The sequence below is a fragment of the Arthrobacter sp. 35W genome (assembly GCF_000482545.1).
In the GTDB taxonomy this organism is placed as follows: domain Bacteria; phylum Actinomycetota; class Actinomycetes; order Actinomycetales; family Micrococcaceae; genus Specibacter.
In genome coordinates, this window is the sequence record NZ_KI519455.1 from 691,293 (window position 1) to 803,687 (window position 112,395).

General features: G+C 67.3%; 107 protein-coding genes, 2 tRNA genes, 1 pseudogene and 2 riboswitches (2 of these 112 running past the window's edge). Of the genes and pseudogenes, 47 read left to right on the forward strand and 63 right to left on the reverse strand.

The features are described from left to right. From K254_RS0115295 to K254_RS0115320, 6 genes are all read left to right on the forward strand, one after another. On the forward strand, positions 1–328 hold the 3' end of the coding sequence (locus K254_RS0115295) for a methyltransferase domain-containing protein (RefSeq protein ID WP_026556105.1). It extends 482 nt beyond the left edge of the window; the window shows 328 of its 810 coding nt (coding positions 483–810); the start codon falls outside the window, past its left edge; it ends in the stop codon at positions 326–328. 48 nt (positions 329–376) lie between these two features. After that, the gene (locus tag K254_RS26330; protein ID WP_026556106.1) at positions 377–976 is read left to right on the forward strand and encodes a TMEM175 family protein; all 600 of its coding nucleotides are present in this window, start codon (positions 377–379) and stop codon (positions 974–976) included. Between the two features lie 66 nt (positions 977–1,042). Beyond that, a complete protein-coding gene (locus tag K254_RS0115305; protein WP_026556107.1) occupies positions 1,043–1,666 on the forward strand; it encodes a LysE family transporter in 624 nt (207 codons plus the stop codon). Between the two features lie 53 nt (positions 1,667–1,719). Continuing rightward, complete coding sequence (locus K254_RS0115310; RefSeq protein WP_026556108.1) at positions 1,720–2,904, forward strand: low temperature requirement protein A; 1,185 nt, start codon at positions 1,720–1,722, stop codon at positions 2,902–2,904. A 9-nt stretch (positions 2,905–2,913) separates the two neighbouring features. Further along, entirely contained in the window at positions 2,914–4,980 is a 2,067-nt protein-coding gene (gene pabB, locus K254_RS0115315) for an aminodeoxychorismate synthase component I (protein ID WP_026556109.1), read from the forward strand. 172 nt (positions 4,981–5,152) lie between these two features. Next, the gene (locus tag K254_RS0115320; RefSeq protein ID WP_026556110.1) at positions 5,153–5,998 is read left to right on the forward strand and encodes a CPBP family intramembrane glutamic endopeptidase; all 846 of its coding nucleotides are present in this window, start codon (positions 5,153–5,155) and stop codon (positions 5,996–5,998) included. An 82-nt stretch (positions 5,999–6,080) separates the two neighbouring features. On the opposite strand, the gene K254_RS0115325 is transcribed toward K254_RS0115320, so the two are convergent. From K254_RS0115325 to cls, 6 genes are all read right to left on the reverse strand, one after another. Continuing rightward, the gene (locus K254_RS0115325) at positions 6,081–7,886 is read right to left on the reverse strand and encodes a thiamine pyrophosphate-binding protein (RefSeq protein WP_081710177.1); all 1,806 of its coding nucleotides are present in this window, start codon (positions 7,884–7,886) and stop codon (positions 6,081–6,083) included. Next, entirely contained in the window at positions 7,883–8,971 is a 1,089-nt protein-coding gene (gene hisC, locus K254_RS0115330; protein ID WP_026556112.1) for a histidinol-phosphate transaminase, read from the reverse strand. Before hisC ends, K254_RS0115325 begins: the two co-directional genes overlap by 4 nt. A 159-nt stretch (positions 8,972–9,130) precedes the next feature. Continuing rightward, complete coding sequence (locus tag K254_RS0115335) at positions 9,131–9,631, reverse strand: Lrp/AsnC family transcriptional regulator (protein ID WP_331271239.1); 501 nt, start codon at positions 9,629–9,631, stop codon at positions 9,131–9,133. A 68-nt stretch (positions 9,632–9,699) separates the two neighbouring features. Beyond that, positions 9,700–10,380, reverse strand: a complete 681-nt coding sequence (locus K254_RS0115340) for a response regulator (protein WP_026556114.1) — start codon at positions 10,378–10,380, stop codon at positions 9,700–9,702. Then, positions 10,373–11,731, reverse strand: a complete 1,359-nt coding sequence (locus K254_RS23530; RefSeq protein ID WP_081710321.1) for a sensor histidine kinase — start codon at positions 11,729–11,731, stop codon at positions 10,373–10,375. Before K254_RS23530 ends, K254_RS0115340 begins: the two co-directional genes overlap by 8 nt. Before the next feature lie 167 nt (positions 11,732–11,898). Further along, positions 11,899–13,377, reverse strand: coding sequence for a cardiolipin synthase (gene cls / locus K254_RS0115350; protein ID WP_442853059.1), 1,479 nt, complete (start codon positions 13,375–13,377; stop codon positions 11,899–11,901). Positions 13,378–13,451: 74 nt separating this feature from the next. Here cls and K254_RS0115355 point away from each other — a divergent pair, with 74 nt between their 5' ends. Further along, positions 13,452–14,366: an aminodeoxychorismate lyase gene (locus K254_RS0115355; protein WP_026556116.1), complete on the forward strand. Its 915-nt coding sequence runs from the start codon at positions 13,452–13,454 to the stop codon at positions 14,364–14,366. A gap of 82 nt (positions 14,367–14,448) precedes the next feature. Here the strand turns inward: K254_RS0115355 and K254_RS0115360 are convergent, their stop codons facing one another. Continuing rightward, the gene (locus K254_RS0115360) at positions 14,449–15,096 is read right to left on the reverse strand and encodes a Pr6Pr family membrane protein (RefSeq protein WP_026556117.1); all 648 of its coding nucleotides are present in this window, start codon (positions 15,094–15,096) and stop codon (positions 14,449–14,451) included. Between the two features lie 97 nt (positions 15,097–15,193). After that, positions 15,194–15,315: riboswitch (SAM riboswitch) on the forward strand. Between the two features lie 67 nt (positions 15,316–15,382). Here K254_RS0115360 and K254_RS0115365 point away from each other — a divergent pair. The 3 genes from K254_RS0115365 to K254_RS0115375 are packed head-to-tail and all read left to right on the forward strand — an operon-like array spanning position 15,383 to position 17,251. Then, complete coding sequence (locus K254_RS0115365) at positions 15,383–15,631, forward strand: DUF1737 domain-containing protein (RefSeq protein WP_026556118.1); 249 nt, start codon at positions 15,383–15,385, stop codon at positions 15,629–15,631. Beyond that, complete coding sequence (locus tag K254_RS0115370; RefSeq protein ID WP_026556119.1) at positions 15,628–16,020, forward strand: rhodanese-like domain-containing protein; 393 nt, start codon at positions 15,628–15,630, stop codon at positions 16,018–16,020. Before K254_RS0115365 ends, K254_RS0115370 begins: the two co-directional genes overlap by 4 nt. A 19-nt stretch (positions 16,021–16,039) precedes the next feature. Continuing rightward, a complete protein-coding gene (locus K254_RS0115375) occupies positions 16,040–17,251 on the forward strand; it encodes an O-succinylhomoserine sulfhydrylase (RefSeq protein WP_035750245.1) in 1,212 nt (403 codons plus the stop codon). A 374-nt stretch (positions 17,252–17,625) separates the two neighbouring features. On the opposite strand, the gene K254_RS0115380 is transcribed toward K254_RS0115375, so the two are convergent. From K254_RS0115380 to K254_RS0115405, 6 genes are all read right to left on the reverse strand, one after another. Next, entirely contained in the window at positions 17,626–19,158 is a 1,533-nt protein-coding gene (locus K254_RS0115380; RefSeq protein ID WP_026556121.1) for a UDP-N-acetylglucosamine 1-carboxyvinyltransferase, read from the reverse strand. A 306-nt stretch (positions 19,159–19,464) separates the two neighbouring features. Then, positions 19,465–20,562: a substrate-binding domain-containing protein gene (locus K254_RS0115385; RefSeq protein ID WP_026556122.1), complete on the reverse strand. Its 1,098-nt coding sequence runs from the start codon at positions 20,560–20,562 to the stop codon at positions 19,465–19,467. 61 nt (positions 20,563–20,623) lie between these two features. After that, the gene (gene mmsB, locus K254_RS0115390; protein WP_026556123.1) at positions 20,624–21,910 is read right to left on the reverse strand and encodes a multiple monosaccharide ABC transporter permease; all 1,287 of its coding nucleotides are present in this window, start codon (positions 21,908–21,910) and stop codon (positions 20,624–20,626) included. Between the two features lie 57 nt (positions 21,911–21,967). Further along, positions 21,968–23,512 (reverse strand): multiple monosaccharide ABC transporter ATP-binding protein, encoded by a 1,545-nt coding sequence (gene mmsA / locus K254_RS0115395; protein WP_026556124.1) that lies wholly within the window; start codon positions 23,510–23,512, stop codon positions 21,968–21,970. A gap of 160 nt (positions 23,513–23,672) precedes the next feature. Beyond that, on the reverse strand, positions 23,673–24,869 hold the full coding sequence (locus K254_RS0115400) for an ROK family transcriptional regulator (protein ID WP_026556125.1): 1,197 nt from the start codon (positions 24,867–24,869) through the stop codon (positions 23,673–23,675). A 113-nt stretch (positions 24,870–24,982) separates the two neighbouring features. Further along, positions 24,983–26,254, reverse strand: coding sequence for an amidohydrolase family protein (locus tag K254_RS0115405; protein WP_026556126.1), 1,272 nt, complete (start codon positions 26,252–26,254; stop codon positions 24,983–24,985). A gap of 71 nt (positions 26,255–26,325) precedes the next feature. Here K254_RS0115405 and K254_RS0115410 point away from each other — a divergent pair, with 71 nt between their 5' ends. The 7 genes from K254_RS0115410 (at position 26,326) to K254_RS0115440 (ending at position 31,297) form a co-directional block, all read left to right on the forward strand. Then, entirely contained in the window at positions 26,326–27,051 is a 726-nt protein-coding gene (locus tag K254_RS0115410; protein WP_026556127.1) for an SDR family NAD(P)-dependent oxidoreductase, read from the forward strand. Positions 27,052–27,094: 43 nt separating this feature from the next. Next, a complete protein-coding gene (locus K254_RS0115415; protein WP_081710178.1) occupies positions 27,095–28,120 on the forward strand; it encodes a thiamine pyrophosphate-dependent dehydrogenase E1 component subunit alpha in 1,026 nt (341 codons plus the stop codon). After that, positions 28,117–29,127, forward strand: a complete 1,011-nt coding sequence (locus tag K254_RS0115420) for an alpha-ketoacid dehydrogenase subunit beta (protein ID WP_026556129.1) — start codon at positions 28,117–28,119, stop codon at positions 29,125–29,127. The genes K254_RS0115415 and K254_RS0115420 overlap by 4 nt, the downstream gene beginning before the upstream one ends. A gap of 12 nt (positions 29,128–29,139) precedes the next feature. Then, a complete protein-coding gene (locus K254_RS0115425) occupies positions 29,140–29,412 on the forward strand; it encodes a biotin/lipoyl-containing protein (protein ID WP_026556130.1) in 273 nt (90 codons plus the stop codon). 116 nt (positions 29,413–29,528) lie between these two features. After that, positions 29,529–30,278 carry a FadR/GntR family transcriptional regulator gene (locus tag K254_RS0115430; protein ID WP_081710179.1) on the forward strand — a complete coding sequence of 250 codons (750 nt, stop codon included), beginning with the start codon at positions 29,529–29,531 and terminating at the stop codon, positions 30,276–30,278. Between the two features lie 93 nt (positions 30,279–30,371). Beyond that, positions 30,372–30,725, forward strand: a complete 354-nt coding sequence (locus tag K254_RS0115435) for a hypothetical protein (protein ID WP_026556132.1) — start codon at positions 30,372–30,374, stop codon at positions 30,723–30,725. Further along, on the forward strand, positions 30,722–31,297 hold the full coding sequence (locus K254_RS0115440) for an RNA 2'-phosphotransferase (protein ID WP_026556133.1): 576 nt from the start codon (positions 30,722–30,724) through the stop codon (positions 31,295–31,297). The genes K254_RS0115435 and K254_RS0115440 overlap by 4 nt, the downstream gene beginning before the upstream one ends. Before the next feature lie 2 nt (positions 31,298–31,299). Here K254_RS0115440 and K254_RS23535 read toward each other — a convergent pair whose 3' ends face one another. Continuing rightward, positions 31,300–31,605 carry a hypothetical protein gene (locus K254_RS23535; protein ID WP_035750246.1) on the reverse strand — a complete coding sequence of 102 codons (306 nt, stop codon included), beginning with the start codon at positions 31,603–31,605 and terminating at the stop codon, positions 31,300–31,302. A gap of 181 nt (positions 31,606–31,786) precedes the next feature. On the opposite strand from K254_RS23535, the pseudogene K254_RS0115445 reads away from it, so the two are divergent. Next, positions 31,787–31,936, forward strand: a pseudogene (locus tag K254_RS0115445) (IS1380 family transposase); the annotation flags it as partial. Between the two features lie 107 nt (positions 31,937–32,043). Here K254_RS0115445 and K254_RS25450 read toward each other — a convergent pair. From K254_RS25450 to K254_RS0115490, 9 genes are all read right to left on the reverse strand, one after another. Then, positions 32,044–32,349, reverse strand: coding sequence for a YciI family protein (locus K254_RS25450; RefSeq protein ID WP_081710181.1), 306 nt, complete (start codon positions 32,347–32,349; stop codon positions 32,044–32,046). After that, positions 32,346–33,086 (reverse strand): SDR family NAD(P)-dependent oxidoreductase, encoded by a 741-nt coding sequence (locus K254_RS0115455; protein ID WP_026556135.1) that lies wholly within the window; start codon positions 33,084–33,086, stop codon positions 32,346–32,348. The genes K254_RS25450 and K254_RS0115455 overlap by 4 nt, the downstream gene beginning before the upstream one ends. Continuing rightward, positions 33,083–33,925: a TIM barrel protein gene (locus K254_RS0115460; RefSeq protein ID WP_026556136.1), complete on the reverse strand. Its 843-nt coding sequence runs from the start codon at positions 33,923–33,925 to the stop codon at positions 33,083–33,085. Before K254_RS0115460 ends, K254_RS0115455 begins: the two co-directional genes overlap by 4 nt. Continuing rightward, the gene (locus tag K254_RS0115465) at positions 33,922–35,289 is read right to left on the reverse strand and encodes a dihydroorotase (RefSeq protein WP_026556137.1); all 1,368 of its coding nucleotides are present in this window, start codon (positions 35,287–35,289) and stop codon (positions 33,922–33,924) included. The genes K254_RS0115460 and K254_RS0115465 overlap by 4 nt, the downstream gene beginning before the upstream one ends. Further along, the gene (locus K254_RS0115470) at positions 35,279–36,178 is read right to left on the reverse strand and encodes a dipicolinate synthase subunit DpsA (protein WP_026556138.1); all 900 of its coding nucleotides are present in this window, start codon (positions 36,176–36,178) and stop codon (positions 35,279–35,281) included. The genes K254_RS0115465 and K254_RS0115470 overlap by 11 nt, the downstream gene beginning before the upstream one ends. 48 nt (positions 36,179–36,226) lie before the next feature. Further along, a complete protein-coding gene (locus K254_RS0115475) occupies positions 36,227–37,306 on the reverse strand; it encodes an NAD/NADP octopine/nopaline dehydrogenase family protein (RefSeq protein WP_026556139.1) in 1,080 nt (359 codons plus the stop codon). Further along, positions 37,303–38,457 carry a mandelate racemase/muconate lactonizing enzyme family protein gene (locus K254_RS0115480; protein WP_026556140.1) on the reverse strand — a complete coding sequence of 385 codons (1,155 nt, stop codon included), beginning with the start codon at positions 38,455–38,457 and terminating at the stop codon, positions 37,303–37,305. Before K254_RS0115480 ends, K254_RS0115475 begins: the two co-directional genes overlap by 4 nt. 66 nt (positions 38,458–38,523) lie before the next feature. Beyond that, a complete protein-coding gene (locus K254_RS0115485; RefSeq protein ID WP_026556141.1) occupies positions 38,524–39,516 on the reverse strand; it encodes an isochorismatase family protein in 993 nt (330 codons plus the stop codon). Next, complete coding sequence (locus K254_RS0115490) at positions 39,513–39,707, reverse strand: 2-hydroxymuconate tautomerase (protein WP_026556142.1); 195 nt, start codon at positions 39,705–39,707, stop codon at positions 39,513–39,515. The genes K254_RS0115485 and K254_RS0115490 overlap by 4 nt, the downstream gene beginning before the upstream one ends. A 285-nt stretch (positions 39,708–39,992) precedes the next feature. Here K254_RS0115490 and K254_RS0115495 point away from each other — a divergent pair, with 285 nt between their 5' ends. From K254_RS0115495 to K254_RS0115515, 5 genes are all read left to right on the forward strand, one after another. Beyond that, positions 39,993–40,967, forward strand: a complete 975-nt coding sequence (locus K254_RS0115495; protein ID WP_026556143.1) for an ABC transporter substrate-binding protein — start codon at positions 39,993–39,995, stop codon at positions 40,965–40,967. Between the two features lie 243 nt (positions 40,968–41,210). Beyond that, the gene (locus K254_RS23545; protein WP_035750247.1) at positions 41,211–41,957 is read left to right on the forward strand and encodes an ABC transporter ATP-binding protein; all 747 of its coding nucleotides are present in this window, start codon (positions 41,211–41,213) and stop codon (positions 41,955–41,957) included. Further along, entirely contained in the window at positions 41,954–42,814 is an 861-nt protein-coding gene (locus K254_RS0115505; protein WP_081710183.1) for an ABC transporter permease, read from the forward strand. The genes K254_RS23545 and K254_RS0115505 overlap by 4 nt, the downstream gene beginning before the upstream one ends. An 81-nt stretch (positions 42,815–42,895) precedes the next feature. Continuing rightward, on the forward strand, positions 42,896–43,873 hold the full coding sequence (locus K254_RS0115510) for an ABC transporter substrate-binding protein (RefSeq protein WP_026556145.1): 978 nt from the start codon (positions 42,896–42,898) through the stop codon (positions 43,871–43,873). A gap of 87 nt (positions 43,874–43,960) precedes the next feature. Continuing rightward, a complete protein-coding gene (locus K254_RS0115515; protein ID WP_051389278.1) occupies positions 43,961–45,445 on the forward strand; it encodes an aldehyde dehydrogenase family protein in 1,485 nt (494 codons plus the stop codon). A gap of 73 nt (positions 45,446–45,518) precedes the next feature. Here K254_RS0115515 and K254_RS0115520 read toward each other — a convergent pair whose 3' ends face one another. Then, entirely contained in the window at positions 45,519–45,983 is a 465-nt protein-coding gene (locus K254_RS0115520) for a VOC family protein (protein WP_026556147.1), read from the reverse strand. Continuing rightward, complete coding sequence (locus tag K254_RS0115525) at positions 45,980–47,098, reverse strand: M24 family metallopeptidase (protein ID WP_026556148.1); 1,119 nt, start codon at positions 47,096–47,098, stop codon at positions 45,980–45,982. Before K254_RS0115525 ends, K254_RS0115520 begins: the two co-directional genes overlap by 4 nt. A 115-nt stretch (positions 47,099–47,213) precedes the next feature. On the opposite strand from K254_RS0115525, the gene K254_RS0115530 reads away from it, so the two are divergent. Then, positions 47,214–48,671 carry an amidohydrolase family protein gene (locus K254_RS0115530; protein ID WP_196810978.1) on the forward strand — a complete coding sequence of 486 codons (1,458 nt, stop codon included), beginning with the start codon at positions 47,214–47,216 and terminating at the stop codon, positions 48,669–48,671. 94 nt (positions 48,672–48,765) lie between these two features. On the opposite strand, the gene K254_RS0115535 is transcribed toward K254_RS0115530, so the two are convergent. From K254_RS0115535 to K254_RS25455, 4 genes are all read right to left on the reverse strand, one after another. Further along, on the reverse strand, positions 48,766–49,560 hold the full coding sequence (locus K254_RS0115535) for an energy-coupling factor transporter transmembrane component T family protein (RefSeq protein ID WP_051389279.1): 795 nt from the start codon (positions 49,558–49,560) through the stop codon (positions 48,766–48,768). Continuing rightward, positions 49,557–51,113 carry an ABC transporter ATP-binding protein gene (locus K254_RS0115540; RefSeq protein ID WP_026556151.1) on the reverse strand — a complete coding sequence of 519 codons (1,557 nt, stop codon included), beginning with the start codon at positions 51,111–51,113 and terminating at the stop codon, positions 49,557–49,559. The genes K254_RS0115535 and K254_RS0115540 overlap by 4 nt, the downstream gene beginning before the upstream one ends. A gap of 2 nt (positions 51,114–51,115) precedes the next feature. Then, the gene (locus tag K254_RS0115545) at positions 51,116–51,727 is read right to left on the reverse strand and encodes an ECF transporter S component (RefSeq protein ID WP_026556152.1); all 612 of its coding nucleotides are present in this window, start codon (positions 51,725–51,727) and stop codon (positions 51,116–51,118) included. A gap of 47 nt (positions 51,728–51,774) precedes the next feature. Next, positions 51,775–51,892, reverse strand: a riboswitch (TPP riboswitch). Between the two features lie 175 nt (positions 51,893–52,067). Next, positions 52,068–55,115 carry a beta-N-acetylglucosaminidase domain-containing protein gene (locus K254_RS25455; RefSeq protein ID WP_081710184.1) on the reverse strand — a complete coding sequence of 1,016 codons (3,048 nt, stop codon included), beginning with the start codon at positions 55,113–55,115 and terminating at the stop codon, positions 52,068–52,070. A 350-nt stretch (positions 55,116–55,465) separates the two neighbouring features. On the opposite strand from K254_RS25455, the gene K254_RS0115555 reads away from it, so the two are divergent. Together K254_RS0115555 and K254_RS23555 are read left to right on the forward strand one after the other, a co-directional pair. Then, positions 55,466–55,726, forward strand: coding sequence for a DUF4235 domain-containing protein (locus K254_RS0115555; protein ID WP_026556153.1), 261 nt, complete (start codon positions 55,466–55,468; stop codon positions 55,724–55,726). A gap of 92 nt (positions 55,727–55,818) precedes the next feature. Beyond that, a complete protein-coding gene (locus K254_RS23555) occupies positions 55,819–56,286 on the forward strand; it encodes a DUF1003 domain-containing protein (RefSeq protein ID WP_231391879.1) in 468 nt (155 codons plus the stop codon). Here K254_RS23555 and mnhG read toward each other — a convergent pair. Genes mnhG through K254_RS0115590 form a run of 6 tightly spaced genes read right to left on the reverse strand, consistent with a single transcriptional unit; the run spans position 56,283 to position 62,583 of the window. After that, positions 56,283–56,696 (reverse strand): monovalent cation/H(+) antiporter subunit G, encoded by a 414-nt coding sequence (mnhG, locus tag K254_RS0115565; RefSeq protein WP_035750248.1) that lies wholly within the window; start codon positions 56,694–56,696, stop codon positions 56,283–56,285. The genes K254_RS23555 and mnhG overlap by 4 nt on opposite strands. Further along, positions 56,693–56,959 carry a monovalent cation/H+ antiporter complex subunit F gene (locus K254_RS0115570; protein ID WP_026556155.1) on the reverse strand — a complete coding sequence of 89 codons (267 nt, stop codon included), beginning with the start codon at positions 56,957–56,959 and terminating at the stop codon, positions 56,693–56,695. The genes mnhG and K254_RS0115570 overlap by 4 nt, the downstream gene beginning before the upstream one ends. A gap of 5 nt (positions 56,960–56,964) precedes the next feature. Next, on the reverse strand, positions 56,965–57,525 hold the full coding sequence (locus tag K254_RS0115575) for a Na+/H+ antiporter subunit E (RefSeq protein WP_026556156.1): 561 nt from the start codon (positions 57,523–57,525) through the stop codon (positions 56,965–56,967). Further along, the gene (locus K254_RS0115580) at positions 57,522–59,147 is read right to left on the reverse strand and encodes a Na+/H+ antiporter subunit D (protein WP_026556157.1); all 1,626 of its coding nucleotides are present in this window, start codon (positions 59,145–59,147) and stop codon (positions 57,522–57,524) included. Before K254_RS0115580 ends, K254_RS0115575 begins: the two co-directional genes overlap by 4 nt. Then, positions 59,144–59,605, reverse strand: coding sequence for a Na(+)/H(+) antiporter subunit C (locus K254_RS23560; protein WP_051389280.1), 462 nt, complete (start codon positions 59,603–59,605; stop codon positions 59,144–59,146). Before K254_RS23560 ends, K254_RS0115580 begins: the two co-directional genes overlap by 4 nt. Beyond that, positions 59,602–62,583, reverse strand: a complete 2,982-nt coding sequence (locus tag K254_RS0115590) for a Na+/H+ antiporter subunit A (protein ID WP_026556158.1) — start codon at positions 62,581–62,583, stop codon at positions 59,602–59,604. Before K254_RS0115590 ends, K254_RS23560 begins: the two co-directional genes overlap by 4 nt. A 208-nt stretch (positions 62,584–62,791) precedes the next feature. Here K254_RS0115590 and K254_RS0115595 point away from each other — a divergent pair, with 208 nt between their 5' ends. Continuing rightward, a complete protein-coding gene (locus K254_RS0115595) occupies positions 62,792–64,111 on the forward strand; it encodes an MFS transporter (protein ID WP_026556159.1) in 1,320 nt (439 codons plus the stop codon). A gap of 65 nt (positions 64,112–64,176) precedes the next feature. Here the strand turns inward: K254_RS0115595 and dcd are convergent, their stop codons facing one another. Together dcd and kynA are read right to left on the reverse strand one after the other, a co-directional pair. After that, a complete protein-coding gene (dcd, locus tag K254_RS0115600; protein WP_026556160.1) occupies positions 64,177–64,752 on the reverse strand; it encodes a dCTP deaminase in 576 nt (191 codons plus the stop codon). Between the two features lie 73 nt (positions 64,753–64,825). Then, the gene (gene kynA, locus K254_RS0115605; RefSeq protein WP_026556161.1) at positions 64,826–65,680 is read right to left on the reverse strand and encodes a tryptophan 2,3-dioxygenase; all 855 of its coding nucleotides are present in this window, start codon (positions 65,678–65,680) and stop codon (positions 64,826–64,828) included. A gap of 178 nt (positions 65,681–65,858) precedes the next feature. On the opposite strand from kynA, the gene K254_RS0115610 reads away from it, so the two are divergent. The 3 genes from K254_RS0115610 (at position 65,859) to K254_RS0115620 (ending at position 68,176) form a co-directional block, all read left to right on the forward strand. Then, positions 65,859–66,422 (forward strand): hypothetical protein, encoded by a 564-nt coding sequence (locus K254_RS0115610; protein WP_026556162.1) that lies wholly within the window; start codon positions 65,859–65,861, stop codon positions 66,420–66,422. A 77-nt stretch (positions 66,423–66,499) separates the two neighbouring features. Then, positions 66,500–66,985 carry a cation:proton antiporter regulatory subunit gene (locus K254_RS0115615; RefSeq protein ID WP_026556163.1) on the forward strand — a complete coding sequence of 162 codons (486 nt, stop codon included), beginning with the start codon at positions 66,500–66,502 and terminating at the stop codon, positions 66,983–66,985. A gap of 15 nt (positions 66,986–67,000) precedes the next feature. Continuing rightward, positions 67,001–68,176 (forward strand): cation:proton antiporter, encoded by a 1,176-nt coding sequence (locus K254_RS0115620; protein ID WP_026556164.1) that lies wholly within the window; start codon positions 67,001–67,003, stop codon positions 68,174–68,176. 59 nt (positions 68,177–68,235) lie between these two features. On the opposite strand, the gene K254_RS0115625 is transcribed toward K254_RS0115620, so the two are convergent. The 3 genes from K254_RS0115625 to K254_RS0115635 all read right to left on the reverse strand — a co-directional run bounded on the left by K254_RS0115625 (position 68,236) and on the right by K254_RS0115635 (position 71,174). Further along, positions 68,236–69,630: a cryptochrome/photolyase family protein gene (locus K254_RS0115625; RefSeq protein WP_026556165.1), complete on the reverse strand. Its 1,395-nt coding sequence runs from the start codon at positions 69,628–69,630 to the stop codon at positions 68,236–68,238. 94 nt (positions 69,631–69,724) lie between these two features. Further along, complete coding sequence (locus tag K254_RS0115630; RefSeq protein ID WP_026556166.1) at positions 69,725–70,273, reverse strand: hypothetical protein; 549 nt, start codon at positions 70,271–70,273, stop codon at positions 69,725–69,727. A 52-nt stretch (positions 70,274–70,325) separates the two neighbouring features. Continuing rightward, positions 70,326–71,174, reverse strand: coding sequence for a hypothetical protein (locus tag K254_RS0115635; protein ID WP_026556167.1), 849 nt, complete (start codon positions 71,172–71,174; stop codon positions 70,326–70,328). A gap of 216 nt (positions 71,175–71,390) precedes the next feature. Here K254_RS0115635 and K254_RS0115640 point away from each other — a divergent pair. From K254_RS0115640 to K254_RS0115645, 3 genes are all read left to right on the forward strand, one after another. Then, positions 71,391–71,461: transfer RNA gene (locus K254_RS0115640), tRNA-Gly, on the forward strand. A gap of 151 nt (positions 71,462–71,612) precedes the next feature. Then, positions 71,613–71,744 carry a hypothetical protein gene (locus tag K254_RS26335; protein ID WP_269209035.1) on the forward strand — a complete coding sequence of 44 codons (132 nt, stop codon included), beginning with the start codon at positions 71,613–71,615 and terminating at the stop codon, positions 71,742–71,744. After that, positions 71,741–72,898: a N(5)-(carboxyethyl)ornithine synthase gene (locus K254_RS0115645; RefSeq protein WP_026556168.1), complete on the forward strand. Its 1,158-nt coding sequence runs from the start codon at positions 71,741–71,743 to the stop codon at positions 72,896–72,898. Before K254_RS26335 ends, K254_RS0115645 begins: the two co-directional genes overlap by 4 nt. Before the next feature lie 35 nt (positions 72,899–72,933). Here the strand turns inward: K254_RS0115645 and K254_RS0115650 are convergent, their stop codons facing one another. Further along, positions 72,934–74,025: a fatty acid desaturase family protein gene (locus K254_RS0115650; RefSeq protein WP_035750249.1), complete on the reverse strand. Its 1,092-nt coding sequence runs from the start codon at positions 74,023–74,025 to the stop codon at positions 72,934–72,936. 165 nt (positions 74,026–74,190) lie between these two features. Continuing rightward, entirely contained in the window at positions 74,191–75,552 is a 1,362-nt protein-coding gene (locus tag K254_RS23565; protein ID WP_051389281.1) for an MFS transporter, read from the reverse strand. Between the two features lie 161 nt (positions 75,553–75,713). Here K254_RS23565 and K254_RS0115660 point away from each other — a divergent pair, with 161 nt between their 5' ends. From K254_RS0115660 to K254_RS0115680, 5 genes are all read left to right on the forward strand, one after another. Beyond that, positions 75,714–76,577: a LysR substrate-binding domain-containing protein gene (locus tag K254_RS0115660; RefSeq protein WP_026556170.1), complete on the forward strand. Its 864-nt coding sequence runs from the start codon at positions 75,714–75,716 to the stop codon at positions 76,575–76,577. Positions 76,578–76,668: 91 nt separating this feature from the next. Next, positions 76,669–77,085, forward strand: a complete 417-nt coding sequence (panD, locus tag K254_RS0115665) for an aspartate 1-decarboxylase (protein WP_026556171.1) — start codon at positions 76,669–76,671, stop codon at positions 77,083–77,085. 154 nt (positions 77,086–77,239) lie between these two features. Next, positions 77,240–78,166 carry an AEC family transporter gene (locus tag K254_RS0115670; RefSeq protein WP_026556172.1) on the forward strand — a complete coding sequence of 309 codons (927 nt, stop codon included), beginning with the start codon at positions 77,240–77,242 and terminating at the stop codon, positions 78,164–78,166. Positions 78,167–78,257: 91 nt separating this feature from the next. After that, on the forward strand, positions 78,258–79,892 hold the full coding sequence (locus K254_RS0115675; protein WP_026556173.1) for a helicase HerA-like domain-containing protein: 1,635 nt from the start codon (positions 78,258–78,260) through the stop codon (positions 79,890–79,892). A 36-nt stretch (positions 79,893–79,928) separates the two neighbouring features. Continuing rightward, entirely contained in the window at positions 79,929–80,915 is a 987-nt protein-coding gene (locus tag K254_RS0115680; protein ID WP_051389282.1) for a hypothetical protein, read from the forward strand. 232 nt (positions 80,916–81,147) lie between these two features. On the opposite strand, the gene K254_RS0115685 is transcribed toward K254_RS0115680, so the two are convergent. The 8 genes from K254_RS0115685 to K254_RS0115720 all read right to left on the reverse strand — a co-directional run bounded on the left by K254_RS0115685 (position 81,148) and on the right by K254_RS0115720 (position 88,478). Beyond that, the gene (locus tag K254_RS0115685) at positions 81,148–83,082 is read right to left on the reverse strand and encodes an NHL domain-containing thioredoxin family protein (protein ID WP_026556175.1); all 1,935 of its coding nucleotides are present in this window, start codon (positions 83,080–83,082) and stop codon (positions 81,148–81,150) included. Then, entirely contained in the window at positions 83,082–85,292 is a 2,211-nt protein-coding gene (locus tag K254_RS23570; RefSeq protein ID WP_081710185.1) for a bifunctional copper resistance protein CopD/cytochrome c oxidase assembly protein, read from the reverse strand. Before K254_RS23570 ends, K254_RS0115685 begins: the two co-directional genes overlap by 1 nt. Before the next feature lie 143 nt (positions 85,293–85,435). After that, positions 85,436–85,720 carry an HU family DNA-binding protein gene (locus K254_RS0115695; protein WP_026556176.1) on the reverse strand — a complete coding sequence of 95 codons (285 nt, stop codon included), beginning with the start codon at positions 85,718–85,720 and terminating at the stop codon, positions 85,436–85,438. A 148-nt stretch (positions 85,721–85,868) separates the two neighbouring features. After that, complete coding sequence (locus K254_RS0115700; protein ID WP_026556177.1) at positions 85,869–86,438, reverse strand: hypothetical protein; 570 nt, start codon at positions 86,436–86,438, stop codon at positions 85,869–85,871. A gap of 149 nt (positions 86,439–86,587) precedes the next feature. Next, positions 86,588–86,893: a 30S ribosomal protein S14 gene (gene rpsN, locus K254_RS0115705; protein ID WP_026556178.1), complete on the reverse strand. Its 306-nt coding sequence runs from the start codon at positions 86,891–86,893 to the stop codon at positions 86,588–86,590. 4 nt (positions 86,894–86,897) lie between these two features. Next, complete coding sequence (rpmG, locus tag K254_RS0115710; protein ID WP_003798558.1) at positions 86,898–87,065, reverse strand: 50S ribosomal protein L33; 168 nt, start codon at positions 87,063–87,065, stop codon at positions 86,898–86,900. Then, on the reverse strand, positions 87,065–87,301 hold the full coding sequence (rpmB, locus tag K254_RS0115715; RefSeq protein WP_026556179.1) for a 50S ribosomal protein L28: 237 nt from the start codon (positions 87,299–87,301) through the stop codon (positions 87,065–87,067). The genes rpmG and rpmB overlap by 1 nt, the downstream gene beginning before the upstream one ends. A 400-nt stretch (positions 87,302–87,701) precedes the next feature. Beyond that, positions 87,702–88,478 carry an SGNH/GDSL hydrolase family protein gene (locus K254_RS0115720; protein ID WP_026556180.1) on the reverse strand — a complete coding sequence of 259 codons (777 nt, stop codon included), beginning with the start codon at positions 88,476–88,478 and terminating at the stop codon, positions 87,702–87,704. A gap of 103 nt (positions 88,479–88,581) precedes the next feature. Between K254_RS0115720 and K254_RS23575 the strand changes: the two genes are divergently transcribed. Next, entirely contained in the window at positions 88,582–89,976 is a 1,395-nt protein-coding gene (locus K254_RS23575; RefSeq protein ID WP_081710186.1) for an MFS transporter, read from the forward strand. On the opposite strand, the gene K254_RS0115730 is transcribed toward K254_RS23575, so the two are convergent. After that, positions 89,973–91,793, reverse strand: coding sequence for an ABC transporter ATP-binding protein (locus tag K254_RS0115730; RefSeq protein ID WP_035750710.1), 1,821 nt, complete (start codon positions 91,791–91,793; stop codon positions 89,973–89,975). The two genes, K254_RS23575 and K254_RS0115730, sit on opposite strands and share 4 nt — an antisense overlap. A 175-nt stretch (positions 91,794–91,968) precedes the next feature. Here K254_RS0115730 and K254_RS0115735 point away from each other — a divergent pair, with 175 nt between their 5' ends. After that, complete coding sequence (locus K254_RS0115735; protein ID WP_026556182.1) at positions 91,969–92,493, forward strand: MarR family winged helix-turn-helix transcriptional regulator; 525 nt, start codon at positions 91,969–91,971, stop codon at positions 92,491–92,493. A gap of 127 nt (positions 92,494–92,620) precedes the next feature. On the opposite strand, the gene K254_RS0115740 is transcribed toward K254_RS0115735, so the two are convergent. From K254_RS0115740 to K254_RS0115760, 5 genes are read right to left on the reverse strand one after another with little or no spacing between them, the layout of a single operon-like run. Further along, positions 92,621–93,577 (reverse strand): siderophore-interacting protein, encoded by a 957-nt coding sequence (locus tag K254_RS0115740; RefSeq protein WP_026556183.1) that lies wholly within the window; start codon positions 93,575–93,577, stop codon positions 92,621–92,623. Beyond that, positions 93,574–94,464, reverse strand: coding sequence for an ABC transporter ATP-binding protein (locus K254_RS23580; protein ID WP_081710187.1), 891 nt, complete (start codon positions 94,462–94,464; stop codon positions 93,574–93,576). The genes K254_RS0115740 and K254_RS23580 overlap by 4 nt, the downstream gene beginning before the upstream one ends. 1 nt (position 94,465) lies before the next feature. Then, positions 94,466–95,518 carry an iron chelate uptake ABC transporter family permease subunit gene (locus K254_RS0115750; protein WP_051389284.1) on the reverse strand — a complete coding sequence of 351 codons (1,053 nt, stop codon included), beginning with the start codon at positions 95,516–95,518 and terminating at the stop codon, positions 94,466–94,468. Next, positions 95,515–96,600, reverse strand: coding sequence for a FecCD family ABC transporter permease (locus tag K254_RS0115755; protein WP_026556185.1), 1,086 nt, complete (start codon positions 96,598–96,600; stop codon positions 95,515–95,517). The genes K254_RS0115750 and K254_RS0115755 overlap by 4 nt, the downstream gene beginning before the upstream one ends. 8 nt (positions 96,601–96,608) lie before the next feature. Next, on the reverse strand, positions 96,609–97,661 hold the full coding sequence (locus K254_RS0115760; protein WP_231391880.1) for an iron-siderophore ABC transporter substrate-binding protein: 1,053 nt from the start codon (positions 97,659–97,661) through the stop codon (positions 96,609–96,611). 211 nt (positions 97,662–97,872) lie between these two features. On the opposite strand from K254_RS0115760, the gene K254_RS0115765 reads away from it, so the two are divergent. Beyond that, on the forward strand, positions 97,873–99,669 hold the full coding sequence (locus K254_RS0115765) for a peptidoglycan D,D-transpeptidase FtsI family protein (RefSeq protein ID WP_051389285.1): 1,797 nt from the start codon (positions 97,873–97,875) through the stop codon (positions 99,667–99,669). A 15-nt stretch (positions 99,670–99,684) separates the two neighbouring features. Here the strand turns inward: K254_RS0115765 and K254_RS0115770 are convergent, their stop codons facing one another. Next, positions 99,685–100,182, reverse strand: a complete 498-nt coding sequence (locus K254_RS0115770; protein WP_026556188.1) for a MarR family winged helix-turn-helix transcriptional regulator — start codon at positions 100,180–100,182, stop codon at positions 99,685–99,687. Between the two features lie 197 nt (positions 100,183–100,379). Here K254_RS0115770 and K254_RS0115775 point away from each other — a divergent pair, with 197 nt between their 5' ends. Beyond that, on the forward strand, positions 100,380–101,021 hold the full coding sequence (locus K254_RS0115775) for an NADPH-dependent F420 reductase (protein WP_026556189.1): 642 nt from the start codon (positions 100,380–100,382) through the stop codon (positions 101,019–101,021). Positions 101,022–101,111: 90 nt separating this feature from the next. Here K254_RS0115775 and K254_RS0115780 read toward each other — a convergent pair whose 3' ends face one another. The 3 genes from K254_RS0115780 to K254_RS0115790 form a co-directional block, all read right to left on the reverse strand. Next, on the reverse strand, positions 101,112–101,873 hold the full coding sequence (locus K254_RS0115780) for a dienelactone hydrolase family protein (RefSeq protein ID WP_026556190.1): 762 nt from the start codon (positions 101,871–101,873) through the stop codon (positions 101,112–101,114). A gap of 44 nt (positions 101,874–101,917) precedes the next feature. Beyond that, positions 101,918–103,165, reverse strand: a complete 1,248-nt coding sequence (locus tag K254_RS0115785; RefSeq protein ID WP_051389488.1) for an MFS transporter — start codon at positions 103,163–103,165, stop codon at positions 101,918–101,920. Positions 103,166–103,229: 64 nt separating this feature from the next. Further along, entirely contained in the window at positions 103,230–104,345 is a 1,116-nt protein-coding gene (locus K254_RS0115790) for a serine hydrolase domain-containing protein (RefSeq protein WP_081710189.1), read from the reverse strand. Positions 104,346–104,534: 189 nt separating this feature from the next. On the opposite strand from K254_RS0115790, the gene K254_RS0115795 reads away from it, so the two are divergent. The 4 genes from K254_RS0115795 to K254_RS0115815 all read left to right on the forward strand — a co-directional run bounded on the left by K254_RS0115795 (position 104,535) and on the right by K254_RS0115815 (position 107,412). Continuing rightward, the gene (locus tag K254_RS0115795) at positions 104,535–106,502 is read left to right on the forward strand and encodes an acyl-CoA dehydrogenase family protein (protein ID WP_026556193.1); all 1,968 of its coding nucleotides are present in this window, start codon (positions 104,535–104,537) and stop codon (positions 106,500–106,502) included. Positions 106,503–106,616: 114 nt separating this feature from the next. Next, complete coding sequence (locus K254_RS0115800; RefSeq protein ID WP_051389286.1) at positions 106,617–106,859, forward strand: hypothetical protein; 243 nt, start codon at positions 106,617–106,619, stop codon at positions 106,857–106,859. 164 nt (positions 106,860–107,023) lie between these two features. Next, the gene (locus tag K254_RS0115810) at positions 107,024–107,278 is read left to right on the forward strand and encodes a hypothetical protein (protein ID WP_026556195.1); all 255 of its coding nucleotides are present in this window, start codon (positions 107,024–107,026) and stop codon (positions 107,276–107,278) included. A gap of 63 nt (positions 107,279–107,341) precedes the next feature. Further along, a tRNA-Cys gene (locus K254_RS0115815) sits at positions 107,342–107,412 on the forward strand. 52 nt (positions 107,413–107,464) lie between these two features. Here K254_RS0115815 and K254_RS0115820 read toward each other — a convergent pair. The 3 genes from K254_RS0115820 to K254_RS0115830 form a co-directional block, all read right to left on the reverse strand. Next, positions 107,465–108,109, reverse strand: coding sequence for a hypothetical protein (locus K254_RS0115820; RefSeq protein WP_026556196.1), 645 nt, complete (start codon positions 108,107–108,109; stop codon positions 107,465–107,467). A gap of 236 nt (positions 108,110–108,345) precedes the next feature. Then, positions 108,346–108,771 (reverse strand): universal stress protein, encoded by a 426-nt coding sequence (locus K254_RS0115825; RefSeq protein ID WP_026556197.1) that lies wholly within the window; start codon positions 108,769–108,771, stop codon positions 108,346–108,348. Between the two features lie 74 nt (positions 108,772–108,845). Then, positions 108,846–111,710, reverse strand: a complete 2,865-nt coding sequence (locus tag K254_RS0115830; protein WP_081710190.1) for an FAD-binding and (Fe-S)-binding domain-containing protein — start codon at positions 111,708–111,710, stop codon at positions 108,846–108,848. Between the two features lie 107 nt (positions 111,711–111,817). Here K254_RS0115830 and K254_RS0115835 point away from each other — a divergent pair, with 107 nt between their 5' ends. After that, on the forward strand, positions 111,818–112,395 hold the 5' portion of the coding sequence (locus K254_RS0115835) for a GntR family transcriptional regulator (RefSeq protein ID WP_026556199.1). The gene runs 109 nt beyond the window's last position; the window shows 578 of its 687 coding nt (coding positions 1–578); it begins with the start codon at positions 111,818–111,820; its stop codon lies beyond the right edge, outside the window.

Here is a 112,395-nt window from a genome sequence, read left to right on the forward strand (position 1 = left end):
GATGGACCTCTACCAGGAGCTGGCCCGGCACAACCGGGCCGAGCCCGACGCCGGGCGCCGCCTGGTGCACTGGGCCCAGGCCGCCGGCTTCACCGACATCACGCCGTCAAGCGCCAATTGGCTCTACGCCACGGACGAGGACCGCGCCTGGCACGCCGGGGTCTGGGCGGACCGCGTGGTGCATTCCGCCTTTGCCGAGCAGTCGATGGCGTACGGACTGGCCGACGCCGGGCGCCTGCAGGAGCTCTCCGACGGCTGGCGGGAGTGGGGCACCGCCCCCGATGGCTGGTTCCTGATCCCCAACGGCGAGATCATCGCCCGCGTCTGAAACAGCGTCTGAGAGGCCGCCGCACAGCCGCCGCAGGGAAGGAATGTTGTGGAGAAGAACAGGCTGGAGGCCCTCAGCGACGGGGTGCTGGCGATCATCATCACCATCATGGTGCTGGAGTTCCACACGCCCGAAGAACCCACTTGGGCGGGCCTGGCCACCATCTTCCCCTCGCTGCTGAGCTACCTGCTCTCCTTCATCTACATCGGCATCTACTGGAACAACCACCACCACATGATCAAGCTGGCCAGCCAGGTCACCGGCGGCATCCTGTGGGCCAACCTGCACCTGCTGTTCTGGCTGTCGCTGGTGCCGTTCATGACCCGGTGGATGGATGAATCCGGCTTCGCCACGGTGCCGGTGTTTGTCTATGGGGTCAATCTGCTGCTGGCGGCCATCGCGTACACCATCCTGCAGGCGCAGTTCATCCGGCAGCAGGGGCCCGACGGCGTGCTGGCCCGGGCCGTCGGCCGCAACGCCAAGGGGCGGATCTCCCCGGCCATCTACGTGGCCGGCTGCCTGCTGTCCTTGTGGATCCCGCTGCTCGGGGTGGCGGCCTACGCCGTCGTCGCCGGTCTGTGGCTGGTGCCGGACCGGCGCCTGGAGCGGGCCTTCCGCCAGGAGGCCGAGCGGACGGACCCCGGCTGACCCACCGCCCGCTTCACCGAAGGTGCCCCGGCCTGAGGGGCCCGGCGCGGGACGTAGGCTTGGCAGGTGGAATTCACTCTTTGGCTGGCCTTGGCCGGCGCCGGCGCGATGATCAGCCTGACCCCCGGCGCGGGCGCCATCAACACCATGAGCAATGCAATGACCTCCGGCTTCCGGCGCTCCTTCTGGGGCATCCTGGGGCAGCAGCTGGCGCTCGTCATCCATGTGGTGATCGTGGCCGCCGGCGTGGGCCTTCTCGTCTCCAGCTCCCCCGTGGCCTTCGCCGCGATCCGCTATGCGGGTGCGGCCTATCTGGTCTATCTGGGCATCCGGAAGCTGCTGGCCAAGGCGGAGAAGACCGACGACGGCGCCGTGGTGGTTGCGCAGGCCGAGCCGGCGTGGTCCATGTTCCGGCGCGGCCTCTGGGTGAACCTGCTGAACCCCAAGGCCATCGTGTTCTTCCTGGCCTTCATGCCACAGTTTATCCGGCCCAGCGAACCGCTGCTGCCCCAGTACCTCGTCCTCACGGCCACAGTGGTGGCGATCGACATCGTGGTGATGTGGTTTGTCTTTGCCGCCGGTGCCAAGCAGTTGGCCCACCTGACGGCCAGCGAGCGCGGGCAGCTGATCTTGAACCGGGTGTTCGGCATCCTGTTCATCGGCGTCGGCATCCTGCTGGCGCTGGTCTAGCCCGCATCCCGCGGGCACTCCCGTGCCGGGCGCCCCGGCCCTAGCATGGTGGCATGACCGACATGGCGCCGGATTCGGCTGGGCGGGGCAATGCCACGGTGCGCGAGCCGCGCCGGGTGCACTGGATGGAGCTGTTCTTCGATCTGGTGTTTGTCGTCTTCGTCGGGCAGCTGGCCCATGGCATCCACGGCGACCCCGGGTGGAGCGAGTTCGGAACCTACGTCTTCCTGTTCTTCCCCGCGTGGTGGGCGTGGGTGAACATCGTCTCGGTGGTCAACCTGCTGCCACACCTCTCATCGCGTGGACTGGGCGTGGCGATGCTGGCGGCGATGGCGGCCGCGGGCTTGATGGCCGCCGCCGCACCCGAGGCCTTTGGCGCCCGGTCGTGGGCCTTTTCCCTGGCCAATGCGGCGTTCCGCGTGGTGCTGCTGGCGCTGTGGCTGTACCAGCACCGGCAGACGTCGACGGATGCGCCGTGGCGGATCTGGATCTACAACGGCTCAACGGCGGCCCTGTGGCTCGCCGCGGCCTTCCTGCCCTTCCACGTGGCCGTGGTCCTGTGGGCAGCCTCAATCGCCCTGGAGGTGGCACTGGTGCTGGCCAGTGGACGGCTCTGGGCCAACAGGAGCGTCAGTGGGATCGATGTGGACCACGCCTCCGAACGGCTTGGCCTGTTCCTCATCATCGTCCTGGGCGAATCCGTCTTCACCATCGTCACCGAGGTGTCGACCGATTGGGGCCCGCATGAAGGGCTGGCCGGCGGGCTGGGATTCCTGCTGGTGGCACTGCTGGGCTGGGCGCTGTTCCAATACGGCACCGACACCATATCGGCGGGGCTTGCGCAGCTGAAATCCCGCGCCGACTACGGCGGCATCCTGCAGACGGCGCTGTTTCTGCCCTTCCTGCTGGTGCTGGGTGTCACGGCCATCGCGGCGGGGATCGCCACGGCCATTGCCGCCCCCGGGGAGCCGCTGCCGTTCGGCTCATGCGTTGCCCTCGGCGGCGGACTGGTGCTCTTCTACGGCACCAACGCCCTGGTGTCGCTGCGCTATGGCAGGGGGCTGGCCGATGTGCTGCCGTGGGCGGTGGTGATGGTGCCGTGCTCGGCGCTGCTCATTCCGCTGGGCACGGTCCTGCCGGCGTCGGCCCTGCTGGGCTGTGCCGTGGTGCTGCTTGTCCTGGTCACCACCTATGTGGAGGTCCGGCACCGGTCTGCAGCCGCGCGGCTGCGTCGCTAAACTGATCCAATGACTGCGCCCTCCCCCATTCTCATTGCGGTGGACGGCCGTTCCGGCGCCGGCAAGACGACGCTGGCCCTGGAGCTGGCGGCCCTGCTGCGCGGGCACCGCCGCGTCTCCGTCTTCCACCTCGAGGACATCTACCCGGGCTGGGACGGTCTGGCCGCCGGCGTCGAGCGCTATGTGGGCCGGGTGCTCGCCCCGCTGTCGGCCGGGCAGGACGCCCGCTGGGCCAGCTGGGACTGGGACAACCACTTTGACGGACCCATGCACACCACGCCGCTGGCCGACGTCGTGATCGTTGAGGGCGTGGGTGCCGCGCACGCCTCCGCCCGGCCGTTCCTGGACGTGGTCGTGTGGGTGGAGGCCCCCGATGTGGACCGCAAGCGGCGCGCGCTGGCCCGCGATGGGGACACCTACGCCCCCTTCTGGGAGCAGTGGGCGCGGCAGGAGGAGGAGCTGCTGGCCGCCGACGACGTCGCCGCTGCCGCTGATCTGGTGGTTGCCGGGCTCGCCGACGACGCCCTGCCCGCCCAGGTGATGCTGGCCCTGACCACCCTTCCGGCGCTTGAAATCCTCTGCGCCCCCGAGCTGGCCCGGCGCCGTGCGCTGGAGCTGCACACGCACCGTCTGGAGGCCTTCCCGGACGTTCCGGCGCTCTTTGCCCGGCTCTACGGCTCCAGCACCAACGCCGTGTGGCTGGACAGTTCCAATGCCGACGCCGGCGGCGACGCCTCCGGACAGCAGCACCGCTTCTCCATCCTGGCCGACGACGGCGGGGCGTTCGGCCAGCTGGCCCGGCACACCGGCGGCACCACCCGAGTGCAGGCCGGACCCGTCACCTCCCGGATCGACGGACCGTTCTTCCGCTGGCTGGACACCGTCTGGGGCCGCCGCGCCGTCCGGGCACCGAAGGGCTACGAGGGCGAGTTCACCCTGGGCTGGCTCGGCTATCTGGGCTACGAACTCAAGCGTGAAACCGGCGGATCGAACGTCACTGCAGAGGGCGCCGCACCCGATGCCGCCCTGCTCTTTGCCGGCCGCGCCGTGGTGGTGGACCACGCCGAGCGCTGCCTCTTTGTCCTGTCCCTGGGCGAGGCGGGCAACGCCGCCCACGCCGCCGAAACCGCCGGCTGGCTGGACACCGTCGCGGCCGCCTGCGCCGCCGTGTCCGACGCCCAGGCACCGGCTGCCGCCGTCGTCCCTGTCATGGCGGATCCGCCGGTCTTCAGCATCCGCGACGGCGAAACCGCCTACAAGGAGAGCATCGCCGCCGCCCAGACCCAGATCTGGGAGGGCAACTCCTACGAAATCTGCCTGACCACCGGCCTGCACGCCCGCACTGAGGAGCCGGTGGATGCGTGGGCGGGCTATCTGGCTCTGCGCCGGCGCAACCCCGCCCCCTTTGCCAGCTTCCTGCGCTTCGGCCCGCTGGCCATTGCCAGCACCTCCCCCGAGCGGTTCCTGCGGATCGATGCCGCCGGGCTGATGCGCGCCGAGCCCATCAAGGGCACCCGCCGCCGCCACCCGGATCCAGACAAGGACGCGGCACTGAAGGCGGACCTGGCCGGTTCGCTGAAGGACCGGGCCGAGAACATCATGATTGTGGACCTGCTGCGCAACGACTTGAGCCATTTCGCTGTGCCGGCCTCCCTGCAGGTGCCGCGGCTGTGCGAGATCGAAAGCTATGCCACCGTCCACCAGATGGTCAGCACCATCGAGGCCCAGCTGCGCCCCGGCAGCTCCCGGGCGCAGGCCGTGGCCGCCGCGTTCCCGGCCGGGTCCATGACCGGCGCGCCGAAGATCAGCACCATGGCCATCCTGGACACCCTGGAGTCGGGCCCCCGCGGCGTCTACTCCGGCGCCGTCGGCTACTTCTCACTGAACTCCGCCACGGACCTCTCCGTCACCATCCGCACCCTGGTGCTCGAGGACGACGGCAACGGCGGCACCCACCTGGGCCTCGGCGTCGGCGGCGCCATCACCGCGGATTCCTCACCGCACGAGGAATGGATGGAAATCCAGGCCAAGGCCTACGGCGTCCTCTCCACCCTCGGCAGCGCCTTCCCCGCCTGACAGCCCAACTGGGTGACAGTTATGACACGTTCCGGAGCCCGGAACGTGTCATAACTGTCACCCAGTTGGGGCGGGGGCCACGAAAGTGGGTACCACCTGCCCGTACTGCGTCCATGCCCGTAGGCTTTTTGCAGGCCGCGGCACGCGCAGGCCTGCGAACAGGGGGTCCTCCATGATCGAAAAAGCCACACCATCGCCGTGGAAGCGGTTCTGGGAACGCGGAGGCTGGTGGAAGGCGCTTGCCCTCGCCGCCGTGTACTTCGCCCTGTACGAACTGGGGTCCATGGTCTTCATCCCGCTGGCGCTGGCCATCGAGGACAAGACCAGCGGAGCCTTCATCTTGGCAACCACCGCGCTGCCCATCCTTCTGGGCTCCCTCCTGCTGGTGCTGTTTGCCCTGTCGACGGGCTGGCTCAAGGAGTTGTTCGCCCGCCAGCCGATCCGCGGCCGGGGCTGGATGTGGATCGCCGTCGCGGTGGTGCTCGTGTTCAATGTGCTCCGCATGGCCACCGTCGACTACAACTCCGCCGGGTTCGGCGTCGTCGCGGCATGGCTTCTGACAGGGCTGCTCGTTGGTTTCGCGGAGGAGACGCTTACGCGCGGCCTCGTGGTGAACCTGCTGCGCAAGGCCGGATACCGCGAGATTGCGGTGGCGGCGTTGTCCTCTGCGGTGTTTGCCGGGCTGCATGCCGGCAATCTGTTGTCCGGCCAGTCGCTGTTCGTGACCGCATTCCAGCTTGTCTACACCTTCGGCTTTGGGATGTGCATGTATCTGGCGTTGAGGGTGACGGGAAACCTGCTGTGGCCGATCCTGCTGCACGCCAGCACCGACCCGAGCATCTTCCTGCAGACCGCCCACCCCGCCGCGGGACCGCTGGCCTCGATCGCCGGGATGGGGAACATCGCCGTGATCCTCGTTGGGCTGGTTGCGCTGCTGTTCATCCGGGGACGGGTGGCGGCACGAGCGTTGGAATCCGGGCTGGTGGATCCCTCCACCGCGGGGCGGACGCTCTCCTAGCCGCCCCCGCACCCAACTGGGTGACAGTTATGACACGTTCCGGGGCCCTGAACGTGTCATAACTGTCACCCAGTTGGGGTGGCTAGTTCTCCTGTTCCGCGAGGATGCCGGCCATGGATTCGCGCATGTAGTCGGCGACGACGGTCTGCGAGATGGCCACGTCGAGGATGAACAGGCCGCGGGCGCCGCCGGCCAGCCAGTCCCGCAGCACGTCCAGATCCGCCAGCGAACGCATCTTCACGCCGCTGGCGCCCATGGCCCGTCCGACGGCGGAGAAGTCCACCTCGTCGATGAGCATGGCCGCCGGATCCAGGCCGCGGACGGCGTACTGGTGCAGTTCCGCGCCATAGGCCGCATCGTTGAAGACCACCACCAGGCCGCTGGGGATGGACCGGACGGCCGTTTCCAGATCCGCCAGGCCCATCAGGGCGCCGCCGTCGCCGGAGACCAGCACGGTGAAACGGTCCGGCCGGGCCGCTGCGGCGCCGACGGCGGAGGGCAGCCCCAGCCCGATGGTCTGGAAGGCGGTGCCCACCATCATCAGCGCCGCCGGATCCGGAACCGCGGCATGCATCGGCATCCAGCCAATGAAGTGGCCGCCGTCCTGCACGATGGTCCGCTCGGCGGGCAGCAAGGCATCCAGCGCCTGGGCGACGGCGGGCGGGTTCAGCCGTCGGTCCGGGGCGAATTCCACTGCCGGCACGACGGCGGCCCGCAGGCCGTCCGCCACGTGCGGAACCTGCGCCCGCCAACCGCGGAGGACGCCGGTACGCGGCTCCCCTTCCGGCGTCAGAAGGTCCATCAGGGCCGCCGCGGCCACGGCGGCATCGGCCCGGACGAAGTGCGTGGCCACCGGGCTGGTGGCGGCGGGGAGTTCATCGATCTGGACCACCGCGGCGCCCGGCGCAAAGAGCGTGCCGTAGCGGGTTTGGAAGGTGTTCAGCCCGGCACCGACCACCAGCACCACATCCGCGCTGCGCATCAGCTCGACGGCGGGCGGCGTCGCGAAGCCGCCGGCGATGCCCAGATCCCATGGGGAATCGAAGAGGTTCCGCGCCATCACCGAGGTGGCAAAGAGCGCACCGAGTCTGTCCCCGAGGGCCCGGAGCTCCAGACCCGCCCCGGCCAGCACGGCACCGCGGCCGGCGAGAATGAGCGGGCGCTCGGCACCGGCCAACAACGCTGCTGCCCCGGCCAGCCCGGCGGGACCGTCCGATCCGGCGTCCGCCGCATGGTCCGCGCCGCCGTTGCGGGCGGTGGGCTCCGCCGGAACAACGTACATCAGGGCATTGGGAGCGGCCTCCTGCGGCCCGGCCTCGACGGCTGCGAGGTCGTAGGGAATGGCCAGCACCACCGGCCGGCGCCCAGACAGCGCGGCCGCGTAGGCCTCCTCGGTCCGCTGCCGGGCCGTCCCGGCGTCGACGGTGATGGTCTCAACGCCCAGCCCGGCGGCCACCATCCTCTGGTCAATGTCCCAGGGCCGCGGCCCCGTGGTGGGGGCGTCGCCCACCACCAGCACCAGCGGGATGCGGGCCATGGCAGCCTCCGCCAGCGCCGTCAGCGAGTTGGTGAAGCCGGCGCCGTAGGTCACGGTGGCCGTCGCCACCCGCCCGCTGGCGCGGTGGTAGGCGTCGGCCATGGCGACCGTGCCGGCCTCGTGCCGGGCGCTGATGTAGCGGATGCCGCGGCGGGTCAGATTGCTGGTGAAGAAGGCATTGCCATTGCCCATCAGGCCGAAGACCACCTCGGAATGCCGGGCCGTGACGTCGGCGACGACGTCGGACACCGTCGCGCGGGCGGCGGCGGACAAGCCCGCGGCGAAGGTGGCCGCGGACTCGACGCGTGCACCGGTGGCAAGGCCCTCGGAAACGCTAGCGGGCGCGCTCATGCCACTCCCCCAGACACAGCCCCTGCAGCAGCCCGGGCCACGGCCAGGACGCGGTCGTTGGCCGCGGGTGTGCCCACCGAAATGCGCATCCCCTCGCCGGCGAAGGCGCGGACGGAGATCCCGGCCTCCTCGAACAGTGACGCCAGCGCCGTCGTCCCCTCCCTGGAATCGACCCAGAGGAAGTTCGCCTGCGACGGGAGCACCGGCATTCCGGCGTCGAGCAGCCCCGCGTACACGCGCTCCCGCTCGGCGACCAGCACGTCGATGCGCTCCTGCAATTGGGATTCCGCGGCCAGCGAGGCGATCCCCGCCTGCTGCGCCAGCGCCGTCACGCCGAAGGGGACGGCGGCCTTGCGGAGGTTCTCCACCAGCTCCGGCTGGGCGATCGCATAGCCCAGCCGGAGCCCGGCAAGCCCGTAGGCCTTGGAGAAGGTGTGGAGAACTGCGACATGGGGGTGCCGGCGGAAGAGGTCGACGCCGACGGCGGTGCCCGGGTCCACGTTGAAGTGCAGATACGCCTCGTCGATGACCACCAGGACGTCGGTCGGAACCGCCGCCACGAAGGCCTCCACGGCCCCGGCGGCGAGGACGGCGCCATTGGGATTGTTGGGGTTGCAGACAAAGATCACGCGCGTCTTGTCCGTCACGGCCGCCAGCATGGCATCAAGATCGTGCCCGCCGGACACGTCCAACGGCACCGGCACGGGAACGGCCCCGGCCACGGTCGTGAGGACCGGGTACGCCTCGAAGGAGCGCCAGGCGAACATGACCTCGTCCCCCGGGCTGGCGACGGCGTGGATCAGCTGCGCCGCGACCTCCACCGAACCGGCGCCAAAGGCCAGGTTTTCCACAGCCACGTTCCAATGCCCGGCCACGGCGGCGGCGAGCGCGGCGGCCGACATGTCCGGGTAGAGGTGCATGCTGCCGACGGCAGCGGCCACCGCGTCCACCACCGAGGGCAGCGGCGGGTACGGGTTCTCGTTCGAGGACAGCTTGTACGGTTCCAGACCGTTGGCGGCTTCGGGGCTGCGGCCCTGGCGGTAGGCCGGGATTCCGTCCAGCCCGGTGCGGGTGGCGACTGGCATTGGTGCCTCCTGTGGTTGGGCCGGAATCCGGCCGGTGCGCGGTGTTGGACACACGCTAGAGAGCACCCGCCGGAGCGGTCAACCGCCCATCTTTGGGCCAGTCAGGATGTACAGATTGATCCACCGATGGCGCAAAATACTGCACAATTTGTACAGCCTTTAGGAATCCTCTGCCTCGGCGGCCGCGGCGTGCAGCAGCGGCAGAATCCGGTTCTCCACATGCGTCGACAGCACGATGACGCTCGAGGTGCGGGCCACGCCCGGCGCCTGCGCGAGGGCGTCGAGCACGCGCTGCAGGTCCGTGGTGGACTTCGCCACGATCTTCACCAGAATGTCGCTGGCACCGGAGACGGTGTGCATCTCCAGAATCTCCGGAATGGCGGACATCGAGGCAAACACCGTCTCGTGGCCCATGCCCTGGCTGATCTCGATGGAGCAGAAGGTGATGACCGGGTAGCCGAAGGCGGCCGGGTCGATCTGCGGCGTGATGCCGGTGATGACGCCGCCGCGGTGCAGCCTGTCCAGCCGGCCCTGCACCGTGGCGCGGGCAACCTTCAACCGGCGGGAGCATTCAAGCACGCCGAGGCCGGGCTCATCGGTGAACATCTCAATGATGGCCGCGTCCAACCGGTCGATCTGCATGGTTACATTATCTGCCACATCCGCCCTCCCTGCCGTCAGGAACGACGGCGGAGCCGGGCACCGCCGCCGCCGTCGAACGCGTCCGCCTACCCCAGCAGACGGTGTTCGTAGGCAAACGCAACCAGTTGGATGCGGGTGCGCAGCTCCAGCTTGGTGATGACGCTGCGCAGGTGGGTCTTGACCGTGGCTTCGGAGACGAAGAGGGTCCGGGCAATGTCGGCATTTCCCAGCCCCTTCGCCGCCAACAGGAACACCTCACGCTCGCGCACGGACAGGACTTCAATGACCGACAAGTCCGGCCCGGCGGCCCGGACCGTCCGGGCCGCGTGCTGGAACAACTCATGGACGGATCCCGGCGCGATCACGGAGTACCCCTGGTAGACGGTGCGGATGGCCGCCAGCAGGAATTCCGGCTCGGAACTCTTGAGCAGATAGCCGCTGGCGCCCGCCTGCACCGCAGCCACCACCGATTGGTCGCGATTGAAGGTGGTCAGGGCAATGATCCGGGGCTTGTCGACGCCGGCCGCCACCGACATTTCCGAAATCCTCCGGGTTGCCTCCACCCCATCCATCACCGGCATGCGCAGATCCATCAGCATGACGTCGGGGCTGCTGGCCGCCGCCAAGGCGACAGCTTCCTCTCCGTCGCCGGCCTCCCCCACCATTTCCATGTCGGGCTGGCTCTCCACCAGCATCCGGATCCCGGCCCGGAAGAGCGGCTGGTCGTCCACCAGTGCCACAAGGATGCGCCCGCCGGGGTCAGCCACGTCCACTGCCCACGGGTCCTTCGATGGCTGCCCGCGGCTGCAATCCAGTCGAGGCAGCCACCACGGATGAAACCTTTGCCGCAGCCTGCGCGCCGGCGGCCAGGGCCGGCTCCAGCTCGGCCGTTCCGGCGCGCGTCCCGTAGGGAAGGAAGGCTGTCACCCGGAACTGTTCGCCATCCGGGCCGGACGTCAGCCAGCCGCCTGCCAGGTGTGCGCGCTCGCGCATTCCGGGGATGCCCCGGCCGACGCGCCCGCCGTCGTCGTCGTCTTGTGCGGTGTCGCGGCTGGACGGCAGATCCGAGGCAAGGTGGATGGTCAGCCCCGGGCCGCTCCAATCGAAATGCGCCCGGACAAAGGTGCCGCGGCCGCCATGTTTGAGGGCATTCGTCAGGCATTCCTGGACGATCCGGAACACCGCCAGCTGCTGCCCGGGGCTCAGCTCAACGGGTCCACCGGACTCGCTGTGCTCGATCTTCAGGCTGCCCTGGCGCATCCGCTCAATCAGCGGCATGACGTCGCTGAACCGCGGCTGCGGGGCCGCCATGCCGCCGCCCACGCCCTCAATGACCCGCTGGGCATCCACCAGAGCGCTGCGGGCCGAGGTGGCAATGGTGTCCAGGGCATCCAGAACGGCCTTGGGCTGGCCGGTGCTGAGGTAGCGGGAACCGTCGGCCTGGGCGGCAATGACAGCCAGCGAATGGGCCAGCGAATCATGCAGATCCCGGGAGATGCGTGTCCGCTCCTGCTCAACAATCAGCTCGATCTCGGCCTCCTTGAGGTTGCTCTGGGCGAGAATGCGGTCCCGGAACAGCGAGCCCCGCTCCTGGTACAACGCCAACAGCAGCCCCACCGCGGCGCACGCGCCGGCAACCATCACCAGGACCGCGAACGCCGTCCACCCGTATTTCGGCAATTGGCCCCGGTCTCCAAAGTAGGTGGGCGGGAACCAGCCGACTCCGCCGCCATAGCGCCACGACACCATCAGAAAGGCCATGACCGCGGCGAACACCAGGTTGGCAATGCCTGCCACCATCCGCACCTTCGGGCGGGCCGTCCAGAGCGTGAAGCCCAGCGCGATGAACGAGCCCAGGTAGATGGCCCAATGGTTGGCATACATGGCCGGGATGGCATGGACCAGCTGCCCCAGCAGCAACACCGCCGTCGCGCCCAGCGACACATAGGGCAGCCGGACGGACACCGCTATCGCCAATGTGGCCAGCACCAGCGGTATGCTGCCGGACCACATGGGCAGGCCGGGCCAAGGCCCCATCCGCCCCGCCTCCGCCACACACCACAGGTAAAAGAAAACGACGGCCGCCACGGGGGCGCCCCAATACCGCGCTGATTTCATGAACTGTTCCATGCCAGCCACACTATCCACGGCGTGGAGTGCCGCCGCGCCCATTCCACCCGGTCTCCACCCGCGGGCCAGCAAAACCATCCTTCGGGCCAACCGGCGGCCCCCGCGCCCGCCAGGAACGACGGCGGAACCGCAAGCCGCCCGTCGAACGCGGCGCGCTACTGCAGCGTGGCCGTCAGCCGCGCGACGTTGTCCACGTAGCGGGCCAAGACGGGCCTCTCCGCCCACTCCTCCAGGAGCAGTTCGCGCGAGGTGGCGCGGTACCTGTCCTCCACCTTGCGCATGCGCTCGACGATGTCCATGCCCAGCATCATCACCGTCACCTCCAGGTTCAGCGAGAAGCTGCGCATGTCCATGTTGCTGGAGCCGATCACCGCCACATCCTCATCCACAGTGAAGTGCTTGGCGTGGAGCACCTTGGGCTTGGCGTAGAGGTAGATCCGCACCCCGGCCTTCAGCAGCGCCTCGTAGTAGGACCGCTGGGCGTGGTGGACCAGGAACTGGTCGCCGGATTCACAGACAAACAGCTCCACCTCCACGCCCCGCTGGGCCGCCGTCGTGATCGCGTAGAGCAGCGAATCGTCGGGCACAAAGTAGGGGCTGGAGATGGTGATGCGGTGCTGGGCGGAGTACAGCAGGGTGTTGAACAGGCGGAGGTTGTTCTCGGTGACAAAGCCGGGGCCGCTGGGCACCACCTGGCACACCACCTCCCCCGGCAGCGTGTCCCAGTGGTGGGAGGCCAGCTGGTCCTCCAGGTCCTCCTCGGTTTCGGCGGACCAGTCGGTGGCGAACATGACGTTCAGAGTGCCCACGATGGGCCCCTCCAGCCGGGCCATCAATTCCACCCAGGTCCGTCCGGCCCGATGGTGCTTCTTGTTCCGGTAGGAAGGCTCGACGACGTTCTGGGAACCCGTGAAGCCGATCCGCCCATCCACCACCAGGATCTTGCGGTGGTTGCGCAGATCCGGCCGGCGCCATTGGCCCTTGACCGGCAGCAGCGGCAGCATCCGCCGCCACTGGATCTGGCTGCGCTTGAGCCGGCGGAGCATGGCACCGTAGCCGGGGACCCGCAGCGAGCCGATGTGGTCGAACAGCACCCGCACCCGCACACCGCGCGCAGCGGCGGCCTCCAGCTCGCGGAACAGATTCTCGGTGGAGTCGTCGGTGCTCATGATGTAGAACTCGGCGTTGACGTAGTCAGTGGCCTCCCGGACGGCGTCGGCCATGGCATCCAGGGACTCCTGGTAGCCGCCGATCAACTCCACCTTGTTGCCGGCCAGCGAGGGGAAGGAGCCCAGCCGGCGGTTCAGGCCGACCACGGAATCGATCCATTCCGGGCCATCATAGGGCGGCGTCTTCAGCGCAATCTCCCGCGTGGCCTCCAGAACCCGCTGGTTGACCTCCGCCTGGTAGTCGCGGCGGCGGCGGGACAGGCGGAAGTTGCCGAACATCAGGAACAGCAGCAGACCGACGGTGGGCAGGAAGAAGATGCACAGCAGCCAGGCCATGGCCGTGGTGGGGCGGCGGTTGCCGGGGATCACGCCCAGCACAATGACCCGGATGACCAGGTCAGCCACATAGAGCAGCAGGGTAAACCACGTTGCCGCGGCATCCCAGGGAAGGCCCGTCCACAACACTTCATTACCCCCACAGGTCGGCGTCGGTCGAAGCCCCAGCCTACCGGGCCGCCGTCGAACACTAAGCTGGATCCATGACTGTCTTGGTGTTCCTGGATCCCGCTTTTCCCGCCGGCCGTGTGGCCGATGCCTCCGCGCCGGCCCTGATGGCCACCGACCAGGGCGCCACCCGCGGCGACGGGATCTTTGAATCGATGCTGGCGGTCAACGCCAAACCCCGCAAGGTCCAGGCGCATCTGGACCGCCTCGCCTCCTCCGCCCGCGCCATGGATCTGGACATTCCCGCCGCCGCGGACTGGCAGCTCGCCATCGGCACGGCGCTGGGAGCGTTTGCCAAGGCCGCCGGGACAGAGAGCGGCGAGGTGGTGGTGAAGCTGATCGCCACCCGCGGCGTGGAGGGCGCGAACCGGGCCACCACCTGGGTCCAGGCCTCAGCGCCGTCGCCCGTGGGCGAGGCCCAGCGCCGCGACGGCGTCGATGTGCTGCTGCTGGACCGCGGCTACGATTCCTCGGTCGCCGAGCGCGCCCCGTGGCTGCTGCTGGGCGCCAAGACCCTCTCCTACGCCGTGAACATGGCGGCCCTGCGCCACGCGCACGCCCAGGGTGCTGACGACGTCATCTTCACCAGCTCCGACGGCCGCGTGCTGGAGGGCCCGACGTCGTCGGTGCTGCTGGCGCATGTCCAGGACGACGGCGGTGTGCCCATCAAGCGGCTCATCACCCCTGCCCTGGACAGCGGCATCCTGCCCGGCACCACCCAGGGTGCCCTGTTCGCCGCGGCGAAGGCGGCCGGTTGGGAGCTGGGCTACGGGCCGGTGCTGCCCGCGGACCTGATGGACGCCGACGCCGTGTGGCTGATTTCCAGCATCCGCCTGCTGGCACCGGTGAACACCATTGACGGCACCGAAATCGGCACCGCCGAGGTGCGCACCGAGCTCACGGCCGAGCTCACGGCGCTGCTCGACGCAGCCCTGGCCGCCACCGAATAAGGCAGTACAGGTTTAGACAGAAAAACGACGGCGGGCCGGGTGCGCAACCCGGCCCGCCGTCGTCGGCTCTCTTAAGTGCTGCCTAGGCCGGCTGCAGCTCGCCGGCCGGCAGCTGCACCAGCGGGCGCAGCTTGTTGGCGGCAAACGCCAGCAGCACGCTGACCGCCAGGAACGTGACGGTGATGCCCACGCAGGTCAGGGCGACGGCGCCATAGCCACCGGAGGTGTTCGGGTTCAGGAACGGGTAGGCGTACCAATCGGTGGCCGCACCCCGGACCAGCGAGTAGACCAGGTACAGCACGGGCGGGACCAGCCACACCCACAGCTTGGCGTAGGCCAGCGGACGCTGCGGCGACTGGACGAGCCAGTCCGCCACGACGACGATCGGCATGATGTAGTGCAGCGTGGTGTTGACCCACGGCTGCAGCGAGCCCAGGTCGACATCGCGCAGCAGGGCGCTGAAGACGATGCCCACCAGCGCCATGCACACCACGGAGGAGCCGCGGATGATGTCGCCGGTGCGGGTGCCCTCCTTGCCGGTGATCAGGTGGACGGCCGCGATGATCAGCACGACGGCGGCGAACAGGTTGGACAGATTGGTGAAGTAGCTGAAGAAGTTCACCACGCTGTAGCCGTTGCCGATGTGGATGACCAGCTGTGAGCCGATGGCGACGAGGGCCAGCACACCGAAGAACAGCCGGGCGGCGATGAGGACGATTCGCTTGTTCATGGGCCCATCCTGCCATCCGGCCGCCGCGTCTTCATGCAATGCCACAATCGTCGGCATTTTTACCCTGCGCGGCGTGCCGTATGTTACTTTTTCCCTGAGTAATGAGTGCCAGTGCCAAGCCCCGACTTGCTGGCCGGCAACCCTCTGTTCCAGCGGGGTGCCTTGGGTGAATACTCGGCAAACCTAGTGATTATCGGCGCAGGCTTGCAAGTGTGGACGCCTCGTGGCGCAGTCTCTTTTGGCCACCCTCCCGCTTGCTCCCCGCCGCTTGCAATGGAGGAGAAGCATGTCCGACCAAGAAGCCCCCCTGGCCTACCGGCTGATCACCGGGCCTGACAACCGCGAATTCTGTGAGCGCATCTCCGCTGCCCTCGCCGAGGGCTACATCCTGCACGGCAGCCCCTCCGTCACCTTCAACGGGACCAATGTTGTGGCTGCCCAGGCCGTCGTCCTGCCGCACGCCGTCGCCGCCTCCGACGCCGCCATCGCCAGCGCCGTCCAGGACCTGGAGTACGACGGCGAGGGCCACGCATGAGCTACGCCGGCGACCTGGCACCCGCCGAGGCCTGGGACAAGGTAGCGGCCGGAGCCCTGCTGGTGGACGTGCGCACCGAGGGCGAATGGGCCCACATCGGCGTCCCCGACACCTCCGCCCTGGACACCACCCCGCTGTTCATCCAGTGGAACCTGGCCGGCGGCACGCCCAACCCCGCCTTCCTTTCCGAACTGTCGGCCGCCGTGCCCGCCGAGGCCGAGCTGGTGTTCCTCTGCCGCTCCGGTGTTCGGTCCATCGCCGCCGCCGAGGTGGCCACGGCAGCCGGTTTCACCGCGTACAACGTGCTGGAGGGTTTTGAGGGCCAGCCCGATGCCTACGGCGACAGGGTGCTGAACGGCTGGAAAAACAGCCAGCTGCCCTGGAAATAGCAAGCACTAAAGGAATCTGATGAGCAATTTCAATCCCAACGCCACCGGCTGGGCCCCCGACACGCAGGCCGTCCGCGGCGGGCTGGACCGCACCAACTTCCAGGAAACCTCCGAGGCCCTGTTCCTGAACTCGGGCTTCGTCTACGACTCGGCCGAGGCCGCGGAGCAGGCGTTCACCGGCGAGGTGGACCGCTTTGTCTACTCCCGCTACGGCAACCCCTCCGTCGCCACCTTCCAGGAGCGCCTGCGCCTGCTGGAGGGCACCGAGGCCTGCTTCGCCACGGCGTCGGGCATGTCCGCCGTCTTCACGGCCCTCGGCGCGCTGCTGGCCGCCGGCGACCGCGTGGTGGCCTCCCGTTCGCTCTTTGGCTCCTGCTTTGTGATCCTCAACGAGATCCTGCCGCGCTGGGGCGTGGAGACGGTCTTCGTCGACGGACCCGATCTGGACCAGTGGCGCGAGGCGCTGTCCGTGCCGACGACGGCGGTCTTCTTCGAGTCGCCGTCGAACCCGATGCAGGAGATCGTGGACATCCGCGCCGTCTGCGATCTGGCCCATGCCGCCGGTGCCAAGGTGGTGGCCGACAACGTCTTCGCCACGCCGCTGCTGCAAAAGTGCGGCGACCTCGGGGCCGACGTCATCGTCTACTCCGGCACCAAGCACATCGACGGCCAGGGCCGTGTGATGGGCGGCGCCATTCTGGGCACCACGGAGTTCATCGACGGACCGGTGAAGAACCTGATGCGGCACACCGGGCCTGCACTGTCCTCCTTCAACGCCTGGGTGCTGACCAAGGGGCTGGAGACCATGGGGCTGCGGGTGGCGCACTCCTCCGCCAACGCGCTGGCCCTGGCCGAGTTCCTCGAACAGCAGCCGGCCATCAACTGGGTGAAGTACCCGCTGCTGCCCTCGCACCCGCAGTTCGAGCTGGCCAAGGCGCAGATGAAGGCCGGCGGCACCGTGCTGACCTTCGAGCTGGCCACCCCGGCAGACGGCACGGCCAAGGATGCGGCGTTTGCGCTGCTGAACGCGCTGAACGTCGTGGACATCTCCAACAACCTCGGCGACGCCAAGTCGCTGATCACCCACCCGGCCACCACCACCCACCGGGCCATGGGCCCCGAGGGCCGTGCGGCCATCGGCCTCACCGACGGCGTGCTGCGCCTCTCCGTCGGCCTGGAGGACCTCGAGGACCTCACCAAGGACCTGGCCCAGGCCCTCTCGGCGATCTAACGCCACGCGCGACGACGTCGGGCCCCCGCCGTCGTCGTCGTCATCTGTGCGACAGACGATGCTCCCAAACACGTAGTTTGGCAGCATTGTCTGTCGCACAGTTGTTTAAGCTCGACGACGGCGCGACGGGGCGACGGGGTTGGCGCGGTGGCCGCGGGGCTGGGGCCGGGGCATGCAGGTGGCGGCGGGGCCTTGCGTAGGCGCGCATCGCGGCCGGGCGTGGCGGGTAGTCCGCCCAGCGCGCGGGCCGACGCTCCCGGGCCGTGTCCAAGCGCCGGCAAGGCCCCGCCGTCCCCGCCGTCGCCGTCGTCGTCATCTGTGCAACAGATAACGCTCCCAAACACGAGTTTGAGAGCGTTATCTGTTGCACAGTTTTAGTCCTGGAAGTACTCGATCTCGGCGCCGATGGTGTTCAGGCGCTCGGCGAGGTCTTCGTAGCCGCGCTCGATCACGTAGATGTTGCGCAGCTCGGAGGTGCCCTTGGCGGCCAGCATGGCCAGCAGGATGCAGGCGGCAGGGCGCAGGGCCGGCGGGCAGCCGATCTCCGCGGCACGCCAGGCCACCGGGCCGGTGATGTCGATGCGGTGCGGATCCAGCAGGCGCACGCGCCCGCCCAGGCGGTTCAGCTCCGTCAGGTAGATGGCACGGTTCTCGTAGACCCAGTCGTGGATCAGCGTGGTGCCCTCGGCCATGGAGGCGATGACGGCGAAGAACGGCAGGTTGTCGATGTTCAGGCCCGGGAACGGCATCGGGTGGATCTTGTCCGTGGCGGCCTTGAGCGTGGACGGCAGCGTGGTGATGTCCACCAGGCGGGTGTGGCCGTTGTGCGCACGGTACTCGGCGGACTTGATGTACTTGAAGCCCATCTGCTCCAGCACCTTGAGCTCGATCTCCATGAACTCGATCGGCACGCGCTTGATGGTCACCTGGCTCTTGGTGACGATGCCGGCGGTGATCAGGCTCATGGCCTCGATCGGATCCTCCGACGGCGAGTACTCGATATCGACGTCGATGCGGGACTTGCCGGTGATGGTCAGCGTGGTGCTGCCGATGCCCTCGACGGTGACGCCCAGACCCTGCAGGTAGAAGCAGAGGTCCTGGACCATGTAGTTGGGGCTGGCGTTGCGGATCACGGTGGTGCCCTCGCGGTGCGCGGCGGCCATGATGGCGTTCTCCGTGACGGTGTCCCCGCGCTCGGTCAGCACAAAGGTGCGGTCCTCGGCGTCGCTCTCGGGGGCCTGCACGCCGTAGAAGCCCGCGTGGGCCGTGACGTCCAGGCCGAATTCGCGCAGAGCCTGCATGTGCGGCTCCACGGTGCGCGTGCCCAGGTCGCAGCCGCCGGCGTAGGGGATGCGGTAGCTGGTGGACTCGTCCAGCAGCGGGCCCAGCAGCATGATGACGCTGCGGGTGCGGCGGGCCGCCTCCACGTCCATGGAGTCCAGGTCCAGCACGGCCGGGCGGCGGATCTGCAGATCGGAGGCGTTCAGCCAGGTGCACTCGACGCCGATGGACGTCAGCAGCTCCACGATGCGGTTGACCTCTTCGATGCGGGCCAGACGGCGCAGCGTGGTGGTGCCGCGGTTGATCAGCGAGGCGCAGAGCAGGGCGACGCCGGCATTCTTGGAGGAATTGACGTCCACGCTGCCGGAGAGTTCACGGCCGCCGACGACGCGCAGGTGCGTGACCTGCTTCTTGAGGCCGCTGCCCACGCTGACGATGCTGCGGCCAAAGATGGTCTCCATGCGCTGGATCATCTTCAGACTGACGTTCTGCTTGCCCTGCTCCATCCGGGCCACAGCACTTTGGCTGGTGCCCAGTTCCGCAGCGAGCCGCCCTTGCGTCCAACCCTTGTCCGAACGTGCGTCCCGGACCAGGACTCCTACGGTTTCTGCAGCCTCTTGAGTCATAAGCACTTTTATATCACGGAAAGCATATTCGGCGCGAAAATGCGGCGATTCTCACAAGATGTGGACAATTTGTCGGGAATTTATCCGACTGGTGCGATATTTGCACAGTGGCCGGTGCCCAAAAAGAGGGCCGAGCCACACGGCGGGCACCCGCTACCAACTATATGCCCGCAGCCGTGCGGCAGAATCGCACCGGCCCCCGCCACGCCGCGTCCAAACCCCCGGGCACAGGCGATGGGGCCCGGATCACGTCGATCCGGGCCCCATCGTGGTGGACATGGTGCCGGGCGGCAAGCCCGCCAACAGCTACTTGGTCAGCGGGCCAAGGATCTTGTCATTGGCGTACTGCTGGGCCGCGTTGGCCTTGGTGACAATCTGGGGAACCAGCAGGAATGCCGGAACAACCTTCGTGCCGTTGTTGTAGGAGGTGGGGTCGTTGATCTCCGGCGTCTTGCCGGCCTGCAGGTCCTGCACCATCTGGATGGAGTGCTTGACCAGTGCCGTGGTGTCCTTGTTGATGGTGGAGTACTGTTCTCCGGCCATGATGGACTTGACGGACTCAACCTCGGAATCCTGGCCGGTGACGGTCGGGATCGGCTTGCCGGCGGCCTTCACCGAGGTGATGACCGCGCGGGCGAGGGTGTCATTGGGAGACAGGACGCCGTCCAGTTCCGTGCTCGTGTAGTTGCCGGCCAGCAGGGTGTCCATGCGCTTCTGGGCGTTCTCCGCCTTCCAGCCCTGGGTCACGGCCTGCTCGAAGGTCTTCTGGCCGGAGACGACGACGAGCGTTCCGTCGTCGATCTTGGGCTGGAGGACGTTCATGGCTCCATCGAAGAACACCTTGGCATTGGCGTCATCGGGCGATCCGGCAAAGAGCTCGACGTTGTACGGTCCGGCGGCCTTCTTCGCCTTCATGCCGTCCAGCAGGGCCTGGCCCTGCAGCTGGCCGACCTTGTAGTTGTCGTAGGCCACGTAGTAGTCGACGTTTGCGGTGTTCAGCAGCAGCCGGTCGTAGGCGATGATGACAGCGCCGGCGTCCTTGGCCTGCTGGAGCTGGGTGCCCAGCTGGGCGCCGTCGATGGCACCGACAATGATGACCTTTGCGCCATTGGTGATCATCGAGCTGATCTGGTTCTGCTGCTCGCTCACGCCACCGTTGGCGAACTGGACGCTCGGCTTGAAGCCGGCGGAGGTGAGTCCGTCATTGAACAACCCCTCGGCCAACACCCAGTTTTCACTGGTTTTCTGCGGCAGGGCCACACCAATGGTGGCATCCTTGGCGAATCCAGCGGCGGTGGTTGCGCCCCCGCCGGACGGTTCTGAACGGCCGCAGCCCGTGAGGGCAAGGGCGGAAATAGCAGCGACAGCAGCCAGCGCCTTTGCCGTCTTGTTGAACTTCAACATGATGATCGCTTTCTCTTCAAGGGATGGTGCTTTGTCGTAGAGATGGTTGGAATCGGGATTGTCAGGAGTCCTGCTTGATGACTTCCGTGGTGGTGTTCGGCAGTACATCGGCAGTGGTTTCAGGGGCCGGCGGCTTGTTCCTGCCGCCGAAATTCCGGGTCATCAGGCCGATCAGGGACGGGCGGCCCTGGGTCTTGTTGTAGACGTCGATGGCGACGGCGGCCAGCAGCACCAGACCCTTGATGATCTGGGTCAGGTCGGCGCCGACGCTGAGCAGCTGGAGGCCGTTGTTCAGCATGGCCATCACCAGGCCACCGATCATGGAGCCGACGACGGTTCCCACGCCACCGCTGACGGCGGCGCCACCGATGAAGACGGCGGCAATCGCGTCGAGTTCCCAGCCGACGCCGTCGGACGGGCCGGAACCTGTGGAACGGGCCACGAAGATCATGCCGGCCAGGCCGGCCAGGATCGACATGTTCATGATGACCAGGAAGTTGACCTTCTTGCTCTGGACACCGGAGAGCTCGGCAGCGTGGCGGTTGCCACCCACCGCGTAGATGTGGCGGCCGATGACTGTCTTGGCGGAGATGAATCCGTAGATCAGCACCAGGGCGCCCAGAATGATGCCGGGGACGGGGAAGGAGGTGCCGGGGCGGCCGGTGGCGAAGAGGTAGGTGGCGTAGAGGACGACGGCGCCAATCAGGACGACCTTGACGACCGAGACCCACAGCGGCACGGTGTCCATGCCGAACTTTGCCGCGGTCCGCCGGGCGCGGATCTCACCCCACACGACGGCAGCAACCAGCAGCAGGCCCAGCAGCAGGGTGAGGTTGTTGAAGCCGGTGTCAGGGCCAACCTCCGGCAGGTAGCCGGCGCCGAGGAACTGGAAGTCCTTGCTGACCGGAACCGTGTTGGAGTGGCCAAAGTACTGGTTGGCGCCGCGGAAGAGGAGCATGCCCGCCAGCGTCACGATGAAGGCAGGGATGCCCACGAAGGCAACCCAGAAGCCCTGCCACGCCCCGATCAGGGCGCCCAGGACAAGACCCACCAGCACACCGACGTACCAGGGCAGGTTCCAGTCCCGCATGGTCAGGGCGACGACGATGCCCACGAAGGCGGCGACGGAACCCACGGACAGGTCGATGTGTCCGGCGATGATGACCAGCACCATGCCTATGGCCAGGATCAGCACATAGGCATTGCCGCTGATGAGGTTTTGGAGGTTGAAGGACGTCAGCGTGCGTCCCTCGGTCCGCCATTGGAAGAACAGTGTCAGGATGATGAGGGCAAAAATCATGCCGAACTGCCGGAGGTCGCCTCCGAAGATCTGTCTGATGGATTTCATTGAAGTTCCTTGGGTTTGGAAGCCGGGTGCGGGGAGTCGTTGTTGCGAGCCACGCTGTTAGGCAGTCTTCTTTTTTGCTGTCATGAGTTTCATCAGGCTCTCTTGGCTGGCCTCGCCCTTGGGCAGGACGCCAGTGACGGATCCTTCGAAAATGGTGTAGATGCGGTCCGAGAGGCCCAGCAGTTCGGGAAGCTCGGAGGAGATCACGATGACGCCCTTCCCCTGGTTGGCCAGGCGTTGGATGATGCCGTAGATCTCGTATTTGGCGCCGACGTCGATGCCCCGGGTGGGCTCGTCGAGGATAAGCAGGTCCGGGTCGGTGAACATCCACTTGGCGAGCACCACCTTCTGCTGGTTTCCACCGGAGAGCTTGGCCACTCCCTCATCGACGCTGGGGGTCTTGGTGCGCAGCTGCTTGCGGTAGTCCTCGGCGACGGCGTACTCCTCCTCTTCGCTGACGACAAAGTTGTGCGTGATCTTGTGGAGCGCGGCCGACACGGTGGTGGCCTTGATGTCGTCCAAAAGGTTCAGGCCCAGGGACTTCCTGTCCTCGGTGACGTAGCCCAATCCGGCGTCGATGGCCTGGGGAACGTTGCGGAGGGTGACCTCCTTGCCGTCCTTGATGATCTGCCCGGAAATGTAGCGGCCATAGGAACGGCCAAAGATGGACCGGGCCAGTTCGGTGCGGCCGGCCCCCATGAGGCCGGCGAAACCGACGATTTCGCCGCGGCGGACATTGAACGCCGATCCCTTGCAGACCAATCGGTCGGCCACCTGCGGGTGGCCCACTGTCCAGTCCTTGACCTCGAAGAAGACCTCGCCGATCTTGGGTTCATGGTCAGGGAAGCGGGATTCGAGCGTCCGCCCGACCATTCCCTTGATGATCCTGTCCTCGTCAACGCCGTCGGCGGCCACATTCAGCGTTTCGATGGTCTTGCCGTCGCGGATGATGGTGATTGAATCCGCAACTGCCTCGATCTCGTTGAGCTTGTGGGAAATCATGATCGAACTGATGCCCTTGCCCTTGAGGCCGCGGATCAAATCCAGCAGGTGCTGGGAATCCGACTCGTTCAACGCTGCGGTGGGCTCGTCCAGAATCAACAGCCTCACGGACTTGTTCAAGGCCTTGGCGATCTCCACCAGCTGCTGCTTGCCGACGCCGATTTCCTTCACCGGAGTGTCGGGGTCATCCGACAGACCCACCCGGGCCAGCAGCTCCAAGGTGCGCTGGCGGGCTTCGTTCCAGTTGATGATGCCAAAGCGGGTGGGTTCATTGCCAAGGAAGATGTTCTCGGTGATCGACAGTTCAGGGATCAGCGCCAGTTCCTGGTGGATGATGACGATGCCGGACGCCTCGGAAGCCCGGATGTCCTTGAACTCGCAGACCTGCCCCTGGTAGACGATCTCGCCGTCGTAGGTTCCGTAGGGGTATACGCCGGAGAGCACTTTCATAAGGGTCGACTTTCCGGCGCCGTTTTCCCCGCAGATCGCGTGGATTTCATCGGCCCGGACGGTAAGGGAAACATCGGAGAGTGCCTTGACTCCGGGAAATTCCTTGGTGATCGAGCGCATCTCCAGAATCACTGGGTGGGTGGATGCCATGCGGTAATTCGCCTCCAAGCTGACTACGTGTTTTGCCGGGATGCCGCCAAAACCAACCGCGCGGCGATCTGTGATGCACGCAACACGGGCTTGGAAAAAGTAAACGTGGAACTTGCCCTTGTCGTCAATGCTTTAACGCATGAAGAAGATAACGACCTGATTAACTTCTGCGGATGCCATGCTGCTGGAAGACCAGGGAGGCAGCCCCCAGCACCTCGGCCCGATCGCCCATGGAGGACATCACCAGCACAGTGGTTTCGCCAACCAGGGGGACCGCGTGGCGCAGCAGCCCGCGGCGGATCGGGGCCAGCAGGAGTTCCCCCAGACCCGCCAGCGGGCCGCCGACGACGATGACCTCGGGGTTGATCAGGTTTGCCACGTTGCCGATCGCCCGGCCGACCGCCAGGCCGGCGTCTTCCACCACCCGCAGCGTCGCGGCATCGCCCGCCAGGGCCCGTTCGACGATCTCCCCCACGCCCACGGGCCTCGGGGCGCCGCGGCTCAGCAGCTCGATCATGATGGCTGTCGATGCCACCGTTTCCAGGCAGCCGCGGTTGCCGCAGCGGCAGACGTGGCCGTGTTCGTTGATGGTGGCGTGGCCGATCTCCCCCGTCACGCCGACGTGGCCGTAGTAGGGAGCGCCGTTGAGGATGAGGCCGGACCCTATGCCACTGCCGATCTTGAGGAACATCAGGTTGCTGACGGCCGCGTGGGGCCCCCAGGTCACTTGCGCCAGGGCCCCCAGATTGGAGTCATTGTCGGCAAAAACCGGAAGATCCAGGGCCTCCTCCAACCGGTCGAGCAGGTTGATGCCCACCCATTCAGGCAGAATGGCGCCCTGCACCACTGTGCCGCTGCGGCTGTCGATGGGGCCGGGAATCCCGGCGCCGGCGCCCACTATGGAGCGTCTGGACACATTGGCCTGGGCAAGCAGCCGTTCCAGCAGCTCTGCCGCAGCAGCGATGCCCTCCTCCGCATGGTGGCCAAGTGGGAGCCGGACGGAATCTTCGGCGACAATCTGGTGGCCCACTGTCGCCAGCACCACCCGCACGTGGGTGCGGCCAAAGTCTATGCCGACGGCGATGGCCCCATGACCGTCCAAGGCAACCGAGACGGCCCGGCGCCCCGAGCTCGTGGTGGGTTCCACCGTCACCAATCCATCACCCAGCATGCTCTTGACGATGTTGGACACGGTGGCAGTGGAGAGCCCGGTGATCCGTGACAGTTCCGCCTGGGTGGCTGGGCCCCCGCTGGCAAGTGCTTCGGTGATGCGGGTCCGATTGAGCTGCCGCAGGGCTGACTGGGACCCGGGCTGTCCGGGCCGGCTTTTCCTCACAACGGGTGCATCGGGGGCCATACCAAGAACTTTGCATCATCGATGCTTTGCGGTCAATAAGTTAATGCAATGCTGCCGGATTGTTGCGGGCGCTGTGGCGGCCCCGCGGCAATCGGCTGCGGGGCCGCCGTGGTTCAACCGAACAGTGGATCCAAGGTGGTTGCCACCTCGGTCCGGGCCACCATTCTGCCGCCCTTGAACACGATGCGTGCCGGGGCGCCCGCGGCCACGGCCTCTTCCAGGGAGGATGCACGGATGGCCATCAGGTCCGCCGGGAATCCGGGCGCCATGCGCACCTCGGGCAGGCCCATCGCCGTACGCGCGTGCGTGGATACGCACTCATAGGCGGTCCCCACCAGCAGGTGCCCGGCAGACACCAGCAAGGAGGCGGTTTCCATGGCGTCAATGCGCCCCATGGGGTTGAACGGGTCCCGCCAGTTGTCCCCGCCCGCGGCCACCGTGGCACCGGCGGACAGCAGGTCCTCCACCGCCGTCAGGCCGCGCGGCTTGCGGGTGGTGGTCTCGCGCCCCTGCAGGAAGAGGTTTGTCTGGGGAAGTGCGACGACGGAGATCCCAGCTTCTGCGATGAGCCGGGCCGTCTTGCGGGCCACCTCCGGCTCCTGCATGCCCAGGCTGACGCAGTGCGAGGCCGTCACCGGCCCGGCAAATCCGGAGGCCAGCACCCGTTCCGCGAGCTGCTGCAGGACAAAGGTGCCACCGTCCGTCGTCTCGTCAATGTGGACGTCGATGCCGCGGCCGTGATCGGCCGCCATGGCGAACAGTTCCGCAAGAGACGCCGTCGGGTCATCCTCCAGGGACGGGACGCCGCCCACCAGATCTGCACCAAGCGCCAGACTTTCGGCAAGGACGGCCCGGTTGGCCGCGCCGTCACGGCCGCCCACACCGCCGGCGAGCGCCACAATTTGAAGGTCAGCCAGGCCCGCCAACCGTCCGCGGAGTTCCACCAGGGCCCGCACCCCGGCCGTGCCGATCTCCTCCCGGCAGTCGACATGGGTGCGGACGGCCGTGTATCCGTGGGCGAGGGCCTCCCCCAGCGCCTTGAGTCCGCGCCGGCCGATGTCATCCCCCGTCATGGAGGGGTAGGCCTCAATGATCGCCGTGATGGCGCCGGCTAGATCCCCCGTGGCGTTGGTGACGCGGCTGCCCAGCAGTGCCTTGTCCAGATGCGCATGCGGCTCCACCGGGGACGGCAGCAGGAGGTAGCCCGCCAGATCCAGCTCGACTGCCGACACGCCCGCATCCGGACCTCCGGCAGCGTGGACACCGGCGCCGGCCAACGGAACAACCCGTTCAATGAGGCCATTCTTCAGATAAACATCCGCCGTGGCGCCATCGGAAAGGGCCGCCGAGCGTAGGACAAAGGTATTCTCAAAAACACTGGTCATACCACTACTGTAACTGGCATGATGTAATACATGTCACAAGCAATGATGCATAATTCCGAAGGGAGGTCCTCATGAGGGGACTAGCCGATCGCCGTGTACTGATTACGGGAGCAGCAGGGGGAATCGGCGCGGCCATTGCGCGTCGATTGAGTGAAGAAGGGGCCATCGTCGCCCTCACCGATCTCACGGAGCCGGAATTGGGAATCAATGCCGGCTATGCGGGCAAGGCTGACATCTGCAGCTCGGCTGACCTGGCCAGGCTTGTGGGCGAAGTGAACGCCGCCATGGGCGGGATCGACGCCGTCGTCGCCGTCGCCGGCATCCAGGCCTCGGGCCCCACCCATGAACTGCCGGAGGAAACCTTCCGGAAGGTGCTGGACGTCAATGTGCTCGGGACGTTCCTGACCACCCAGGCGGTGATACCCCAGATGCTTGAGCAGGGCTCGGGCACCATCCTGACGTTCGGCTCCACCGCGGCGGTGTGCGGCGCCCCGGAACTGGCCTCCTACGCCGCGGCCAAGGGCGCCATTCTGCAGTACACGCGGTCCATCGCCGTCGAGTACGCCGCCCGGGGCATCCGGGCGAACTGCATCTGCCCGGGTGGAACCATGACGCCGCTGCTGCGCCAGCTGAACGCCGAGCGTTCGGCGCCGGACCACTTTGCGGCCAAGCACCCCATCGGCCGCTACGCCGAGCCGGACGAGATTGCCGCGGCCGCCGCTTTTCTGATTTCCGATGATGCCTCATTCGTTTTGGGCTCGGCCATGATGGTCGACGGCGGGTTCTCCGCCTCCTAGCCCCCGACCCGTTCTTTCACTCGTCTTAGGAAGGAAAAACAGCATGACTGATGCTCTGACAAGGACAACTGCGCGGACAGCCGCCGGGATCACCCTGGAGGAGGGGCTTGAACTCCTCCGCAAAATGACGCTGATCCGCCGCTTTGAAGAACGTGCCGCACGGCTGCGGGCCGCCGGATTCATCCCCGGCTTCCTGCATCCCTGCAGCGGGCAGGAGGCCGTTGCCGTGGGCATCTCCGCCGCCCTGCGCAAGGACGACGTCCTGACCTCCAACCACCGCGGCCACGGCCACCTGATGGGCCGCGGCGCCGATCCGGCCCAGATGTATGCGGAGCTGTTTGCCCGCTCCACCGGGTACAACGCGGGCAAGGGCGGCTCCCTGCACATGATCGACGCCGATCTGGGCTTCCTCGGTGCCAACGGCATCGTGGGCGGCGGGATCCCCCTGGCCACGGGGGCGGCACTGCAGCTGAAGCGCCGCGGCAGCGAGGCCGTGGCGGTCACCTACTTTGGCGATGGAGCCTCCAACGAGGGAGCGTTCCACGAATCGTTGAACCTGGCGGCGCTGTGGAAGCTCCCGGTGCTCTTTGTCTGCGAGAACAACCTCTACGGCGAATTCACCCGCCAAAGCGAGCACATGGTGCTGGAGAACGTGGCCGACCGGGCCGCAGCCTACGGCCTGCCCGGCGTGGTGGTGGACGGCAACGACGTCCTGGCCGTGAAAAAGGTGGCCGAGGAGGCCACCGAGCGTGCCCGCAGCGGCATGGGCCCGACGTTGATCGAGGCAAAGACCTACCGGCACAAGGGCCACTTCGAAGGCGACATGGCCCGCTACCGCCCCAAGGAGGAGGTGGAGGCCTGGCTGAAACGTGATCCGCTGCTGCTCTTCCCCGAGGTCCTCCGGGAAGAACTGGGCGCCACCGATGCCGAGCTCGACGCCGTGCGGGAGTCCGTGGAGGCGCAGCTGGACCGCGACATCGAATGGGCCAAGGAGCAGCCGCACCCCACCCCGGAGGACGCGCTCCGCCACGTGTATGTCGATTCCCACAACGGAAAGGCCCTCCGATGACCAACTTCACCTTTGCAGACGGCATCCGCCAGGCGATCGCCGAGGAAATGGACCGCGACCCGGCGGTCTTCGTGATCGGCGAGGACGTGGGCGAGTCCGGCGGCGTCTTCGGCGTCACGAAGGGCCTGTGGGACCGCTTTGGCCCGGACCGGCTCTGGGACTCCCCCATCAGCGAGGAGGCCATCGTCGGCGCCGCCGTCGGTGCCTCCCTGGTGGGTGGACGCCCGATTGCCGAGATCATGTTCAGCGATTTTTCGATGCTGGCCATGGACATGATCGTCAACCAGGCGGCCAAGACGCACTATATGACCGGCGGAAAGCTCAGCTCGCCGATGGTGGTGCGGATGATCACCGGCACCAACGGATCCACCGGCGCCCAGCACTCGCAGAGCCTGGAATCCTGGTTCACGCACGTGCCGGGCCTGAAGGTGGTGGCACCATCCACCCCGGAGGATGCCAAGGGGCTGCTGAAGAGCGCCATCCGCGACCCCGACCCGGTGATGTTCTTCGAACACAAGGGCCTGTACACCGGCCGCGGCGGCCCGGCCGGCGACGTCGTCGAGGTTGACCCGATTCCCTTCGGCGTGGGCCGGATCCACCGCGCGGGCACGGATGTCACGGTGGTCTCCTATCTGAAGACGCGCGAGTATGCCCTTGCCGCGGCCGAAACACTGGCCGAGGAGGGCATCTCCTGCGAGGTCTTCGACCCACGGACCCTGGTGCCCTTCGACTACGAGGGGCTGCGGGCATCGCTGGAGAAGACGGGCCGGCTGCTGATCGCCCACGAGGCGCCCGCCCGCGGTGGCTTCGGGGCCGAGATCGCCGCCTGGGCCGCCGAGAACTGCCACGATGTGCTGCGCTCCCCCGTGATGCGGGTGGGCGGCCACAACACACCGATTCCCTACGCTCCCGTCATGGAGCAGTTTGTCCTGCCCATGACGGAGCGGATCACCGATTCGATCCGCGCGCTCGTTCAGAACCCGTCCCGTCAGCTGCAGTCACTCTAAGGAGGAAAAGATATGGCAACCGAATACCCGCTGCCCAAATGGGGAGTCACCATGGAATCAGGAACCGTCGCGGAGTGGAATGTCAGCGTGGGCGACCTCGTCACCGAGGGCCAGGTGCTGGCGAGCATCGACACCGACAAGATCACCGTTGAGCTGGAGGCGCCCGTGCCGGGCGTCGTCGCCGCTCTGCTGGCAGGTGAGGGCGACGACGTCGAGGTTGGCGCGTCGATCATCACCATTGCGGCAGATCAACAGGACTACGATAGCTATCGAGCAAATCTGTAGCCCAGTCGGCATTGGACCATGCGGCGCACCCACTGGGTTGGACTTCTTCGCAGCACGTGTTCGACACAGGCGTAACAGCGGTTATCGCTCGTCAATTGCACAGATTGGAATTAGTCATGAATGAAAAGGGAGCGGTCGAAACCGAGTCCTCATTCGTAGCAGTGGCACGGATCAGTCCCACCCAACAGGTAAGGGATCAACTCCTGGCCGCGATTCGTCGGAATGAGTTTCCGCCCGGGACGCTCCTTCCCTCGGAACGGAAACTCTGCGAAGCGTTTGGTGTGAGCCGCGTCAGCATCCGCGAGGCGCTGGCCGGGCTGGAGGCCACAGGTCTCATTGAAATCCAGCACGGCAAGGGTGCGCTGGTCCGGCAGGGCATCACCGGTGCCTATGCCGGCCCCTTCGGGCTGTATCTGGAAATGCACCGCGATGAGCTCAGCGAACTGCTGCGCGTTCGTGGGGCGTTGGACGGGTTGGCAGCCGAAATGGCGGCAAACGACGGCGGAGAAGACGCTCTGGCCCTCATCCGAAACGCGCATGATTCGTTCTCGGATGCGGCCAAGGACAACGCCGATCCGGCCGAGCTTGCGGTGCTGGATGTGGCGTTCCACCGGGCCATTGCCCTAGCCGGCGGCGGAAGCCTGCTGCCGGACCTGCTGGCGGATCTGAACGGCGTACTCACCGAGTCCCGGGACATCCTGTTCTCCCAGGAGGGGCAGCTGCCTATCTCGGTGGCCGGCCACCAGCTGATCCTTGACGCCATCCTGGCCCACGACGGCGCCGCGGCGCATGAAGCGGCCGTGGACCATGTGATGGGCATGCTCAAGTGGGTTGATGGTTTCCGCAGCGCGGGGATCACTGCCTAGGGGCTCGAACACAGATGAGGGGCCCGTCCAGTGGACGGGCCCCTCATCTTGGTTGTGGCATCATTTGGTCCGGCACCTACAGGATGGAAACTCATGGATGACTCGCTATTGGCCCCCTCGGAACTTCCACCGGAATTTACGTACCCTCCGGAGTTCCTGCGGGTGGTGGAACAGGGGCTGCTCGAACTGGAGCCCTGGTGGGTGTTGACCGGGGACATGCTTCGGGGAACCCATGCGGGCTTGGCCAAGCGCTACCCGGCTCGCCGGCTCATTCCCATCGCAAAGCGCCAGGACAATGACGATGTCGCGTGCTGGGACTTGGCCACGGGCCAAGTGTCCATCGTGCACGACTTCGCATCACCCGGCTGGGGGGCCCGCAGCCCGGGGTTTCAGGATTTCAGGGCCTGGTTCCATAGCGCTGTCGACGACATGCTGGACCACTGGTGAGGGAGCGCCGCTACGACCTCAACAGGCTGAGCAAGGTGGTCTCCCATGCCCTGCGCCACCAGCCATGGCTCTACGGGTTGGAGATTGACGAACACGGATGGACGAAAGTCGACGACCTGCTGACCGCGCTGCGGAGGGAGTCCCCCGATTGGGCAGATGTGGAACTTTCCGACCTTGACGCGATGATCGCGGCATCCGCCAAACCTCGCCATGAAATCCGCGGCGTGAGGATACGTGCAATGCACGGCCACAGCCTTCCTGGCCACATCCGCATGGACCCAGCGGAACCACCGCCCGAGCTGTTCCACGGAACGTCATCCCAGAGCCTCCCCTCAATCCTGGCCGAAGGGCTCCGCCCTCAAGAGCGGCAATACGTTCATCTGTCGGCGGACATTGCAATGGCAAGGATGGTTGGCAGCCGAAAACCTGGCACGACGGTGGTCCTGAGGATTGACTCGAGGTCTGCATTCCTTACCGGCGTTGCCTTTCACAGAACCCACGGGCTTGTGTGGCTCGCGGACAAGATCCCCGCGCAGGTCATCCGCGTCCTCGACGACCCTGGGCGCACCTGACCTTAGGGAATTCGAGGATTCAACTCCGCAGCCACCGCCGCGAAGGAATTGTAGTCCATCTCGAGATAGCGACTCGAATCCACAAAAAACGTCCCTCTTGCGAATGACTCAACAAGTGTTGAGACCATGGCGCCTATCGATGCAAACTCGACAGCATGCTCTTCTTCATCAATCCGAAAATGCCAGATTGTTCCAAATTCACCTTGGTTGAGGTCGATGACGTAAAAATCGCCCCCACAGTTGGCAAACAATGGGAACCAAACCGGCACCCACCGGGAATCCGCGAGGAATGCGCGGTAGTTGGCCACTGCGTCATCAACTGACAGCAGGTAGAAACCCGGAAATATGTGAATATCGTCTAGCCCGAGGGTTTCATGGGGCTGTCGTTCGCGGGGTGTGTTTAAGAGCTGAAAGGGCGCTCTGAGCTGGAAAAATAGTGGTTGTCGAGACCGTTATTCCACCGAGCTAAGGAGCACCCTTTCGGTGTTTATGGCTACCCCTGTTTTCCCGTCCGTTCCTGTTGCCACGACCGGCCAGTCGCTGCTCTCCCAGGCCGGCCTGAACGTGGTGACGTCGTTCGTCGACGCGCTCGGTTTCCGGGACTTGTGTGAGGACCGTCTGGGCCAGTTCGTCCCGGCCGCCTTCGTCTCGCTCAGGTGCATGAGAATGACGCCTGAATCCGATGGCACTTGATCCAGCGGAGGCAGAAGATTCATTGGACCAATGATGCCACACACTCTTTCCTGCTAGACCGCTTCCCTGGCACCGTTGAGGAACTTGGCCCAGAACCGGTGCACGGTGATCGATGCGAAGACGCCGGCCACGGTGAAGGGGTCCTCATCGATGAAGCGGCGGGCGTCGTGTTCATCCTCGGCCTCGACGATGTAGAGCTGGCCCGTGCGCGCCACGCCGTCCTCGGCCAGGAGTGGGCCGCTCATGGCAATGTGCGCTTGCAGCCCATCGACGTAGTCCCGATGGGCTGCAAGCGCGCGCTCCCGGACGGGCCCGGATTCGGGCCCGTCCAGGCAGTGGATCGCATAGTGCGCGCTCAGGCGGACACCGCCGCATCGATGGCGATTTCCGAGCCGGAGATGTAGCTGCTGGCATTGGAGGCCAGGAACAGCACCAGCTGGGCCACGTCGTCGGGCTGGCCCACCTTCCCGGAGGGGATGGTGGCGGCCAGCAGGTCCAGCATGGCCTCGCCCCCTTCGATCATGGGCGTGTTGATGACGCCGGGGCAGATCGCGTTGACCCGGATGCCAAACGGCGCCAGCTCATGCGCGGCGGCGCGGGACATGCCGCGCACCGCCCACTTGCTGGCCGCGTAGGCGTGTGGCATGCCGCCGCCCACCAGTCCGGCCGTGGAGCAGGTGTTGATGATCGATCCGCCGCCCTGTTCCTTCATCAGCGGCGCAAAGAAGTGCATCCCCAGGAACACGCCCGTCTGGTTGATGTCCACGACCTTCCGGAACTCCTCCGGTGTGGTGTCCAGGACGCCCTTCTGCAGCCAGACGCCGGCATTGTTGACCAGGATGTCGAGGCGGCCGTAGCCCTCCCGCACCGCAGAGACCAGTTCCTCCCAGGCCTCAGCATCCGTGACATCCAGGGCATGGAACTCGGCCAGGTCCGCACCGATCTCCGCCGCGATGGCGGCCCCGTCCGAGCCCGGCAAATCCACCAGCACCACGCGTGCGCCGTTGCGCGCCAGCAACCTGGCCTCGGCCTCGCCCTGCCCGCCCCGGGAACCGGCCCCGGTGATGACTGCTATCTTTCCTGCCACTGCGCTCATGCCCGCACCTGCTCTCGTTGTCCACACCAGGCGGCCGGGAAGAATTCCTCGATGCGCCGCACTGCCGTCTCTGGATTCCCGTCGCTGGGGACCACCTCAAAGGTCACGGTGCCCCGCCATCCATGCTCGTCAAGGACCCCGCGCAGATAGGCAAAGTCGATCTCCCCCACCCCGGGCTCGTGCCGCCCGGGCACGCCCGCAATGTCCACCCTGCCCAGGTAGGGCATGGCGGCGATGAGGTGTTCGGCCAGCCGCCCGGTTCCGAGCTGCTGGTGGAAGGCGTCAAAGACCACCCGGACATTCGGGTGGTCCACGTCCCGGGCCACGTCGATGACGGACTGGGCGCCCGTCCACAGGTACCCGGGCAGGTGGACGTCGTTCAGATGCTCCAGCACCAGCACCACCCCCGCCTCAGCGGCCAGCGGCGCCAGCTCCGACACGGCATCAACGCAGGCTGCGTGCAGGAGAGCCGGGGAAAGGGCAGGGCTGGGTGCGACGACGCCGCCGGGGCGGATGGCGTTGGAGAAGAGGTGCAGCTGCCGGGCCCCCACCCGCACGGCACAGGCCAGGGATTCCTTGACCTCGTTGAGGAAGGCGGTGCGCTGGGCGGGGTCGCAGGCGGAGAAGGCGCGGTTTCCGAAGAAGCCGTTGATGCCGATGCCTGATTCCGCCGCCGCCCGGGCGATCTCGTCGATCTCCACATTCCGCCAGTCCCACAGGTCGACCAGGTCAAAGCCCGCCGCCGCGGCTGCACGGACCCGCTCCGGCATCGGCAGCGCCTCCCACATGAAGTGGATCGACACGGAGCGCAGCGTGCGGCGCTCCTTGGGGGCCGTCACAGCGCCACCAGGGCCCGTTCGGATTCCGGCACGGTCACGCAGCGGCCGCGGCCGTAGGGAACCTCTTCGTCCTGGGCGTGGTCAAAGATGACCTCGCCGCGGGAAATGGTCATCACGGGCCAGCCGCGCAGGTTCCAGCCCTCGTACAGGCAGGTGCCCTTGCCGTCGTGCTCCACCACGCGCTCCTCGTCGAGGTCAACCACCACCAGGTCGGCGTCGGAACCCACAGCCAGCGCACCCTTCTGGGGGTACAGGCCAAAGCGCTTGGCCGGGTTGTAGGAGTTCAGCTCCACCAGCCGGGACAGGGACATGCCGCGCTCGTGGACGCCGAAGTGCAGCATGAGCGAGAGCTCCCAGGGGAACGTCACCACGCCGGGCTTCTCCTTCCAGAGATCCCCTCCGTTCTTTTCAAACGGGACGTGATCCGTGCCCAGGGTGCCGACGCCGCCTCCCAGCACGCCCTTCCAGAGGCCTTCCAGCTGCTCGCGGTCGCGCAGCGGCGGAGAGATCTTGGCCGTGGCCGTCAGGTCCGGGTCGTAGGCGGTCCGGGTCAGGTAGTGCGGGCAGGTCTCAACCGTCACGTCGACGCCGCGTGCCCGGGCCTCGCTGGCCATGACGGGCCCCTTGGCGGCGGTGGTGTGCACGATGTACAGCGGGCAGCCGGTGATCTCGGAGAAGCGGATCATCCGCGCGATGGCCTCCTCTTCAACGAAGACGGGGCGCGATTCCGTGTATGCCGCGAGGTCCTGGCGTCCGGTGGCGATCATGTCCTTCTTCAGCAGCTGCACCAGCTCGGTGTTCTCGCAGTGCACGGAGACCACGCCGTTGGGAAGCTTTGCGGCCTCCCGCATGGCCCCAAAAATCCAGGAATCGGTGGAGGAAACGATGCCGATGGGGTTCCCCGGCTCGTAACCCATGTGGCATTTGAACGACTGCACGCCCGTAACCCGCGCAATCTCGGCGATCTCCCCGACATGCTCTTCACGCTGGATGCCGAAGTGGAAGCCAAAATCGATGACGGCGTTGGACTCTCCCCGCTCGCGGCGGTCCTTGTAGAAGGGGATGTAGGAGCCCTCCATATTGCGGATGAACAGCAGGATGGTGGTCACGCCCCCGCGGGCCGCCGCGGCCGTTTCGGTGCGCATATCGTCGTCGTAGCCGTAGTTGACGCCCAGGTGGCAGTGCGGATCGATGACCCCGGGCATGACCACCTTGCCGCCGACGTCGACGGTCCGGACGGCGTCGTCAAAGGCGTCGGTGCTGCCGATGGCCGCGATCCGGCCGTCCTGGATGGCGATGGCGCCGAACTGCTCCCCCGCGTGGTCGACCAGCCGTGCATTCTTCAGAACCAAATCAAACTTCATAACCCTTTGACCTTTCGATGTCTGCAATCCGCTGTGCAATGCCGCTCCACTGGCTGGCCCCCACTGTAATGGGTGCCCGGCGCCCCAGGCCGCGCGCCCACACCGCCGTGTGGCCCAGTTTTTCCGCCGCCGCCAGATCGATCCCGCCGGGCGGGGCGGAGAGGTCCATCACCAGTGATTTGGGCGGCAGCAGCGCCAGCGTTCCGGCGTCGACCACGGAGGTCGGCACCGTGGAAAACAGCATGGACACCGTGGGGGCGATCCCGCGGATGTCCTCCAACGGGTGCGGAATGCAGCCGGCGGCGAGCGCATCGGCGCGCTGCACCGGATTGCGTGCCGCCAGGTGGACCCGCGCGCCCAGCACAACCAGCGTGCGGGCCAGGATCCGCCCGATGTTGCCGTGCCCGACGACGAGGACGTCGCTGTTGTGGATGGTGACGTCCGTGTTGGCGATGATCTGCCCCAGGGCGCCCTCCACGATGGCGGGCGCACGCAGCAGCATCAGCTCGACGTCGTGCTCATATTCGCTGAATCCGATGCCGTGGACCTCTGCCGCGGCCTTCAACTGCTCATTGGGCCAGCCGAGAATGATGGTGGACCCGTCCGCCATCACGGACAGCAGGGCCTCGTCGGGCGTGATCGTTTCCGGGGACTCCGGCGCGAACAACGTCCCGTCCAGCGCCTGGCCGGGAATGGGGAAGAGCGCGTAGTCCGCGCCATTGAGGGCCTCCTTGGCCGAGGAGGCAGGCTCCACCCCGGCGATCCCACCCTCGGGCCAGGGGAAGCCATAGGCGCTGACCGCGGCCCCCGTGGTGGCGGCGAGCCTGGCAATCTCCTGCTCCCGTTCATCCCCACCGACGACTGCTATTTTCCGGTTGACGAGCTGCATTCACTTCCTGCTTTCTAACCACATGCAAACGAATGAGATGGTGCACTGCTAGTGGCGGACGGATTCCACCAGCTGGTCCCGGGTTGTCCCGGACAGGCCCAGGGCTTCGGCATCCAGGCCGGCGGCCAGCAGACCGCCGCCCACCGCCGTCGAGCCCAGCGTCAGCAGTGCCGCGGCCACGGGGACCTCGACGCCGGCGATGCGGGCCAGCTCGACAAAGGGCAGCAGGCCGAAGGCCAGATCCTCCTGGTAGTACCGGTGCGCGAAGGAGTCAGGGGCCATGATGGCCGCGTTCGCCGTGCCGCCCCGAATGGCCGCCACCGTGTCGCCGGCGCGGGCGGCGGCCCGGTCCACGGTGCCAATTTCGTCCATTTCGGCCACGAGCGGAGGCAGTTCGTGGCCAAAGGCCCGCGCCACCTCGAGCCGCTCGGCGTCGAGCTGTTCAAGCACCCGGCCAACGCCGTCGGTCATGCCCTCGACATAGAAGGTGAAATCACCGCCGGACGCCTCAACCCACGCCGCACCCAGAATGGCACCGGGCGGGTGCAGCACCAGGTTGACGTTGGACAGGCTCGAGGCGAGCACGTCCGCAACCTCGCTGCACCCGGGGAAAAGCTTCTTGGCCCACGCCACTGCGGCGGCGCCGCCGGGCAGGGCTGCCACGCGGACCTGTGCGGCACGGCCGGTGGTGTTGACCACGCCTGCGTCGTTCACCCGCGCCACATAGGTGAGCGTGGAGAATTCGGCCACCGGCGGCAGCGCCGCACCTGCCCTGGCGAAGACGGTGCGCAGGTGCAGCGCTCCCCCGGTGTGGCCGGGGTTGAGCACCACCGGCACCTTGCAGCCAGCCTCCGCCAGATCGGCGAAGAGCCTGCCGTGGACGATGCTGGGGAGGCAGACGACCACCGCGTCCGCCCCCTCCAGCGCCTCCGCGAGGTCCGCGGTCATACGCTGGGGCTGGGCCAGCCCCTCACCGAACACGCCCCGGTGCAGCACGCCCCCGTTCGCCCGGTGGACGGCGAGCTTGCCGGGGTTGCGGTTCCACAGGACGACGTCGTGCCCGGCCTGCGTCAGTTCCACCACTGCGGAAAGGCCGCCGCCGCCGGCGCCCAGGACGGCGATGGTCATACCGCGTACCTGGCCAGCTTCTCGCGGTTTACCTCGATGCCCAGTCCGGGGCCCTCGGGGGCGAAGACCCGGCCGTTCTCAAACTTGAACGGCTCAGCGATGAGATCGTCCAGGTAGTAGATGCCAGCGGTCTTGGGGCCCGCTGCGCCCTCGGGAGTGGACACCGGGCAGACGCTGGGCAGCGTTGCGATCTTGGTGGCACTGGCCAGATGCAGATTGGCCGCGTTTCCGATGCCCGTTTCAATGGAGCCGCCGATGTCGGCGTACATCCCCAGATGGCCGGCGATGTCCCCCACCTGGCGGGCCTTGAACAGGCCGCCCGGCTTGGTGACGTACAGCGAAATGCAGGCCGCGGCGTCGAGCGCATCCAGTTCCAGAATGTCCTGCACCGTCCAGGCCGACTCATCGGCCATCACGGGCGATTCGATCCGTGCAGCGACCTTGCCTAGGCCGGCCGCTCCCATGACGGGCTGCTCGCACAGCAGGATGTTGAACTCCTCCTGCCGCCGGGTCACGGCCACGGCCTCCGCGACGGAGGCGTAGCCCTCGTTGCCGTCGACGCGGATCTTAATGTCATCGCCCAGGCGGCGGCGCAGTTCGCGCACCAAGGTGACGTCGCGTTCGGTGTCCAGACCCGTCTTGCACTTGATGGTCAGCGCACCCTCGGCCACGGCCGCCTCGGCCTCGGCGTAGCACTTGTCCAGATCCATGATGCCCAGGGAGTGTGCCACCTCGATCGAGTTCTTGTGCGCCCCGCCCAGCAGTGTGCTCACCGGAACGCCGAGAGCCTTGCCGGCGGCGTCGTAGCAGGCAATGTCCACGGCCGCCTTGGCGTATGGGTGGCCCTTGATGACCTTGTCCATAGCGTCGTGGATGAGTGAGATGTCCACCGGGTCCATGCCCTTGATCGCCGGGAGCAGGTGCGTCTCGATGACCAGCCGCACGGTCTCCGGGGATTCACCGTAGTACCGCATGTGCGATCCGCCCCAGGTGGCCCCGGCCGGGGACTCGCCCCAGCCAACGATGCCCTCATCGGTTTCGAGTTCGATGATGGCCGTGTGGCCGATGGGTGTGGACATCTTGGATGCCCAGTTGTGGTCGCGGCGCGGTGGCAGGCGGACGAGGTGGACCTTGATGTCTGTGATTTTCATGGCATTCCCTTTGCTGCAGGTGGAGAGGAATAAGGTTGCGTCCGACTGCACTGTCGGATCGCGCCGTCAGACGGAGACGTCGAAGAGTTCGATCTCGTTGCCGTCAGGGTCCTCGATGTACACGGTGTGGCCGTAGGGGCCGGGCCCGGGGCCCCGGATGATGCGGTGGTCGCCGGCGCGGGCGCGTTCGGCAATGGCGTCGATGCCCCTGGCCCTAAAGCACAGGTGCTCCAGGGTCGACGCCGCACCGGTGAAGTCCGGTCCACCCTCCACCAGGGCTAGTCCCTGGTGTGTGGCGACAAATTTCCGGCCGTCGCGGAAGGCCTCGCGCTTGCGCTCGTCGAAGCCCAGCACGTCAAAGTAGAAGCGCTCGGAGGCCGCCAGATCCTTGGTTTCCAGCAGCAGGTGGTGCAGTCCAAGGGCCTGCGGGCGGCTGCTGTGCTCCAGCCACTCGGACACCTCCTGCTCGGAGGACACAACGCCCAGGTACTGGGCCCAGACGGCCTGCGCCGTGTCGATCCACGCGGGCCTCACGGCCGCAATGCCATCGGTGACGGCGACGACGTCGTAGTCGCGGAGGTAGGCCTCGCGCAGGGTCGTCTCCACACAGGCATTCGCCGTCACACCCGTCACAAAGAGGGTGGTGACGCCGAGCATGCGCAGCAGCGCATCCAACCGGGTTTCGTAGAACGCTCCGAAGCGGTGCTTGACGACGACGTAGGTCGGATCGTCGATGAGATCGGCAACTTCGTCGACGAAGGCGGCATCCCAGGACCCGGAAATGGCCGAAACCCGGGCACGCTTGTCGGTGTGCGAGGCCAGGACTTTGGCATCACGGGAGGCATCCTTTTCCAGATGCACCTGCTGCGTCCAGATCACCGGAAGGCCGGCCGCCTTGAACTGTTCCGCCAGGCGGCGGATGGATTGCATGGCCGCCTGGGCCGGCGCGATGTTGACGCCTGAAATGCCCAGGGTTCCTTCGGGATGGACAAAGGCATTCTGCGGGTCGATGACCAGCAGTGCCGCCGATTCCTTCGCCAGCCCCGCCAGCGCGCTCAAAGGTCTTTCCTGTCGACACTGAGAACGCCGGCCCGCGCCCAGTTCTCCAGCGCATATTCGGAGATTGCCACGTGCAATCCCTCCGCCTTGGCGCCTGCATGCTCCACCATGGCCTCGGTGACAGCCTTGGTCAGCGCTCTTTTTTGTTCAAGGGTCCGCCCCTCAAACATGTGGATTTCAATGAACGGCATGGAATTAGCCCCTTTGCTACTCGATGAATCAGGCGCGAATTATCGACTATTGCGGGCACTTCTTTGTTGCCGCAAAAGTCCTTGACTTCGCTGTTGAATGGATCCAGCATTGACCTCAGGTGCAACATATCACACGTCATGCCAGTTCGGAAGAGTTGTAATTCCATCCCGGCTTTCGGCACCAACCAGGGACCTGCGGCATTCACATGTGGCTGCCGCACCTTCTTGCCTACACACTGTCCGGTGTCGACAGCCTCGACCCATATGGATTGCAAAGGACCCGCAATGAAGGTTTCAAACGTTTTCACATTGCTCGCATCGGCGGCGGTCATTACGCTCGGCGCAACGGCCTGCGGCAGCGCCGCCGCCGGGCCGTCAACAGCCAACCCCCAGAGTGCCTCCATCCTGATGAACTACTTCGCCCAGGCCGAGCAGGGCGGGTATTGGGATGCCATGGAGAACCAGACCGGCAAGGACGCCGGGCTGACCCTTGAGGTCAAGCAGGGCGGACCCGGCATCCAGACCATCCCGCAGGTGGCCGCGGGCCAGGCCGACTTCGGCATTGCCAACGCGGACGAGGTGATGGTGGCCCGCAAGAACGGCCTGCCGATTGTGGCCGTGGCCGGCGCCTACGACACCAACCTCTTCTGCATGATGTCGCACAAGAGCGCGGGCATCACGGATTTTTCCCAGCTCAACGGCCACCAGGTGTCCAGGCGGCCGGCACCCTACTTCGACTATCTCAAGAGCCATTTCTCCCTTGATGCCATTGAGGAGATCAACTTCACCGGGTCCATGGCGGACTTCAAGCGCAACGACAACCTCGTCCAGCAGTGCTTCATCACCTCGGACGTCTTCAAGGCGTCACGGGAGGGTGTGGACATCAACGTTCTCAGCGTTGCCAAGGACGGCGGCTACAACCCCTACGGACTGCTGCTCTTCACCACCGACAAGGTGGTCAAGGAAAAGCCGGAGCTCGTAAAGTCCGTTGTCGCCGCGTCCATCGCCGGGTGGAAGAACTTCCTGGCCGACCCCGCCGATGCCAAGACTGCCGTCATGGCTGCGAACAAGGACACCGACCCGGCAATCTTTGATGCCTCGGCCAAGACCATCAAGGCCGGCGGCTATCTGGGCTCCTCGATCGGCACCATGACGGACGAGCGTTGGACCACTCTGCGCGACCAGCTGGCCTCCATCGGCCAGCTTCCGGCGGACTTCGACGCCAAGAGCGCCTACACCACAGCGTTCATGCCCAAATAGCCGGCAATGCCCTGGCGCCCCGGAGGGCTCCCGCGTCACATCCGGAGCGCAGAGACGCCGGGGGCGCTGGGGTATTGACATCACCACCAAACACCACCAGCCTTGTAGTACATGTCACACATCAGTCCAGTTGAGTCGACACAGACCCTGATTCAGAGGGTGGATATGTAGAGCGCCTGCACCCCAGGGGTCCTTGGATGCAAGCCAGACTGCAACGGCGCGGTACCTGAAGGAGAGCCATCCATGATGAACCAAAAACACATCGACGTGGTCGGTGCGTCCAAGACATATCCAAATGGAACAATCGCACTGCAACCCGTTGATCTGCAAATTGGCAAAGGGGAATTTGTTTCACTGCTGGGACCCTCCGGCTGCGGAAAATCCACACTGCTGCGCATTATCGCCGGGCTATCGACACCGTCCACCGGCCAGGTCACCATTCCGGACGGAGACAGGCGCGCATTTGTCTTCCAGGATGCGACGCTGCTGCCCTGGCGGACGGTGGCCCGCAATGCCAGCCTCATTTGCGAGCTGGAGGGCATCGACAAGGCCGAACGGGCCGAGCGCGTCACGGCCGCCCTGAAAATGGTGGGCCTTGAGGGGTTCGAAAAGGTCTACCCCAGAAACCTCTCGGGCGGCATGAAAATGCGTCTGTCGCTGGCCCGGGCCCTGGCCCTCCAGCCGGAGCTGTTCCTGATGGACGAGCCCTTCTCGGCGCTCGATGAAATCACCCGCGAGGTCCTCCAGGACGAGCTGCTGCGCATCTGGCAGTCCAAGGGGTTCACCTCGGTCTTTGTCACCCACAACCTCTACGAGGCCATCTACCTGTCCAACAGGGTTGTGGTGATGTCGGCACGCCCCGGACGCATTGAACGCGTCTTCGACGTCCCGTTCTCGTATCCACGAACACCCGAGCTGCGGCTAACGCCAGAATTCACGGCTCTCAGCGTTGAAATTTCCGATTGCCTGCGGGAAGGAGTGCACGCATGACCATCCAGATCGCCAAACCAGCATCCAAGGCCGCCACTGACGCCAGCACCAAGGCTGTGGCTGGCAAGTCCAAACCGTTTCTGAAGGCTGCCCTGCCGCCGGCAATCGTGCTGGTGGTCTTCCTGGCCGCCTGGTCGATTGTCTCCAGCACCGTCTACGGCGACCGCAACTACCTGCTGCCCCGCCCGGAGCAGGTGCTGCAGGCCATCTTGGACAACCCCGACACCCTCTGGCAGGGCATCCGGATCACCTTCTTCGAGGCCACCGCCGGATTCGTCCTGGCCATCGTCGTCGGTTTTGCCGGCGCCATCATCATGAGCCAGTCCAAGATGCTCGAACGCAGCCTCTACCCCTACGCGGTGCTCCTCCAGACCGTTCCGGTGGTGGCTGTTGCGCCGATCATTGTGCTCTGGTTCGGCTACAACCAGAGCGCCGTCATCGTCATCGCGTTCATGATCGCCGTCTTCCCGATCCTGAACAACACCCTGCTGGGCCTGCTGTCCACGGACCGGAACCACAGGGATCTGTTCCGGATGCACCACGCCAGCCGGACCACCGAGTTCCTCCAGCTCCGGCTCCCCAGTGCGCTGCCGAACATCTTCGCCGGCCTGCGCGTATCGGCCGGTCTGGCCGTGGTGGGAGCCATCGTGGGCGAGTTCATCATCGGCAGCGGCGGCGAAGAAGGCGGCCTGGGCGTCAAGGTGCTTTTTGCCCAGTCACGTCTGGCCACCGGCCTCCTCTTCGCCGAAGTTCTGGCAGCAACGCTGCTGGGCTTCATCTTCTTTCTGGTCGTGACGATCGTGGGGAACCGTCTGATCAAGCATTGGCACGAATCAGCATTGAAGGACGATGCCTAGGCCTCCGTTCGGGCCGGTCCACAGCATCATCATCGTCCTCAAGCGCGCGATGAATCACCCACATCCTCTGAAAGGCACCCCATGAAGCTCAAGCACCTCGCCACCGCCGTCGCCTCCGCGGCCGTCATTGCTCTTGGCGCCACGGCCTGCGGCAGCGCCGCCGCCACCGGCCCCTCGGCTGCCAACCCCCAGACGGCCACCATCCTGATGAACTGGTTCGCCCAGGCCGAGCAGGGCGGGTACTGGGACGCCATGCAAAACCAGACAGTGAAGGACTCGGGCGTGACCCTGAAGGTCCAGCAGGGCGGACCCGGCATCCAGACCATCGCGCAGGTGGCCGCCGGCCAGTCGGACTTCGGCATCGCCAATGCCGACGATGTGATGGTGGCCCGCAAGAACGGCCTGCCGATCGTGGCCGTGGCAGCGGCCTACGACACCAACCTGCAGTGCATCATGTCGCACAAAGCCATTGGTGCCACCAGCTTCGAGGCGCTGAACGGCCACCAGATTTCCCGTGTCCCGAGCCCCTACTTCGACTACCTCAAGTCCCATTTCAAGTTGGACAACATCGAAGAGATCAACTACACCGGATCGCTGGCGGACTTCAAGCGCAACGACAACCTGGCCCTGCAGTGCTACGTCACCTCCGATGTCTACAACGCCGAGAAGGAAGGCATCGACATCAACGTCCTGAACATCGCCAAGGATGGCGGCTACAACCCGTACGGCCTGCTGCTCTTCACCACCGACAAGCTGGTCAAGGAAAAGCCGGAGCTGGTGAAGTCCGTCGTCAAGGCCTCGGTGGCCGGATGGAAGAGCTTCCAGGCCGATCCCACCGCCGCCAAGACGGCTGTGATGGCGGCCAACAAGGACGCCGATTCGGCCACTTTTGACGCCGCGGTCAAGACCATCAAGGACGGCAACTACCTCGGCGCCTCCATCGGCTCGATGACCGAGGAGCGCTGGAACACCCTGCGCGACCAGCTGGCCTCCATAGGCCAGGTTCCTGCCGGCTTCGACGCCAAGACCGCCTACACCAACGATTTCCTGCCCAAATAGCCGGCACAGCCCGGGGCCCTGCCCATTGCGGCCTGGCCCCGGGCACCTGCATTTCCACTCCACCGAACCCACGAAAGCGGCCGACCCATGACTGCAACATTCGCCCCCCGCGGCTCTTGGACCCCCGTGGCCTTTGACTCCACGCTCCAGCCGTTCCTGTCCGCCAGCGCAGATGCTCTGGCCACCTTCGACCCCGCCACCGGTGGACTTGTCGCCCGCGTGGCCACGTCCACGCTCGGGCAGGTCGATGAGGCCGTCGACAGCGCAGAGCGCGCCTTCCGCAAGTCCAGTTGGCGCAACGACGGCGCGCTGCGCGCCCGCGTGCTGTTCCGCTGGGCCGAAAGGATGCGCCAGCAGACCGAGCAGCTGGCGGAGCTGCTGACCCGCGAACAGGGCAAGACCCTTGGCCAGGCCCGCGGCGAGGTACTCAGCAGCATCAGCATGATCGAGTTCAACGCCGGCCAGGCCCGGGCCATCTACGGCCGCTCCGCCGCGTTGAAGGACGGCGTCCATGGAGTGGTTCTGCGCGAGCCGGTGGGCATCGTTGCCGCCATCACGCCGTGGAACTACCCCCTCAACCTCACCATCCGGGCCGTGGCTCCGGCCCTGGCGGCGGGCAACGCCGTTATCGTCAAGCCGGCCAGCCTGACGCCGGCGATCGTCATCGCAGCCCTGGCCCTGCTGGCCCAGGACGACGATCTGCCGGACGGCATCGTCCGTGCGGTGGTCGGCTCCGGCGCAACCGTCGGCGACCGTCTGGTGACCCACGACGGCGTCAACATGATCGCGTTCACCGGCGATTCCGCCACGGGCATCAACGTCATGAAGCGTGGCGCGGACAGCCTGAAAAAGGTCTCGCTGGAGTTGGGCGGAAAGTCGCCCAACATCGTCTTTGCCGATGCCAATCTGGACAAGGCACTCATTGGCGCCGAGAACGCCATCTTCTCCTCCGCCGGCCAGATCTGCACGGCCGGCAGCCGGCTGTTGCTGGAGGAAAGCATCCACGATGAATTCGTCGAGCGCCTGGCCGCACGGGCACGCGGGATGCATGTGGGGGACGGCCTCGACCCCGCCACGCAGATGGGGCCGCTGGTCTCCGCCGGCCACAAGCAGACAGTGTGGGACTACGTCGAAGTTGCCAATGCCGAAGGCACGGTGGTGGCCGGCGGCCGGGCGCTGGAGGGCGGACCCTACGATGACGGGCATTTCGTGGCGCCCACGATTGTCACAGACCTGCCCGCCGGCTCGCGCCTGCTCAAGGAGGAGGTCTTCGGCCCCGTCCTGGCCGTGCAGAAGTTCGGCACCGAGGAGGAGGCCATCCAGATCGCCAACGGCACGGAATTCGGGCTGGCCTGCGGGCTCTGGACCTCCGACCTCGACCGCTCCTGGCGCGTGGGCCGCGCCGTCGACGCGGGCACCATCTGGATCAACACCTACCACCACTTCTACGGCGAAATGGAGGTGGGCGGGTTCAAGAAATCCGGCATCGGCCGCCAGCAGGGCATTGAGGGACTGCTGGAATTCACCGAGACCAAGCACCTGAACTTCGATTCGAACCCGACGTTCTGGTAGCAGTTCCCGGCACCACAAGGAGGCGCCCCGCTGGTTCAACCAGTGGGGCGCTTCCATGTGTTTCCGTCGTGCCTTAGGCGCCCCAGGTGACCAGTTCCAGGATGGTCCCCCAGGGGGCGCGGACAAAGGCGTTACTCAGTCCCGGCGTCGCCCCCTCGGTGAAGGTGACGGGTTCCCCCATCACCACCACACCGGGCATCTGGCGCAGGGCCGCCAGGGTGGCGTGGATGTCCGGGGTCTGGAGGGCAAGGTGGCTGGCTCCGACATCCATGGCGGCCGGCTGCCCAGTCTTGGACTCCCCACTCCACCACTGCAGCAATTCCAGCCTGGCACCGGCAACGTCAATCATCACCGCTTCGAACTCGGCCGTCTGGTTGGCGCCGATCCGCTGCATTGAGCCGCCCTCGGGGTCGCGGATGCGGTCCAGGCGGAAAACCACCGTGGCACCGAACGCCTCCACAAAGAACGCCACCGCCTCCTCCAGGTCCGGCACGCACAGGCCCACATGGTCCAGCCGCACGGCCGGGGCGGCGCTCACGCTTCGATCCGGAAGAGGCTGTCCGTGTCCGTCACATCTGAGAGCAGCCGGGCACCGGAGTCTTCGACGGCGATCATGTCCTTGATCTGCATGCCAAACCCGAAACCGCTGCGGTAGACCAGCGGTTCCATGCCCAGCACCATGCCGGCCTCGACCTTTTCGTTCGAGTACGGCCCAAAGTACGGGGCCTCGTGGAGGTTGGTGCCGATCGAGTGGGCCACGAAGGAGATGGCGGGCAGCCCCAGCTCATCGAACGTGGATCTGAACAGCTCGTAGACCTCCCGCGAGCTGGCACCCGGGCGGATCGCCTCGAAGACCTGGTGCTTGCAGTCGACAAGGTTTTGGTAGACCCGCTCCGCTTCGGCAGGCGGATCCCCGACCACCGCGGTGCGGCAGACGCCGGCCTGGTAGCCGTCAATGACGGAGAAGATCTCCACCCGGCAGACGTCCCCGGGCAGCAGGATGCGGTTGGTGGGGCCGACATTGGGCAGCTGGCTGCGCTCCCCCGTAGCCACGATCATCAGCTTGAACTGCTGGGCACCCTGCTCATAGACACTGCGGGTCAGTGCCGCGGCAATGTCCATCTCGGTGGATCCGGCCCGCACGGCCTCAAACGAGGTCTTGATGGCCGTGTCGGAGATCCGAGACAAGCGCTCCAGCAGCGCGAGCTCGTCCGGCGTCTTGACCTGCCGTGCGCTCGTCAACAGCGCATCGGCCGCGACAAATTCCAAGCCGGGAACCAGGGCGGCGATTTCGGCGTGGTCGGCAAAAGAGAGATAGGAGAGTTCAGTGCCCACACGCGCCGATTCCAGACCCCAATCCTTGAGCAATCCGGCCAGAACCACCATGGGGCGCTCGACGAATTCCTTCCAGACGCGGATCTCCGCGTCCACTTCGGCCCGGCGCACGGTGGTCTCTTCCATGTCGATGCAGACAATCGCACTGCGGCCGTCCCCGTGCAGGACGGTTGCCGCATGGCGCCACCGCATCAGCGGTTGTGAGGGGATGACATAGCCGGCGGTGTACGCCACGTTTTCCGGGGAAAGACACACCAACGCGTCCAAACCCTTTTCTGCCATCATGGACCGTAACCGGTTTCCAACGTCCTGCTGCATGATTTCTCCTAGTCTGAAAAGCGGCACTTACAAACTGGTCTTACAACAGATATCCTATAAGCATTGCAGTTCTGAGGCGAGTACAAATCCGAAGACCACAAGGTGAGGAAAACTGTTGAACCATCATTTGGGCCGCGAAACCGCCGCAACCACACTTATTGAAAATCTTCAGTTCATTGTCACGGCGAACCAGAACGACGACGTCGTTCGCAACGCCGCGATTCTGATCAGGGACGGCAAGATTGCCGACATCGGCCCCACCTGGGAGGTCCGCGCGAGGCTGGGCGGCGCCGTCGTGGACAAGACCATTGACGGCTCGATGCTCGGCATGACGCCGGGGTTCATCGATTCCCATGTGCACCTGTCCGAAACACTGAGCCGCGCCGTTTTTCCCGATGTCCTGGCCACCCGGGCCTGGGTGTTCCACTGGGCGAAGCCCTTCTATGCCCACGTGGACGAGGACGACGAGCGCACCAGCGTGCTGCTGGGCACCGCCGAGATGCTGCGCAGCGGCACCACCTGCTTCCTGGACATGGGCGCCCAGAACGACGCCGGCCTGACCGCCAGGGCCGCCGCCCAGATCGGCATCCGCGGCATTGTTGGCCGCCACGCCGCGGACATCCGCCCCACGGAGATCCCGGCTGGCTGGTCCGATGACATGATGGACCACCACTTCTTCAAGAACTCCGCCACTGCTCTGGACGCATTGAAGAGCAGCGTTGAGGAATGGAATGGCTACGCCGACGGGCGGATCCGCTGCTGGGTCAACATTGAGGGCAAGGAGCCCTGCAGCCTGGATCTGACCATCGGTGCGCGCGAACTGGCGGCCGAGCTGGGTGTGGGAACCACGTACCACATCGCCACCAGCATGGAGGAGGCCCAGGTCAGCCAGAAGCGGCACGGCATGTGGCCGATCAGCCGCATCGCTCGCAACGGCGGGCTCGGCTCCAACCTCGTGCTGGCGCACGCCGTCGCCGTCGCCGATGAGGAGGTCAAGATGCTGGCGGACCACCAAACCTCGGTAGCCTTCTGCCCGTCGAGCTCGCTCAAGCTGGCCAAGGGTGCCGCCGACATCGGCAAGTACCCGGAAATGATCGCGGCCGGCGTCACGGTGGGGTTGGGGACCGACGGCGTGTCCGCCGCCGGCAACCTCAACCTCCACCGGCAGATCCACATCGTAGCGGGCCTGTTCAAGGACGCCCGCCGGGACCCCACACTGGTGGGCGCGCGCCAGGCCATCCGGATGGCCACCATCGACGGTGCCAAAGCCCTCGGCTGGGACGACGAGATCGGCTCGCTGGAGGTCGGCAAGCAGGCGGACCTGGTGCTCTTCGATCTGAACCACCATGAGTGGACGCCCTACGCCGATCCCGAGCAGGCGCTGGTGTACTCGGCGAGCACGGCCAGCATCTCCCAGACCTGGGTGGCCGGAAAGGCCGTCTTCAAGGAGGGCCGCGTGACGGCAATCGATGAGACGGCGCTGCGCTCAGAGGCCCGCGAACGTGCTGCCCGGATCGTCCTGCGCGCCGGGCTGGGAATCCACGTCCCCGTGACCACCACCTTGTACGACTAAACCCTCATCTGTGTAACAGAAAACGCTCGAAACCCGCGGGTTTCGAGCGTTTTCTGTTACACAGATGTCCCCGAGTGGGCTGTTCGGAGCGGGGTTAGAAGACCGGGTTCCAGGTGCCCAGGACGACGGCGGCGGCCAGGGCCGCGGCCGACACGAGGACGCCGGCACCGAACACCCAGACATCGATCCGGGAGTACGTGGATTCCCGGGCCCAGGTGCGCGGCCCGGCACCGAAGCCCTTGGCTTCCATGGTGACGGCCAGCCGGGAGGCGCGGCGGATGGCCTGCACCAGCAGGGCCATCGCCTGGCCCAGCGAGGCCACGATCCGGCCAAACACGCCGGTGTTGGACCCCACGCCGCGGGCGCGGCGGGCCATGCCGAGGGTCTGCCATTCCGCCACTAGCAGGCCCACCAGCCGCATCGCGGCCAGCGCCCCCAGCACAAAGCGGTGCGGCAGGCGCAGCTTCTGCGCCAGCGCATCGGCCAGGTCCGTGGGATCGGTGCTGGCAAGCACGATGATGCCGGGCAGCCCAATGGCCAGGCCGCGCAGCGCGATAGCCACACCGGATTCCACCGAGCCCTCCGTGAAGAGGAACGGCCCCCATTCCAGCAGCACGGCACCCGTCTTGGGCGCCAGCAGGGCCGATCCGTAGGCTCCGGCCAGGGCGGCGGCCAGGATGGGCCAGCCGCGCACCAGCAGCAGGCGCAGGCTGAGCCCGGCCAGGGGCAGAATTGCCAGTTCGCAGGCCAGCGCCACCGACGCCGACACCCAGTCCACCGTCAGCAGCAGTGCAACAGTGAGCACCATCGCGGCGCCGAGCTTGGCAAGCGGGTTGGCCCGGGACAGCCAGGCCACCGAGCGCGGCTGCGCCAGAACATCGACACTCATGCCGCACCCCGCAGGGACTGTGCGTCCGCGCCGGCGGCCGGAACGGGAGCCGAGGCGGGCGCCGCAGCCTCGATGGGCAGGCCCAGTTCCAGCCGGTTTCCGCCCAGAACCTGCGTGAATTCGGCGTCGTGGGTGACGGAGACGACGGCGGTGCCGGCGTCGAGCAGTTCACTGAGCAGGCTGGCCAGCTCGGCCCAGGTGTTGGCATCCTGCCCGAAGGTGGGCTCGTCCAGCACCAGGATCTGCGGGCTGGCGGCCAGCACGGTGGCCACGGACAACCGGCGCTTCTCGCCCCCGGAGAGGGTGAACGGGTTGGCGTCGGCCAGATGCTCCAGCCGCAGCCGGGCCAGCAGCTCGTCCACCCTGTCGCCGCCGCGGCCCAGCAGCTTCGGGGCGAACCGCAGCTCCTCGAGCACGCTGCCGGTGACGAATTGGTGCTCCGGCTCCTGGAAGACGGTGCCGATGCGCTCGATCAGCTGGTTCCCCTTCCAGCGGTAGGGGTCCTTCGCGGCACCGCGGGCCAGCGGTTCCGCCGCCAGGACGGATCCCGCGGCGGCCGGCAGCAGCCCTCCCAGCGTCAGCGCCAGGGTGGACTTTCCGGCACCGTTGGGCCCGGTGATGCTCAAGGCCGTGCCGGCCTGCAGGGCCACGTCGATGTTCGAGGCCGCGGGCACGGCCGGGTGGCGGCGCCGGCCGCGCTGGCGGGACACGGCCAGATCATCGGCGGAGAGCAGCAGCTCCCCGCCGCCGGAGTTGGTCCGCGGCCGGGTGGGCGGGACATGGCCCGGCACCCAGACACCCGCTGCGGACAGCATCTCGCGGGCCTGGGCCAGCACCGTGGCCGGCGGACCGTCCAGCAGCACGCCGCCGCCCTCGCCTGGGCGCCCGGGCGCCAGCACCACAATCCGATCCACGGCATCCGCCCAGACGGCCACCCGGTGTTCCACCACCACCAAGGTGGCGCCGGTTTCGGCCACCGTGTTGAGCACGGCGTCGCGGACCTCCAGCACACCGGCCGGATCCAGATTGGCCGTCGGCTCGTCCAGCAGCAGCAGTCCCGGACGCATGGCCAGGATCCCGGCCAGGCCGAGGCGCTGCTTTTGTCCGCCGGAGAGTGCCGAGGAGGAGTGGTCCAGCGGCAGGCGCAGCCCGACGGCGTCGAGCGCGGCGGCCACGCGCGGCCAGATCTGGGACGGCGGCACGGCAAGGTTCTCCGCGCCGAACGCCACGTCGTCGCCGATCCTCGAGAGGACCACCTGCGCGTCGGGGTCCTGCTGCATCAGCCCGGCCCGGCCGCGCGCGGCGGCCGCGGGAACACCGTCGATCAGCAGCGAGCCGAACTCGCTGGCCTCCTCATCGGAGCCCAGCACGCCGGCCAGGGCATGGAGCAGCGTGGACTTGCCCGCGCCGGAGGGGCCCAGCAGCAGCACCCGCTCCCCCGGCGCGATGTCCAGGTCGAGGCCGCGCACGGCCTGGTGCGGGCGCCCGGAATGCTGCCAGCCCCACCCCCGGGCCGTGACGGCGGCGGGGACCACATGTTGCGAGGTTGCCACGGCTAGAGGACGCGCTCCGTGGCGGCATGCCGCGAGGGCAGGTTGGACAGCGCCCCGGTGCGGGCCAGCCCGCGCACGGCCAGCCAGGACAGCAGGCCGGCGATGACCATGCCGGAGATGATGGCGAAGAGGACGTAGACGGCCTTGAAGCCAAACTCCCACTCGGCGTTGTAGCCGATGTTGTCGTTCAGGCCCATGGCCAGCCCGGCCAGCGCACCGGAGAGCAGGGCCACCGGCAGGGAGAACTTCTTGTAGCGGAAGACGGCGAAGGCCAGCTCGGCCCCGAGGCCCTGGACCAGGCCGGAGATCAGCACGGTGAAGCCGAAGTGCGTGCCCAGCAGGGCCTCAACCACTGCCGCGACCAGTTCGCAGTAGAGGGCGGCGCCGGGCTTGCGGATCACCAGGCCGCCGATGACGCCGGCAATCAGCCAGCCGCCGCCGTACAGGCCACCCAGGGGCGGGAAGGCGGTGGTGATGGCGGCGATGATGCCGTAGCCCTGGCTCCAGAGCCAGAAGATGACGCCGACGGCGACGGCCAGCACGGATGCGACGACAATGTCCACGACGCGCCAGCTTGATGTGGCCTTCTTCGGGACAGCGTTTGAAAAGCTCATGGGATTCCTCCTATACAGGAGGGGCGGCCGAGCGTTGCAGGCGCGCGGCCGAAGAGAACTCGACTCCCTTCGCCGGTACTAGCCGGAGCAGGTTCGAGGGTCTGCGGCGGGCCGCACTCTCAGCGCCCAGTCCCATGAAGGACTGGCGCTCCCCTGTCGTGTTGATTTGCGGCTCCAGTCTACCCCCGCGGCCCATCCGGCGGTACGGCGCGTCGACGCATCCCTTCATGGCCGCTTAATGTACGACGGCGGGAGCCCACCCAGGTGGGTGGACTCCCGCCGCCGCTGGCGGCCGTTCCATGCTCCTTTGGAGCAGGGTCGGAGCGCTGCCGATGAACCGCTAGTGCGTACGCACGCTCCGACGCCGGCGCAGCAGCGCAACGCCGCCGGCCAGCAGGGCGAGGGCGGCCACGCCCACAGCGCCCAGGCTGAAGCCGGTGTTCGCCAGATCGTCGGAGCCGGAACCCTGCGCGCCCACGGCGGACGACGGCGAATCGGAGCCACCGGCGGAACCGCTGCCGGCACCCGGCGTGGTGGCGGGATCGGTGCCACCGCCCGTGGGCGGGTCGGTGGGCGCCGGGGTGGTCGGCGGAACGGTGGGCTCGGGCTCCTCGCCGATCAGCAGGTCGGAACCGACCACACCGCCGGCGCGCAGCACCAGCTCGTTCACCACCGGGGCCTGGGCCGCTGCCCGGGCCGCCGGGGAGCCGGCGGCGAAGAGGATGCGGGCACCGGTGATCTCCTGCTCCACCACGGCCTCCTGGAAGCTCTTCTCCGGGTCGAGGGTGCCCAGGCTCGTCCAGCCCTGGGCCGTCTCGATCTCCAGCTCGCCGGCCATGCGGCCCACCACGGAAATGGAGCCAATGGTGGTTCCCCCGGCCAGGGTCCGGGTCAGGTGCGATCCCTCTACGGGCGCCGAGGCGGCCTCGAAGGCCGTGGAGATGTTGGCATCGAAGGCGCTGGCCGGGCCGCTGCCATTCGCTCCGGCGAGGTCCGAGACCAGATCCGTGACGGGTCCAAACACCGTGAATTCGCGGACCTTCACCCACTGGCCTCCGGAGTTGGTGGCCGTGGCCGCCATCCGGACATAGCGGGCGTCCACGGGAGTGCTGAAGCTCTGTTCGATCCGCGGCTTCGTCTCGAAGGTGCCGGCGGGCGTCCAGCTGGTGCCGTCCGCGGAGTACTCCACCCGGGCGTGGTAGACCATGTCGCCGGTGGTGGTGTCCGAATCGGACTGCTGGATGAGCACCCTGCCCACCTTCTGCACCGAGCCCAGGTCCACCGTGACGGTGGAGCCCACGGCCGGAGGGGCGCTGGACCACCAGAGCGTGTCGGCATTGCCGTCGGTCATGTTCGACGCACGGTTGGAGGAGTAGGTGCCCAGCGAGGAGGACGCGGTGGCCGGGTAGCCGCCGGCGGTGGCGGCCGGAGTGGCCTGAAGCCAGGTGTTGTAGCGGGCCTGGGCGGCATCAAGGAACGTCTGGAAGACGCCGTCGCCCACGGCGGGCACAATCTGGTTCTGCACAATGCCATGGTCCGAAATGTCGGGAACTGTTGCGGCCAGAGCGTCCGACTTTTCGTCGGCCGCGGCCAGCACAGCGTCGGTTGCATCGGCGCCGCGTCCGTCCGCGATCGCTTCCAGCATGGCCAGCTGCTGCTCGGCGGCTGCGGCCCAGTGGGCGGCGGCATCGATCCAGGGCTTGGCGTCGTCATAGAAGCCCGGCTCGGCCATGGTGGACAGCGTCTGCGGCAGCGCCTTGATGGTGGCCAAACGATCGGCCAGCGGGGCCAGACCAACGGTGCTGCCGGCGTCGTAGGCGGTCCAGAACGCTGCCAGATCCCGGCTCAGGGCAGGCGCCGTCAGCGACGAGTTGCGGTACGGCTTCCAGCTCTGGTTCAGGTCCACAAAGACCTCCAGCGCGTTGCGCACGGCCGGATCATCGCCGGCCAGCTCGGAGATGATGGCCGCCTGCGTGGTGGCGGCGTTGTAGGCGGGGCCGTTCCACGTGTAGTCGCCATAGCCGGCGAGGGCAATCATGGAGGCGTAGGCCTCGATCATCGGATTGGAGGTGAAGCCGTCGATGTGCTGGTACAGATTGGCGTCGCGGCCCTCCAGCGGGTTGAGGAAGAGGCGGCCGCGCTGGCCGTCATTCACCGGCAGGTTGTCCCAGATGTAGAGATGGTCCGTGTTGTAGCTGGTCGAGGCGGCGGCCACGGAGGCCATCGTGATCTTGTCGGAAAAGACGCCCTCGCCGGTCCACTGGACCAGCACCGAATCATCAACCATCAGACCGAACTGGCCCTTGTAGGGGTCCGGGCCGGAGCCGTTGTAGTTGGTGGGCACCGTCTGCAGCGGCTGCAGGTTGTGCGGCTTGATGTAGTCGTTCACCAGGCGGTTCAGGTAGAACGCCTGGCCGTCGGCGAGCTTCTTGAAGCCCGAGTTGGTGAACTTGTCCTTGTCCGCCTGGCATTTGAGCACGGGGTCGATGTCATCGAGGGCGATGTAGAAGCTGGTGACGCCCAGCGCGCGCAGCTGGTCGAACTTGCGCGTGGTGGCGGCCAGATCGGCGTCGGAGGAGTAGCAGACGTCGTTGCCCGGCGAGAGGGCAAAGGTGAAGTTCACGTGGTTGGCATTGGCCTCGTCCACCAGTTCCTTCAGCGCAGCCAGCTCCGCCGCCGGGTAGAGCTCGCGCCACTTGGACCGCAGGAAGGAATCGTCCTTGGGCGTGTAGATGTAGGTGTTCATCTTGTGCTTGCCATAGAAGGCCAGCTGGTCCAAGCGGGCCTGGTGCGACCACGGAATGCCGTAGAAGCCCTCGATGGCGCCGCGGATGGACATCAGCGGCCAGTCCTTGACCTTCATGGCGGGGGCCGCGCCGTCGGCGACCACCTGGGAGAGGCTCTGGACGGCGTAGTACGTGCCCGCAGCATCCTTGCCGTCCAGCACCAGGGTGGGTTTGCCCGCCACTGTGCCGGTGGCAATCACATAGCCGTTGGCCGCCAGGGCATCGGCGTTGGCGGCGCCGACGGCGGAGAGCGCGCCGGGCAGGGCGGCGTTGTCCGCCGTCGTGCCCAGGAAGACCGTGGCGCCGGCGGGGGCGGCGGCATCGACGAACGACGCCGTGCCGCCGGCCTGCCGGACGACGTCGGAGAGCAGGTCCTTGGCGGCGGCATCGGTCTGGGCGCCCACGGCCACCGTGACGGTGCCGGTCAGGGGCACGGCCACGCCGTCGGCGCTGATTTCCTGCGGCGTGGGCAGGATCGTGGGAATGGTGGGTGCCGCCTGTGCCGCCGGGAGCACCGCCGGCGCCAGTGCTATCAACCCTCCCCCGGCACCGATCGCCAGGGCCAAGGCCCCCGTGGCTGCGTTCCGTAGTGCGCGTCTCATACTGCGTCCCCTCAGATGTCGATGGCTCCGTCAACCCATTTCTGTAATGGGCATCACAAAAATAGGCCATCCGGCTGGCGGCAACGCTAGTGAAAGGATTGATGGCGCGTCAAATGATTACGCAAAGATCATGAAAGTGCATTCCATGGACTTGGCAGGCCTCGATGTCCAGATCCGCTGGACTGCCCGCCGGGGAGAGCCGGGTGCCTTGCCGGACCACAAACGGCACCGTCCCAATGTGTCCAGCGCTGTGCCCTGCTGCGCGGCAGGGCGGTCCGGCACCAATCCGCGTTAGGCTGGCACAGACAGCACCACCGGCCGCACGGCGGCCAGCCACCCAGGAGGCCCCCATGAACATTGTCTTCAAGCTGATCGGCACTCTCGTCAGCATTGGTGCAGGATTTGCCGCCAACAAGCTGGTCGACACGGTTTGGGAGAAGAGCACGGGCAACAAGCCACCCAAGGACGGCACCGATCTGGAGCACAGCCTGCGCTCGGCACTGGTCTTTGCGCTGGTCTCCTCCGCCGTGGCGGCTGTCATCCAGGTCCTGGCCGGACGCGGCACGCAGAAGGCCATCGCCCGCTTCAACCACAGCACCGACGAGGTCTAGACCGCGCCACCACCCCGGCTCCATGGACGGGGACCCTCGCCGGACGTAGTGTGTCGACAGAGATCGGCCGTCGATACCAAGGGTGGGCAGTCATGGTCATCAAGAACTGGCACACGGAACACAAGGAGTCGCTGACCTCTGGTCAAAAGGCTGCCGACGTTCTCCGCAACGGCATGGGGAGCTGGCCCTTCATCGGGATCTTCATCCTGGCCATGGCCCTGTGGGCCGTGGCCAATTCACTTCTCCTGAAGAACGGCTCCTGGGATCCCTACCCATACATTCTGCTGAACCTGTTTCTGTCCATGCTGGCTGGGCTGCAGGGCGCCATCCTGCTCATCTCGGCCAAGCGGCAGGATGCCATCAGCTCCGCCATGGCCCAGCACGACTACGACACCAACGTCGCGGCCAAGGTGGAGATTGACCGGTTGATCGACCTCGGCGAACAGCACCGTCAGATGATCGACCAGCTCCGCTCCCTCATTCTGGCAACCAACGGAACCGGACCGGAGGCAGGGGCGGCCGGCACGGCCACGCCCGCACCAGGCGGTGGCGAGGCCTAGACCGCCGGGTCGCCGCCCCGGTCGCGGCCGCCGTCGTCCTCGGGATCGCCGGCCAGATCCTTGGCCGCCGCGGCCACCACGGGGTTCAGTTCATCCACCGTGAGCAGATCCGGACGCCGGTGCTTGGTCCTGTAGCCGGCGCGGCCCACCATGTGGGCCGACACCGGCACCGTCAGCAGCTGGAAGATCCACGCACCCAACAGCACGGGAAGCAGCGCCCACGAGCGCATCTGCAGCGCCACGGCCGCCAGCATGAGCAGCAGGCCCAGCACCTGCGGCTTGGTGGCGGCGTGCATCCGGCTCATGAGGTCCGGGAAGCGCAGCAGGCCAATGGCCGCCGCAAGGGACATGAGCGCCCCAACGAGCAGGCACGCCATGGTCAATCCATCCAAAATGGCGTCGCCGCTCATGGTTCCTCCCGGCGGTCGGATACGAAGCGGGCCACCGTGACCGAGCCTATGAAGCCGATGACGCTCAGTGACACGAGCAGTGCCAGGTTGTTCAGGTGGTGGTTGACGGCCATGTCGGTGGCCAGCGCCGCGCCGACGATGGCCAGCAGCACGTCGGCCGCCAGCACCCTGTCCAGCAGGGAGGGGCCCGCGGCAATCCGGTAGATGGCGCCGGCCGCAGCCAGCGACAGGATCACCACCACGATGATCAGGACTATGCCCATGGCGTTCACTGTGCCACCACCCCCTGGGACGATTCGGCGGCCAGGGCCGCAACTTCTTCCTTGGACCCCATGATCCGAATGAGCCAGGCCTCCGTGGCCCGCACCTCCGCGCGGACCTTCTCCACCTGCTCGGGGCTGGTGACGTTCAAGACGTGGATGTAGAGCATGGGTGTGGCCCTGTCCACCTCCACCACGAGGGATCCGGGGATCAGCGAAATCACGTGGCCCGTGGCGGTGATCATCAGATCCGAGTGGCTGCGCAGCGGCACGGCGATCACGGCATTGCTGATGTGCGGTCCGCGGACGGCCGCCAGGTAGAACACCTGGAAGCTGGCCACCACCACGTCCTTGAGGAAGATGCCGGCAAACACCGCCGCCAGGACGATGTTGAACCGGCCGCTCAACTCCACCGGCGGCAGGTAGAAGATGCGGGCAATGCCGACGGCGATGAGGGCGCCGAACACCAGGTTGCCCGGGCTGTAGTCCTGCCACAGCGCGCCCCACACCAGCACCAGGAAGACCAGCAGGGGCAGTTCCTGCAGCAGGGAGATCCGCTGGCGGCTCATTGTCCGCCCTCCTGCGGGCCCATAACGGCGGTGATGTACGCCTGGCGGTCCAGCATGTCCCTGGCACCCTGGCCCGCGAGGGCGAACAGCGGCCCGGCGAAGACCGTCAGGGCCACACCCAGCGCCACCAGGCCCATGGTGGAGCCCACCATCATCCGAGGCAGCACGCCCACCGGCCCCTGGACAGCGGCGCCCCTGGCGGCGGCCTTGGTGCCGGAGGTTCCTGCACCCTTGGTGCCTGGGCGTCCCGCAACGGCACCCATGGCGGCCAGCAGCACGGGGTCAGGGTTGACGGCGTCGGCCGGGCTGCGCCAGAACGCCTTGTTCCACACACGGGCCACGGCCAGCAGCGTCAGGAGGCTGGCCACCACGCCGCCCGCCACCAGCACATAGGCCAGCGGCGTGCCCAGCGTGACGCCGGCCTGGAGCAGGCCCAGCTTGCCCAGGAAGCCGGAGAACGGCGGGATGCCGGCCAGGTTCATGGCCGGAATGAAGTACAGCACGCCCAGCAGCGGGGACAGCTTGGCCAGCCCGCCCAGCCGGTCGATGGAGGAGGTGCCGCCGCGGCGCTCGATCAGGCCCGTGACCATGAACAGCGAGGTCTGCACGGTGATGTGGTGGATGACGTAGAACACCGCGGCGCCCAGACCCACCACCGAGGACATGGCGACACCGAAGACCATGTAGCCGATGTGGCTGACAAGGGTGAAGGAGAGCATTCTCTTGATGTCCGTCTGGGCCACGGCGCCAAGGATGCCCACCAGCATCGTCAGCAGCGCCACCACCATCAGCAGCGTGTCCAGCGAACCACCCGGGAACAGCAGTGTTTCGGTGCGGATGATGGCATAGACGCCCACCTTGGTCAGCAGGCCCGCGAACACGGCGGTGACAGGTGCCGGGGCGGTTGGGTAGGAGTCGGGGAGCCAGAAGGACAGCGGGAAGACGGCCGCCTTGATGCCGAACGCCACCAGCAGCAGCAGATGCAGCATGATCTGCGTGCCCGGTTCCAGCTGGCCCAGCTTCACGGCCAGATCCGCCAGCGTAATGGTTCCGGTGGCGGCATAGATCATGGCGATGGCGATCAGGAACAGCATCGAGGACACCACGCTGACCACCACATAGGTCACCCCGGCCCGGATCCGCTCCCCCGTGCCGCCCAGTGTCATCAGCACATAGCTGGCGGTCAGCAGGATCTCAAAGCCCACGTACAGATTGAACAGGTCCCCGGCCAGGAAGGCGTTGGACACCCCGGCCACCAGGATCAGATAGGTGGGGTGGAAGACGGACACCGGGCCCTTGTCCTCGCCGTCGGCCGCGCCCTGCCCGGTGGCGTAGACCAGCACCGCCAGGCTGACGGCGGAGGACACCACCAGCAGCAGCGAGGAGAGCTGGTCGACCACCATCACGATGCCGAACGGCGGCAGCCATCCGCCCAGGTGGACGGCGCTGGCGCCGGTGGTCCAGACGGAGGCCAGCAGCACCGCCTCAAGGGCCAGGGTCAGTGCGACGGCGGAAATGCTGACCGTCTGCTGGGCGCGCGGGTGGCGGATGAGCATGAAGGCGACTGCCGCACCGAGGAACGGGACGGCGACGGCCAGGGGTGCCAGGTCTGCGATGTTCATCGGGTTCCCCGCCCCTTTCCGGTCTTGTTGTCGTTCTTGGCCGGTTCGTCGAATTCGGTGGTGTCCAGATCGATGTCGGCATCCTCTTCGGCGTCGAAGCTGCCCTGGGCAGCCACCTTGCGGTCCTCGGCGTCGTCCTGGATGTCATCGCGGCGGGCCAGCAGCCAGGAGCGGTAGATCAGGCCAAGCATGAACGAGGTCACCGCGAAGGAAATCACGATGGAGGTCAGAATGAACGCCTGGGGCAGCGGATCATTGTATTCCCCGGCGGGAATGTCTTTGCTGAAGATCGGTGCCAGTCCGGCGTAGCCGCCGGTGGCCAGCAGCAGGATGTTGGTGGCGTTGGCCAGCAGCATCAGGCCCAGCAGCACCCGGGTGAGGCTGCGTTCCAGCAGCAGGTAGATGCCCACCGCGTACAGCACGCCCATCACGATCAGCAGCGTCAGGTTGGCGCTCATCGACCCACCCCCAACGGTGATTCCTCCACCGTGGGCGCCTGCCCATTGGCACTGTCCTCTTCATGCTGGTCGATCTCCGCGCCGAGGCTGCGCAGTACGTCGATCACCAACCCCACCACCACCATGTAGACGCCGATGTCAAAGATGGTTGAGGTGACAAACTTGATGTCTCCGAACACGGGAAGATCGAGGTGGATGATGGCGCTCTGGAACACCTGGCCGCCCAGCAGCAGCGGGAACATGCCCGTCAGCGACGCAACGCCCAGCCCCACACCCAGCAGGCTGCCGGCGCTGACGCGGGTGGCCTCGGCCAGTTCAAAGCGCCCGCCGGCAAGGTAGCGGATGGTCAGGGCGAGCCCTGCCACCAGGCCGCCGGCAAAACCGCCGCCGGTGCTGTTGTGGCCGGCCAGCAGCAGGTAGATGGAAATGATGATCATGCTGTGGAACATCAGCCGGGTCACCACTTCGAAGATGATCGAGCGGCGTTCCGGGGCCAGCGTCCGCCCTGCCACCAGCCAGGCATCGCGGGCCACATCGGTGAAGCGGCGCGCAAGCTCCGCCGTCGCCGCCTTCCGCCCGGTGCCGGCGTCGCCCTCGGCCACCCTGCCCACGCTCCCGGTTTCCACCGTGGAAGCCCGCGGCAGGCGGTCGCCGCGGCCGCGGACAAAGATCAGGCTGGCGACGCCGGTGGCCGCGATGGCCAGCACGGAGATCTCGCCGAAGGTGTCCCAGGCACGGATGTCCACCAGCGTGACGTTGACGATGTTCAGCCCGCCGCCGCCCTCATAGGCCAGTTCCGGGAACTGCAGCGAGACAGGGGCCGCCACCCGGGCACCCATGGCGGCCAGCGCCACGAAGATCATGGTGGTTCCGAAGGCCGCCGCGATGACCATGCGCACCAGGCGGTGCGAGCCGGCCGTGCGTTCACGCAGTTCTGCGGGGAGGCTGCGCATGGCCAGCACGAAGGCCACCAGGATGATGGTCTCCACCAGCATCTGCGTCAGCGCCAGATCCGGCGCCCCCTGCAGGGCGAAGATCAGCGCAATGCCGTAGCCGGTCACAGAGACCATCAGCACGGCCAGGAAGCGCTTGTTGGCGCGGGCCGCGGCCAGGGCGCCAAGGACGATGGCAATCGCCGCAATCACCTGCACCGGAGCGCCGGGATCGACGAAGTAGACGGTCTCCGGCCAGCGCTGGCCGCCAAAGATGAGCGCCAGCAGCGCCGCGACGATGGCCGTCGACAGAATGACGGAGAGGTAGAAGAACAGCGAACCACGCTGCGTACGGCCGGTGACCCAAATGGCGATGATGTCCAGCACGTTGACGACCTGGCGGTAGCTCTTCTCCGCGTCGACCACCGGCGGCAGCTTCGTCTGGAAGCGGCCCACCGCGCTGCGGCCGGCGAAGAGCAGCACGCCGACGGCGATGGTGGCGGCGCTCAGGCCCAGGGCCGGGGTGAAGCCGTGCCAGAGCGCCAGATGCGCATCCGGCCCCTTGGCCGGGAACAGGGCGGCGTAGGGGGCTATCCAACCGTCCACCACCGAGGGGAACAGTCCGTAGGCAACCGTGAGCACCGTCAGGATGGCGGGGGCGGCCAGGAAGGCCGGTGGGACGCGCTTGAATCCTGTGGCCATGCCCTTGACCTTCTTGGCGAAGCCGCCCCAGAGGAAGCGCGCACTGTAGGCGAACGTGAGCATGGAGCCGAGCACCATCAGGGCCAGCACCACAAACCCGGCCACCGGGTCCGGACCGTGGGCAGCGTTCTCCCAGAAGGCCTCGAAGATGGATTCCTTGGCCACAAAACCCGCCAGCGGCGGCAGGCCCGCCATGGAGGCGGCGCCGATGAGCGCCACGACGCCCAGCGCCGGCGCCGAGGCGAACACCCCGGACAGATTGCGGATGTCGCGGGTTCCGGTCTGGTGGTCGATGATGCCCACCACCAGGAAGAGGGTGGCCTTGAACAGGCCGTGGGCGACCAGCATGGCGAGGCCGGCCAGCGCTGCCTCCCGGTTTCCAAGCCCAACGACGACGGTCAGGAACCCGAGCTGGCTGACGGTGCCGTAGGCGAGGATCAGTTTGAGGTCGTATTGGCGCAGGGCCCGCCAGCCACCCACCAGCATGGTGCCCAGGCCCAGGATGGTGATCAGCGGTGCCCAGGCGGGGGCCTCGGCGAAGCCCGGAGCCAGGCGGGCCACCAGGTAGATGCCGGCCTTGACCATCGCGGCGGCGTGCAGATAGGCGCTCACCGGCGTGGGCGCGGCCATGGCGCCGGGCAGCCAGAAGTGGAACGGGATCAGCGCGGACTTGGTCACGGCGCCGATCAGGATCAAGGCAATGCCGCCGTTGACAATGCCCGCCGTGGCCGGGGCGGCGAGCAGCGCCGGAGCCGCCTCCATGATCGCGGAGATGCTGTAGGTTCCGGCGCTCTGGCCCACCATGATCAGGCCCACCAGCATGGCCAGACCACCGGCGGTGGTGACGATCAGGGCCTGCAGGGCCGAGCGGCGGGCGGAAATCCTGGTGCGGGCAAAACCAATCAACAGATACGACAGGATGGTGGTGAGTTCCCAGAAAATGAACAGCAGCACCAGATTGTCGGCCGTGACCAGGCCAAACATGACGCCGGCAAAGGCCAGCAATTGGGCGCCAAAGCCGCCCAGATCGACGTCGTCCTTCTTGAAATAGCGGCCGCAGTAGGCCAGAACCAGCGCGCCAACGCCCAGGACCAAAAGGGACATTACCCAGCCCAGGGCGTCCATCCTAAAGGCCAGCTCCAATTGCAGGCCGGGGACCCAGGGCAGCACTTCACTGGGATTGGGGGAGGTGGGCGAGTAGATGGCGCCATGCTGGGCCAGCAGCCAGAAGAAGCTCCCCGCCGGGACCGCCGCCAGAATGTAGAACGCCTGGCGTCCCATTCGGGAAAAGAATGCGGGCGCTGCCATTGCCACCACAAAATGAATGGCAATGATCATTAGCACAGTTGGTTCCGCTTTTCTTGGTCGTCAGGCGTGGCGGTCAATGTCGAATCGGAGTGCCACCAGCCTATCAATTGCCAACCACTTCCCCGGCCAAAACGGTGCATTCCCATTCGTTCATATTCAATTCCACGTCACATCCTCCGCGCGTTAAGGTGGCATTTACCCACCTGGGCACCCGGGCCGGCCCGCTGGGACTAGCATGTGCCGTATGACTGAGTTCCCGCCCGCTGCCAGCTATTCACCGGCTGTCCAGGCCAAGGCCCCGGCCACCAAGCTCCAAATCGCAGCCTGGGCGGCCTGGGACTGGGGCGGCGCGGCCTTCAACGCCGTCATGACCACCTTCATCTTCACCGCCCTGTACCTGACCAGCGATGCCTTTGGCGGGGCGGACCACGCCTCCGCCGTCCTGGCCCTGGCACTGTCGCTGTCCGGCGTCGCGATCGCCCTGCTGGCCCCGGTGGCCGGCCAGCGCACCGACCACAGCGGCCGGCGCAAGCTCTGGCTGGGCATCAACACCGTGATCGTGGCACTGCTGACGGCCAGCTGCTTCTTCGTCCAGCCGCAGGAGTCGTACCTGTTGTTCGGCTGTCTGGCGATCGCGGCGGGGCATGTGTTCTTTGAGCTGGCCAGCGTGAACTACAACGCCATGCTGCTGCAGATCTCGACCAAGACCAGCATTGGCAGAATCAGCGGCATCGGCTGGGCGGCCGGCTATGTGGGCGGCATCGTGGCCCTGCTGATCGTGTTCATCGCGCTGATCCAGCCGGATGTGGGCGTCTTCGGCATCACGGCCGAAAATGGCATGACCTACCGGGTGGTGGCGCTGTTCTCCGCGGCCTGGATCATTCTCTTCTCGATTCCCGTCATGCTGGCCATCCCGGAAACGGCCCCGGACCCCGCCATGCCCAAGGTGGGCTTCTTCCAGTCCTATGTGGAGCTGTGGCGCACCGTCCGGCGGCTGGCCAAGACCTCCCCGCACACGCTGTTCTTCCTGCTCGCCAGCGCCATCTTCCGTGACGGCCTGGCCGCCATCTTCACCTTTGGTGCCGTCATCGCCGTCGGCACCTTTGGCTTCAAGACCGGGGATGTGCTGATTTTCGCCATTGCCGGCAACGTCGTGGCCGCCGCCGGCGCCCTCTCCGCGGGATTCTTCGACGATAGGTTCGGCCCCAAGTCCGTCATCGTCGTCTCGCTCCTGGGGCTGCTGGCCTCGGGCACGGTGCTGCTGTTCATGGAAGGCAAAACAGTCTTCTGGATCTTCGGCCTGCTGCTGTGCCTGTTCGTGGGCCCGGCCCAGTCCTCGGCCCGCACCTTCATCGGCCGGCTGGCCCCCGCGGGCAGGGAGGGCGAGCTCTACGGGCTGTACGCGACCACCGGCCGCGCGGTGTCCTTCCTGGCGCCGTCGCTCTTTGCCCTCTTCATCACCGTCTTCGGTGCCCAGCGCTGGGGCATCATCGGCATCCTGCTGGTCCTGCTCGCCGGCCTGCTGCTCCTGCTCCCCGTCAAGCCCCCGGCCTTAAACAGTTGAGGCGTGGGCTGCTGCCCCATGGATGCGATCCATGGGGCAGCAACCCACGCCTCAACGAAGGGGAACTAGATGCTGGTGCGGTGGAAGTTCTGGAAGGAGCGCGACGCCGTGGGGCCGCGCTGGCCCTGGTAGCGGTTGCCGTATTCGCCGGAGCCGTAGGGGTGCTCGGCCGGGGAGGAGAGGCGGAAGAAGCAGAGCTGGCCGATCTTCATGCCGGGCCACAGCTTGATGGGCAGGGTGGCCACATTGGACAGTTCCAGCGTGACGTGGCCGGAGAATCCGGGGTCGATGAAGCCGGCGGTGGAGTGCGTCAGCAGGCCCAGGCGGCCCAGCGAGGACTTGCCCTCCAGGCGTGCGGCGATGTCGTCCGGCAGGGTGACGGCCTCGTAGGTGGAGCCGAGTACAAATTCGCCCGGGTGCAGGATGAAGGACTCGTCCGGGGCAACCTCCACCAGGCGGGTCAGGTCCGGCTGGTCCTCGGCGGGGTCGATGTGCGCGTACTTGTGGTTGTCGAACAACCTAAAGAAGCGGTCGATGCGCACGTCGATGCTGGACGGCTGGACCATCGAGGGGTCGTAGGGATCCAAGACAATGCGCTTGGCGTCAATTTCGGCACGTATATCGCGGTCTGAGATCAGCACCCTTCAAAAATAGCGCATTGGGGCTCCCGGACCTGACGATCCCAAGGCGCCGGCGTCACATCCGACAGCCGGGTCAGCGGCCGATTTCGGTCCGCACGGCAAACAGTTCGGGGAAGAACGTCAGCTCGAGGGCGCGCTGGAGGAAGCCGACGCCGGAGGAGCCGCCCGTGCCGCTTTTCATGCCGATGGTGCGCGCCACCGTCTTCATATGCCGGAAACGCCATAGCTGGAAATTGTCCTCGAGGTCCACCAGCTCCTCGCAGGCCTCGTAGAGGTCCCAATACTGCTCCGTGTCCTCATAGATCGCCTTGTACAGCTGCACCAGGGACTCGTTGAACACGTGGGCCGTGGAGACGTCGCGCTCCAGCAGTTCGGCCGGGACGTCGAAGCCTCGCCGGGCCAGCAGCCGCAGGAACTCGTCATAGATGCTGGTCTGCTCCAGCGCCTCGGTCAGCATGGCCTGGGCCGCGGGATCGGCGGCGAACACCTTCAGCATGCCGCGGTTCTTGTTCCCCAGCAGGAACTCCACCGCACGGTACTGGTAGGACTGGAACCCCGATGACGCCCCCAGGTCTCCGCGGAACTGGGCGTATTCGGACGGCGTCAGGGTGGCCAGCACCGACCACTGCTCGGTGAGCGTGCGCTGGATGTGCTTGATCCGGGCGACACCCTTCATGGCCACGCGGAGGTTGTCGGCGGCCAGGGCGGTGCGCACGGCCCGCAGCTCATGCAGGACCAGTTTCAGCCACAGCTCGGAGGTCTGGTGCTGGATGATGAAGAGCATCTCATCGTGGTGTTCGGGGACGCTGACCGGATTCTGGGCGGAAAGCAGCGTATCCAGCGACAGGTAGGAGCCGTAGCTCATCTTGTCGCGGAAGTCCGTTTCAATGCCGGCCTCGATCTTGCGTGTGTTCTTCTTCAGCGCCACTGCCGTCCCCGTCTGTCCAAGGCAACCATTGCCTACGGATCAGGGTACGCCAGCGGGCGCATCGGGCCGTTGGCCATCGAGCAGAAGTTCCGCGGCCGGACCACCAGACAAGAGCGGGTGGACAGGCGTAGGTTGATGCACGACGCCGGGCGCACGCCCGGCCGGGTTGGAGGCGGGCATGGAAGCACTGGGCCGCAGGACTGCCCTATCCGGGGTTGCCGCCGCCGCAGGGCTGCTGGCCCTGCTGGCCACCGGATGCACGACGGCGGCGCCCCCCTCGGGCGCGCCCGGCACAGCTGCCTCATCCACCTCCGGACCTTCCGCGGGCAGCGCAGCTGCGTCCGCCGCCGGACCGGCATCCCCTGCAGGCGGTTCCCCCACGGCGGCGGCCACGCCGTTGGCTGCGGCGGTGCCCCTGTTGGACGCGGTCGGGCCAGCGGACGGCAGTTCCCTCTTGGGCCGGCTGGACGACCAGCACGGCACGAGGGTGCTCGGGCCATTTGCGGCGCCCGGCCGGACGGCGGTGGAGCTGGGCTGCAGCGGAGCGGGAGTGGTGACGGTGGACGTTGCCGGCGTGGCCAGCTTCCCGCTGGACTGCGGCACGGCCGCCGACCCCGCGCGGACCCTCAATGTCATGGGTTCCACAGGCGTGGCGGAGCTGCTGGTGACCATCTCCGGCGATGACTCGCTGGCCTGGAGCGTGGCCGTCTACAAGGCCCAGGCGATCGCCAGCCAACCCTAGGCCGCCCGGACTATTCCGTGCTGAAAAGTTGTTATACAGTCGCCCGGGCTGTCCCCGGGCAAGACTAAGGTAGGGACATGAAGATTGAAGAAATCCCGCTTCCGGGCATCGGCTTCCGCAGGGAGCTGTTGCTGGGCTCAGGCCGACGGGTGGGAGTTGTCACGCATCGCGACGGGCAGACGGAATTGATCGTTTCCCGTGTCGATGACCCGGATGCCTGTGCGGCATCCATTCCGCTCAGCGCCGAGGAAGCAGCGGCATTGGGCGGCCTGTTGGGCGGCACCCAGTTGATCGCCCAGCTGACGGCGGAGCAGAAGAATGTTCCCGGCGTCACGACGCACCAGATTCTGATCCGCCCCGGTTCCGCCTATGCCGGACGGACGCTGGGCGACACCCAGATGCGCACCCGCACAGGCACATCCGTGGTGGCTCTGCTGCGCTCTGATGAAGTCATCGGATCCCCCCGCCCGGACCAGGTTCTGGAGGCCGGGGATCTGGCCGTCATCGTGGGCACAGACAGCGGGCTGGCCGAGGCCGCCAAGATCCTTCAGACCCGGCTGTAACGGCGGCAGCCTAGCGTGGATCCAACTACCCTTTCCCTCATCCAGCTCGGCGTCGTCTTTTTTGCCTTGGGCTTCCTAGGCCGGCTTGCCGGTCTCATCGGCATGTCCCCGGTGCCCCTGTACCTGCTCGGCGGTCTGGCCTTTGGCCACGGCGGTCTGGTGGATCTGGGCGGCATCGAGGACTTTGGCCACATCGCCAGCGAGATCGGCGTCATCCTCCTGCTGCTTATGCTCGGATTGGAATATACGGCCACCGAGCTTGTCACGGGCCTGAAGCAGTCCTGGATGGCCGGCGCCGTCGATCTGGTGCTGAACATGCTGCCCGGTGCCGCGGTGGCGCTGATGCTGGGCTGGGGCCCCGTGGGCGCGCTGGTCATGGCCGGTGTGACCTACTCGTCGTCGTCGGGCATTGTCGCCAAGGTGCTCAGCGACCTGGGCCGGCTCGGCAACCGTGAAACCCCCGTAGTGCTCTCGATTCTGGTCATCGAGGATCTGGCGATGGCCGCCTACCTGCCCATCCTGACGGCGGTGCTGGCCGGTGTCTCACTGGTCGGCGGCCTTACCGCCCTGGCCATTTCGCTGGCCGTGATCACCATTGTGCTGGTGGCCGCGCTGAAGTTCGGCCATCTCGTCTCTGCCCTGATCGACAGTCCGGACCGGGAAACCTTCCTGCTGAAGCTGCTCGGGGCCGCCCTGCTGGTGGCCGGCCTGGCCTCGGCCCTGCAGGTGTCTGCCGCCGTCGGCGCCTTCCTGCTGGGCATCGCCATCTCGGGCGCGACGGCGCAGAACGCCGCCCGGGTGCTGGAGCCGCTGCGCGACCTCTTTGCCGCCATGTTCTTTGTGGTGTTTGGCCTGAACACGGATCCGGGCACCATTGTGCCGGTGCTGTGGGTGGCGCTGGCGCTGGCAGTGGTGACGGCGGCAACCAAGGTGGTGACGGGCTGGTGGGCCGCAGGACGGCAGGGCATCGGCAAGCTGGGCCGGGCCCGCGCCGGAGCGGCACTGATCGCGCGCGGCGAGTTCTCCATCGTCATCGCCGGGCTGGCCGTGGCCTCCGGCGCCGTGCCGGCCGAGCTGGCCGCGCTGGCCACGGCCTATGTGCTGATCATGGCCGTGTTTGGCCCGGTGGCCGCCCGCGTGGTGGAGCCGGTGATGGGCGTCTTCCTACGGCAGAAACCCGTCGCAGTCTAGACGTCTCCTCAGGCACCCAGCCGGCTTCGACCGCCCCTGGTGGCCCGCAGAAGCAATCATCATCGAATTCCCGCGTAGGCGGCGAGCGCCGCTGCGCGGGTCTCGGCCAGGTCCACGATGGGTTGGGGATAGGCTGGCGTGCCTAATTCCGGCACCCAACGGCGCACATAGGCGCCGTCTGGATCAAACTTCCTGGCTTGGGTTTCCGGATTGAAGATGCGGAAGAACGGGGCCGCATCGGCCCCGGACCCCGCCACCCACTGCCAGTTCGCTGGATTGGATGCAGCATCCGCATCGACCAGCGTGTCCCAAAACCACTGCTCCCCCAGCCGCCAGTGGATGCCCAGGTTCTTGACCAGGAAGCTGGCACTGACCATGCGGACGCGGTTGTGCATGAACCCGGTGTGCCACAGTTCGCGCTGTCCGGCATCAACCAGGTGCATCCCTGTGGTTCCACAGTGCCAGGTCTTGAGGAATTCGGCGCCGCGCCCAGCCCCGGCAGCGGTGCCGGGCGCGGCTTTGCCGGGGCTGGCGTCCGGCCAGGTCCAGGGGAAGCGGTCAAAGGCGGGGCGCAGGTTTTCGGTGGCTAGTTGTGGCCGGTGGTAGAGCTGGTGCCAACAGAATTCACGCCACCCCAGCTGCGAGGCAAACACTCTCGCACCGTCGCTGCCGCGGGCCGCGGACAAGGTGCCCCAGACTTGGAACGGACTCAGCTGGCCCCAGCGCAGGTACGGCGACAGCCTGCTGGTCCCCTGCCTGTCCGGCCGGTCACGGTCCTGTGAATAGTCGGCAACGTCGTCGGCCAGGAACTGCTCCAACAGCTGTTGTGCCGCGGCTGCGGTTGGCGTCCAGGCCTCCCGCAGCCCACCAGCCCAGTCCGGGCTGCTCGGCAAAAGCCGCCAGGAATCCAGATCGTCCGAGGCTGCAGCCCGCCCGCCGGCTCCGTCCCCCTGCCCGGGCGCGTCAAAGGGGGCACGAAAATCCTGGGCGGAGACGGCCCGCCAAAACGGAGTGAAGACGGAGTAGGGGTTGCCTTGGCCTGTCCGCACGGCCCACGGCTCGTGCAGCAGCGATGCTTGGAAGCTCTCCACGTGGACACCGGCATCTGCGGCCCATGCCTTGATCCCGGCATCGATGCCGCGTTCGGGTCCTCCGTAGCGCCTGTTCCAGTAAAGGGAGCCGGCATCCAGTTCCCGCACCAGATCCTGGACCACCACGCCCGCCGGGCCGCTCCGCAGGACCAGGGGAATCCCCAGCTGATCAAGTTCATGCCGCAAGTCGATCAATGCGTGGTGCAGCCACCAGCGTGCGGCCCCGCCCAGCGGGCGGATGCCGGCGGATTCTTCGTCAAGGATGTAGACGGCTGCGACAGACCCGTCGCGGACCCCCGCCAGCAGCGCGGGGTTGTCGGCTACACGGAGGTCGTCGCGGAACCAGACAAGTGCGGTTTTCATGAAGCCCTTTCGACGTGGCGGGGGTTCCGGCGGTGGTGCGGGCGGGGGCCGCTCTGGGCCATCAAAATCCGGCTGGCCGCTTGGGGAAACCCCGCTAGATCTGTCCGGACCGTCCTGGCTGCTCGCAGGCAGCCTCTGCGGCGGCCTGTGCCGCACGCCGCTTGGCGCTGGGGAAGGCCTCGCGCATGTGGTCGCTGGTGAGGACGTCGGCGACGCCGATCATCAGGACCGCGAAGATGATCTGCTCGATGACCATCCAATAGGGGTACAGCCCGGGAATGGTCGCGACGATCAGCGTGATGACAGGGAAGATCTGGCTGAACAAACGCAGCCGCTGGTAGCCCCAGTAGAAGCCCTGCTGGGCACGCCAGGCGAAGAAGAACAGTGTCAGGGTCATGAACAGCACGACGACGCCGCGGAACCAAACAGGGAATCCGACGGCCTGCCCGGTGCTCTGCAGCACCGCGGCGATGACCAATGCCGTCGCGCCGACCAGTACCTCCAAGGCCAGGATGCTCTGCACCCAGCGGAAGCTCCGCCGGGTCTTGGGGTGCTCGAGGATGTCCGCATCAACCACCACGTGGCCCTGGCGGCCGCCGGCAAGTTTGTCGATGTCCAGTCCGAAGACAACCAGAGGTTTCATGGTTTCAGCCTAGCCGTGGCCTGGGTGCCCAACCGTCCACCAATTGGTTGATTCAGGCCGTGCCCTGCGGTGTCCCTGCAACCGGGGTCCCGCCAACCGGGGGTGTACCAACGTTGTCGATGATGATGTTCGAGTATGCAGCCATTTCAGCGAGGTCCTCGGGCGAAGGGCTCTCCTGCTCCAGCATCCGAACCACTGTGACGAACAAATTGGGCGCCTCCGCGACCATCCGCACCCACCGCATGGTCTCTGCGTTCGGCGTGGTGACAGTGAACAACATGGCCCTGCTCTTTAGCCCATGCAGTGGAGCAATCAGATTCCGCACGGACAGCTGGAAGTTCACGCCATCCTGGCTCAGGTCCACCGTCTGGCATCTGGTCGTAATCTTGTCCACGCTGTACATGGCAGAGAACAGTGCGCCGGAATCGTCCGCCGTCGCCGTCACCACCGCGGCGCGGCCCACTGGCCCCACGAGTGCACCGGCCCTGGGAAAGTCGTAGTCGGCCAGCCCGCCGTACTGCAGGTGGTCCAGACATTCGGCTGGTTGGGCGGAAAGGCCTTGGATGTTGAAGCTGGTCTCGCCCACGGCGTCTGCCAGCGCGGCCCCTTCCAGCATGACGGCGGCCGTCCCGTCGTCGGCGCCCACGCTGCGGACCAAGGCCGCCAGTTCCTCGACGCTCAGCACGCGGTTCAGTGGGTTCGGAGGGTCCAGTGGGTGTGGAGAGCTGCCGGGGGAACTGCTGGGAGTGGGGCTGGGGTTGGAGCTCGACGGCGCCGTGGCCACAGGGCGGTTGTCCCGGGAACCGGCCGTGACAATGAATGGGAGCGCAAGGCATCCGCTCAGTGAAACCGCCAGCATGCAGGCGCCGGCAATGGGCGCCACCTTTTTGAATACCTTCATGTCCCCACCCCAAGAAGCCGGCGGGGACGGTGCGCCCCGCCGCAGATTTTGCCCCGGGACAGCTCGCAGCCATGCACCGGAGGCGGCACCAGCCTAGTGCGGACCGGCGCAGAAGACTCTCTGTTTCGCCGCAGCTGGGCAACGGGGCCGATGGTGGCCATGGCATCAAGTCGAATGCGCTAAGCTGAATATCGCTGTGGCCAAGGCCGCGGCAGCGCGGGCGTAGCTCAATGGTAGAGCGCTAGCTTCCCAAGCTCGATACGCGGGTTCGATTCCCGTCGCCCGCTCCGCACGAGGAGGGCCTCCCAGCCGGGAGGCCCTCCTTTTTTGCCCGCCTGCGCAGGCCCGGCGGCGGCCGGGGCCCGGCCGCCGTCGTCCACCACGGGTGTACTGTCAGCAATATGGGGCCAATTGCGGCCCCACTTTTAGGGAGCTGACATGGCCGATAAATCCCCGCGACAATCTGCGTCAAAAAAATCAGGCAAGTCAATCAAGGAAAAAAGGGCCGACAAGCGTGCCACGGAGACCGGTCCGGTCGCAGTGGACAAGCCCGTCGCGAAGAAGAAGTGAACGCCTCAGCGAACGGTCTCACCCTGGGCGTGGTGGCCTCATCCAGCAAGCCCGATGAGCGCCGCGTCCCGATCCACCCCGCCCATCTGGAGCGCATCGATGCATTCCTGCGCCCGCGCATCATCCTCGAGCGCGGCTACGGCGAGCGCTTTGGCCTCAGCGACGCGCAGCTTGAGCCGTTGGTGGGGTCCCTGGCCCCGCGCGCGCAGCTGATGGAGACGGCCGATGTGGTGCTGCTGCCCAAGCCGCAGGCCGAGGATCTGGCCGCCCTGCGCGACGGACAGGTGCTGTGGGGCTGGCCGCACTGCGTCCAGGACCGCACCATCACCCAGCTGGCCATCGACAAGAAGCTCACCCTGATCGCCTTCGAGGCGATGAACCATTGGGCGGGCGACGGCGGTTTTGGCCTGCATGTCTTCCACAAGAACAACGAGCTGGCCGGCTACTCCTCCGTGCTGCATGCGCTGGCGCTCACCGGCTCCACGGGCGACTACGGCCGGCGGCTGAACGCCGTCGTCATCGGCTTCGGTGCCACGGCGCGTGGTGCCGTCACGGCCCTGAACGCCCACGGTGTGCACGATGTGAAGGTGCTGACCAACCGTGGTGTGGCCGCCGTCGGCTCCCCCATCCACTCCGTGCGGATCGTCCAGTTCGACCACGACCCGGATGAGCCATACCTGAGCAAGGTCATCACGGACCGCGGCCGGATCCCGCTGGCGCCATTTTTGGCCGAGGCGGACATCGTGGTCAATTGCACGCTGCAGGACCCCAACTCGCCCCTGATGTATCTGGATGAGGGTGATCTGGACGCCTTCCGTCCGGGCAGCCTCATTGTGGACGTCTCCTGCGATGAGGGCATGGGCTTCAGCTGGGCCAGGCCGACGTCGTTTGCCGAACCGATGTTCGACGTCGGGGGCCGGATCCGCTACTACGGCGTGGACCACAGCCCGTCGTACCTGTGGAACTCGGCCAGCTGGGAAATCAGCGAGGCCCTGCTGCCGTTCCTGGACACCGTGATGGCGGGGCCGCAGGCCTGGGACGGGAACGAGACGATCTCCCGCGCCATTGAAATCCGCGACGGCGAGATCCGCAACCCGGACATCCTCTCCTTCCAGGGGCGCAGCCCACAGTTCCCGCACCTGCCGCTCCCCTAGACACGGCGGGCCGCTGGTGCGGCGGGAGACGGCGGCTAGCGGCTTCCGCGGTACTGCCGCACCAGCGGGCATTCAAAGGGATCGGCCGAGGACAGCCCCACGCGGTTCAGATAGGCCACCACAATCCGGTAGGACTGCAGCAGCGTGGTTTCCGTGAAGGGGATCCCCTCGCGCGCGCAGACAGCCCGGACCAGCCGGTTCGCCTGGCGCAGCTGCGGCCGGGCCATGTCCGGGAACAGATGGTGCTCCACCTGGTGGTTCAGGCCGCCCATCAGCACATCCATCAGGAACCCGCCGCGGATGTTCCGTGCGGTCAACACCTGGCGGGTCAGGAAATCCACGCGGCTGCCGGCCTCCAGGATGGGCATGCCCTTGTGGTTCGGGGCGAATGAGGCCCCCATGTAGAAGCCGAAGACGCCCATTTGCACGCCCAGGAAGGCAAAGGCCATGCCGACGGGCAGCATCCAGAAGACCACCGCCACATAGGCGGCAAACCTCGTGGACAGCAGGGAAATCTCCAGTGCCCGGTATTTGACGGGTTTGCGGCCGAACAGTGTCTTGGCCGAGTCCAGCACCAGGGCGAAGCCCAGAAACAGGATCAGCAGAAACAGCAGGGATCCCTGGTGGCGGGTGATGAGCGCCGGCAATCCATGTTTGGTGGCGGCGCCCTCCTCGTGGAAGGCCACCACGCCGGTGTGGATGTCCGGATCCTTGCCCTTCACATTGGGGTTCTGGTGGTGGGCGCTGTGCTTGCGCACCCACGCCGTGTAGCTCATGCCGACCAGCAGCGGCCCCAGAATGCGGGCCGACCAATCATTGACGCGGCCGCTGGTGAAAATCTGGTGGTGCGCCGCCTCATGGGCCAGGAAGGCAAACTGCGTGAACAGGATCCCCAGGGCGCCGGCAATCAGCAATTGGAACCAGGTGTCCCCCAACAGCACGAAGCCCGTGCCGGCACCGGCCAGGGCTGCGATCAGGATGGCAAAGAGGATGATGTAGAAGGCCCGGTGCCGGCGCATCAGCCCGGTTGCCCGCGCGCTTTTCAGCAGATCCGCGTAGCTGTTGACCACCGCATTGCGGACGGCAGCCGCCCCGCTTTGGGGGGCGCGCTTTCCCAGATTGTCCATGGCCCACCGCCACCTCAGGGTCGACCAGTGGCCGGCATTGATACCGCAAAGCTGCGTCCATCAATTTTAGTCCCGTTGCCCGTTAAAAGCCCCGGAATCCGGCCCTCCGTTTGGCACTGGAAGGGCACGACGACGGCGGGAGGCGCCGTCGTCGTGCCCCATCCGTCAGCAGTCGGCGCCGGCCAGCACCGGCGGCTTGGCGCTGCGCCGGACGATCACCACGGGGTGGCGCGCACTGCGAAGGTTGACCTTCAGGGTCAGTTCCCCGCGGCGGGCCAGCAGGACCGCGATGACGACGGCGGCCAGCGCCGGCGCCGCACCGGCCACCACCATCGCCCACTGCGGGCCCAGGTGCTCCGCCAGCGCCCCCATGAGCGGACCGCCCAGGGCCTGCCCGCCAATGAGGACCATGATGTAGATGCTCATCACCCGGCCGCGGATCTGCACATTGGTGGTCGTCTGGACCAGCTGGTTGGCGTTGGTGAGGAACATCAGCGAGACGAAGCCGGCCACCACCATCACAGCGCCGAAGGTGGCCATGGACGGGGCCAGCGAGCTCAGCGCCAGCACCACGCCATAGGCACCCGCCGCGCCGATCACCGTGCGCAGGCGCAGCACGGTGACGCGTGTGGAGGCCAGCGCGCCGCAGAGGGCGCCGACGGCCACCAGCGTGTTGAGCAGCCCGTAGCCGGCGGCTCCGGTGTGGAAGACGTTGTCCGCGTAGGCGGCCATCAACACGGCCAGGCTCAGCCCGAAGACGGCGAAGAAGGCGGCCATCACCGTGGGCCAGAAGATGGTGGGCTTGCGCCGCACATAGGCCAGCGCCTCGCGGAACTGGCCCTTGGTCCGCGGTCCGGGAGCGATCTTGACCAGTTCGGAGCGGCGCAGGCAGGCGAGCGACACCACCGTGAACGTGCAGGCCACGGCGTTGACGGCAAAGGCCCAGCCCCCGCCCACCGCCGTCATCAGCACGCCGCTGACCGCCGGGCCGATCATGCCGCCCAGCTGGAAGATGGAGGAGTTGAGGCTGATCGCATTGCGCAGCTGGGCCGGGCCCACCAGCTCATTGACAAACACCTGGCGCGCCGGCTGGTCCAGCACCGTGGCCAGTCCCAGCAGGAAGGCAATGGTGTAGATGTGCCAGACCGCGATGGTGCCGGTCAGGGCCAGGACGGCCATGACGGCGGCCAGCACGCCTGCGCTGGACTGGGCAATGATCAATATGCGCCGTTTGGAATATCTGTCGGCCAGCAGCCCGCCCAGGGGCATCAGGACCAGCGACGGGGCAAATTGCATGAACACGGTGATGCCGACGGCGGTGACGGAGCCGGAGAGTTCCAGCACCAGCCAGTCCTGGGCCACGCGCTGCATCCAGAGCGCGATGACTGCCACGAGGTTGGCGGCGGCAAAGATGCGGTAGTTGCGGACCTTGAGCGAGGAAAACGTCGCCCGCCACGGCGGCCGGGCGGAGACGAGGTTGATGGGGGCGGTCAGGGCGGCAGCTTGCTGCGCAGAAGGGGGTGTCAACGTCTGTCCTGGTCTGGAAAGGATGGGTTGGTCCTTTAAGGCTAGGCGGCGCCCGACACATAATGAACGGATATGGTCCCTATAAGTACCATTGACCTTTGTAATAGTTTCGGCTTCGCAGCCGGGTTCGACGGCGTTCCCACAGTCAGGCGGCTCCCCTCATGTTTGATCCCACACAGTTGAAGAGCTTCCTGGCCGTGGCCGAGACGCACTCCTTCACCCGGGCCGCCGAGCGGCTCTCCCTCAGCCAACCGACGGTGAGCCAGCATGTGCGCAAGCTGGAGGCCGCCGCGGGCCGCCAGCTGGTGGCCCGCGACACCCGCGAGGTGGCCCTGACCGACAATGGCGATGCCATGGCCGGCTTTGCCCGCACCATCCTGGCCGCGAACGACGCCGCCACCCGCTACTTCTCCGGCGCCGCCATGCGCGGGCGGCTGCGCTTTGGCACGGCGGACGATCTGGCCGTCACAGGGCTGCCGCGGATCCTGCGCGAGTTCCGCCAGCTCTACCCGCACGTCAACCTTGAGCTGACCGTCGGCCAGAGCGACCAGCTGCACCGCCGCCTCAAGGCCGGGCAACTGGACCTGGTCTTCATCAAATGGGTCTCGGGCGCGCAGGAGGGCGTGGTGGTCAAGCACGACACCTTTGACTGGGTGGGACTGGAACAGACCATGCTGGAGCCCGGCGCCCCCGTCCCCGTGATCGCCTATCCGGCCCCGAGTCTGAGCCGGAAGCTCACGCTGGATGCCCTCGAACACGCCGGCCGCACCTGGCGGGTCACCTGCACCACCAAGCAGATCAGCGGTGTACTGGCCGCCCTGCGGGCCGGCATCGGCATTGCCGTCATGCCGACGTCGTTGGTTCCGGAGGATCTGAAGGTCATCACCCGCCGCTTCGACCTGCCGCCGGTGGGCGATGTGGACTTCACCCTGATCCGCAATCCGCTGGCCAACACGGAGCTGGTTGATGCGTTGACCCAAGCCATCATGGGCCGGAAACTGACACCCGTGGGCCGGCGGTCCTGACCCAGGCCGGGACGCCGCCACGTCGTCGTCCGCGCGTGGTGACCAACATCCCAGAGCCGGCGAAAGCTGACGGCGGTACACTGGAGGCGTTATGAACAGAACCATGTTTAAGTCCAAGATCCACCGGGCCACCGTCACGCATGCCGACCTGCACTACGTCGGCTCCGTCACCGTGGACGAGGATCTGCTGGACGCTGCGGACATCCTGCCCGGCGAGATGGTCTCCATTGTGGACGTCGACAACGGCTCCCGGCTGGAGACCTACACGATCGCGGGCGAGCGTGGTTCCGGCGTGCTGGGCATCAACGGCCCCGCGGCGCACCTGGTGCAGGAAGGCCACACGGTCATCCTGATCACCTACGCGCAGATGACCACCGCCGAGGCGCGCGACTACGTGCCCACCGTGGTCCACGTCAACGCCAGGAACGAGATCATCCAGCTGGGCACGGATCCGGCCGAGGCCGTCACCGAGGGCCTGTTCCGCCCGCCGCTGGCCACCACCCGCTAGACCCCACCCGCCGCACCGCTCCGCTGCTGCACGGCATCCGGTTGCCGCCGCATGCCGTCATCGGCGTCATCGGGGCGGTTCCGACGCGGATACCGGCATAGGCTGGAGGCGTGCCCCACCACCGCCCCGCCGCCGACAAGCCCCAGATGCTGCCATGCTAGGCGTGCTCCAGGGGTTCTTCGTCGTCTGGATGGTCATCCTGGTGGGCTGGTTCATCGGCCGCCGCAAGGTGCTGGGACCCGAGGCGCAGTTGGTGTTGAGCCGGCTGGCCTTCTTCGTCGCCAGCCCCGCCCTGCTGCTGGAAACCCTCAGCCGGGCCGACCTGCACGTAGTCCTTTCGCTTCCACTGCTGGTGGCGGCCTGCTCCGCCGTGGTGACGGGGGCTCTGTTCTGGCTCATCTGCCGCTTCTGGCTGCGCCGCTCCGTGGCCGAATCCCTGCTGGGATCGATGTCCTCCTCGGTGGCCAACTCCGCCAACCTGGGCCTGCCGATTGCCGCCTATGTGCTCGGTGATGCGGCCTACATCGCCCCGCTGCTGATCTTCCAGCTGGCCTTCTATACGCCCGCCTACCTGCTGCTGCTGGACAGCGCCACCAGCGGACGCCGGGCCACACCGGTGCGGGTGCTGCTGCAGATCGTGCGCAATCCCATGATCCTGGGCACCGCGGCGGGCCTGGTGCTGGCCGGCACGGGCTGGCGCCTGCCCGAGCTGGTGCTGGCACCCATCCACCTGATTGGCGGGGCGGCCGTGCCTGCCATGCTGCTGGCCTTTGGCATGTCGCTGGCCGGCAGCCGGCCCTTCACCGCCGTCGACGGCCGGCGCACCGATGCCCTGCTGGCCGTCCTTTTCAAGCTGGTGGTGCATCCGCTGGCCGCCTACGCGGTGGCCCGCTTCGGGCTGGGCATGGACGGACACGCACTGTTCGCCGTCGTCGTCACGGCCGCCCTGCCGACGGCGCAGAACGTCTATGTGTCCGCCCAGCGCTACCAGGTGGGCGTCACCGTCGCCAAGGACACTGTGCTGGCCACCACCATTTTGGCCATCCCCGCCATGGCCCTCGCCGCCCTCCTCCTCGGCTGACCCCCGGCTGACCCAACTGGGTGACACTTGTGTCACATTTTCCGCGCCGGAACGTGCGATAACTGCCACCTAGTTGGGCTACCCTAGCGTCATGGCTACCGCATCAGAGATGATCAGCACCTTCACCAAGGGCTACACATTCACCGGTCCGTCGATCGCCCTGGGCGCGGCCATCATTGACGGGCAGGTCCATCCCGAGGCGCAGATCTCGCTGCCGCTGGGCATGATGAACCGGCACGGGCTGGTGGCAGGCGCCACCGGAACCGGCAAGACCGTCACACTGCACATGATCGCCGAGCAGCTGTCCACGGCCGGTGTCCCGGTGTTCATGGCCGACATCAAGGGCGACCTGTCCGGCCTGGCCACCGCCGGCACCGGCTCGGAGAAGCTGCTGGCCCGCACCTCGGCCCTGGGCCAGCAATGGGTGTCCAAGGCGTTCCCGGTGGAGTTCCTGGCCCTGGGCGGCGACGGCAATGGCGTGCCCGTGCGTGCCACGATCACCTCCTTCGGCCCCATCCTGCTCTCCCGCGTGCTGGACCTGAACGAAACGCAGGAATCCTCCCTGCAGCTGGTGTTCCACTATGCCGATACCAAGGGCCTGGAGCTGTACGACCTCAAGGATCTGCGCGCCGTCATCCAGTTCCTGACCTCCGACGAGGGCAAGGCGGATCTGACCGAGCTCGGCGGGCTGTCCAAGGCGACGGCGGGGGTGATCCTGCGCGAGCTGATCACCCTTGACGCACAGGGCATGAGCAAATTCTTCGGCATGCCGGAGTTCGACACCGCAGAACTGCTGCGCACCGCCCCGGACGGCCGCGGCGTCATCACCTGCCTGGAACTGCCCAGCGTGCAGGACAAGCCACTGCTGTTTTCCACCTTCCTGATGTGGCTGCTGGCGGACCTGTTCCGCGATCTGCCCGAGGTGGGCGACCTGGACAAGCCGAAACTGGTCTTCTTCCTGGACGAGGCGCACCTGCTCTTCAACGGCGCCAGCAAGGCGTTCCTGAATGCCATCACCCAGACCGTCCGGCTGATCCGTTCCAAGGGCGTGGGCATCTTCTTCGTCACCCAGACACCCAAGGATGTGCCAGCCGATGTGCTGGCCCAGCTGGCCAACCGCGTCCAGCATGCGCTGCGCGCCTTCACCCCCGACGACGCCAAGGCCCTCAAGGCCACCGTCTCCACCTTCCCGGTCAGCGACTACAACCTCGAAGAGGTGCTCACCAGTGCCGGCATCGGCGAGGCCGTGGTGACGGTCATGAATGAAAACGGTGCGCCGACGCCGGTGGCCCTCACCCGCCTGCGGGCCCCGGAATCCGTGATGGGCCCCAGCAGCGACGACCTGGTCAAGGCGGCCGTCGCGGCCTCCGCCCTGCTGCCGGCCTATGGCACGGAGCAGGATCCCATCTCCGCCTACGAAAAGCTCCAGGCCGCCGAAGCGCACGCCGCCCCGCCGGCCACCGGCCCCGCCGTCGGCGCCCCCCTGCCGCCACCGCCGCCCGTGCAGCTGCCCGGGGACGGCGGCATCGGATTCGGCCTGCCCACCGGCGTTCCAGGCACTGTCGCGCAGCCCAGCCAGGGCTCCGGCATGGCCGGGGACATCATGGGCGCCATCGGCGGTGCACTGGGCGGCGGGGTCAAGAGCATGATCCGCTCGATGGGCTCCAGCCTGGGCCGGAACCTGATGCGGGACATCTTCGGAACGGCCACCCGGCGCCGCCGCTGACAGGGGCCGATGCCCGCACCGGGTATCGTAGGGCAGGTGAACAACGGGGCCAGACTCATCAAAATAGGGGCCATTTGGCTCCTGGCGCTGATGCTGGCTGCCCTGGCCGCAGTGGCCAGCGTTGCCATGGTCAATGCCAATTTCTTCGGTCCACAGCAGCCGGTGCGGGACTATTTTGCCGCCCTGCACGAGGGCGACGGCGCCAAGGCCCTGGGCCTGCTGCGCGCCAATGTGCCCCAGGCGAATGCGGCCATGCTGGACGGTGACGGGCTCAAGCAGTCGGCCGCCGCCGTCACGGATCTTCATGTAGGCAACCCGCGCCAGCTCCCGGGCGGCCACTCGGCCATCACGGCCAGCTACACCATCGACGGCGCCGAGCTGTCCACGGATTTCGAGCTGGAACCGGGTCCGCGGCATTGGCTGTTCTTTGACAGCTGGCGCTTTGTGCCCACAACGCTGCCCACCATCGATGTCTCCGTGGTCAACGCGCAGCAAGCCATGGTCAACTCCGTCAAGGTGAACATGCCCGGCGGGCGGAACACCTTCGCGGTGTTCTTCCCCGGCAAGTACCAGGCGGAGTACCGCAGCGACTTCTTCCAGGCTCCCCCGGTCACGCGCACCGTCACGGCCAGCGGCACCCGGGCCCCCGCCGTCGCGCTCGCCACCGGCCCCACCTCCGCACTGGTCAGCCAGGTGGACGCCAAGCTGCACCAGTATCTGGACCAGTGCGCCGGCCAGCCGGTGCTGCTGCCCACGGACTGCCCGCTGGGCTCCAAGACGGACAACCGGGTGCTCTCCGCCGTGAAGTGGACCATCCTGTCCTACCCTGAGGTGGACATCTCCGCCTACGGTGGCACGTGGGTGCTGGCCCCGCTGACGGTCAAGGCGCAGGTGGAGTTCCAGGAGCAGGAGCTGTTCACCGGCAAGATCGTGGACGTCAAGACGGCCGAGGACTTCGGCTTCACCGCCAAATTGAACGTGACTGACACCTCCGTCTCCGTCACCCCGGTGGTCAGCTACTAGTCCCCACTTGCCGGCCTGGACAATCGCTGGCGCGATTCTCCCGGAACCTGGCAAGCGTGGGCCCACCCACTTGCCGGCTTGGACAATCGCTGGCGCGATTCTCCCGGAACCTGGCAAGCGTGGGCCCACCCACTCCGTTGCTCCAAAAAAGAAGACGATTGCCGTTGGGGAACATGCGTGGACATGTTCCCCAACGGCAATCGTCTTCCTTTTCAGCGAAATCAGTCCGGAGCTAGTCCATGCCGCGCAGGTCCAGCGACAGCTCGGTGGCGCCGTCGGCGCTCATGAACACCGGGATGCCCCAGTCCTGCTGGTACAGGTGGCAGGCGGCGTGGTCGGGGATCTCGCCGTCCTCCGTCTCGGGTCCGTCGCAGGCCGCGGCACGGGCCGTGATGTGCAGGATGCCCTCGGGGACGTCCGCGGAGAGCACCAGCGTGCGCGTGAGGCCCACGGAGGTGCCGCCACCGTCCACCAGCAGCTCCGGCGGGGTGGAGGAGATCTTCAGCTGCGTGGGATCGCCCCAGCGGTCGTCCAGCTTCTGCCCGGTGGGGGCGGAGAAGCGGATCTGCAGGGCCAGCTCGCCTGCGGCCACGGGCGTCTTGGGGCGCTGCGTCTGGGCCGCACCCTCATCCACCTGCTGGGCGTCCTTGGGGATGGCCACGCGGACCAGCTGGTGGCGGTTGGCCTCCACCACGATCAGCAGCGGCACCTCCCCCGTGTTGTCCAGCAGCACGTCGGAGGGCTCGGCCAGGCCGCGGGCCAGGGTGCTCACGGTGCCGGTGGCGGGGTCGTAGCGGCGCACGGCACCGTTGTAGGTGTCCGCGATGGCCACGGAGCCGTCCGGCAGCACCGCAACACCGAGGGGGTGCTGCAGGCGGGCCTGCGCGGCCTCGCCGTCGCGGAAGCCGAAGTCGAACAGGCCGGTGCCGATGGCCGTCTCCACCGTGACGCCGTCCTCGCCCAGGCGCAGGACGCGCAGGGCGGAGGTCTCGGAGTCGGCCACCCAGATGCTGCCGTCCGGGCCCTCGGCCAGGCCGGAGGACTGGGCAAACCAGGCGCCCTCGGCGGGGCCGTCGAGCAGGCCCTCGAGGCCGTTGCCCGCCACGATGGACACGGCGCCGGTGGTGGGGTTGAAGCCGAAGATCTGGTGCACGCCGGCCATCGCAATGACCACCTGGCCCAGCTTCTCGGAGTACACAACGTCCCACGGCGAGGACAGCGCCACGTCCAGCGGTTCGGTGCCCAGCACGCCGTTGGTGCCGGCGAGACCAATGCCGCTGGCATCAACGCGGGCGGGGCCGGCCTCGAGCAGGCGCTGCACGCCGCTGCCGGCCACGGTGGTGACGGAGCCGTCGGCCAGGTTCACCCCGCGGAGGCGGTGGTTCACGGAATCGGCGACGACGACGTCGTAGCCGGCCGCCGCTGCGATCCCGGCGGGGAGCTGGGCCAGGCCCTGGGGCTCGTTGAAGGCAGCCTCGGCAGCGGAACCGTCCACGTGGCCCTTGGTGCCGGTGCCGATGGTGCGCACCACGGTCAGCAGGTCCGGGGCCAGCTCCACCAGGCGGTGGTGGCCGGTGTCGGAAACCAGGAAGTTGCCGCTGGCCAGCGGCAGGACCTTGCCGGGGAAGCGGAGGTCGCCGGCGGTCGGCTCGGGGGCCACATAGGGACCATCGCCGCGGTGCAGCGTGCCCTTGGCCTCGTGCTCGGCAATGAGTTCGGGGATCAGCGAGGCCAGGCCTGCCGCGTGGCCCTCTCCGGAGAGGTGCGCCACGATGTAGCCCTCGGGGTCCACCACCACGAGGGTGGGCCAGGCGCGGGCGGCGTAGGCCTGCCAGGTGACCAGCTCGGGGTCGTCCAGCACCGGGTGGTGGATTTCGTAGCGCTCGACGGCGGCGGCCAGCGCCACCGGGTCCGCCTCGTGCTCGAACTTCGGCGAGTGCACACCCACCGTCACCAGAACGTCCTTGTACTGCTCCTCCAGCGGGCGCAGCTCATCGAGCACGTGCAGGCAGTTGATGCAGCAGAAGGTCCAAAAATCCAGCAGGACGATCTTGCCGCGCAGCTGCGCCAGGTCAAGCTGCTTGCCGCCGGTGTTCAGCCAGTTGCGGCCGACCAGTTCGGAGGCGCGCACGCGCGCCGTGGTGGTGGTTGTGGTGTGTGCGTCCACTAGGGCTGCTCTCCTTGGCTGGGGGTGCTGGGGTTGGCGGGGCTTGCGGATGCGGCGGGCCGGGCGCCCGTCGGGACAATCCCGGCGTCGCGCTTGGCCAACTGCGAAAACATGTTGTTGTAAGCATCCAGATCGGCGTCGTTATTCCTGTCCGCCGCCCGGTCCGTGCGTTTGGTCTCCCGCGCATCCGACCGCGACCACATGATGGCCACGCCCAGGGCGATCGCCACGGTGGGGACTTCGCCGATCCCCCAGGCAATGCCGCCGGCGGTCTGCTGGTCCAGCAGGGCCGGATCGCCCCACGCCCGGCCCATGTTGCCGAAATAGTCCCCGGCCAGCAGCGCCGTCGAACTCATCAGCGAAACGCCGAAGAAGGCGTGGAAGGCCATGGTGGCCAGCAGCAGGAGCAGGCGCAGCGGATACGGGGCCCGGCGCGGGAGCGGATCGGAGCCGATCATGCTCATGATGAAGATGTAGCCGGTGATGGTGAAGTGCAGGATCATCAGCTCGTGGCCGATGTGATCGCGCATGGCGTAGTTGAACGCACCGGAGTAGTAGAACAGCACCAGGGAGCCGGAGAAGTTGGCGGCGGCGAAGAGCGGGTGGGTGACCAGCTGCGAGAACTTGGAGTGCACGACGACGAGGATCCACTCGCGGATGCCGCGGCTGCCGTCCGTGCGGGCCTTCAGCGCCTTCAGCGCCAGCGAGACCGGTGCGCCGAGCACCATGAACAGCGGCGAGATGACCATCAGGGCCATGTGGTCCACCATGTGCGCGCTGAACAGCACCATGCCGTAGACGGCCGGGCCGCCGGAGGTGACGTAGACCAGCACGGCCATGCCCAGCAGCCAGGAGATGGTGCGGAAGATGGGCCACTTGTCGCCGCGGCGGTGGAGTTTGAGAACGCCGAGCAGGTAGCCGGTGCCGGCGGCCAGGGCGAAGGCCAGCCAGAGCCAGTCCATCCGCCATTCGGTGAACCAGCGCGACGGCGTGAGTTCCGGCGGCAGCGGGTAGCCGGAGAGGATCTCGGCCGGGGACAGGGTGGCCTCGCGGTTTGCCGGCGCGGGAGGCGCCGAGCGGCTCAGTGCGACGGCGATGCCGCTGGTGGTGCCCATGAGGATGAGCTCGGTCAGGATGAGCTGCCACAGGACGCGGCGGACGCCGAGGGTCTTCTTGCCGCTGCTGCCGCCGTTTGTGCCGGAGCCGGCTTTGCCGGTGCCGCCGAGGCGCGGGATGATCCAGGACCGGTGCATATAGCCGATGGTGCCCAGCACCAGCGTGGCCACGGCCTTGGCCATCAGCAGCTGGCCGTAGGTGGAGCCGAAGAGCTCTCCCCAGCTGTGGATGCGGATAGCACCGTTGACCACACCGGAGGCAAAGACCACGAAGAAGGCCAGCAGCGCCAGGGCGGAGAACCGCTTCAGCACGGTGCCGGTCAGCTTGCCCAGCGCACCGGAGACCACCACAAGGGCGATGATGCCACCGACCCACAGGCTGACGCCCACGATGTGCAGCAGGAGCGAATTGACGGCGCCATTGTGGTCCGCACTGGAGGCCGAGTGCCCCACGAGCGCCTGCGGGGTCAGTGCAATGAGGGCGATGACGAGCGTCGCGACCAGACCGCTCAGCGCCCGCACACCAAAGCAGAGGGTGGTGACGACGGCGGCAAAGATGGTGGTGGCCAGCCAGGCCTGCCCCACGGGCAGCTCGGTCATGAAGAAGACCAGCTGGCGGCTGTAGTCATCGCTCGTGGAGGGTGCCAGACCCGCCACATCGGAGTAGGTCAGCACCAGAACCGCCAGGGACGACAGGGTCCAGGTGCCGGAGGCGACGGCGGCAAGGGTCATGGCGCGGGTGAAGGCGGGGTGCTCCGGCTCAGACTTCGCGTCGGCCGCCGTGCCGGAGGTGCGCCGGGTGCGGCCCTTGAGGTCCCGCGGCAGGATGAAAGCGGCAAAGACCAGCGCACCAACCACGCTGGCGACGGAAAGGTTGTAGACCACCTGGGCGATCGGCAGGCCCCAGCGGGTCACGGCCCCGGGGTCGGAGAGCTGGCGGGTGGCCGCCGCTCCGGAAAAGGCCAGGGCCGCCACCAGCGCCAGCAGGGCGGCACCCGCCCCCGCCAGCAGCCAGGGGCTGCTGATTCCGTCCGCGAAGGACCGGCGGGCCGACTGGGGCGTCGGCTGGGCGTGGGTGGTGGTTGTCGATGGCACCTATCCATTCTCTTGCACCCACGCCGGATCGGGCGAATCAGGCAACACCCAGCTTCGGGCCCGCCCCACGTTGGATCGGCGGTTAAAGCAACAGGAGGGTGCCCGCTGGATCAGCGGACACCCCCTGCGAAGTCTTCTAGAGACTACTTCTTGGCAACAGCGGCCTTCAGCTTGGAGCCAGCGGTCAGCTTGACGCTGTGGCCAGCGGCAATCTGGATGGTCTCGCCGGTCTGCGGGTTGCGGCCCTGGCGGGCGGCGCGGTCGGTGCGCTCAACTGCGAGCCAGCCCGGGATGGTGATCTTCTCGCCGGCGGCAACGGAGCTCTCGAAGACCGAGAACAGGGCATCCAGCACGGAGTTCACTGCGGTCTGGCTGGTCTCAGCCTTAGCAGCAACCTCAGCAACCAATTCACTACGATTCTTAGCCATGTGTGTCCTCCTGGACGTGGGATGGGTTCAGCGTGCACGCGGTGTCGTGCCAACCACTGCTAGCGAACATATCAGTTCAACCCCGGAATTCCGGCAATTTTGGGCACTTTTGCCAGCAAAATGGCCGGATTTGCGGGTTTTTTCGCTCTCAGCCGAGCCTTGCCCGGTCCTCGGCATCGTTTTGGGCGCCGACGCCGGACGGGGGCGGGTCCGTGATCCGCGTGAATCCGCAAACGGCAAGCCGCCCGCAGGCCGCAGCGGCGCCTGCGGTGAGGGCGGTCCACCAGTATCCAGGCTGGTGCGCCGTGTCGTGGGGCAGCAGCCACAGGATCAGGGCCGCCGTGGCGGCAGCGGTGCCGGCAATCACCGCGATGTGGATCCCCTGGTTCCGGATGCGCCGCAGCAGCAGTCCGCCCACCAGGATGGCCACCGCCAGCGGCGGGCCGAAGAGCACCAGCAGGAACAATGGAATGCCAATGACCGACAGGCCGCCGTCGTACTCGATCCGGTCATCAATAATGAAGATCACCGCCGGCAGCGGGAACACTATCGTCCAGACAACGGTCCCGACGGCAAATTGGCCAATGCCGAAGCTGACCCGGCGCTTTGGATGGCGCGCGGGCCGATCCGCACCTGCCTGGCCGTTGTGGATCCGGGCACGCTGGGCGCGTTCATAGCGCTGCAGTTCCTTCAACGTCGGCTCGGGCCGCATGCTCATGTTTGCCGTCCTGGGCTCACGCTGGCAGCCTACAGCCCGGGCACCGGCCGCCGTCGCCGCCCATTGCGCCATCCGCTCTGCGGGCGCCACCCGGGTCCAGGGCACAAAAAAGGCGGCACCCCCAAGGGATGCCGCCTTTTCAGCAATACCTACCAGCTGGACTTCGTGATGCCCGGCAGCTCACCGCGGTGAGCCATGTCGCGGAAGCGAACACGGGAAATGCCGAACTTCTGGAGCGTTCCACGCGGGCGGCCGTCGATGGCGTCGCGGTTGCGAACGCGCACCGGCGAAGCGTTGCGGGGCAGCTTCTGCAGGCCCAGACGTGCGGCCTCGCGGGCCTCGTCCGTGGCGTTGGCGTCAACGAGGGTCTTCTTCAGCTCGAGGCGCTTCGCGGCGTAACGCTCAACGATGACCTTGCGCTGCTCGTTCTTGGCGATCATGGACTTCTTAGCCATATGCTTAGCGCTCCTCTCGGAATTCGACGTGCTGACGGATCTTGGGATCGTACTTCTTCAGAACCAGACGGTCCGGGTCGTTACGACGGTTCTTGCGCGTTACGTACGTGTAGCCGGTGCCCGCAGTGGACTTCAGCTTGATGATCGGACGTACGTCCTTGTCCTTAGCCACTAGAGCTTCACCCCACGAGCAAGAATCTGGGCTACGACAGCGTCGATGCCACGAACGTCAATGGTCTTGATGCCACGTGCAGAAACCTGCAGCGTGACGTTGCGGCGCAGGGACGGAACCCAGTAGCGCTTCTTCTGGATGTTCGGATCGAACCGACGCTTGTTGCGGCGGTGCGAGTGCGAAATGCTATGTCCGAAGCCCGGCTCGGCTCCGGTCACCTGGCAATGTGCTGCCATGGTCACTCCTCAGTCATGAATGGAACGGTTCACAGGGTGCAAACCGTGCGGATCAGGTGGCGTTCGCAACAAGACACACCCCTGCCAAACCAACCGCGCAATGCGATTGGAGCAACATGGGGTGGATAAGCGAATACTGGAAGGCACGCAACTTGAGCCCCTAACTACCGGCCCGCGGGATCAAAAACCACCGCACACCGGAGCAATTGCGCACGCTCCGCGCCACCTAGCGCCTAACCATTCTATTGGCTGGGGCAGATTAAGACCAATCCGCGCCAATGCAGTGCACCACGCCCACCCCGGCGCGCCGTGCCGCCGTCGTCCTCCCCCAGCTCCTCCCCGCCCAACTAGGTGACAGCTATCTCACAAAATCCGGCCTGGAACGTGCGATAAGTGTCACTCAGTTGGGAGCGGAGGGGGCGTGGAGGGTGGGCCAGCGGGCGGAGAGGGCATCGCCGGAGGAGACGCCGCGCAGGCGGCGGCTGATCCACGGGCCCACGTACTCCTTGGTCCAGGCGGCGTTGGCCCGCAGCTGCTCGGCCGGCGACAGCAGCGGCAGCGGGGCCAGTTCGGGCAGTTCCAGCTCGTCCTCGCGCTCCAGCACGCGCAGCACGCGGTTGGCCATGTTGATGTGCCCGGCGGTGGACATGTGCATGCGGTCCTCGCCCCACATCCGCCAATCGTTGTATTCCTCGAAGCGCCAGTAGTCCACCAATGCGGCACCGTGGTTGTCCGCCACCTCGCGCACCAGCTCGTTGTAGATGGCCGTGCGCCCGCGCATGGCAGAGAAGACGCTGGAGGTCTTGGCGTCGAAGCCGGTGAAGATCAGCACCTCGGCGCCGGTGGCGGAGAGCTTGGCGACGGCGTCGTCGTAGCGGGAGATCATGGCGTCAATGTCCACGCGGGGGCGCAGGATGTCATTCACCCCGGCGTAGATGGTCACCAAGGTTGGTTTCATGGCCACGGCGGCATCGATCTGCTCCGTGAGGATCTGGTCCATCTTCTTGCCGCGGATGGCCAGGTTCGCATAGCCAAAGCTGCCGTCGGCGCCGTCGGCCAGCACCTCGGCGACACGGTCCGCCCAGCCGCGCACGCCGTTGGGCAGGGCGGGATCGGCGTCACCCAGACCCTCGGTGAAAGAGTCGCCCAGAGCGACGTAGCGTGCCGAAAAATCCACGGTGACCTCCACTGCTTTGAACTGGCTACGCTTATCCTATGATCTCCGCCCCCACCCGCCGTCCCGTGGACGCATCCCAGCCGGCGGGAGGGCCCGGCACCCCATGACCCAACAACCAGTTGCTCAACGAGGAGCACCTGCCGAGACCTCCATTTGGAGCCCCCAATACCGCAAGGCCACCATCGGGCTCTTCGGTCTGGGCTTCATGGTGGCGTACTCCGTGGCCGCCATCACCACAGCCATGCCCAAGGCGGCGGCCGAGCTCAATGGCCTGCCGCTGTACGGGCTGGCCTTTGCCGTCACCATGGCCACCTCTGTGGTCTCCATGGCCGTTGCCGCGCTCTGGATCGACCGCGCCGGGCCGCTCAAACCGCTGCTCACCGGCGTGGCGATCTACGCCATCGGCCTGCTGCTGGCCGCCGGCGCCCCCACGATGGAGATCCTGGTGGGCGCGAGGGCCCTGCAGGGCATTGGGACGGGGCTGGACAGTGTGGCCCTGTACGTGGTGATCGCCCGCGTCTTCCCCGCGCAGCTGCGTCCACCCATGTTCGGTGCCCTGGCCGCCGCCTGGCTGCTGCCCTCCATCGTTGGCCCGGCCATCAGCGGACTGGTCACGGACCACTTCGGCTGGCGCTGGGTGTTCGTCTCCGTGCCCGTGCTCGCGGTGGCCGCCGCCGCCCTGGCGTACTCCGGGATCCGCGGGGCAAAGGTCAATGTGCCCCTTCCCGCCGACGACGGCGCCGCGCCGGGGCCCGCCGTCCGGCGCGCCGCCCTGCGCAAGCCCCTCTGGGCCGCCGCAGCGGCAGCCGCGGTGCTAGCCCTGGGCGACGCCAGCGCCCGCGTTCAGCCCTGGTGGGTGCCGGAACTGCTGCTGGCCATTGCCGTGCTGGCCTTCGCGGTGCCCCGGCTGCTGCCGCGCGGCACATGGCTGGCCCTGCGCGGGCTGCCATCGCTGGTGCTGATGCGCGGGCTGGTCGGCACCGCCTTCACCGTGGCGGATGTATACCTCCCGCTGTATATGATCGAGCAACGCGGCATGCCAGCCTGGCTGGCGGGGTTGTCCCTGACCGTCAGCGGCGTGACCTGGTCCATCGGCGCCTGGATGGTTGGCCGCGGGATGATCGGCCAGCGCAGGGCGCTGGTCCTGGGCTCCTTCGGCGTGTTCGCCTCGGTGGGCGTCGTGGCCCTGGTGCTGCTGCCGGGCATGCCCGTGTGGCTCGCCTGGGTGGGCTGGACCATCGGCGGACTGGCCATCGGCTGGTGCTACCCCACGCAATCCGTTCTGGTGCTGGAGAAGTCCGCGCCGAGCGAGCAGGGCAGCAATTCCTCCGCCCTGCAGCTGAGTGAAACCCTCACCACCTCCGCCTCGCTGGGCGTGGTGGGTGCCGTCTTCGCCTCGCTGATCGGGATGGGCAACCTGGGCTACGCCGTGGCGTTTGGCGTTTCCGCCGCGATGGCCGGCGGAGCCTGGGCCGTGGCCCGCCGCGCCTACCACTAGGCCGCCATGTCCAGCGCTTCACCGGCCGCTGCAAGGCGGGCGTAGGCGCCGCCGGCCGCGAGCATCTCGGCCGGGGTGCCGCGCTCAACGATCGCGCCGCCGTCGAGCACCACCAGCTGCTCCGCGGCCTCCACCGTGGAGAGCCGGTGCGCGATGGTCAGCGTGGTCCGGCCGTGCGCCAGGGCGTCGAGCGCCTGCTGCACGGCGGCCTCGGTGGTGTTGTCCAGGGCGGATGTCGCCTCATCGAGCACCAGCACGCGGGGGTCGCGCAGAATGGTCCTGGCAATCGCCAACCGCTGTTGCTCACCCCCCGAGAAGCGGTGGCCGCGGGCACCCACCACCGTGTCGAGCCCCTCGGGCAGGGACGCCACCAGGGCGGCAATCTGTGCCGCCTCCAGGGCGGACCACAGCTCCTCATCCCCTGCCTCCGGGGCGGCCAGCAGCAGGTTTTCGCGGATGCTGGCGTGGATCAGATAGGTCTCCTGGGAGACCACCCCCACCAGCGCCGCCAGATCCTCCGGCGCCAGCTCCCGCACGTCGATGCCATCGATGCTGACCCGGCCGGCGGTGGCATCGTGCAGCCTAGGCAGCAGCGAGCCCAGCGTGGACTTGCCCGAGCCGGTGGCGCCCACCACTGCCGTCGTCGTACCGGCGGGCAGCAGCAGGTCGATGCCGCGCAGCACCTCCGGTCCGCCGTCGTAGGCAAAGGACACGCCCTCGAAGCGGACCTCGCCGCGCATCCTGGCCGGCTCCACGGCGCGCGGTTTGGCGGGGGCCGGGACCTCCGGCACCAGGTCCAGGTATTCAAAGATGCGGCTGAACAGGGCCATCGCACCCACCCACTGCACACCGACGTTCAACAGGCCCATGATGGGCCGGAAGATGGTGCTCTGCAGGGCGGTGAACGCCACGATGGTGCCGATGCTCATCCCGGCGGCACCGGGCAGGCCGGCAGCCAGGTAGACGGCGGCGGGGATCGCGGCGAAGACCACGGACATGGTGGCCATCCGCCATTGCCCGGCCAGCTGGGAGCGCATCTCCAGATCGATCAGGCGCTCGGAGCTGGCGGTGAAACGGCCGGCATCGCGGGCGGTGGTGCCAAGGGTCTTGGCGAGCCGGACGCCAGAGATCGACAGCCCCTCCTCCACCTGCGTGTACATGCCGGCGAGTTCGCGCTGCCGGGCAGTGGTGATGTCGCGGCGCATCAGGGCCACACGGCGCGAAAACCAGATGGCCGGCGGGATGACCACCAGCGAGAGCAGGCTCAGCTGCCAGGACAGAGCCACCATGGCGATGGCCGTGGCGACGGCGGTGGTCAGATTGGCCGCGATGGAGGTGGCCGTGGACGTCACCACCGATTGCATGCCGGAGATGTCGTTGCTCAGCCGCGACTGCACCTCTCCCCCGCGGGTCCTGGTGAAGAAGGCCAGCGATTGACGCTGCAGATGCGTAAAGAGTCGCGTGCGCAGCGTGTGCATGACGCGCTGGCCCATGGCGGTGGCCATCCAGGTCTGCACCACGCCGATGACCGAGGTGGCGGCGGCGACGGCAACGAGCCCGCCGGCGAGGTACGCGAGCAGGCGCAGATCGCGGTTGGGCAGGGCCTCATCGATGATGTGCCGGATGAGGAACGGCTGGGCCAGCGAGATGATGCTGGAAAGGGAAATAAGGAGCACGACGACGGCGATGGCCGCCTTGTGCGGGGAGAACAGGGCCGCGATGCGGCGCAGGCTGACCGGATGGCGCTCCAGCTGGGAGCGGTCGGCGGGGTTGACGCGCGCCGGGCCGCGGCCGCCGGCGTTGCCGCCTCGGGCCATTGCGTCGCGCGGGGTGCCCGATTGGGCGGGGGAATCGGCATGAAGGATCTCTGCCAAATGCACCACCTCCTTGGATAAAGGTGTGCGGGTGCGGGTTCGCGCCCGTTAATACAGAGGTTACCTCACTATGTGGCTGCCTGTCAATAGTTCCAAATCCTCGACTACTGTTGAATCCATGACTGAACAGCCGCACACCGCGGGCGACGCCGATCTTGGCGAGCTCTTCCACGCCGCCTTCCGTGGACTGCGGCGCACTTGGGCCGAACAGCTGGCACCGTGGGGTTTGACACCGCACCAGTGGCGGGCCCTGGCCACGCTGGAACGCGGCGGGCCGCCCGCCGAACGCGGTGGAGGGCCTGGCGGCGACGGCGGCGCTGGAGGTCCCTGCCCCACGGAGGCGCCGCCGTCGGGCCTTAGGGTGAAGGACCTGGCTGAAAGGCTGCGGATCGCCCCGCGCTCGGCCACGGAGGTGGTGGACCAGCTCGAAGCCAAGGGCCTGCTGGCCCGCACGCCCGATCCGGCGGACCGCCGCGCAACCCTGGTGGCGGCCACGGAGGCCGGCCGGGCGCTGTTCGACGACGTCGGCTCCGCCCGCCGCGGCAAGGCCACCGAATACTTTTCCCGGCTTCCGGAGTCCGACAGGGCCGAGCTGGCCCGGATCCTCGCCGCCCTGGCCGCCCCCGAGGGTTCTGCGGCGTAGAAGGTGTAGAAAATGCACAAGGGAGCATGAATGCCGCCGGGGAACATGCGTGGACATGTTCCCCGGCGGCATTCATGCTCCCGGGTGCGGCGCCCGTCGGCGACGGCGGCTGCGGGCCGCGCAGATCCTAGCTGCGCTGGGCCTTGCCGAGCCGCCAGTAGCCCATGAAGGCCACGGAGTTCCTGTCCATGCCGACGTCACGCACCAGGTAGCGCCGCAGTTCGCGCACGGCGGCCGCCTCGCCGGCGATCCAGGCGTAGAGGCCGCTGCCCACGTCGGCAGGTTCGGGGGTTTCCCACAGGATGTCCGTGTCCACATCCACGGCCTCCGGCTCATCGCCCAGATCGCAGGCCGCCGGGGCAAGCACCCGGCGGACGGCCTCCTGCAGCGGTGCCCCGTTGGGGTTCCCGCCCCGGGCCAGCCAGGAAATCTGGATTCCGGAGTCGGTGGCCAGGTCCAGGAAGTCTTCGGCGCAGGGCACCTCGAGGATGGCGTGCCCCGTAGTGGCGGCGGGCAGGGTTTCCAGGATTGCGGCGATCGCGGGCACGGCCGTCTCGTCCCCCACCAGCAGCAGGCGCGAGGCACCCCCGGGGGCGAACTCGATGCCCAGGCAGTCGCCGGCACGGACGTCGGGGCCGATGAGGGTGAGTCTGTCCCCCGGCGCAGCCGAGGCAGCCCACAGCGCCGCCGGGCCGGAGCCGCCGTCCAGGTGCAGCACAAAGTCCACGTCCAGCTCCGCGGCCACGGCCGGGACGCCGTCGATGCCCGGGGAGCCGGAGCGGAACCGGCGCACGGTGTAGGTCCGCATGAACCCGCGGGTGTCCGCGTCCATGGCCAGCCACTGCTGGTACCAGCCCTCATCCATCGAGCCGAAGTCCGGCAGCGGGAAGCCGGACGAGGGAATCATCACCTTGATGCGCAGATCCAGGGTCTGCCCGGCGGCGTTGGAGCCAAAGTAGTCCAGATCGCCCCCGGTGAAGGTGATCCGCAGAAAGTGCGGCGAGAGCTTCTGCACGGCCGCAACGGACACCTCGAAGGCGCGGATGGGGCGGATGGTCTCCGGCTTGACGGCGGTGGCGCTCATGCGGGGATTCCTTCGACAGTGGAGACAGTGGAAACGGGGGAAACGGGTGCGGGAACAAAGGAGGGGGCGGTGGGAGCGGCGATCCGGCGCCCGGCGCGGCCCAGCGGCACCACCAGCGGCGTGCCCGAGACGGGATCGGCCACCACCAGGGATTCCAAGCCAAAGACCTCCTGGACCAGTGCGGCATCCAGCACGTCCGCCGGATCCCCCTGGGCGATGATGCGCCCGCTCTTCATGGCAATCAGGTGGTCGCCGTAGCGGGCCGCAAGGTTCAGATCGTGCAGCACAATGGCCACGGTGGTGCCGCGCGCGGCGTTCAGCTCCGCCACCAGATCCAGCACCTCCACCTGGTGGGCCAGGTCGAGGTAGGTGGTGGGCTCGTCCAGCAGCAGGATGTCCGTCTGCTGGGCCAGGGCCATGGCGATCCAGACGCGCTGGCGCTGCCCGCCGGAGAGTTCATCGATGCTCCGCGTGGCCAGCTCCAGCGTGCCGGTGGCCTCAAGCGCTGCCGCGACGGCGTCGTCGTCCTCGCTGCTCCACTGCCTGAACCAGCCCTGGTGCGGGCTGCGGCCGCGGCCCACCAGCTCGGCCACGGTGATGCCCTCCGGTGCTGTGGGCGTCTGGGGCAGGATGCCCAGCTGCCGGGCCAGGGTCCGGGTGGGCATCCTGTGGATGTCCTTGCCGCCCAGGACGACGACGCCGGAGCTCGGTTTGAGCAGCCGGGCCAGGCCGCGCAGCAGGGTGGATTTTCCGCAGGCATTGGCGCCGACGATCATCGTCACCTTGCCCTCGGGCAGCTCGACCGAGAGGTCGTCCACGATGCGGCGGTCGCCGTAGCCCAGCGAGAGCCCGCGGGCACCCAGGGTGCCTTCGCTTGGTCCTGTCATCTCAGCCTCCTTGGCTGTTGCGGTTGGTGTTGATCAGCAGCCAGAGCAGGAACGGTGCTCCGAGCGCCCCGGTGACCACGCCCACGGGCAGGGCTGTGGGCAAAAGATTGGCCGCGATGAAATCTGCGCCCAGGACGATCGCCGCACCCACCAGCGCGGCCATCGGCAGCGACGGCGCACCGCCGTTGAGCCGCTTGGCGATGGGGCCGGAGAGGAAGGCGACAAAGGAAATGGGACCGGCCGCTGCGGTGGCCAGGGCCGCCAGCAGCACGCCCAGCACGGTGAGCGCGAGCCGCCCCCGGGGAACATTGAAACCCAGGCCCGACGCCGTGTCCTGGCCCAGCTGCATGCCGCCCAGGCTGCGGGCCAGGAGGAATGCCACCGGCAGCAGCACCACCAGCGAAACGGCCAACACCGAGGCGCGCTCCCAATTGCTGGAGTTCAGCGAGCCGGCCAGCCAGATCATGGCGGACTGGGCGTTGTTGATGTCCGCCCTTGCCAGCATGAAGGTGACGGCGGCATTCATGAAGGCCGCGGCACCGATGCCCACCAGGATCAGCCCCGAGCCGCCGCGCCCGCGCGCCAGCAGGCTGATCAGCAGGGCCACCACCAGGGCTCCGGCGATGGCGGCCACCGACACCGTGGCGCCCGCGGCACCGAAGAACACGATCGCGGCAACGGCCGTGGCGGAGGCTCCGTAGCTGATGCCGATGATGTCCGGGCTGGCCAGCGGGTTGCGCAGCATGGTTTGGAAGATGGCGCCGGACAGGCCGAAGGCCACGCCCGCCAGCAGGCCGATGACGGCGCGCGGCAGCTTGTTCTCCATCACGATGAAGCTGGCACCGGGGATGTGCTCCCCCGCCAGCAGCCGCGCAAAGTCAGGGATGGTGATGGTGTAGCTGCCCAGCAGGATGTCCACGACCAGCAGGCCCAGCACCAGCAGGGCCAGGGTGCCGGTGGCCGCCAGGCGGCGGCGGCGCGGGCCGCGGCGGAGGTTGCGGACGGCGCTGCCGCCGGGCGCGCGGGCCACGATGGGGGTCGCTGGCGTGCTCACAGGGCCGCGCTCCGTCCGCGGCGGACGACGGCGATGAACACCGGTGCGCCGATGAAGGCGGCCAGGATGCCGGCGGGGATTTCCGCCGGCATCAGCAGGACGCGGCCCAGCACATCGGCAAAGAGCAGCACGGCCGGGGCTGCCACCAGGGACAGCGGCAGCAGCCAGCGGTAGTCCGGGCCCACCAGGGCGCGGAGCAGATGGGGCACCACCAGCCCGATGAAGGCGATGGGGCCGGCCAGTGCGGTGGCGGAGCCGCAGAGCAGCACGATGCCCACGGCGGAGACGGCACGGCCAAGACCCGGGCGCTGGCCCAGCGACCGGGCCACATCGTCACCGAGCGAGAGGTTGTTGAGCAGCTTTCCGGTGAAAAGCAGAATCACCATGCCCACCGCCATGAACGGCGCCACCGTGCCAATGGATTCCCACGACTTCCCGGCCAGCGCGCCCACCTGCCAGCGGCGGAACAGCTCCAGCGAATCCTGGCTGCTGAGCAGCAAGGCACTCATGATGGACACCAGACCGGCCGACACCGCGGCACCGGCCAGCGCCAGCTTCACGGGGGTTGCCCCCTCGCGGCCCAGGCTGGCGACGGAATAGACCACGACGGCGGCCACGGCGGCGCCGGCAAAGGCGAACCAGATGTAGCTGGAGACACTGGCGGCGCCGAGGAAGAAGATGGCCGCGACGACGGCCAGCGAGGCGCCGGCGTTGACGCCCAGGATCCCCGGATCGGCGAGTGGATTGCGGGCCAGGCCCTGCATGGCCGTGCCGGAGAGGCCCAGCGCGGCACCCACCAGCAGGGCCGCCACAGTCCTCGCGATGCGCGAAATGACCACGGCATGGTCCCCGTTGGCGGCGTCGGGGTTGGCCAGGGCATCGAGCACGACGGGCAGCGGCACATAGCGCGCCCCCACGGCCAGCGAGGCCAGGACAAGCAGGCCAAGGACCACGACGGCGGCCACCGCCCACACCCGCTGGGCAGCCGGCCGGCGGGCGCGCCCCACGGCCGCCGCCGCGGGATTCCCCGCAGCGGCGGCCGTGGACGCCACGGTGCCCGGCGCCGTCGTACTCGTTGCCATGATGGAGGCTAGGCCTTGTTGGCCGCGTCGCCGAGCTGCGGGAGGAACTTCTCCAGCGCCCAGGGCAGGCTCAGCGGCGAGGAGGCCGAGATGGCCAAGGTCAGCGTCTGGTCCGAATCGGCGACGAAGGCACCCTTCTTGACGGCGGGGATCTGGCCCAGCAGCGGGTCGGCCACGATGGCTTCCTTGGTGGAGCTGTCCGGGACCCAGCTGACGAAGACCTGGGAATCGAGCTCGTTGGCCTTTTCCGCGGACCACTCGATGTAGAAGCTGTCGGCCGTCTGGTTCTTCTCGACCACGGGCGCCAGCTTCATGCCGATGCTGGAGAGGAACTTGGGGCGGTTGTCGTCGGCGGTGTAGACGTTGACGCCGTCGGCCTTGGCCGGCTCCAGGTTGCCGTAGATGAAGGTCTTGCCGGCGATCTGCGGGTACTTCGCGGCCTCGGCCTTGATGGTCGCCTCGGTGGCGGTGATCAGGCTCTTGGCCTCGGCGGACTTGCCCAGTGCCGTGCCGATCATGGTGGTGGCATCTTCCCAGGAGGTGCCCCAGGCCAGCTTCGGGTAGGCAACGACGGGAGCGATCTTGCTCAGCTTGTCGTAGTCCTCCTGGCTCAGGCCGGAGTAGGCGGCCAGGATGACATCCGGGCTGGTCTTGGCGATCTCGGTGAAGTTGATGCCGTCGGCCTCGGAGTACTGGGCCGGGGCCTTGGAGGTGCCGATGGCTGCGCCGGCCTTCTCAAGGGCGGCGTCCTTCCACGGGGTGGAGCCCTTGTCGTTGGCACCCCACTCATCGGTGGGCATGCCGACCGGAACCACGCCCAGGGCCAGTGCCACATCGGCGTTGACCCAGGCAACGGTGGCCACGCGGGCGGGGGCGGACTTGATAACCGTCTCACCAAAGGCGTGCTTGATGGTCACCGGGAAGGCGTCGGCAGCACCGGCCGCCGTGGTGGCTCCGCCCGTTCCAACGGCCCCGGTGGAGCATCCGGCCAGCGAAACGCCAGCGGCAGCGATGGATGCCAAAAGTCCGAGCTTGAGGCCCTGTCGGCGCGAAAATTCCACGATTTCTCCTAGGTGCATGGTGCGTGAGGGCGTGCTAAGTTATGCAAGCCTTACCTAGGGTACCCGATGAAATCATTCATTACGAAACATGTTTATGCGCTAATTGATTCCTGTGAGTGCTCCGTTAGTTCCTGTGAGGGCCGCGCCCTTTGGGACAAACCGTCTGCAGCTTGCCAGACTTAATCGAAGCCACGGCAAGGAGAGCTACACAATGACCAGGCAGCGCAGCCCGCGACCCGGCGCAAACAAGATTCCCAGCGCATTCAAGTCCAACAAGCGCGTGCGCCTGGGCCTGGTCGGCATCATGGCGCTGCTGATGGTGATCTCCGGGCGGCTCGTGGTGATCCAGGGCCTCGACCTGGACGGCATGGCCCAGGAGGCCACCGCCCAGCGCACAGTGGTCACCAAGCTCCCGGCCACCCGCGGCAAGATCCTCGATGCCAACGGCAACGTCCTGGCGGAGAGCATCATCCGCTACAACATCACCGCCTCGCCGCGGAACAACACCGAGGCCACCGAGTTCAAGCGCCGCAACGCGGCCGGCACGGTGGAGACCATCAGCCGGGACCAGGGCATCCGCGAACTGGCCGATGTGCTGAACATGTCAGAAGCCGACGTCCGCACGGCCGTCACGGGCGATACGGACTTCATGTACGTCGCCAAGGGCGTCACGCCCGACATCGAATCCAAGGTCGCGGCCCTGCGCGTGCCCGGCATCTACTCCGAGCCCCTCAGCGAACGGACCTACCCCCTCGGCGCCGTCGGCGGCGGCATCGTCGGGTACCTCAACGACTCCGGCGGCGCAGGCATCGAACAAACCATGAATGACGAACTGACGGGCACCGAGGGCAGCCGCACCTACCAGCGCGGCGCCAACGGCATCGTGATTCCGACGGCGCCGGACACCGTGGTCCCGGCGGTGGACGGAAAGTCGGTGAAGCTGACCATCAACTCCGACATCCAGTACTACGCCCAGCAGGCCATCAGCGACCAGGTGGCGAAATTCGGCGCCCAATGGGGCAACATCGTGGTGGTCGAGGTGAAGACCGGCAAGGTGCTGGCCCTGGCCGAGGACCACATGGTGGATCCCAACGAGCCCTGGGCCACCGACGCGAAGGACCGCGGCGTGCGCTCCGTCAGCGCCGCCGTCGAGCCCGGCTCCACCCAGAAGACCATCACGGCCGCGGGCGCCATCCAGGAGGGCCTGATCACCCCGCTGTCGCACGTCCTCGTGCCGCCCAGCTATACGGTCAACGGCCAGACGTTCCAGGACGCCTCCCCGCACGGCACCGAGCAGCGCACCTTTGCCGGCATCATCGGCGACTCGCTGAACACCGGAACGGTGATGGTGGGCCAGAAGCTCACCCCGGACCAGCGCTACGACTACCTGCGCAGGTTCGGCGTCGGGGAGGCCACGGGCATTCCCCTGCCCGGCGAAAGCTCCGGCATCCTGGCCAAACCGGAGGACTGGGACGGCCGCCAGGAATTCACAGTGCTCTTCGGCCAGGGCGTCTCGCAGACCCCGCTGCAGACGGCGATGGCGTACCAGACCATTGCCAACAACGGGGTGCGGCTGGCCCCGCAGCTGATCGATTCCTACATCGATCCGGACGGCACCGAGCACAAGGTGCCGCAGGCACCCGGCACCACGGCCGTGAGCCCCCAGACGGCGGCCCAGGTGAAGGACATCCTGGAAAGCGTTGTCACCGCCGGCGGCGCCAAGGACATCAAGGTTCCCGGCTACCGCATCGGCGGCAAGACGGGCACCGCCGAGGCGCCCGCCGAGAACGGCGTCGGCTTCTCCGGCTACACCGCTTCCTTTGCCGGCATCGCCCCGATGGACGATCCGCAGTACGTGGTGCTGGTGACGGTGCAGCGCCCGCAGGGAAACATCTACGGCATCTCGCAGGCCCCGGTCTTCAACAATGTGATGGGGCACGTGCTGCGCAGCAACAACGTTCCGCCGTCCACCACGCCGTCCGTGGCGCTGCCGCAGTTCTACGAGTAGGGGCTTGGACTGCGCCTACGGTGAAGGAGTGCGCAGGATCCAGTGGTCCTCCTGCAGCCGGCCGACCACCTTGCGCCCGATCCGGGCCAGATCGGCGACGTCGCGCGCGTCAAGGGAGTCGAACACCAGACGGCGGACGTGGGCCACGTGCAGCGGCGCCAGCTCTTCCACCAGGGCCATGCCTTCGTCGGTGATGGACGCCGCCGTCACCCGGGCATCGGAGGGATCGGCACTGCGGGCCACCAGTCCGCGGGCCGCAAGCTTCTTTGCCACATGGGAGAGCCGGGACAGTGAGGCGCTGGTGCGCGCGGCGAGCTCGCTCATCGGCAGCCGCCGCTCGGCCGACTCCGAGAGCATCGCGAGCACGTTGTAGTCGAACAGGGACAGCTTCCCCAGCCGCACCAGCTCCGCATCCAGGGCTGCCGGCAGCAGCGTGGTGGTGGACAGCAGCGCCAGCCAGGCCGCGCGTTCGTCGGCACTCAGCCACTGTGTAGGTTCTTCCGCTTCTCCCATACCAAGCATCTTTTCACGCGCCGGCGCCCGTGTGCCGCCGGGGGTGGATTGCGTCATTCAACGAAACACTTGACGCTTCAAGTATTCAAGCGTATGTTTAGTTGTAGATTCAGTTGAAGCTTCAACTAAACAACCTTCTCCACAAGGACACTCCCGTGAAGAACTTCCTCGCAACCCTCTTCGGAAAGAAGCAGAAAATGGCTAACGTCACCATCATCGGCAACGGCAACATGGCCCGCGGCATCGCAACCCGTGCCATCGCAGCAGGCCGCACTGTCCAGATCCTCGGCCAGGATGCCGCCAAGGCCCAGACCCTCGCCGCAGAGCTGGGCGCCGGCACCACTGCGGGCACCACCGCCGAATCCCCCGCGGGCAGCATCGTGGTTCTGGCCGTTCCGTTCGACGCCGCCAAGTCCGTTGTCACCACCTACGGCGGCGCGCTGGCCGGCAAGACCATCGTGGACATCACCAACCCGGTCAACTTCGCCACCTTCGACTCCCTCGTCGTGGAGCCGGGCAACTCGGCCGCCGAAGAGATCGCAGCGCTGGCTCCGGCCGGCGCCGACGTCGTCAAGGCCTTCAACACCGCCTTTGCCGGCACCCTGGTGGCGGGCGAGGCCGAGGGCCAGACCCTGGACATCTTCATTGCCGGCGACAGCGAGGCGGCCACGGCTGCGGTCAGCTCGCTGGTGGCCGACGGCGGCATGCGCCCCATCGTGGCCGGTGGCCTGAAGCGCTCCCGCGAGCTGGAGGGCTTCCAGTTCCTGGTCATGACCCTGCAGGCCAACCCCGCCTTCGAGACCTTCAACTGGAACACCGGTCTGAAGATCGTCGGCTGACAGCCGCTGCGTTTTCTGCGCCCGTTTGCGGGTTCCGCCACCGTGCACCGGTGTCGAAACCCGTGAGCGGGCGCATTTTTCGTTGGGGACTCAGGCCAGTTTGTCCGAGAGGAACTCCAAGGTGCGCGACCACGCGTCGTCGGCGTCGTCTTCGCGGTAGGCTGCGGCGTTCGTGTCATTGAAGAAGGCGTGGCCGGCATCGGGATAGACGACGGCGGTGAAGTCCACGCCCGCTGCCTTCATGGACTCGCGCAGAGCCGGAAGGGTGGCCATCAGCCGCTCGTCCTTCTCCCCGTAGAAGGCCAGCACCGGGGCGGTGATGCCGCGCAGCTGCTCCGCGGTGAAGTCCGCGTGCCCGTAGAACGGCACCGCCGCCTTCAGCCGCGGCTCGGCAACGGCCAGGGAAAAGCTGTAGCTCCCGCCAAAGCAGAAGCCGACGACGCCGACCAGGGAACCGATGGACTCGAGCCCGTTGAGGTGCTCGAAGCAGGCCTGGACGCCGGCCAGCGCCTTCGCGGCAAAGTCCGGGGCCCGCATCGGGGCCATGAGCTCGCGCAATTGGGGCTGGATCTCGTTGCGTCCCTGCGGATCCTGCATCTTCTCCTGCAGATCCGCCAGCACCGACGGACTAGGCCCGGCACCGTCCAGCAGGTCCGGAGCCAGCACCAGATACCCCTCGGCGGCAAAACGGTCCGCCACGTCCTTGATGTGGTCCACCAGGCCCCACACCTCGTGGAGAACTATCAGGCCGCCCTTCAGCGGTACGGCCTCGGCATGGCGGCCGTGGTGCCAGCCGGGCGGCCCCTTCAGGTACGCCGAAACGCCGCCGGACAGTGTGATCATCTCGCCCATGCAGTGATCATCACATCCCCCTTCGGGGAAAGCTAGAGGAAAAGCTAGGGTTTGGCTCCGCCGTCGAGCCTGCCGTCGTCTTCGATGAACCGGGGCCGGCCGGCCAGCAGGCCGAACACCGCGCAGCCCGTGCCAATGACCAGGAACATCACTCCGGCGGCAGCGAATCCCCCGGTGGCCGCGTGCAGCTGGCCCACCAGCAGCGTCCCCACCGAGCCCACGCCGTAGCCCACGCCCTGCATCATCCCGGACAGGTGCGCGGCGGTGTGGGCGTCGCGGGTGCGCAGCACAATCATGGTCAGGGCCACGGCCGTCAGGCTCCCCTGGCCCAGGCCCAGGAGGGCTGTCCAGAGCCAGATCCCCTGCATCGGGCCGAAGATGCTCAGCGCAAACCCGGCCCCTGTCATCAGCGCCACCGTGGCGTTCAGCCAGCTCTGCCGCCGCAGCTTCACGGCCAGCGCCGGGGCCAGCAGCGAGCCGCCCATCTGCAGCACGATGGACACGGCCACAATCGCACCGGCCGTGCCGCCGTCCACTCCGCGGCTGCGCAGGATCGGCGCCAGCCAGGCGAAGACGCTGAAGGACATCATGGCCTGCATGGTCATGAAGCCGGTGATCTGCCAGGCGGTGCGGGAGCGCCACACACTGGGGCCGGTGGCCGCCAGGGCACGGCGCGCATGCCGCTGCTTCAGCGCGACGGGCGTCCACACCAGGGCGGCGAGCGCGGCCGGGATGGCCCAAAAGCCCAGCGCCCACTGCCATGAGCCCGTGGCCTCGTAGATGGGGTGCGTGAATCCGGCGCCGAGCGCCGCCGCGGCGCAGATGGACATCGTGTACATGCCGGTCATCAGGCCCAGCCGGTGGGCGAAGTCGCGCTTCACCAGCCCGGGCAGGAGGACGTTGACGATGGCGATCGAGGCACCGGCGGCAAAGCTGCCCACCAGCAGCGCCGGCACCTCGCCGATGCCGCGCACCACCAGCCCCAGGGTCAACAGCGCCATGGCGCCCAGCAGCGTCCGTTCGGCGCCAAAGCGGCGCGCCAGCCCCGGGGCCACCGGGGCAAAGACGCCCAGCAGTGTCACGGGGACCGTGGAGAGCAGGGCCACCAGCGCCGGTGCCATGCCGGTGGCTGCGGTGGCCTCCTGCAGGACGGCGGCGAAGCTGGAGAACACGGTGCGCAGGTTCAGCCCGCACAGGATCAGGGCGACGGCGATGTAGAGCAGGCTGAGCCCGCGGCTGGTGGCGGTGGGTTCCGGCGCGGGGACCTCGTCCACCTCCGCGTCGACAAGCATGCCGCCCGCGGTGGCGTCGGTCAGCTTGGGAAGGCCGGGTTTGTCATTGCTCACGGTTCCGGTCCTAGCCAAGGTCCAGCACGGCACGGCGCACGGCGGCGCTGAGCTGCATGGCCCGCCCCGTCGTCCCGCCCAATTCGCACCAGCGCGGGACATAGCCAAAACCGACCTCGTAGTGGGGGTCCGCGTAGCCCAGCGCACCGTTGGCGCCGTCGTGCCCAAAGGCACGGGCAGAGCCAAAGTCCACCCGGTTGTGGGACTTCATGAAGACCACGGCAAAGGCGCTCTCCTGGCTGAAGGTGCGGTCCCAGCCCCAGACCTGCTCCTCGCTCATGGCGGCGATGGTCGCCGGGGCCAGGAACGGCTCCGACCCCTCGACGCCGGTGCTCGCGGCGGCGTAGACCCGGGCCAGTCCGCGGGCGGAACCGACGCCGGCGCCGCTGGTGCTCCCGCCGGCGCGCACCTGGCGGTTGTTGGGCAGGTCAAGAATGTTGCCGGCGGCCACATTGGCCGAAATTCCGGTGATCGAGGCCGGGTCGATGAACGGCGCATTCGGATCCACGCCGAAGAGCACGGGCTTGAAGCGCTGTTCCTCGTCCTCGGGCAGGCCCAGGAACATGTCCACCTCGAACGGCGCGCGGATCCGCTCCTCGTACACCTCCTGCAGCGTGCGCCCGGTGGTGCGGCGGCAGAGCTCCTCCATCAGCACGCCCATGATCAGCGCGTGGTAGCCAAAGGCCTTGCCCGGGCGCCACAGCGGCACCATGCCGGCCAGCCGCGCGGCCAGCGCGGGGACGTCGTTGTAGTCCTCCACCACCACGCCGCCGGGCAGCCCCACGACGCCGGCCTGGTGGCTGAGCAGCTGCCGGACGGACAGCACGTCCTTGCCATGCTGCCCAAACTCGGGCCAGTAGCTGGTGACCTTGGCATCCAGATCCACCACGCCGTCCTGCACCAGCAGGCTGAAGGCCAGGGCGGCCACGCCCTTGGAGCAGGAGAAGACGCCGGTGATGGAATCGGCGTCGAACTCCGGCCCGCCCACCAGATCCAGCACGGGGACGCCCTGGTGGTAGACAGCCAGCTGGGCGCTGTAGGCCGGGTCCGCCGCCAACATGGCGTTGAACAAGGTGCGGACGGACTCGAAGGGCTCGGTGGCCATTCCCTGGGCAGGCTCTGTCATGCCTTCCAGCTTAAGGGAACCCCCGGCATTTGCCCGCGGCGGAACCCGTCGCAGAACCGGTGCCGGAACCCGCCGTCGAACCGTCCGATGGACCCATAGCCGCCCGTGCCGCCCGCGCGTAGCATGGGGACAACCGCCGGGCCACCGGGTCCGGGCCGGGAGCACGCCGGTGCCACGGAAGGGGCCGCAATGAGCACCAAGGTTGATGGAACGGGCGCCACCGTCACGGCCGAACAGGCCCGGAAGGTGGCGGAGGAGGCCCGGGAGAGCAGCTGGAGCCGGCCAAGCTTCGCCAAGGGGCTCTATCTGGGCCACTTCGACCTCTCCCTGATCCACCCCCATCCCGAGCCGGGCCCGTTCGACGTCGAACGCGGCGAGGCATTCCTGGCCGAGCTGCGCTCCTATTGCGAAACCCTGGATTCCGCCCGGATTGAACGCGACGCCAAGATCCCCGATGAATACCTCGCCGGCTTGGCCCGGATTGGCGTGTTCGGCATGAAGATCCCGCGCGAATACGGCGGACTGGGCCTCACGCTGCTCTACTACGGCCGTGCGCTGGCCCTGCTGGGCACCGTCCATCCCTCCTTTGGCGCGCTCGTCTCGGCACACCAGTCCATCGGGGTGCCGGAGCCCGTGAAGGTGTTCGGCACCCCGGAGCAGAAACAGCAGTATCTGCCCCGCTGCGCCGCCGGCGCCGTCACCGCCTTCCTGCTCACCGAGCCGGACGTGGGCTCGGACCCGGCCAGGCTGGCCTGCGCTGCCGTGCCAAGCGAAGACGGCAGCGAGTACGTGCTGGACGGCGTCAAACTCTGGACCACCAACGGCGTGATCGCCGAGCTGGTGGTGGTGATGGCAGTGGTCCCCCCGCATGCCGTGTCCGACGACGGCGTGGCGTCCGGGCAGAGCGCCAAGGGCGGCATCACGGCCTTCGTGGTGGAGGCCAACTCCCCCGGCATCACCGTGGAGCACAGGAACTCCTTTATGGGCCTGCGCGGCATTGAAAACGGCGTCACCCGCTTCCACCAGGTCCGCGTCCCGGCGGCCAACCGGCTGGGCCGGGAAGGGCAGGGGCTGAAGATCGCCCTCACCACCTTGAACACCGGGCGCCTGTCGATCCCGGCCATGTGCGCCGGAGCCGGCAAATGGTCGCTGAAGATCGCCCGGGAATGGTCCAATGCCCGCACCCAGTGGGGCCGGCCGGTGGGCAGCCACGAGGCCGTGGGCAAGAAGATCGCCTTCCTGGCCGCCACGACATTCGCCTTGGAAGCCGTCTTTGAACTCTCCGCCTCCCTGGCGGACGCGGGCATGAAGGACGTGCGCATCGAGGCCGCTCTGGCCAAGCTGTGGTCCTCCGAGATGTCCTACCGCTGCGCGGACGAGCTGGTGCAGATCCGCGGCGGGCGCGGCTATGAAACCGCGGCGTCCCTGGCGGCCCGCGGCGAGCGCGCCGTCCCCGCCGAGCAGCTGCTGCGCGATCTGCGCATCAACCGCATCTTTGAGGGCTCCACGGAGATCATGCACCTGCTCATCGCCCGCGAGGCCGTGGACGCCCACCTCAATGCCGCCGGCGACCTCGCTTCGGCCACGGCCACGCTGGCCGAAAAGGGCCGGGCCGCGGTGTCCGCCAGCGGCTTCTACGCCAAATGGCTCCCGAAACTGGCGGTCGGCAAGGGCCAGGATCCGCGCGCCTACAACGAGTTCGGCCCGCTGGCCAAGCATCTGCGCTTTGTGGAGCGCGAATCCCGCCGGCTGGCCCGCCAGACCTTCTACGGGATGGGGCGCTGGCAGGCCAAGCTGGAGCGCAAACAGGCCTTTCTGGGCAGGATCGTGGACATCGGCGCGGAGCTATTCGCCATGGCCGCCTGCTGCAGCCGGGCCGAGATGATCCGGATCGAGGATCCCATCAAGGGCCGGCACGCCATCGAACTGGCCGAGGCCTTCTGCGAGCAGTCCCGGCTGCGCGTCGCCGAGCTCTTTTCCAGCCTGTGGGAGAACACCGACGACGGCGATGCCACCCTGTCCGCCGCCGTCCTGGCCGGCGACTACCGCTGGCTTGAGGAGGGCATCATCGACGTCTCCGAGGGCACCGGACCGTGGATTGGCGACGCCACCCCCGGCCCGTCCACCCAGGAGAACCAGCACCGCACCTACCGCTGAACAATCGTCCGGAACGCACTTCTTACGCGGCCGTAACACAGGCGCAATCTTGCCCCGGCAGACTGGAGCCATGGCCCGGACGGGCCACAGCACGCAAAGCCAGGGAGGTGCGTCATGTCCATCGACATCCCCATCGGAACATCCCGCGAAGAACAGGTCACCCGCGTCCGCAGCCTCGCCCCCTTGCACCGGGGCGATCTGGTGGAGGCCAGAATCCTCGATATGGTGGTCCACCGCGGCAGGGTCTACGAAACCGCTCCCGGAATCGGCGCCCTGTGGATCACCAAGGAGGGCACCGGCGAGCGCAAGCTCCTGCACCTGGAGGAATTCAGCATCTGGCTGGTCCTGGTCGGATAGCAACCCGGTCCATGAGACCGTTCCGTAACCACCATTACGTCTTCATTGCAGTCCCAAGACACGCGGCGCCGTCCCTGCGCCGCGTGTCTTGCGCGCCGTAGCGTCTGAGATCCACACAGCGCACGCGGCCGGGCTTGAACCGGCGGATGGTGAGGAGAACCGCCATGGACAATCCCATACTGGTCAACGATCTGCTGGTCTATTCCGGAACCCTGCTGATCGGGGTGCTCATCTTCGCCGTCATCGCCGTCTCATTCCTGGGCATGCTGCTGGTGGCGCTGGCCGCCCGCGGCGTGCAGATGGCAGTGGTTCCGCTGGCCTATGCGCTGCGCCGCCCCTGGGTGCTGTCCAGCGCGGCACTGAAGCCGCCGGCATTCGACGACTCGTCATGGACGGCAATGGATCGTAGCGAGGCTTAACGCCGGGCAATGCCCGGAAACACAGCTGGCAGCCCGCACTCCACCCCGCCTATCCTGCAAGGGCGTGGTGTGCCCGAGAGGCCAGGGAGCGGTCTGCAAAACCGCGCACGCGGGTTCGAATCCCGCCACCACGTCCGATCGCAAGGGCTTCCACACCGGCGGCACCAGGTTCATCCGCCATGGTCTCTATGGGTCGGCTTGTTCGGCAGTGCGCTCCAGGAATCGGCCCGACCGCTGAAAGTCACGGACGAGGAGCGCAATGCCGATCACGAGGGCCACCACGCAAATAGCCATCAGCCACGCCATCAAGTCGTCACCTCGGGTGAAGAAACCCACGGCTTGGGGGATGAAGAGGAGTGGAAGCGCCGGTGCCAGGATCAGCTGCGTGGCAATGCTTTTCCGCAGTTGCACCGCAGCACCCCGAGACACCTCACGATGGTCTGAATCAAAGGGTTCCGTTCCGATGATCTGACGGCGGATCCTTTTCTGTTCCTCGTCCTGCAGGGAAAGCACCACTGCGACCCTGCCCACCTGGGCTGCTGGCGCCACCTTCTTCGCGTTGTAGACCAGCCCTCCGACAAAGACACCAAGTCCGGCAAGGGCAACCCCAAACATCAGGTATGAAGCCCAGTCCGCCGAGCCTCCTCCAAAAGCCAGGATTCCGCCCGCAGTTCCGACCGCCAGGAGAATGGCCAACCCGGCAGGAAAATAACGTGTGTAGTAGGTCTTCACGGCCACGCTCAGACCGTTGTCCGCCAACCCCTGTGCTCTTCCGGCCGCTTTAACCCAACGGTCTCGGGGCTCCGCCATGAGACCGTCAATTCCGCTCATCGTCTTCTCCCGTTTTGCAACCGATGCCGAGACGCCGGAAAGTCCTCTGGATTCTTCCCGTCCCGACCCTTAAATCCTGAACCGTCCACCCCCATAAGCCAATCGTCGGGTCTGGGGAAAATCCGCGGCACCTGTTCCCCTCGGTCTTTGCCCACGCTATTCCCGCACGGACGGGCCGTTAAACAGGCAGGACCCGGCGGATTCCGCCGGGTCCTGCCTGGAAAATGCTGCCGCTGCTAGTCGGCGGTGCGCACGATGTGGACGTCGCACGGGGCGTTGTGGGCCACCGTGTTGGCGACGGAGCCGAGCACACGGCCCAGACCCTGCATGCGTACATTGCCCACCACGATCATGGTGGCGCCCACGCGCTCGGCCTCGGCAATGAGTGCCTCGGCCGGCTTGCCCTGGACGGAGGAGTACGTGGTGGTGACGCCGCCGGTGCCCAGCTCTGCTGCAACACTCTTGGCCACCTTGGCGGCCTCGTCAGCGGTGGAGAGGAACCACTCGTCGTTGCCGATTTCCACCTTTTCCGTCCGGTCCTGGCCGTAGGCGGTGACAACGCTCAGCGTGGCATCCAGTGCCTTGGCCAGGTCGGCAGCCGTGCGGGCAGCCTTCATGGACGTTTCGTTGCCATCGACACCAACAATGATGATTCCGCTCATGATTTGTTCCCTTTCGTGGGGCTAGTGGATCTTGGTCACTACCTTAGACGCACAAGGGCCTCCCGGGCGCGGAATCACGCTGTGACGTCGGCCAAGAGCTCCAGCACATGCCGGTAGTCGGATCCGGTGGCCCGGGTCATGCCGAGCTCGCAGGTGCGGTTGCAGGAGGCGTGCGCCGTGGCGTCCATGCCGGCCACCTCCGCCGCCTGGGCCGCCGTGGCGGAGGCCGTCAGCTCGGGGTGCAGCATGCCGCGGTCCCCCGCATAGGCGCAGCAGCCCCAGTTCTCCGGCACCTGGACCGTGTCCGCCACCGCACTTGCCACCGTTTCCAGCGCCGGGTTCAGACCCATCCGGGTGGAGGAGCAGGTGGGGTGCAGCGCCAGCGAGTCGATCCGCTGCCAGCTGGATCCATCGCCCAGCGCGGGCAGGATGCGCTCGGCGGTGAACTGCACGGCGTCCACCACCCGCAGCGGCCGGCGCCCCGCCACCACCTCCTCGCTTTCGATGGTGTGGATCAGCCCCTCGGTGCAGGAGGAGGCGTCGCAGATGATGTCCAGTTCGCCGTCGTTGGTTGCCTCCCTCAGCACGGCCAAGGTGCGCTGGTGCATCTGCGCCAGCCCCTCGGCCATGCCCTTGGAGGACCAGGGCGTTCCGCAGCACAGGGAGTCGATGCCCTCAGGCACCAGCAGCTCGATCCCGGCGCGTACGCTGAGCTGCTCAAAGCTGAGCTGCACGCCCGGGGTCGAGTCGGCGGCCGGGCCGAACATGGCATTCACGCAGGCTGGGAAGTACACGGCCGACGGCGTTCCGGCCGGGGCCGGGCGGCGGCGCTTGGCCCCGCCTCCGGGCAGTTCGGCGGAATAGAGCGGCACGGTGTCCTCGCCCAGCACCGCGCGGGCCAGCTTGTTGGCCGGAAGCACGACGGCGGCCGGCACCTTGGCGACGACGCTGAGGGCCAGCCCCGCGCCGCGCGTCACGCCGCCCCAATTGCGCGCGGCGGTGGACCACACCGCCTTCTCAACCCGGCCGGCGTCGTCCTCGCGCAGATGCTTGACCAGCGATCCGGTGTTGATGTCCACCGGGCAGGCGGTCTGGCACATCCCATCCACGGCGCAGGTCTGCACGCCGTCGTAGTTGTACTCGCGCTTGAGCCGTTCGGCCAGCTCCGTGTGGCCGTCCAGCCGGGCCTGCGCCATGTCGCGCAGCGTGACAATGCGCTGGCGCGGGGTGAGCGTGATGTCCTTGCTGGGGCACACCGGCTCGCAGTAGCCGCAGGAGACGCAGCGGTCCACCTCGGCGTCGACGGCGGGTGGCGCCGGCTTGATGTGCCGCAGATGCGCGGTCGGGTCGTCGTCCAGCAGCACGCCGGGGTTCAGCATCCCGGCGGGATCCAGCAGCACCTTGATCCGGCGCATCACCTCGTACAGCTCATCGCCGTACTGGCGGCGCACAAACGGGGCCATCACGCGTCCGGTGCCGTGCTCGGCCTTCAGCGAGCCGCCCTCCCCCAGTACCAGGTCAACCATGTCCTCGGTGAAGGCGGCGTAGCGGTCCAGCTCTGAGGCGCTGGCGAAGCGGTCGGTGAGCATGAAGTGGATGTTGCCGTCCTTGGCATGCCCAAAGATGACGGAATTCTCGTAGCCGTAGCGGCCAAAGAGGACGGAAAGCTCCGTGCAGGTGCGCCCCAGCGCGGGCACGGGAACCACCACATCCTCCAGCAGCGCCGTCGTCCCCTGTGGGCGGGCGCCGGCCACGGAGGTGTACAGGCCCTTGCGCAGATGCCACAGCCCGGCCCGCGTGCCGGAGTCGGCGCTGAACGACGCCGGGGCGCCAAGGCGCAGGCCGCCCACCAACGCCGAGGCGCGCTGTTCCAGCTCGGCCAGGGCGTCCACCGAGTCCGCCTGGTACTCCACCAGGAAGGCCGCGTGGTCCACCACGTTCAGGTCGCGGACGACGCGGGGCACCTGGGTCAGCCCCTGGCCCACCTTCAGCGAGAGCGAGTCCATCAGCTCCACGGTGGCGGCACCGCTGTCCACCAGTGCGGGCAGGGCGGCGTTGGCTTCCTGAAGGTTGTTGAAGACCAGCAGCCCGGCGGTGGCCTGGGGCAGTTTCGGCACGGTGCGGAAGACGGCCTCCGCCACAAAGCCGAGCGTCCCCTCGCTGCCGACAATCAGGTGGGCCAGCATCTGCGCCGGGCTGTCGAAGTCCAGCAGCGAATTGATCCCGTAGCCCATGGTGTTCTTCATGGCGAACTGCGCCTCGATGGTCCGCACCGATTCCGAGTTGGACACCACGCGCCGCCGCAGTTGCAGCAGCCCGTCGAAGATCTCCGGCTCCAGCGCGCGAAGGCGCTCATCGGCGTCGTCGGCTCCCGTGTCCACCACCGTGCCGCTGGGCAGGACGACGGTGAGAGATTCCAGCGTCCGGTAGACATTGTCGGTGGTGCCGCAGGCCATGCCGGAGGAGTTGTTGGCCACCACGCCGCCGATGGTGCAGGCGGCCTCGCTGGCCGGATCCGGGCCGAACTTGCGGCCGTAGCGGGCCAGCCGGGCGTTGAGCGTGCGCACCGTGACACCGGGCTGTACGCGCACCCGGGCGCCGTCGTCGAGCACCTCAATGCCGCGGAAGTGGTGGCGGACGTCCACCAGCACACCGTCGGTCACGGCCTGCCCGCTCAGGCTGGTTCCGCCCGAGCGCAGGGTCAGCGGCACCCCCTGCTCGGCGCTGGCCCGCAGCAACCGGCCCACCTCCGCGGCATCGGTGGGCACCACCACGGCCTGGGGCAGCAGCAGGAAATGGGAGGCGTCGTGGGCGTTGGCGTGCAGGTCCAGGGCGCGGGTCTTCACCTGCCCGTCCGTGGCGACGGCGGCGCGCAGCACGGCGGCCAGATCCGTGGGCTGGGAGGTGGCAGTGGAGTCCAAAGTGGTGGCGCGGGTCATGTCCGAGATCATGCCAGAATTAGGATTGTCTGACAAGTACACAATCACTTATGAACAACCAGTACACCTGTCTGACAGAATGGAACCCCCACAGGAAGGCAGCCCCCATGGTGCAGCGCGTTTCAGCAACATCCATCGTCGAGGCGGTCGGCGACGACCTGCGCGCCCGGATCCTGGCCGGCACACTGACCGCCGACGTGGCCGTGACGGAGATGGAGGTCGCTGGCAGCTACGACGTCGCCCGGCCCACCGCCAAAGCGGCCATCGAGAAGCTGGTGGGCGAGGGCCTGCTGGTGCGCAGCAACCACAAGAGCGCCCGCGTGGCAGTGCTTGGACCCGATTCCGTCCGCGACATCTACCTCGCACGGGCGTACTTGGAGAGCGAGGTGCTGCGCCGCCTGGCTTCCACCGGCACCGTGCCCGCGGCGGCGGTGGCAGCCAATGCCGAGCTGGCCGCCCGCGCGGGCGAAGGGGACCTGGCCATGGTGGATCCGGATATGCGCTTCCATACCGCCCTGATCGACGCCGTGGGCAATGAACGCACCTCGAGGATGTACCGATCCTTGGTCAGTGAAGTCCGGCTCTGCATGACCCGGGTGCAATCGCTGCATCTGCTCGATCCGGAGCTGATCCACGGCGAACACCAGCAGATCCTCGACCACCTGGCCGCCGGCCGCGGGGCCGA

What these genes read in the sequence shown, in the direction of transcription:
- K254_RS0115310 (WP_026556108.1), top strand. Translation starts at nt 1,720, where the DNA reads ATGACCGACATGGCGCCGGATTCGGCTGGGCGGGGCAATGCCACGGTG.
- pabB (WP_026556109.1), top strand. Translation starts at nt 2,914, where the DNA reads ATGACTGCGCCCTCCCCCATTCTCATTGCGGTGGACGGCCGTTCCGGC.
- K254_RS0115320 (WP_026556110.1), top strand. Translation starts at nt 5,153, where the DNA reads ATGATCGAAAAAGCCACACCATCGCCGTGGAAGCGGTTCTGGGAACGC.
- K254_RS0115325 (WP_081710177.1), bottom strand. Translation starts at nt 7,886, where the DNA reads ATGAGCGCGCCCGCTAGCGTTTCCGAGGGCCTTGCCACCGGTGCACGC.
- hisC (WP_026556112.1), bottom strand. Translation starts at nt 8,971, where the DNA reads ATGCCAGTCGCCACCCGCACCGGGCTGGACGGAATCCCGGCCTACCGC.
- K254_RS23530 (WP_081710321.1), bottom strand. Translation starts at nt 11,731, where the DNA reads ATGAAATCAGCGCGGTATTGGGGCGCCCCCGTGGCGGCCGTCGTTTTC.
- K254_RS0115355 (WP_026556116.1), top strand. Translation starts at nt 13,452, where the DNA reads ATGACTGTCTTGGTGTTCCTGGATCCCGCTTTTCCCGCCGGCCGTGTG.
- K254_RS0115360 (WP_026556117.1), bottom strand. Translation starts at nt 15,096, where the DNA reads ATGAACAAGCGAATCGTCCTCATCGCCGCCCGGCTGTTCTTCGGTGTG.
- K254_RS0115365 (WP_026556118.1), top strand. Translation starts at nt 15,383, where the DNA reads ATGTCCGACCAAGAAGCCCCCCTGGCCTACCGGCTGATCACCGGGCCT.
- K254_RS0115370 (WP_026556119.1), top strand. Translation starts at nt 15,628, where the DNA reads ATGAGCTACGCCGGCGACCTGGCACCCGCCGAGGCCTGGGACAAGGTA.
- K254_RS0115375 (WP_035750245.1), top strand. Translation starts at nt 16,040, where the DNA reads ATGAGCAATTTCAATCCCAACGCCACCGGCTGGGCCCCCGACACGCAG.
- K254_RS0115380 (WP_026556121.1), bottom strand. Translation starts at nt 19,158, where the DNA reads ATGACTCAAGAGGCTGCAGAAACCGTAGGAGTCCTGGTCCGGGACGCA.
- K254_RS0115385 (WP_026556122.1), bottom strand. Translation starts at nt 20,562, where the DNA reads ATGTTGAAGTTCAACAAGACGGCAAAGGCGCTGGCTGCTGTCGCTGCT.
- mmsB (WP_026556123.1), bottom strand. Translation starts at nt 21,910, where the DNA reads ATGAAATCCATCAGACAGATCTTCGGAGGCGACCTCCGGCAGTTCGGC.
- mmsA (WP_026556124.1), bottom strand. Translation starts at nt 23,512, where the DNA reads ATGGCATCCACCCACCCAGTGATTCTGGAGATGCGCTCGATCACCAAG.
- K254_RS0115400 (WP_026556125.1), bottom strand. Translation starts at nt 24,869, where the DNA reads ATGGCCCCCGATGCACCCGTTGTGAGGAAAAGCCGGCCCGGACAGCCC.
- K254_RS0115405 (WP_026556126.1), bottom strand. Translation starts at nt 26,254, where the DNA reads ATGACCAGTGTTTTTGAGAATACCTTTGTCCTACGCTCGGCGGCCCTT.
- K254_RS0115410 (WP_026556127.1), top strand. Translation starts at nt 26,326, where the DNA reads ATGAGGGGACTAGCCGATCGCCGTGTACTGATTACGGGAGCAGCAGGG.
- K254_RS0115415 (WP_081710178.1), top strand. Translation starts at nt 27,095, where the DNA reads ATGACTGATGCTCTGACAAGGACAACTGCGCGGACAGCCGCCGGGATC.
- K254_RS0115420 (WP_026556129.1), top strand. Translation starts at nt 28,117, where the DNA reads ATGACCAACTTCACCTTTGCAGACGGCATCCGCCAGGCGATCGCCGAG.
- K254_RS0115425 (WP_026556130.1), top strand. Translation starts at nt 29,140, where the DNA reads ATGGCAACCGAATACCCGCTGCCCAAATGGGGAGTCACCATGGAATCA.
- K254_RS0115430 (WP_081710179.1), top strand. Translation starts at nt 29,529, where the DNA reads ATGAATGAAAAGGGAGCGGTCGAAACCGAGTCCTCATTCGTAGCAGTG.
- K254_RS0115435 (WP_026556132.1), top strand. Translation starts at nt 30,372, where the DNA reads ATGGATGACTCGCTATTGGCCCCCTCGGAACTTCCACCGGAATTTACG.
- K254_RS0115455 (WP_026556135.1), bottom strand. Translation starts at nt 33,086, where the DNA reads ATGAGCGCAGTGGCAGGAAAGATAGCAGTCATCACCGGGGCCGGTTCC.
- K254_RS0115465 (WP_026556137.1), bottom strand. Translation starts at nt 35,289, where the DNA reads ATGAAGTTTGATTTGGTTCTGAAGAATGCACGGCTGGTCGACCACGCG.
- K254_RS0115470 (WP_026556138.1), bottom strand. Translation starts at nt 36,178, where the DNA reads ATGCAGCTCGTCAACCGGAAAATAGCAGTCGTCGGTGGGGATGAACGG.
- K254_RS0115475 (WP_026556139.1), bottom strand. Translation starts at nt 37,306, where the DNA reads ATGACCATCGCCGTCCTGGGCGCCGGCGGCGGCGGCCTTTCCGCAGTG.
- K254_RS0115480 (WP_026556140.1), bottom strand. Translation starts at nt 38,457, where the DNA reads ATGAAAATCACAGACATCAAGGTCCACCTCGTCCGCCTGCCACCGCGC.
- K254_RS0115490 (WP_026556142.1), bottom strand. Translation starts at nt 39,707, where the DNA reads ATGCCGTTCATTGAAATCCACATGTTTGAGGGGCGGACCCTTGAACAA.
- K254_RS0115495 (WP_026556143.1), top strand. Translation starts at nt 39,993, where the DNA reads ATGAAGGTTTCAAACGTTTTCACATTGCTCGCATCGGCGGCGGTCATT.
- K254_RS23545 (WP_035750247.1), top strand. Translation starts at nt 41,211, where the DNA reads ATGATGAACCAAAAACACATCGACGTGGTCGGTGCGTCCAAGACATAT.
- K254_RS0115505 (WP_081710183.1), top strand. Translation starts at nt 41,954, where the DNA reads ATGACCATCCAGATCGCCAAACCAGCATCCAAGGCCGCCACTGACGCC.
- K254_RS0115510 (WP_026556145.1), top strand. Translation starts at nt 42,896, where the DNA reads ATGAAGCTCAAGCACCTCGCCACCGCCGTCGCCTCCGCGGCCGTCATT.
- K254_RS0115515 (WP_051389278.1), top strand. Translation starts at nt 43,961, where the DNA reads ATGACTGCAACATTCGCCCCCCGCGGCTCTTGGACCCCCGTGGCCTTT.
- K254_RS0115525 (WP_026556148.1), bottom strand. Translation starts at nt 47,098, where the DNA reads ATGCAGCAGGACGTTGGAAACCGGTTACGGTCCATGATGGCAGAAAAG.
- K254_RS0115535 (WP_051389279.1), bottom strand. Translation starts at nt 49,560, where the DNA reads ATGAGTGTCGATGTTCTGGCGCAGCCGCGCTCGGTGGCCTGGCTGTCC.
- K254_RS0115545 (WP_026556152.1), bottom strand. Translation starts at nt 51,727, where the DNA reads ATGAGCTTTTCAAACGCTGTCCCGAAGAAGGCCACATCAAGCTGGCGC.
- K254_RS25455 (WP_081710184.1), bottom strand. Translation starts at nt 55,115, where the DNA reads ATGAGACGCGCACTACGGAACGCAGCCACGGGGGCCTTGGCCCTGGCG.
- K254_RS0115555 (WP_026556153.1), top strand. Translation starts at nt 55,466, where the DNA reads ATGAACATTGTCTTCAAGCTGATCGGCACTCTCGTCAGCATTGGTGCA.
- K254_RS23555 (WP_231391879.1), top strand. Translation starts at nt 55,819, where the DNA reads ATGGTCATCAAGAACTGGCACACGGAACACAAGGAGTCGCTGACCTCT.
- mnhG (WP_035750248.1), bottom strand. Translation starts at nt 56,696, where the DNA reads ATGAGCGGCGACGCCATTTTGGATGGATTGACCATGGCGTGCCTGCTC.
- K254_RS0115570 (WP_026556155.1), bottom strand. Translation starts at nt 56,959, where the DNA reads ATGGGCATAGTCCTGATCATCGTGGTGGTGATCCTGTCGCTGGCTGCG.
- K254_RS0115575 (WP_026556156.1), bottom strand. Translation starts at nt 57,525, where the DNA reads ATGAGCCGCCAGCGGATCTCCCTGCTGCAGGAACTGCCCCTGCTGGTC.
- K254_RS0115580 (WP_026556157.1), bottom strand. Translation starts at nt 59,147, where the DNA reads ATGAACATCGCAGACCTGGCACCCCTGGCCGTCGCCGTCCCGTTCCTC.
- K254_RS23560 (WP_051389280.1), bottom strand. Translation starts at nt 59,605, where the DNA reads ATGAGCGCCAACCTGACGCTGCTGATCGTGATGGGCGTGCTGTACGCG.
- K254_RS0115595 (WP_026556159.1), top strand. Translation starts at nt 62,792, where the DNA reads ATGACTGAGTTCCCGCCCGCTGCCAGCTATTCACCGGCTGTCCAGGCC.
- K254_RS0115610 (WP_026556162.1), top strand. Translation starts at nt 65,859, where the DNA reads ATGGAAGCACTGGGCCGCAGGACTGCCCTATCCGGGGTTGCCGCCGCC.
- K254_RS0115615 (WP_026556163.1), top strand. Translation starts at nt 66,500, where the DNA reads ATGAAGATTGAAGAAATCCCGCTTCCGGGCATCGGCTTCCGCAGGGAG.
- K254_RS0115625 (WP_026556165.1), bottom strand. Translation starts at nt 69,630, where the DNA reads ATGAAAACCGCACTTGTCTGGTTCCGCGACGACCTCCGTGTAGCCGAC.
- K254_RS0115630 (WP_026556166.1), bottom strand. Translation starts at nt 70,273, where the DNA reads ATGAAACCTCTGGTTGTCTTCGGACTGGACATCGACAAACTTGCCGGC.
- K254_RS0115635 (WP_026556167.1), bottom strand. Translation starts at nt 71,174, where the DNA reads ATGAAGGTATTCAAAAAGGTGGCGCCCATTGCCGGCGCCTGCATGCTG.
- K254_RS26335 (WP_269209035.1), top strand. Translation starts at nt 71,613, where the DNA reads ATGGCCGATAAATCCCCGCGACAATCTGCGTCAAAAAAATCAGGCAAG.
- K254_RS0115650 (WP_035750249.1), bottom strand. Translation starts at nt 74,025, where the DNA reads ATGGACAATCTGGGAAAGCGCGCCCCCCAAAGCGGGGCGGCTGCCGTC.
- K254_RS0115660 (WP_026556170.1), top strand. Translation starts at nt 75,714, where the DNA reads ATGTTTGATCCCACACAGTTGAAGAGCTTCCTGGCCGTGGCCGAGACG.
- panD (WP_026556171.1), top strand. Translation starts at nt 76,669, where the DNA reads ATGAACAGAACCATGTTTAAGTCCAAGATCCACCGGGCCACCGTCACG.
- K254_RS0115670 (WP_026556172.1), top strand. Translation starts at nt 77,240, where the DNA reads ATGCTAGGCGTGCTCCAGGGGTTCTTCGTCGTCTGGATGGTCATCCTG.
- K254_RS0115675 (WP_026556173.1), top strand. Translation starts at nt 78,258, where the DNA reads ATGGCTACCGCATCAGAGATGATCAGCACCTTCACCAAGGGCTACACA.
- K254_RS0115695 (WP_026556176.1), bottom strand. Translation starts at nt 85,720, where the DNA reads ATGGCTAAGAATCGTAGTGAATTGGTTGCTGAGGTTGCTGCTAAGGCT.
- K254_RS0115700 (WP_026556177.1), bottom strand. Translation starts at nt 86,438, where the DNA reads ATGAGCATGCGGCCCGAGCCGACGTTGAAGGAACTGCAGCGCTATGAA.
- rpsN (WP_026556178.1), bottom strand. Translation starts at nt 86,893, where the DNA reads ATGGCTAAGAAGTCCATGATCGCCAAGAACGAGCAGCGCAAGGTCATC.
- rpmB (WP_026556179.1), bottom strand. Translation starts at nt 87,301, where the DNA reads ATGGCAGCACATTGCCAGGTGACCGGAGCCGAGCCGGGCTTCGGACAT.
- K254_RS23575 (WP_081710186.1), top strand. Translation starts at nt 88,582, where the DNA reads ATGACCCAACAACCAGTTGCTCAACGAGGAGCACCTGCCGAGACCTCC.
- K254_RS0115730 (WP_035750710.1), bottom strand. Translation starts at nt 91,793, where the DNA reads ATGGCCCGAGGCGGCAACGCCGGCGGCCGCGGCCCGGCGCGCGTCAAC.
- K254_RS0115735 (WP_026556182.1), top strand. Translation starts at nt 91,969, where the DNA reads ATGACTGAACAGCCGCACACCGCGGGCGACGCCGATCTTGGCGAGCTC.
- K254_RS0115740 (WP_026556183.1), bottom strand. Translation starts at nt 93,577, where the DNA reads ATGAGCGCCACCGCCGTCAAGCCGGAGACCATCCGCCCCATCCGCGCC.
- K254_RS23580 (WP_081710187.1), bottom strand. Translation starts at nt 94,464, where the DNA reads ATGACAGGACCAAGCGAAGGCACCCTGGGTGCCCGCGGGCTCTCGCTG.
- K254_RS0115755 (WP_026556185.1), bottom strand. Translation starts at nt 96,600, where the DNA reads ATGGCAACGAGTACGACGGCGCCGGGCACCGTGGCGTCCACGGCCGCC.
- K254_RS0115765 (WP_051389285.1), top strand. Translation starts at nt 97,873, where the DNA reads ATGACCAGGCAGCGCAGCCCGCGACCCGGCGCAAACAAGATTCCCAGC.
- K254_RS0115770 (WP_026556188.1), bottom strand. Translation starts at nt 100,182, where the DNA reads ATGGGAGAAGCGGAAGAACCTACACAGTGGCTGAGTGCCGACGAACGC.
- K254_RS0115775 (WP_026556189.1), top strand. Translation starts at nt 100,380, where the DNA reads ATGGCTAACGTCACCATCATCGGCAACGGCAACATGGCCCGCGGCATC.
- K254_RS0115780 (WP_026556190.1), bottom strand. Translation starts at nt 101,873, where the DNA reads ATGGGCGAGATGATCACACTGTCCGGCGGCGTTTCGGCGTACCTGAAG.
- K254_RS0115785 (WP_051389488.1), bottom strand. Translation starts at nt 103,165, where the DNA reads ATGCTTGTCGACGCGGAGGTGGACGAGGTCCCCGCGCCGGAACCCACC.
- K254_RS0115790 (WP_081710189.1), bottom strand. Translation starts at nt 104,345, where the DNA reads ATGACAGAGCCTGCCCAGGGAATGGCCACCGAGCCCTTCGAGTCCGTC.
- K254_RS0115795 (WP_026556193.1), top strand. Translation starts at nt 104,535, where the DNA reads ATGAGCACCAAGGTTGATGGAACGGGCGCCACCGTCACGGCCGAACAG.
- K254_RS0115800 (WP_051389286.1), top strand. Translation starts at nt 106,617, where the DNA reads ATGTCCATCGACATCCCCATCGGAACATCCCGCGAAGAACAGGTCACC.
- K254_RS0115810 (WP_026556195.1), top strand. Translation starts at nt 107,024, where the DNA reads ATGGACAATCCCATACTGGTCAACGATCTGCTGGTCTATTCCGGAACC.
- K254_RS0115820 (WP_026556196.1), bottom strand. Translation starts at nt 108,109, where the DNA reads ATGAGCGGAATTGACGGTCTCATGGCGGAGCCCCGAGACCGTTGGGTT.
- K254_RS0115825 (WP_026556197.1), bottom strand. Translation starts at nt 108,771, where the DNA reads ATGAGCGGAATCATCATTGTTGGTGTCGATGGCAACGAAACGTCCATG.
- K254_RS0115830 (WP_081710190.1), bottom strand. Translation starts at nt 111,710, where the DNA reads ATGACCCGCGCCACCACTTTGGACTCCACTGCCACCTCCCAGCCCACG.